Genomic DNA, 112,403 nt, shown 5'->3' on the forward strand with positions numbered 1-112,403 from the left:
GCCTGATCGCGGGCGCCTCGGCCTCCAGCCAGTGGCGCACATGGCTGATGTGGGTCAACGGCGTGTCCTTCGGGCAGAAGGACCCGCAGTTCCACCTCGACGTCTCCTTCTACGCCTTCGACCTGCCCTGGTACCGGTTCCTGCTGGGCTTCGGCTTCGCCGCCGCCATCCTGGGCCTGATCGCCGCCGCGCTCACGCACTACCTGTACGGCGGGCTGCGCATCACCAGCCCGGGCGCGCGCGCCACGGCCGCCGCCACCGGGCACCTGTCGGTGCTGCTCGGCATCTTCGTCGCGCTGAAGGCGGTCGCCTACTGGCTCGACCGGTACGGACTGGCCGTCAAGTCCAGCGACTTCAAGGCCACCGACAGCTGGACGGGTCTGCGCTACGTCGACGCGAACGCGTACCTGCCCGCGAAGACCATCCTGTTCTGCATCGCCGTCATCTGCGCGCTGCTGTTCTTCGCCACCCTCTGGCGGCGCACCTGGCAGCTGCCGGTCATCGGCTTCGGCCTGATGGTGCTGTCGGCGATCCTCATCGGCGGTCTGTACCCGGCGATCGTGCAGAAGTTCCAGGTCCAGCCCAACGAGCAGGCCAAGGAAGCGCCGTACGTCGAGAAGAACCTCGCGGCCACGCGTGAGGCGTACGGCATCGACGACTCCCAGGTCACCGAGTACCCGGGCATCGCCGAGACCAAGGACCAGACGAAGCTGCGGGACGACGTCGCGAACGCGGCCAGCATCCGCATCATGGACCCGAACATCGTCTCGCCGACGTTCCAGCAGCTCCAGCAGATCAGGAACTACTACGCGTTCCCGACCAACCTGGACGTCGACCGGTACGCCAAGGACGGCAAGGAGCAGGACACCGTCATCGGCCTGCGCGAGCTGAACTACGCGGGCATCCCCAAGCGGAACTGGATCAACGACCACTTCCGCTACACCCACGGCTACGGCGTCGTCGCCGCCGAGGGCACCAGCGCCGACTCCGGCGGACGCCCCGCGTTCACCGAGTCCGACCTGCCCTCCAAGGGCGACCTCGGCACGTACGAGCAGCGCGTCTACTACGGCGAGCGGACGACCACGTACTCGATCGTCGGCGGTCCCCAGAAGGAGATCGACTACTCCGACGACAGCGGCGAGAAGACGTACAGCTACAAGGGCGACAGCGGCGTCAACCTCGAGAACCCGGTGAACCGGGCCGCCTACGCGGTCGCGTTCGGCGAGCCGCAGATCCTCTACTCCGGCGCCATCGGCGAGGGTTCGCGGATCCTGTACAACCGCACGCCGAAGGAGCGCGTCGAGGCGATCGCGCCCTGGCTGACCATCGACGGCGACGCCTACCCGGCGGTCGTCGAGGGCCGGATCCAGTGGATCGTCGACGCCTACACGACCACCAACGGCTACCCGTACGCGTCCCGCACGACGCTCGGCGACACCACGGCCGACTCGCTGACCGCCACCAACGACCAGCGCGCGGTGGTGGCCCAGCAGAACCAGGTCAACTACATCCGCAACTCGGTGAAGGCGACCGTCGACGCGTACAGCGGCGAGGTCAAGCTCTACCAGTGGGACACCCAGGACCCCGTCCTGAAGACGTGGATGAAGGCGTTCCCGGACACCGTGCAGCCGCGGAGCGAGATCTCCCAGGACCTGATGGCCCATCTGCGGTACCCGCAGGACCTGTTCAAGGTCCAGCGCGAGCTGCTCACCCGCTACCACGTGAAGGACGCCAACACGTTCCTCTCCGGCAGCGAGGTCTGGCAGGTGCCGGACGACCCGACGAACAAGACGGGCGAGACGGTCCCGCCGTACTACCTGAGCATGAAGATGCCGGACCAGAACGAGCAGGTGTTCTCGCTCACCACGACGTTCACGCCGAACGGCCGTGACAACCTGAGCGCGTTCATGGCGGTCAACGCCGATCCGGGCACCCAGGACTACGGCAAGATCAGAATCCTGAAACTGCCGACCAGCACCACGGTCTCCGGACCCAAGCAGGTACAGAGCCAGTTCAACTCCCAGCAGGACATCGCCGAGACGATCAGGCTGCTGCGAGGCGGCGACTCCGAGGTCGAGTACGGCAACCTGCTGACCGTCCCGCTGGACGGCGGACTGCTCTACGTGGAGCCGGTCTACGTACGCGGTGGTGGACTCAAGTACCCGCTGCTGCGCAAGGTGCTGGTGACCTACGGCGGCCAGACGGCGTTCGAGGACACGCTGGAGCAGGCGCTCGACAAGGTCTTCGGCGGCGAGGGCACACCGGTCGAACCGCCGGCCGACGACGGCACCGAGGAGGACGAGGGCACCACGCCCCCGCCGAGCACGGAACAGCCCTCGACGGTCAAGGAGGCCCTGGGCGACGCGCAGAAGGCCTTCGAGGCCGGCCAGGAAGCCCTGAAGAACAACGACTGGGAGGCCTACGGCCGGGCGCAGAAGGACCTCGAGGACGCGCTGCGCAGGGCCGAGGAGGCGCAGTCCGGCGGAGCCGGCGGCGCCCGGAGCAGCCCGCGCGCGACCCCGAGCGCGAGCCCCGGCTCGAACAGCTGATCCGAAGGCCTGGTCAATGGCCCACCCCGCGCCGTGCTACGGTTGCAACACAACGGCGCGGGGTGGAGCAGCTCGGTAGCTCGCTGGGCTCATAACCCAGAGGTCGCAGGTTCAAATCCTGTCCCCGCTACTGACGTCGCGACAGCGACACCGAAGGCCCGGATTCCCAAGGGAATCCGGGCCTTTGTGGTGGGCGAACGCATGTGCCCGGTTTCTCGACGGCCCTGCCGCCGACGGGAGTTGGGCGATCTGTGTTTGACTTGTCTCTCTGTGGGCATGTCGACAAAACGCTGAAGTGACCTCACTGACTGCGGTATACCAGGTGTACCCAGGTTGCAGGTGGTGCGACGATGGATGTTATGGGGGACAAGGCAACTCTGTTCGAGTCAGGGCGTTTTGTGCAGTCCTCCCCTCGGGAGGAGCATCCCCGCGACGCCGGGGAGGCGGCCGACGAGGCGGCGGAGGAGCTGCGCCGGCGGCTCGCCGCCGAGGCCGGCGACGTCGAGGCGATGAGCGTCCTCGGCGCCATGCTGCTGCGCCGCGGTGATCTCGACGGTGCCGAACCCCATCTGCGTGCCGCCACCGCCGCGGGCGACCGCGCCGCCGCCAACAACCTGGGCGTCCTGCTGCACCAGCGGGGCTACCCCGACGAGGCCGCCGGCTGGTGGCGGATCGCCGCCGTCGCCGGTTCCACGGCCGCCGCCCACGCGCTCGGCCGGCACCACCGCGAGCGCGGCGACGAGCCCGCCGCGGAGTACTGGCTGCGCCAGTCCGCCGAGCAGGGCCACACCCTCGGCGCGTACGCCCTCGCCGACCTCCTGGAGCACCGGGGGGACGCGGAGGGCGCCGAGCGCTGGATGCGGGCCGCCGCCGAGCGCGGGCACCGCGAGGCCGCCTACCGGCTCGCCCGCGCCCTGGACCGCAAGGCCGTCCGGGCCTGCGGCGACGAGGGCACGGCACTGGTCGAGGAGGCCGAGCAGTGGTACCGGCAGGCCGCCGCGCGCGGACACCGCCGGGCCGCCCTGCACCTGGGCACGATCCTGGAGAAGCGCGGCGAGCTGAAGGAGGCCGGGCGCTGGTATCTGACCTCCGCCAAGGACGGCGAACCGCGCGCCGCGTGCGCGCTGGGCTTCCTGCTGCGCGACGCCGGTGACACCGAGAACGCCGCCGTGTGGTGGCTGCGCGCCGCCCAGGACGGCGACGGCAACGCCGCCAACGCGCTGGGCGCGCTGCACGCCGAGCGGGGCGAGACGCAGACCGCCGAGCGCTGGTACCGGGCCGCGATGGACGCCGGCGACATCAACGGCGCGTACAACCTCGGTCTGCTCTGCGCCGACCAAGGGCGCACCACGCAGGCCGAGCAGTGGTACCGCCGCGCCGCCTACGCCGGGCACCGCGAGGCGGCGAACGCGCTGGCGATCCTGCTGCTGCGGGCGGGTGACGAGACCGGCGCGGAGCCGTGGTTCTCCAAGGCCGCGGAGGCCGGCAGCGTCGACGCCGCGTTCAACCTCGGCATCCTGCACGCCGGCCGGGGCGAGGACCGGGCCGCGCTGGGCTGGTACGAGCGCGCGGCGGCCGCCGGGCACACCGAGGCGGCGCTGCAGGTGGGCATGGCGCGGCTTCGGGACGGCGAGGAGGGCGAGGCCGAGCGGTTCCTGCGGTGCGCGGCGGGCGGCGGCAGCGCGGAGGCCGCGTACCGGCTGGCGACCGTGCTGGACGCCCGCCGGCCGCCGGAGCCCGCGCACGAACTGGGGGAGCCGGTGCACCGGCGCAGCGAGTGCGAGGAGTGGTACGAGCGGGCGGCGTCCCAGGGCCACCGGCGCGCGCAGGTGCGCGTCGGCATGCTGGCCGCGGCGCGGGGCGACGTCGTCGAGGCGGCCCGGTGGTACCGGGAGGCCGCGGAGGCCGGGTCGCGCAACGGGGCGTTCAACCTGGGGCTGCTGCTGGCGCGGGAGGGGAGCGAGCCGGAGGCGGCGGTGTGGTGGACGCGGGCGGCGGACGCGGGGCACGGGCGTGCGGCGCTGCGGCTGGCGCTGGTGTACGCCCGGCGGGGCGAGCTGGCGGAGGGCCAGCGGTGGGCGGACCGGGCGGCGGAGCTGGGGCCTCCGGCGGTCACGGAGAGGGCTACGCGGCTGCGGGACGCGCTCCGCGAGGAGCTGTCCGCCTGACCGCGGGTGGTTTCGCGGGCTTCGCCCCCGGACCCCCTTCGCGCGGTTCCCCGCGCCCCTATGGGCACGGCCCTCGGGGAATCGATTTGCTTCTGCCGGGCACCTTGACGTAGCTTTAAGACATCGCCGCGGGGTGGAGCAGCTCGGTAGCTCGCTGGGCTCATAACCCAGAGGTCGCAGGTTCAAATCCTGTCCCCGCTACTGATGGCCGAGGGCCGGAATCCGAAAAGGGTTCCGGCCCTCGGTGTTTCCCTGCGCGGACGCGTCCCGCGTCCAGGCACGACGAAGAGCCCCGGCACCCGTAGGCGGCCGGGGCTTCGTTCGAGCCCTGAGTCCTGTGTGCCGGTCAGGCCGACGCGCAGTTGGGGCACAGTCCGCGGTACGTCACCTCGACGTCGGACACCGTGAAACCGAACCGCTCCGTGTCGGGCAGGTCGGCCAGCGGGTTGCCGGTCGGGTGGACGTCGCGGATCGCCCCGCACTGTGCGCACACCAGGTGGTGGTGTGGACGGTGCGCGTTCGGGTCGTAGCGCTTGGCTCGCTGGTCCGTCGCGACCTCCAGCACCTCACCGAGCGAGACCAGCTCGCCCAGGGTGTTGTAGACGGTCGCCCGGGAGATCTCGGGCAGCTTGGCGACAGCTCTGGCGTGCACCTCGTCGGCCGTCAGGTGGACGTGTTCGCCGTCGAGGACCTCGGCCACCACACGGCGCTGCGCGGTCATCCGCCAACCGCGTCCGCGAAGTCGTTCCAGAAGGTCACTCATAGGCACCAGCCTAACAGCAGGGGGGAGTCGAATCCCGAACGGGTGTGACTTTGGAGCTCTGCTTGACTTAGACAATGTCCATTGTAGGATCAAGCCAGGCTTTAGCCAAGGCACAAGGTGCAGTACTGACGCAGGAGGCGCACGTGACGCAGGGACCGCTTACGACGGAGGCCGGAGCTCCGGTCGCCGACAACCAGAACAGCGAGACCGCGGGCGTCGGCGGCCCGGTCCTCGTCCAGGACCAGCTCCTGCTCGAGAAGCTCGCCCACTTCAACCGTGAGCGCATCCCGGAGCGCGTGGTGCACGCCCGCGGCGCCGGTGCGTACGGCACCTTCAAGGTGACCGCCGACGTCACGAAGTACACCCGGGCGAAGTTCCTGTCCGAGGTGGGCAAGGAGACCGAGGTCTTCCTGCGCTTCTCGACCGTGGCGGGGAACCTGGGCGCGGCGGACGCCGTACGCGACCCGCGCGGTTTCGCGGTGAAGTTCTACACCGAGGAGGGCAACTACGACCTCGTCGGCAACAACACCCCGGTGTTCTTCATCCGGGACGCGATCAAGTTCCCCGACTTCATCCACACCCAGAAGCGCGACCCGTACACCGGCTCGCAGGAGGCGGACAACGTCTTCGACTTCTGGGGTCTGTCGCCCGAGTCGACCCACCAGGTGACCTGGCTGTTCGGCGACCGCGGCATCCCGGCGTCCTACCGCCACATGGACGGCTTCGGCTCCCACACCTACCAGTGGAACAACGAGGCCGGCGAGGTCTTCTGGGTCAAGTACCACTTCAAGACGGACCAGGGCATCAAGAACCTGACCGCCAAGGAGGCCGAGATCCTCGCGGGCAAGGACCCCGACTCGCACCAGCGCGACCTGCGCGAGGCCATCGAGCGCGGCGAGTACCCGTCCTGGACCGTGTACGTCCAGATCATGCCGGCGGCCGAGGCGGCCACGTACCGCTTCAACCCGTTCGACCTGACCAAGGTCTGGCCGCACGCGGACTACCCGCTGATCGAGTTCGGCAAGCTGGAGCTCAACCGCAACCCGGAGAACATCTTCGCCGAGGTGGAGCAGTCGATCTTCAGCCCCGCCCACTTCGTGCCGGGCATCGGTCCCTCCCCGGACAAGATGCTCCAGGGCCGTCTCTTCGCGTACGGCGACGCCCACCGCTACCGCGTCGGCATCAACGCCGACCACCTGCCGGTGAACCGCCCGCACGCCACCGAGGCGCGCACCCACTCCCGTGACGGCTACCTGTACGACGGCCGCCACAAGGGCGCGAAGAACTACGAGCCGAACAGCTTCGGCGGCCCCTTCCAGACGGACCGCCCGCTGTGGCAGGGCGTCCCGCTCACCGGGGTCACCGGTGAGTCGGTCACGCCCGTCCACGCCGAGGACAACGACTTCGTCCAGGCGGGCAACCTCTACCGGCTGATGTCGGAGGACGAGAAGGAGCGCCTGGTGAAGAACCTGGCGAACGCCATCTCGGGTGTGACGCGCGACGACATCGCCGAGCGCGCGATCAACAACTTCCGCCAGGCCGACGAGGACTTCGGCAAGCGGCTGGAGGCCGCGGTGCAGGCCCTGCGCGGCTGATTCCAGCGCTGGACCGTTTGCCGATCGACGGGCCGGATCCCCTCCTGGGGGTCCGGCCCGTTCGCGTGTCCGTCAGGCGGGCACCTGTGGGGCCGGCTCCCGGGCGGGCGCCCAGCAGCGGATGATGTCGCGGACCGAGACGATGCCCGCGGGCTCGCCCCGGTCCAGGACGATCAGATGCCGGAAGCCGCCGTGGGCCATGGCGGACGCCGCCTCCTCGAGGGTCCATGAGGGGGCGGCGAAGACGACGTCGGTGGTGGTGTGGGCGTGGGCGCGCTCCGCGTCCGGGTCCTGGCCCAGACCCACGGAGTTGAGGACGTCCCGTTCGGTGAGGATGCCGATCCCGGTGCCGTCGGGGTCGAGGACCACGGCCGCGCCCACCCGGCGCGCGGACATCAGGGCGGCGGCCTGGCGGAGCGTGTGGGCGGGGCCGATGGTGAGGACCACGGTGCTCATGGCGTCACGGACGAGCATGGATGGAGCCACCTCCTACCGGAAAACGCGAGCTCACGGGCCCGGAGACCCGCTCGTTCGCGCTTTCACAAGTTCACAAGTGGGGGAACTCTCAGAGTGGCAGGCAAAGCGGGGGTCAACAAGGGGGCGCACACGGCCGCCCGGGGGCGCGTGGAGCGACCGCGTCCGGATCAGTACCGCTGGTTGAGATACCCCAGCAGCTCGTCGTGGAGCAGGCCGTTCGACGCGGCGGCGTTGCCGCTGTGCGGGCCCGGGCGGCCGTCGAGGCCGGTGAAGGTGCCGCCGGCCTCCGTCACCACGATCGCCGTGGCCGCCATGTCCCACAGCGACAGCTCCGGCTCCGCGCAGATGTCCACCGAGCCCTCGGCGACCATCATGTACGGCCAGAAGTCGCCGTACGCGCGCGTGCGCCACACCTCGCGGGTCAGGTCCAGGAAACCGTCCAGCCGTCCCTGCTCCTCCCAGCCGGTCAGCGAGGAGTACGCGAAGGAGGCGTCGGAGATCCGCGAGACGCGGGAGACCTGGAGCCGGGTGGCGGAGGACAGGCTGCGGCCCGCGTAGGCGCCGTGGCCCTTCGCCGCCCACCAGCGGCGGCCCAGGGCGGGCGCGGACACCACGCCGACGACCGGCTGGAAGCCGCCCTCGCCCGCCTCCATCAGCGCGATCAGCGTGGCCCACACGGGCACGCCGCGCACGTAGTTCTTGGTGCCGTCGATCGGGTCGATCACCCAGCGGCGCGGTCCGGTGCCCTCCACGCCGTATTCCTCGCCCAGGACGGCGTCGCGCGGGCGGGCGCGCTGGAGGTGGCCGCGGATCAGCTCCTCGGCGTTCTTGTCCGCCTCGCTCACCGGCGTCATGTCGGGTTTGGTCTCCACCTTCAGGTCGAGAGCCTTGAACCGGTCCATGGTCGCGGCGTCGGCGGCGTCCGCGAGGACATGGGCGAGACGCAGGTCGTCGAGGTAGTCGGGCATGCAACGAACGGTATAGGCCGAGATCGGTTCCGGGCCACCGGGGGCCGGTTCCGAGACCCCTTGACAGTCCCCGACACCCCGTCAAATCTGAACCGCAGGGTCTCGGCCGCTCGCCCCGAGGGAGGCGATGATGCCTGCAGCGCGGGAATCACTGCTGGACGCCGCTTACACCGCACTCGCCCGCCGCCCGTGGTCCGCGGTGCGGATGGTGGACGTCGCCGCCGCGGCCGGGGTCTCCCGCCAGACCCTCTACAACGAGTTCGGCAGCAAGAACGGTCTCGCCCGGGCCCTGGTCCGCCGGGAGGCCGACGGCTACCTGGCCGGCGTCGACCGCGCCCTCACCGCCCACGCCGACCCCCGCGACCGCCTCACCGCCACCGCCGAGTGGACCACGCTGAGCGCCCGCGAGAACGCCCTGGTGCGGGCCATGCTCACCGGCTGCTGGAGCGAGCGCCTGCCCATGCCCGCCCTCGCGGCCGTGGCGTCCGGCTCCCCGGTGCCCGCGCAGCGCCGCGCCGACGGGCCGCTGCCCTCGCCCTCCGACTTCGTGCACCTGGTCCGGGACCGGGCCGTCGCCGCGCTCGCGGGTCCGGGGCACGCGCGCGGCGACACCGCCGACCTCGCCCGGTCCTGCGAGCTGGTGATCAGACTCGCCCTGTCCTGCGTCGTCGCGCCCCCGCCCGACGGCGGCGTGGCCGAGCTGGTCCGGGGCGCGCTGCACCGGCAGCCTGTGCCGTAGAGCCCTCATCGGAAGAATCCCCTGTCAAGAGGAGAGGGCGGCGTTAAGAGGGGAGGGCGGCTCAGTGTGCCGAGCCCGAGAGCTGCAGCCCGATCACCCCGACGATCACCAGGGAGATCGAGACGATCTTCAGCGTGGACACCAGGTCCCCGAGGAACACCATCCCGTAGATGGCCGTCCCCGCCGCCCCGATGCCCGTCCACACCGCGTACGCCGGTCCCACGTCCAGCTTCTTCAACGCCAGCGTGAGCAGTCCGAAGCTGCCCAGGGCGAACGCGCAGAAGGCGATGGTCGGCCACAGCCGGGTGAACCCGTGCGACAGCTTCAGACACACGGCGAAACCGGTCTCGAGCAACCCGGCGACGATGACCAGCAGCCACGCCATGTGTGTCCTCCCGCATTCCCCGCGTCAGTGACCGCTTCGTCTGGTTCGTGTCCGGCTCGGTGCGATTATGCACTTACCGGTGACACCACGGGGCAAACACGACGCGGGTCAGTCCCCGTCCCCGCGGTCCCGCGAGGCGAGCAGCCGCCGCAGCGAGTACAGCCGCGCCGGGTCCGCGTGACCCTCCGCCACCCAGTCGTCCAGCGCGCAGTCCGGCTCGTCGTGACTGCACGCGCGCGGACAGCCCTCCGTGCCCGGCTCCAGGTCGGGGAAGGCGTGGATGACCCGCGACGGGTCGACGTGCGCGAGACCGAACGACCGCACGCCCGGCGTGTCGATCACCCAGCCCTCGGCGCCCGCGAGCGGCAGCGCCAGCGCGGACGTCGTGGTGTGCCGGCCGCGTCCGGTCACGGCGTTGACGTGACCGGTGACGCGGCGCCGCTCGTCCGGCACCAGCGCGTTGACGAGGGTCGTCTTGCCGACCCCGGAGTGGCCCACGAACGCGGTGATCCGGCCGGCGAGCTGCTCGCGCACCCGCTCCACCGCCTCGCCGCTCTCCAGCTCCGCGCGGCTGGTGACGACGTACGGGATGTCGAGGTCGCCGTACAGCTCCAGCAGCTTGTCGGGCGGGGCCAGGTCGGACTTGGTGAGCACCAGCAGCGGCTCCAGGCCGCCGTCGTAGGAGGCGACCAGGCAGCGGTCGATCAGGCGCGGCCGGGGCTCGGGGTCGGCGAGGGCGGTGACCACGGCGAGCTGGTCGGCGTTGGCGACGACCACCCGCTCGTAGGGATCGTCGTCGTCGGCGGTGCGGCGCAGCACCGACGAGCGCTCAGCGATCCGCACGATCCGCGCCAGGGTGTCCTTCTTGCCGGACAGATCGCCGACGAGGGCCACGCGGTCGCCCACCACGGCGGCCTTGCGGCCCAGCTCGCGGGCCTTCATCGCGGTCACGACGCGGTCCTCGACGAGGCAGGTCAGCCGGCCCCGGTCGACCGTGAGCACCATGCCCTCGGCGGCGTCCTCGTGCTTGGGCCTGATGTGGGTGCGCGGCCGGTTGCCCTTGCGGTTGGGGCGGGAGCGGATGTCGTCCTCGTCGGTGTGCTTGCCGTAGCGGCGCATCGTGAACCCCTACGCCCCGAGCATCCCGGTCCACAGCTCGGGGAAGTCCGGCAGGGTCTTCGCCGTGGTGGCCACGTTCTCGATCTGCACGCCCTCGACCGCCAGGCCGATGATCGCACCGGCGGTGGCCATACGGTGGTCCTCGTAGGTGTGGAACACCCCGCCGTGCAGCCGGCGCGGGCGGATGTGCAGACCGTCGGCCGTCTCGGTGACGTCGCCGCCCAGCTCGTTGATTTCCTTGGTGAGCGCGGCCAGCCGGTCCGTCTCGTGCAGCCGCAGATGGGCCACGCCCCGCAGGGTCGACGGGGAGTCCGCGAGGGCCGCGACGGCGGCGATGCCCGGCGTCAGCTCGCCCACCTCGCCGAGGTCCACGTCGATGCCGTGCACCGCGCCGGAGCCGGTGAACACCAGCCCGTACTCGGTCAGCTCGCAGGAGCCGCCCATCTCGGTGAAGATCTCCCGCAGCCGGTCACCGGGCTGGGTGGTCCGCGCGGGCCAGTCGGGGACGACGACCTTGCCGCCGGTGATCAGCGCGGCCGCGAGGAACGGCTGCGCGTTGGACAGGTCCGGCTCGATCGTCAGGTCCCGGCCGAGCAGGGCGCCCGGGGTGACCCGCCAGACGTTCGGCTCGCCGCCCGACTCGGGGGTGTCCACCTGGGCGCCGACCGCGCGCAGCATGTCGACCGTCATCCGGATGTGCGGCATCGACGGGAGCGTCGCGCCGGTGTGCCGCACCTCCACGCCCTGGTTGAAGCGCGGCGCCGACAGCAGCAGGGCGCTGACGAACTGCGACGAGGAGGACGCGTCCACCTCGACCGTGCCGCCGTCCAGCGCGCCCCCGCCGTGCACCGTCATCGGCAGCGCGCCCCGCTCGTCGTCGTCGATCCGCGCGCCGAGCTGCCGCAGCGCGTCGATGACGCCGTTCAGGGGGCGCTCGTAGGACCGCGGGTCGCCGTCGAAGCGCACCGGGCCGTCCGCCAGGGTGGCCACCGGCGGCAGGAAGCGCATCACCGTGCCCGCGTTGCCCACGTCCACGGTGGCCGGGCCGCGCAGACCGGCCGGCACCACACGCCAGGCCTCGCCCGTCCCGTCGGGACCGACGCCCTCCTCGATCTCCACGCCCAGGGCCCGCAGCCCGCCCGCCATCAGCAGCGTGTCGCGCGAGCGCAGGGGGCGGCGCAGCCAGCCCGGCTCGGAGGCGAGGGCGGCGAGGACGAGGGCGCGGTTGGTGACCGACTTGGACCCGGGCACGTGGACCGTCGCGTCGACGGCTCCGCTCGCGTGCGGGGCGGGCCAGAGGGCGGTGTGCGTGGGATTCGGGGCCATGGGGCCACTTTATAAGGAGGTGAGGAGCCCGGCCGTTCCATGCCCGCCAGGCGGAACACAGCCTGGTCACCCGTCGGCCCGCAGGGTCACAGACCCAGCAGCCAGCGCCCCCCGCCCAGCAGCGAGCACACAGACACCGCGTGGAACAGGAACAGCCACATCCCCGCCGGGACGTGCGTCAGCCGGGACAGCTGGTCCGCGTCCGAGTCGCCCGCGCCCCCGCGCCGCCGCTTGGCCTGGAGCTCGAACGCCGGGCGCACCCCGCCCAGCAGCAGGAACCACACCACCGCGTACGCGAACGCCGCCTGCACCTGCGGCCCCGTCAGCCACGACACCAGCACGAACGTGCTCCCGGTGGCCAGCACCGTCACCGCCCCGTAGGCGTTGCGGATCATCACCAGCACCGCCAGCAACAGCGCGGTGGCCAGCCACAGCAGCAGCGTGATGCGGCCCGCGCCGAGCAGCGCGGCCCCGCCCAGGCCCAGCAGCGGGGGAGCGGTGTAGCCGGCGGCGGCCGTGAGGATCATGCCGATGCCGGTCGGCTTGCCGCGGCTGACGGTCAGGCCGCTGGTGTCGGAGTGCAGGCGTATGCCCGTCAGGGTGCGGCCGCTGAGCAGCGCCACCAGGCCGTGCCCGCCCTCGTGGGCGATGGTGATCGCGTTCCGCGCGATCCGCCAGGGCGTGTGCGGCACGACCACGGCGAGGGCCGCCACCAGGGTCGCGACGACCACCCACAGGTCCGGGTCGGGCTGGGTGCCCGCCACCTCGTCCCAGAGGGACGCGAGGGATGCGGACGCGGTGCTGACCATGCTCGTCATGTGTGTTGGATCGCTCCCTGTGCGCGTGCGGAGTCTGGCAGTGTTGCACGTATGTGCGGACGGTATGCAGCGAGTCGGAGGCCCGAGGATCTCGCCGGGATCTTCGAGATCGAGAAGTGGGAGCCCGAGGAGACCCTGGAGCCCGACTACAACGTGGCGCCGACCAAGGAGGTCCACGCCGTCCTCGACCGTCCTCTGAAGGACGCGGACGACCCCCGCCCGGTTCGGCAGCTGCGCACGCTCAAGTGGGGACTCGTGCCCTCCTGGTCCAAGACCCCCGAGGGCGGCGCGCGGATGATCAACGCGCGCGCGGAGACCGTCCACGAGAAGCCGTCGTACCGCCGCGCCTTCTCCTCCCGCCGCTGCATCCTCCCCGCCGACGGTTACTACGAGTGGGTCACCGGCAAGGAGGAGCGCGACCTGGAGGTCGAGGGGAAGAAGAAGCGGCCCCGCAAGCAGCCCTACTTCGTCACCCCCGCCGACGGCTCGGTCTTCGCGATGGCGGGGCTGTACGAGTTCTGGCGCGACCGCACCCTGCCCGACGACCACCCCCGGGCCTGGTGGGTGACCTGTTCCGTGATCACCACCGAGGCCGAGACGAGCCCGCTGGCCGTGGCCCCGGCGGAGGGACCGCACTCCCTCGCCGAGATCCACCCGCGAATGCCGCTGATGCTCACCCCGGACCGCTGGGACGCCTGGCTCGACCCGTCCCGCACCGACCCCGAGGACCTGCGCGGGCTGCTCGCCCCGCCGCCGCCCGGGCTGATGCGCGCCTACCCGGTCACCACCGCCGTCAGCAACGTCCGCAACAACGGCCCGGAGCTGCTGAAGGAGCTGGCCGCCCCGGAAGAGGGCACACTCTTCTGACGTGAGCCCCGAAACTGATGCGACCGCCGAGTCCGACGTGACCTCCGAGTCCGACGTGACCTCCGAGTCCGACGTGACCTCCGAGCCCGACGTGACCACCGAGACGGTCGCCACGGACGCCGGCGAGGCCCGCGTCACCTGGCACCACGCCGACGCGCCGCGCCTCGTCCTCGCCGCGAGCCACGGCGCGGGCGGCGGCATCGAGGCCCGCGACCTCGCCGCGCTCGCCGCCGTCCTCCCCGCCCACGGCGTGACCGTGGCCCTCGTCGAGCAGCCCTGGCGGGTGGCCGGCAAGAAGGTCGCACCCGCGCCGAAGACGCTGGACACCGGCTGGCGCGGTGTCTGGCCCGCGCTGACCAAGCCGGGCCTCCCGGTGATCTCCGGCGGACGCAGCGCCGGCGCCCGTGTCGCCTGCCGCACCGCGACGGAACTGGGCGCGTACGCCGTGCTCGCGCTGAGCTTCCCGCTGCACCCGCCCGGCAAGCCGGAGAAGTCCCGCGCCGAGGAGCTGCTGGGCGCGGGCGTCCCCACCCTCGTCGTCCAGGGGGGCAACGACCCCTTCGGGAAACCCGCCGAGTTCCCGGCGGGCGACCACGACCTGGTGGAGGTCCCGCATGCCGACCACGGCTTCGCCGTGCCCAGGCGGGCGGACCTCACGCAGGAGGACGCCCTCCGGGTGATCACCGACGCGGTCGTGCGGTGGACGGCCGCCCTGGGCGGCTGAGGCGGCGGGAATGCGGGCGCGGCCCCCGCTGTTGAGGGGGGCGTACGTGCCGGTCGAACGGCACCGCCGCCGTAGGAGAGGAAGTCCACGCATGGGTTCCACGTTCTGCCCGAGCCGCAGTGCCCGCGCCGACCTCGACTGGACGGTGCTGCACGCGGCCAAGACCGCCCCTGTTCGGGCGGCGGGCGGACCGGATCGTCGTCTATCCTCCGATTCGGGTGAGGCCGGTCTCGGTCTCACGACGACTTTCGAGGAGGTGGGTCCGGTTCCCGGTACCGACGCAGGGACCGAACACGGCCAGGCGGAGCAGCCCGAGGGCCAGGGCGACACGCGCGCGGAGTCGACCGCGGAGCGCAGCGCGCGCTTCGAACGGGACGCGCTCGAGTTCCTCGACCAGATGTACTCGGCCGCGCTGCGCATGACGCGCAACCCGGCCGACGCCGAGGACCTGGTGCAGGAGACCTACGCCAAGGCGTACGGGTCCTTCCACCAGTTCCGCGAGGGCACCAACCTCAAGGCGTGGCTGTACCGGATCCTCACCAACACCTTCATCAACTCGTACCGCAAGAAGCAGCGCGAACCCCAGCGCTCCGCGGCCGAGGAGATCGAGGACTGGCAGCTCGCGCGCGCCGAGTCGCACATGTCCACAGGTCTGCGTTCCGCCGAGTCGCAGGCCATGGACCACCTGCCGGACTCGGACGTGAAGGAAGCCCTGCAGGCGATCCCGGAGGAGTTCCGCATCGCGGTCTATCTCGCCGATGTCGAGGGCTTTGCCTACAAGGAGATCGCCGACATCATGGGGACACCCATCGGTACGGTGATGTCCCGGCTTCACCGGGGACGTCGCCAGCTGCGCGGCATGCTCGAGGACTACGCGCGCGAGCGCGGACTGGTCCCGGCCGGTGCCGGAGAGTCGAACGAAGCGAAAGGCTCGGGGTCATGAGCTGCGGAGAGCCGCACGAGACGGATTGCAGCGAAATCCTCGATCATCTCTACGAGTTCCTCGACCGTGAGATGCCGGATGCCGACTGCCAGAAGTTCGAGCACCACTTCGAGGAGTGCTCACCCTGCCTGGAGAAGTACGGACTGGAGCAGGCGGTCAAGAAGCTCGTCAAGCGGTGCTGCGGACAGGACGACGTGCCGGGCGACCTGCGCTCGAAGGTCATGGGCCGCATCGAGCTGATCCGCTCCGGCCAGAACGTGCCCGAGCAGGACGTCACGACCGCTCCGCAGGAGTCCTGACACCTCCCCGCACCCGGGGCCGCGTCACCCGATTGTGCTAATCCGCGGGCGGTCCGCCCGCGGCGCCGCCTCCCCCCGTCCTAGGCTCCATGAGCCGACGGGCGACGGAAGCCGCACGCGGCACGGTCGGGGGAGGGGCTCATGGAGGCGTTACCGGCGCGCGCCCGGGTGTATCTCACCGGCGTCACCCTGCTCGGACTGTGCTGTCTGCTCCCCCTGCCGGGCGTCCCCCGGCCGGGGGTGCTGTCGTCCCTGCCCGACCCGCGCGTCCCCTGGTGGCCGGTCGTCCTGCTCGCCGCCCTGTACGCGGGATGCGAGCGCCTCGCCCGGTCCCGCCTCGTCGCCGGACCGCACCCCGGCGGCACCTTCCACCCCGTGCTGCTCGCCGGGGCCTTCCTGCTGCCGCCCGCCGCCGCCGCCCTCGTCGCGCTGCCCGGGGCGGTGCTGCTCCCCGTAGAACACGGCCCCCGTCTCGCACGCCGGCTGTGGCGCACCGGCCGGCTCGTCGTCGCCGTGTGGGCCGCGAGCCTGGTCCATCTGAAGACCGGCGGCCGGGACGCGGTGGCGCGCTGCGACATGCCAGGGGCCCTCGCCACGGCGGGCGCCGCCGTGCTCGCGTTCTGCCTCGTCCTCACCCTGCTCGACGGCGGCGTCCTGGCGCCCGCCCCCGGCTCACTGCCCCGCACCCGTCCCGCGGCCGCCTGGTGGCGGCTGTTCCTTGGCTCCCTGGCGCCCCTCACCGTGCACGGTCTCGCCGGGCTGATGATGGCCCTGCTGTGGCGCAGCCCCTACGGCCCGGTCGCGGCGCTGCTGGTGCTGCTGCCGATGGGCGTCTCATGGTGGGCGTTCGCCCAGTACCACCGGGAGCGCGCCGCCCACCAGGCCACGATCCGCGCGCTGGTGCAGGCCGTCGACATCAAGGACGGCTACACACGCGGCCACAGCGAGCGCGTCGGCCGCGCCTCCATGCTGATCGCCCGCGAACTCGGCATGGACGACGAGCGGGTGGAGATGCTGCGGTTCGCGGGCATCCTGCACGACGTCGGCAAGCTCGGCGTGCCCACCCGCGTCCTCACCAAGAACGGCCCCCTCACCCCCGAGGAGCGGCGGGTCATCGAACTGCACCCCGAGTACGGCCACGAGATGGTGCGCGGCATCTCCTTCCTCGGCGAGGCCCGCGCTGCCGTGCTGCACCACCACGAGCGGCTCGACGGCACCGGCTACCCCTACGGGCTGGCGGGCGGTCAGATCCCGGAGTCCGCGCGGGTCGTCGCGGTCGCCGACGCCTTCGACGCGATGACCTCCACCCGCAGCTACAGCAGGGCGCGTCCGGTGCCCGTGGCGCTGGAGGAGCTCGAGCGGTGCGCGGGCACGCACTTCGACCCGCGGATGGTGCGGGCCCTCGTCCGCGCGGTCGCCCGCACCGGCTGGCCCCCCGCCGTGACCGCCGACGAGCCGCGGCGGACGGGCGTCCCCGGCCCCGCCGCACCCGTCACCGGCCGTCCCGGGGCGCGTCGGTGAGGCCCCGCGCGCGGACCGTTCCGCTGCACACCGTCGTGCACCTGTGCGCCGCCGTCCTCGCGGCCGGGTCGCTGGGCACGACGCTGTACCACGGCGTCGAGGACCGCTCCACCGCCCTCGCCTTCGGCACGCTCGTCGCGGTCGGCGAGCTGACCCGGCGCGGCGGCCGGGGCATCCGGGAGCCCGCACCGCTCGCGGCCGCCGGCTCGCTGGCGTACGCGCTGCTCGGCGAGGTCGCGGGGCGGCCCGCCGAGCACGGCGCCGCCCAGGTCGTCACCGTGGTGCTCGCCGCCTCGCTGCTCGGCAGCGTCCCGCACGTCGGACGCGGCGACGGGCCGTCCCTGGACCCGGTGACCCGCAGGGTGCTGACCGTCGGCTTCGTCGCCGTGTGCTTCCACCCGCTGCACGCCCGCGGCGCGTTCGACGACTGGAGCGGGCCGGGACACGTGCTGCTGCTGCTCGTCCTGCTGACCCTGACCGCGCTGTGCGACGCCGTGCTCGCCGCCGCGCTCGCCCACTCCCGCACCGGCTGGCCCTTCCCGCCGCTGCTGCGCGACGAACTGCGGGCCGTGCCCGGCATCGGCGCCGCCGTCGTGGCCACCGGAGCGGTGATGGCGCTGGGCGCGGCCGTCGCGGGGCTGTGGGCGCTGCCCGTGTTCTCCGTGCCGCTGCTGCTCGCGCAGCTGTCCCACCGGCGGTACACGGCGGTGCGCGCCACCTACCGGCAGACCATCGCGTCCCTCGCGCGGGCCACCGAGATCGCCGGGTACACCCCGCACGGGCACTCGCGCCGGGTCGCCGCGCTCAGCCAGGCGGTGGGCCGGGACCTCGGCCTCACCGAGCCGGAGCTGACGGTGCTGGAGTACGCGGCGCTGATGCACGACATCGGGCAGCTCAGCCTCGTCGACCCGGTGCCCGAGGGCGCCACCGCGGGACTGCCCCCCGCCGAGCAGCGCAGGATCGCGCTGCTGGGCGGCGCGGTGGTGCGGCAGACAGGGGTGGACCCCCGCGTCGCCGGGATCGTCGAACGCCAGGCCGACCCGCACACCGAGCAGCCGCTCGCCGCCCGGATCGTCCGGGTGGTGAACGCGTACGACGAGAAGTGCAGGGAAGGAGGGCCCGGGGGGCCGCTGACCGCGCTGGAGGAACTGCGGCTGGGGGCCGCCGGGGAGTACGCGCCGGAGGTCGTCGAGGCCCTGGCCAGGGTTCTGTCCCGGGACACGGAGGGGACGCGTGAGCAGGTGGACCGGTCGTGGTGAGAGGGCGGAGCGGGCGGTCTGGTTTCCGGCCGTGCTGGGTAACCCATGGGTAATGAGCGCCCTCGCGGCCGTACGTGGTTGGATGCGAAGGAGAGGGTGTCCGGGGGTGCCGATCGCTGTGGCCGGCCCACCGAACGGAACTGGCAGGCGGGAATCGTGAGGATCTTCGGCAAGGGACGTCACCGGCCCTCCGCCTCCTGGCGGCAGGCCACGGACCGCGCGTTCACGCTCATCGGCGACGGCCGGTACGAGGACGCGGGCGCGCTGCTGACCCGCGCCGCCGATCTGGAGCCCTGGCTGTCGGAGTCCTGGTTCAACCTCGCGCTGCTGCACAAGTTCCGGCACGACTGGGAGCAGGCGCGCGCGGCCGGACTGCGCGCCGTCGCCCTGCTCGACCGCGACACCGGCGCTCCGGACTGGTGGAACGTGGGCATCGCCGCGACCGCCCTCCAGGACTGGCCGCTGGCCCGCCGCGCCTGGCAGGCCTACGGGCTCAAGGTGCCGGGCCCCGCGACCGACGCGGGCGAGCCCCTCGGCATGGACCTGGGCAGCGCGGCCGTACGGCTGTCCCCGGAGGGGGAGGCCGAAGTGGTGTGGGGGCGGCGGCTCGACCCCGCCCGCATCGAGGTGCTGTCCATCCCCCTGCCGTCCTCCGGGCGCCGCTGGGGAGAGGTCGTCCTGCACGACGGGGTGCCGCACGGCGAGCGGAGCACCGCCGCCGGGCACACCTACCCGGTGTTCGACGAGATCGAGTTGTGGGCGCCCTCGCCGGTGCCGACCTGGGTGGTGCTGCTGGAGGCCGCGTCCGAGGCCGACCGGGACGCGCTGGAACAGCTCGCCTCCGACGCCGGGTTCGCGGCGGAGGACTGGTCGTCGTCGGTACGGCTGCTGTGCCGGATGTGCTCGGAATCACGGATGCCGTCGGACGAGGGTGACGGGGAGCACCTCGATCCTCACGATCACAGTGAGCCGGGGCATCCCGGGCCGTTGGGGCATCGGACGGACGGGCAGTTGTGGGTGCCGGAGCGGGAGTGTGGCATCGCTGCCCCGGCTTCTTTGGTGCGGGGGTTGTTGGACGGGTGGGTCGCTGACAGCCCTGACTCCAGGGATTGGCGGGATCTCGAAGAGGTTTGTTGAGGCTCGCGGTCGGCTGCGGGGCCGTTGTGGTCGATCGCGCCCACGTGGCGGAGCCGCATGTCGATACCGTCCCGGCGCCGTCACGGGGCGCTGCCACTTACCCTTGTCACAGCAGTCTCGGTCATCTCAGGAAGGCACACGTCGGTCATGGCTCAGCAGGACACCGATCAGCAGCACGCGGGCGTGCTCCCCGTCGACGACGAGGGCTACGTCATCGACACGGAGGACTGCGAGGAGCGCGAGGCGGCGTGGCGGGAGCGCGGCACCTCGCGCCCGATCACCGTGGTCGGCAACCCGGTGCTGCACAAGGAGTGCAAGGACGTCACGGACTTCGGCGAGGAGCTCCAGCAACTGGTCGCCGACATGTTCGCCAGCCAGCGCACCGCCGAGGGCGTGGGGCTGGCCGCCAACCAGATCGGTGTGGATCTGAAGGTCTTCGTGTACGACTGCCCGGACGACGAGGGCGTGCGCCACGTCGGCGTGGTCTGCAACCCGAAGCTCGTCGAACTGCCCGCCGAGCGGCGCCGGCTGGACGACAGCAGCGAGGGCTGCCTGTCGGTGCCCACCGCGTACGCGCCCCTGGCCCGGCCCGACTACGCCGAGGTGACCGGTCAGGACGAGAAGGGCAACCCGATCCGGGTACGCGGAACGGGCTACTTCGCCCGCTGCCTCCAGCACGAGACGGACCACCTGTACGGCTACCTGTACATCGACCGTCTGTCGAAGCGTGAGCGTAAGGCCGCGCTGAAGCAGATGGCCGAGAACGAGCCGCGCTACCCCGTGGTCGCCAACGACTGACCGCCTTCACGGCTTCCTTCACATCCCGCACACGGCGCCCGATCCGGCACATCCCGGACGGGCGCCGTTCGTCTGTGCGCATCCAGAGGTAGTGAAAGAAGCAAATCCGTTCCCAGAACGGTCAGTTGTAGTGCTGAATGGAGGTACGGGGATACGCACGGCGTACGCCCGGCTCGGGGGGCGGGCGCTCAACTGGCGGCTGAGAGGGGAATGTTCGTGCATGCTTTGTCACACGGCTCCACATCGACACCGACCACCATCGCAGTACCACCGGCGCTGTCTCTTCCGGTGATCGAGGCGGCGTTTCCCCGGCAACTCCACCCGTATTGGCCGAAGCTCCAGAGGGAGACCCGGGCATGGCTGCTCGAAAAGCGGCTCATGACGCCGGAGAAGGTGGAGTCATATGCCGACGGCCTGTGTTACACGGACCTCATGGCGGGCTACTACATAGGCGCGCCCGACGAGGTCCTCCAGGCGATAGCGGACTACAGCGCCTGGTTCTTCGTCTGGGACGACCGTCACGATCGCGACATCGTGCACGGCCGGCCGGACGCCTGGCGGCGGCTGAAGGACCTGCTGCACAGCGCCCTCGACCGCCCCGGTGACCACCTGAGTCACCAGGACCCCGTGGTCGCGGGTCTCGCCGACAGCGTGCGGCGGCTCTACGCATTTCTTCCGGACACCTGGAACGCGCGGTTCGCGCGCCACTTCCACGCCGTGATCGAGGCGTACGACCGGGAGTTCCACAACCGCACGGAAGGCGTCGTCCCGACCGTCGAGGAATACCTCGAACTGCGCCGCCTCACATTTGCGCACTGGATTTGGACCGACCTTCTGGAACCGAGCGCGGGGTACGAACTCCCGGACGCGGTGCGGAAGAACCCGGCCTATCGCAAACCGGCGCTGCTCAGCCAGGAATTCGCCGCCTGGTACAACGACCTCTGCTCGCTCCCCAAGGAAATCGCCGGAAACGAGGTGCACAATCTCGGCATCAGTCTCGTCACCCACGAGGGAATGACCCTCGAAGAGGCGATCGCCGACATGCGGCACCGCGTGGAGGAATGCATCAGCGAATTCCTGGACGCGGAACAGGAGGCATTACGGTTCGCCGACCGGCTGGACGACGGGACGGTGGGCGGAAAGGAGACGGGCGCCGCCGTGCGCGTCTGCGTCGCCAACATGCGGAACTGGTTCAGTTCCGTCTACTGGTTCCACCACGAGTCCGGCCGGTACCGGGTCGACAGCTGGGACGACCGGTCCACGCCCCCGTACGTCAACAACGCAACGGAAGGTGAGAAATGACCGTCGAGTCCGTACGCCCGAAGGACACCACCGCGACCGACGAGCCGCCCGTGGCCGGCGGCACCGTCCCGTTCCTCGGCCACGGCTGGCGCCTGGCGCGCGACCCGCTGGCCTTCCTGTCCCAGCTGCGCGACCACGGCGACGTGGTGCGCCTGAAGCTGGGCCCCAAGACCGTCTACGCCGTCACCACCCCCGCCCTCACCGGAGAGGTGGCGCTCAGCCCGGACTACATCATCGCCGGGCCCCTGTGGGAGTCGCTGGAGAGCCTGCTCGGCAAGGAGGGCGTGGCCACCGCCAACGGCAAGCTGCACCGGCGTCAGCGGCGCACCATCCAGCCCGCGTTCCGGCTCGACGCGATCCCCGCCTACGGCCCGATCATGGCCGAGGAGGCGTACGAGCTCGTGGACCGCTGGCGGGCCGCGGACGGGGTGCTGGACATCACGTACGAGTCGTTCCGCGCGGCCGTGCGGGTCGCCGCCCGCTGCCTGATGCGCGGCAGCTACATGGACGCCCGCGCCGACCGCATATGCGCCGACCTCACCACCCTGTTCGCCGGCATGTACCAGCGGATGGTCGTGCCGCTCGGACCGCTCTACAAGATTCCGCTTCCGGCCAATCGCGAATTCAACCGGGCGCTGGCCGATTTGCATGTCCTGGTCGACGAGATCGTCGCCGACCGACGGGCGAGCGGTCAAAAACCGAACGATTTGCTGACGGCTTTGCTGGAGGCGAAGGACGACAATGGCGACCCGATCGGGGAACAGGAGATCCACGATCAGGTCATCGCCATCCTGACCCCCGGCGCCGAAACCGTCGGATCGACGATCATGTCGCTCCTCCTGGTTCTCACCGAGCACCCGGAACTCGGCGACAAGATCCGCGACGAGGTGGAATCCGTGGTCGGCGACCGCCCGGTCGCATTCGAGGACGTGCGGAAGCTGACGTACACCGCGAATGTCGTCACGGAGACCCTGCGGCTGTATCCGGCCGTATGGATATTGACCCGCCGCGCGGTCGCCGACACGGAACTCGGCGGTTACCGCATTCCGAAGGGCGCGGACCTCATCTACAGCCCGTACGCCATCCAGCGCGACCGGCGGTCGTACGAGCGGAACGAGGACTTCGACCCGGACCGCTGGCTCCCCGAGCGGTCCAAGGACGTGCCCAAGTACGCCATGAGCCCGTTCAGCGTCGGCAACCGCAAGTGCCCCAGTGACCACTTCTCCATGGCGGAGCTCACGCTCATGACCGCCGTCGTCGCCCACGCGTACCGCTTCGAGCACGCGTCGGACTCCGACCCCCGGCACCGCATCGGCATCACGCTGCGGCCCCGCCGGCTGATGCTGCGGGCACTGCCCCGCTGACGCCGTCCCGCCGGCCGGCGCGCGGTCAGGCGGCCTCCGGGCCCCTGAACGCGCGCCGATAGGACTGCGGGGTGGTCCCCACCGTGCGCACGAAATGGTGGCGCAGCGCGGCCGCGTTGCCGAAACCCGTGCGGCCCGCGATCGCGTCGACCGTCTCGTCCGTCCGCTCCAGCAGATGCTGGGCCAGCAGCACCCGCTGGCGCAGGATCCAGCGGTACGGCGTGGTGCCGGTCTCCTGCTGGAAGCGGCGGGCGAAGGTGCGCGGCGACATGTGGGCGCGGGCGGCGAGCTGCTCGACGGTGACCTCCTCGTCGAGGTGCTGCTCCATCCACACCAGCACCCCGGCGACCGAGTCGCCCCCGGGCTCCGGCAGCGGACGCTCGATGTACTGGGCCTGTCCGCCGTCGCGGTGCGGGGGCACCACCATCCGCCGGGCGATCCGGTTGGCCACCTCGGGCCCCTGCTCCTTGCGCACCAGGTGCAGACAGGCGTCGATGCCCGCGGCGGTGCCCGCCGAGGTGATCACCGGGTCCTCGTCGACGTAGAGCACGTCGGGCTCGACCGTCAGATGCGGATAGCGGCGGCTCAGCTCCTGCGCGTGCTTCCAGTGCACCGCCGCGCGCCGCCCCTCCAGCAGCCCGGCGGCGGCCAGCACGAACACCCCCGAGCACACGCTCAGCACCCGCGCGCCCCGGTCCACCGCCCGGCGCAGCGCGTCCAGCATCTCGGGAGGGAACTCCCGGGAGGCGTACGAGGCGCCGGCGGGCACGGTGATCAGATCGGCCGTCTCCAGCCGTTCCAGGCCGTGCTCGGTCCCGAGCGTGAAACCGGTGCTCGTGCGCACCGAGGGCCCCTGCGCCGAGACCACCGCGAAGTCGTACACCGGCAGCCCGTCGTCGCTGCGGTCGATGCCGAAGACCTCGCAGACCACGCCGAGTTCGAAGGGATTCACGCCGTCGAGGAGGACGGCCGCCACATTCCGGAGCATGCCCCCAGTGTGCCTCGCTCTTGGCAGTAAATCGAGGGTGTACGGCAGTCCTGCCACTCCCCGTCAGGAGTGTCCGGCGCCACAGTGGTGTCCATGAACACGACGCAGACAGAAGCACTGATCGCGATGGTGGCCGTTCTCGGCCTGTTCGTCCTCATGGTCGCGCCCGCCGTGATCGGCATCCTGCGCGACCGCCGCATCGACCGGCAGATCCGGGAGGCCACGGCGGTCCCTGACACGGAACCGCCCGACCCCCGGGCCGCGTCCCGTCCGGCGCACGGGACCGCCCCGCGCCGCCCCGCACGGGCGGCGTGAGACGGCCCCGGCGCCCCGGCGTCAGAAGTCCTCGTCCAGGTCGACCGTGCCCTCCACGGCGACCTGGTACGCGGACGGACGGCGCTCGAAGAAGTTGGTCAGCTCCTGCACGCCCTGCAGCTCCATGAAGGAGAACGGGTTCTCCGAGCCGTACACCGGAGCGAAGCCCAGGCGCACCAGACGCTGGTCGGCCACGCACTCCAGGTACTGCCGCATCGACGCGGTGTTCATGCCGGGCAGTCCGTCGCCGCACAGGTCACGGGCGAACTGCAGCTCCGCCTCCACGGCCTCGCGCAGCATGTCGGTGACCTGCCGGCCGAGCTCCTCGTCGAACAGCTCCGGCTCCTCCTTGCGCACGGTGTCCACCACGTCGAAGGCGAAGCTCATGTGCATCGTCTCGTCGCGGAACACCCAGTTGGTGCCGGTCGCCAGGCCGTGCAGCAGACCCCGGCTGCGGAACCAGTAGACGTAGGCGAACGCGCCGTAGAAGAACAGGCCCTCGATGCAGGCCGCGAAGCAGATCAGGTTCAGCAGGAAGCGGCGCCGGTCGGCCTTCGACTCCAGCCGGTCGATCTGCTCCACCGAGTCCATCCACGTGAAGCAGAACTCGGCCTTCTCCCGGATGGACGGAATGTTCTCCACGGCCGCGAAGGCCGCCGCCCGGTCGTCCGGATCGGGCAGATACGTGTCCAGCAGGGTCAGATAGAACTGGACGTGCACGGCCTCCTCGAACAACTGCCGCGACAGATACAGCCGCGCCTCGGGCGAGTTGATGTGCTTGTACAGCGTCAGCACCAGGTTGTTCGCCACGATCGAGTCGCCGGTGGCGAAGAACGCCACGAGCCGGCCGATCAGATGCTGCTCCTCGGGCGTCAGCTTCGCCAGGTCGGCGACGTCCGAGTGCAGGTCCACCTCCTCGACGTGCCAGGTGTTCTTGATCGCGTCCCGGTAGCGCTCGTAGAAGTCCGGGTAGCGCATGGGGCGCAGGGTCAGCTCGAAGCCGGGGTCGAGCAGGTTCTTGGTCGTGCTGGTGGTCACTGGCAGGCCTCGCAGGATTCGGGGTTCTCGAGGGAGCAGGCGACGGCCTCGGGGCCGGCCGGCTGCTGGACGGGGACGGCGGCGCGGGCCGCGCGGGCGATCCGGGTCGCCGGGCGGGAGCGCAGGTAGTAGGTGGTCTTCAGCCCCTGCTTCCAGGCGTAGGCGTACATCGAGGAGAGCTTCCCGATGGTCGGCGTCTCCAGGAACAGGTTGAGCGACTGCGCCTGGTCCAGGAACGGGGTCCGGGCGGCGGCCATGTCGATCAGGCCGCGCTGCGGGATCTCCCACGCCGTGCGGTACAGCCGCCGTACGTTCTCGGGGATCCACGCGAAGTCCTGCACCGAGCCGCCCGCCTCACGCAGCGCCTCACGGGTGCGCGCGTCCCACACCCCGAGCCGCTTGAGGTCCTCCACCAGGTACGAGTTGACCTGGAGGAACTCCCCGGACAGCGTCTCGCGCTTGAACAGGTTGGACACCTGCGGCTCGATGCACTCGTACACGCCCGCGATGGACGCGATGGTCGCGGTGGGCGCGATCGCCAGCAGCAGCGCGTTGCGCAGGCCCGTCGCGGCGATCCTGGTCCGCAGCGCCTCCCAGCGCCCCGGCCAGGCGAGCTCGACGCCGTAGTGGTCGGGGTGCAGCACGCCCCGCGCGGTGCGGGTCTTCTCCCAGGCGGGCAGCGGGCCGTGCCGCTCGGCCAGTCCCGCGGACGTCTCGTACGCGGCGAGCATGATCCGCTCGGCGATCCGGGTGGACAGCGCCTTCGCCTCGGGGGAGTCGAACGGCATCCGCATCCGGAAGAAGACGTCCTGCAGCCCCATCACGCCCAGACCCACCGGGCGCCAGCGGCTGTTGGACCGGGACGCCTCCCCGGTCGGGTAGAAGTTGATGTCGACCACCCGGTCCAGGAACGTCACGGCGGTGCGGACCGCCGCGTCCAGGCGCTCCCAGTCCATGCCGTCCTCGCCGGCGAATGCCGCGAGGTTGACCGAGCCGAGGTTGCAGACCGCCGTCTCCCCGTCGTCGGTGACCTCCAGGATCTCCGTGCACAGGTTGGAGGAGTGGACGACGTGGCCCGGCTCGGCGGTCTGGTTGGCGGTGCGGTTGGCGGTGTCCTTGAAGGTCATCCAGCCGTTGCCGGTCTGTGCGAGGGTGCGCATCATCCGGCCGTACAGCTCGCGCGCCGGGAGCGTCCTGCGGGCCAGGCCCTTGGCCTCGGCGGCCCGGTAGGCCGCGTCGAACTCCTCGCCCCACAGGTCGACCAGCTCGGGCACGTCCACCGGGGAGAACAGCGACCACGGCGCGTCGTCGGCGACCCGGCGCATGAACTCGTCCGGCACCCAGTGCGCCAGATTCAGGTTGTGCGTACGGCGGGCGTCCTCGCCGGTGTTGTCGCGCAGTTCGAGGAACTCCTCGATGTCCGCGTGCCAGGTCTCCAGGTAGACCGCGGCGGCGCCCTTGCGGCGGCCGCCCTGGTTCACGGCGGCGACCGAGGCGTCCAGCGTCTTCAGGAACGGGACGATGCCGCCTGAGTGCCCGTTGGTGCCGCGGATCAGCGAACCCCGGGCGCGGACGCGGGAGAAGGACAGGCCGATGCCGCCGGCGTGCTTCGAGAGGCGGGCGACCTGGTGGTAGCGCTCGTAGAGGGAGTCCAGCTCGTCCCGGGGGGAGTCCAGGAGGTAGCAGGACGACATCTGCGGGTGGCGGGTGCCGGAGTTGAACAGCGTGGGGGAGGAGGGCAGGTAGTCGAGCCGGCTCATCAGCCCGTACAGCGCGGCGACCTCCTCCAGCGCCCGCTCGCTGTCGTCCTCGGCGAGCCCGCACGCGACCCGGAGCAGGAAGTGCTGGGGCGTCTCGACGACCTTGCGGGTGACCGGGTGGCGCAGCAGATAGCGGCTGTGCAGGGTGCGCAGCCCGAAGTAGCCGAACCGGTCGTCGGCGTCCGTGTCGATCAGCGCGTCCAGGCGGGCCGCGTGCAGCCGGACGAACGCGGCGGTGCGGTCGCCGATCAGGCCCTCCCGGTGCCCGGCGGCCACCGAGCCGGTGAACGAGGTGACGCCCTGCGAGGCGGCCTCGGCGCGGATGCCGATCGTCAGCAGCCGGGCGGCGAGCCGGGAGTAGGCGGGGTCCTCGGAGATCAGCCCGGCCGCCGCCTCGGCGGCCAGTTCCCGCAGCTCCGCCTCGTCGGCGGCGGCGGACCGGCCGCGCAGCGCGGCGGCCGCCACCCGGCCGGGGTCGGCGTCGGGCAGGTCGGCGGTCAGCTGGGTCAGGGTCCGCAGCAGCGCGGCCCCGGGGCCGTCGCTCTCCTCGGTCACGCGGGTCGCTGAAGCCGGATCGGCTGGCGCGATGGTCACGTGGGGCTCTCCCTCGCTCGGCACGGGGGCCTCGAAGAGCGCAGGGGGCAGCACACGAACGCACGCGGCGTCGCGTCCACCGGCCCATTCCGCGAGGCCCGGACGTCAGGGCACCCGGACCGGAAGGGCCGGGCGCACTGTCGGCAGGTCCTCGGACTGACTCCCGTGCGCGCCCGTGGGCAGGCATGGGTACACCGTTGCGGGACAGTTCCGGATTCGCACCGGATTCCCCTGCGACGACAGCGAGCATGAGCATACATCTTGTGCCGGGTGCCGCTGACGGACCCATATGTTGTGTCGCGCAGGGGTTACAGTGGTGTCGCGCGGAGAGGCAGGAGTGGGCTGTCAGAGCGTCAGCTCGTAGACCAGCAGCAGGATGTCGTCCACCTCCGGCAGCGGGTTCCAGTCCCGCGCCGGGTTGCGCGTGAAGCCCAGCCGCTCGTACACCCGGTGCGCGGCGTGCATGCTGCGCTGCGTGGACAGCACCATCCGCGTACGGCCGAGCCCCCTCGCGCGGTCGACGCAGGCGCGCACCAAAGCCTCGCCGGCGCCCCGGCCGCGGGCGTCGGCGGAGACTGCCAGCATGCGTATCTCCGCCTCGCCGGGCCCGGCGAGGTCCGCCATGGGGCCGGGGCCCGGCACGAAGGTCACCCCGCCCAGCAGCGTGCCGTCCCCCACGGCGACCAGCACCTCGGCCGCCGCCGCCCGCTTCGCCACGTCCCGCAGCTCGCCCAGGTAGCCGTCCGACTCCCCGAAGTCCAGCAGGCCGTCACCGAGATAGGCCTGCGCCGTGATCTCACCCAGTTCCGCGTGTTCGCCGGCGGTCACCGGCCGGATGACGATGTCCATGCGGGGGAGTCTGCCGCACGGGCACGACAACGGGCCGCCGGTTTTCCACCGACGGCCCGCTGCCGTGTGTATGTATGACCGCGTCAGTGCGCGCTGCCCGCCGTGGCCGGCGGGAGCTCGACCTCCACGCCCGGGTCGCCGACGTCCGCCGTGTAGTCCTCCGGCTTGGTCTCGTCGACGCCCTCCGGCGCCTTGACCGCCCGCAGGACGAAGGTCAGGACGACCGCGACCAGCACGTTGATCACGAAGGCGGTGAGACCGATGTAACCGATCTCCCCGATGCCCGGGATCTCCTTGGACGAGCCGCCGAAGTGCTTCTGCGTAGGCGACGCCACCCCGTACGCGGCGACCGTGCCGTAGATCATGCCGACCGCCCAGCCGCCGATCAGCGCCCAGCGGTGGAACCAGCGGGTGAACAGGCCGCCCACCAGCGCCGGGAAGGTCTGCAGGATCCAGATGCCGCCCAGCAGCTGGAAGTTGATCGCGACGGTCTTGTCCATGGTCAGGACGAAGATCAGCGCGCCCACCTTCACCAGCAGGGACACGATCTTGGAGACGGCGGTCTCCTGCCTGGGCGTCGCGTCCGGCTTGATGAAGTCCTTGTAGATGTTGCGGGTGAAGAGGTTCGCCGCCGCGATCGACATGATCGCCGCCGGCACCAGCGCGCCGATGCCGATCGCCGCGAAGGCCACACCGGCGAACCAGTCCGGGAACATGTTCTCGAACAGTTGCGGGATGGCAAGCTGGCCGTTCTGCACCTTCACCCCGGCCGCGATCGCCATGAACCCGAGCAGCGCCAGCAGGCCCAGCATCAGCGAGTACAGCGGCAGGATCGTGGTGTTCCGGCGGATCACCTCACGGCTGCGCGAGGACAGCGTCGCGGTGATCGAGTGCGGGTACATGAACAGCGCGAGCGCCGAGCCCAGCGCCAGCGTGGCGTACGTCCACTGGCCCGCCTCCCCCGGCACCACGGCGCCGCGCGGTGCGCCCGTGGCCGGGTTGGTCTGGCTGTACGCCTCCTGCGCGGAGGCGAAGATCTCGTCGAAACCGCCCAGCTTGATCGGGATGTAGATGATCGCCACCGCGATCACGAGGTAGATCAGCGTGTCCTTGACGAACGCGATCAGCGCGGGCGCCCGCAGCCCCGACGAGTAGGTGTACGCGGCCAGCACACCGAAGGCGAGCAGCAGCGGCAGGTCCTTGACGAACCAGTTGGTGTTCTCGCCGCCGCCGACGCCCATCACGTCCAGCACCGCCTGGATGCCGACCAGTTGCAGCGCGATGTACGGCATCGTCGCCAGGATGCCGGTGACCGCGACGGCCAGCGACAGCCCCTTCGAGCCGAACCGCCCGCGCACGAAGTCGGAGGTCGTCACATAGCCGTGCTTGTGCGACACCGACCACAGCCGGGGCAGGAAGGTGAAGATCAGCGGATACACGAGGATCGTGTACGGCACCGCGAAGAAGCCGGCCGCGCCCGCCGCGTAGATCGCCGCCGGGACGGCCACGAAGGTGTACGCGGTGTACAGATCGCCGCCCAGCAGGAACCAGGTGACCCAGGTGCCGAACGAGCGCCCGCCCAGGCCCCATTCGTCGAGGGTGTGCTCGTTCGCGGCCTTGCGCCAGCGTGCGGCCAGGAAGCCCATCGCGGTGACGAGCACGAAGAAGAAGATGAAGACGGCGAGTGCCACGCCGTTCACGCCGTCGTTCACTGCTCCGCACCACCCTTCGCGGCAGAGCGGGCGCGCTGGTCACGCTGCCAGAGCTTGTACGCGGTCATCGTCAGCGTGGTCGAGATCAGCACCCACAGCATCTGGTACCAGTAGAAGAACGGGATGCCGATGAACGTCGGGTCGGTCTTGGCGTAGGACCCGACCCACAGCATGGCGACGAATGGTGCGAGCAGACAGACGCCGATGACGACGCGCACAGGCGTCACCACCGGCCCTGGAGTTGTTTGCGGGGTTTGCGACATCAGACGGCTCCCGTCCCCTCACTGATCGCCGACGTTGGCTCGCGGCAATGTAGGTGAGGGCGCGGGGCGGCCGTAACCCCCCGTAGGAGGGGCGGTATGCAGCAGCAGCGCAACCGCAAGGCAACAGCAACGAAAATCCTGTCAACCACCCGGTCTGTCGGGTTTTGCGGTCACGCGGACGGCTGCCTGGCTCAGTCCTGGGGGCGCTTGAGGCGCGCGACGAACTTGTACCGGTCGCCCCGGTACACCGACCGCACCCACTCCACCGGCTGACCGTCCCGGTCGAGCGAGTGCCGGGACAGCATCAGCATCGGCAGGCCCACGTCGGTGCCCAGCAGGCCCGCCTCGCGCGGCGTGGCCAGGGACGTCTCGATGGTCTCCTCGGCCTCCGCGAGACGGACGTCGTACACCTCGGCCAGGGCCGTGTAGAGGGAGGTGTACTTGGTCAGGCTGCGGCGCAGCGCCGGGAAGCGCTTGGCACTGAGGTGGGTGGTCTCGATGGCCATGGGCTCGCCGTTGGCCATGCGCAGCCGCTCGATGCGCAGCACCCTGCCGCCGGCGGTGATGTCGAGCAGGCCCGCGAGCCGGTCGTCGGCCGTGATGTACCCGAGGTCGAGAAGCTGCGAGGTCGGCTCCAGACCCTGGGCGCGCATGTCCTCCGTGTACGAGGTGAGCTGGAGCGCCTGGGACACCTTGGGCTTGGCGACGAAGGTGCCCTTGCCCTGGATCCGCTCCAGCCGGCCCTCGACCACCAGTTCCTGGAGCGCCTGGCGCACGGTGGTGCGCGAGGTGTCGAACTCGGCGGCCAGCGTGCGCTCGGGCGGGACCGGCGTGCCGGGGGGCGCGGTCTCGGTCATGTCGAGCAGGTGTTTCTTCAGCCGGTAGTACTTGGGCACGCGCGCCGTACGGACCGCGGTCCCACCCTCGTTCTCCGTACTGCTGACGTCGGTGCTCATGCTCTGCCTTCCCGGCTCCGGCTGCCGAAGCGGCCGACAGACCGTCGGCCACGGCTGACATCGTGGCACGGCTCCGGGCGGGGGCGGGCCCCTCGCACGCTCCGTGATCCCTTTTGTATACCCCTGTGACCAGCGATGGTCCAGACCACGGGCGGTGGTCAGAGGCCCTGCCACTCCGGCTTGTTGACGTAGGCGTGGCGGAAGTAGTCGGCGAGCTTCAGCTTGGAGGCGGCGGCCTCGTCGACCACGACGGTGGCGTGGGGGTGCAGCTGGAGCGCGGACGCCGGGCATACCGCGGCGACCGGGCCCTCGACGGTGGCGGCGACCGCGTCCGCCTTGCCCTCGCCGGTGGCCAGCAGCACCAGGTGCCGGGCCTCCAGAATGGTGCCGATGCCCTGGGTGATGACGTGGTGCGGCACCTGGGCGATGTCGCCGTCGAAGAAGCGGGCGTTGTCCACCCGGGTCTGCTCGGTCAGCGTCTTGATGCGGGTGCGCGAGGCGAGCGAGGAGCACGGCTCGTTGAAGCCGATGTGACCGTCGGTGCCGATGCCGAGCAGCTGGAGGTCCACGCCGCCGGCCTCGGCCAGCTCACGGTCGTAGCGCTCGCACGCGGCCTGCACGTCCTCGGCCGTGCCGTCGGGTCCCAGGAAGGCGTCCATCGGGATGCCGAGCGGCTCCAGCACCTCGCGCCGCAGCACCGAGCGGTAGGACTCGGGGTGGTCCGCGGGCAGTCCCACGTACTCGTCGAGCTGGGCCACCCGCGCGCGGGAGGTGTCCACGGCGCCGGCGCGGACCTTCGCCGCCAGCGCCTCGTAGACGGGCAGCGGCGTGGAGCCGGTCGCCACGCCGAGCAGGGCGTCGGGCTTGCGCCGCAGCAGCCGCGCCATGGCCTCGGCGACGAGCTCGCCTCCCGCCTTGGCGTCCGCAACGATGACAACTTCCACGGTGGGCCTGCCGATCTTCCGGTGGACTCGACTGGGACGGGCCCCGGGAGGTGCCGGGACCATGTGGTTTAGACCAATCTCAATCTAGCAGAGGGGCGCCCGCCCGCCGAGGTGAAACCGGCACCCGGGCCGAAACCGCTCCCCGCGCGCGGGTGCCCCGAAAACGTGGCCTCCGACCCGCCCCGAGGGGACCCCGGTCGGGTTAGGCTGCGTGGTGGACCCGTCTGCGTCCGTAAAAGGCGCGGGGGGCGCGGAAGAACGCCGTACGACGCATTTACAGGCGCAGTGGTCTAGTCCACAATGCGTAGCAGGACACACAGACCTGCCTTCCCCGCACAGGAAGGCGGACCGAGGATCCGAGGCTCTCTGCCCTGACTGCCCCGGCTCCTCATCCTTCGGCCGACCGGGACCGCACACCCCACCGGCCGATATTGCTCCGGGCTGCGGTGCCGGGAGGGTTGAGGGTCCCTCCCAGGCGCCGCGGCCCGCGGGTGTTTCCGGGGGTCACAAGCGCACGGGTACGCTCGCTGACGTGCCCTCCATGAACGAACTCGTACGCCAGCACACCGCCCTCGACGACACCGACCTCGAGTGGCTCCATCTGCTGGTCTCGGAGTGGCAGCTGCTCTCCGACCTCTCCTTCGCCGACCTGGTCCTGTGGGTCCCCACCCGCGACGGCACGCGGTACGTCTCCGTCGCCCAGATGCGGCCCAACACCGGCCCGACCTCCTACCAGGACGACATGGTCGGCCATCTGGTCCCGCGCGGCCGCCGGCCCATGCTGGACGCGGCCCTGGACGAGGGCCGGATCGTGCGCGAGGGCGACCCGGAGTGGCGCGAGGAGGTCCCGGTCCGCGTCGAGTCCATCCCGGTGCGGCGCGAGGGGCGGGTCCTCGGCGTCATCGCGCGCAACACCAACCTGCTCACCGTGCGCACGCCCAGCCGGCTGGAGCTCACGTATCTGCAGAGCGCCTCGGACCTGGCCCAGATGATCGCGGCCGGCGCCTTCCCGTACGCGAACCAGCAGCTGGAGATGGACGCCTCGCCGCGCGTCGGCGACGGCCTGATCCGGCTCGACGCCGACGGCGTCGTCCAGTACGCCTCGCCCAACGCCCTGTCCGCCTACCACCGCCTCGGTCTCGCCGCGGATCTGGTGGGCCATCACCTCGGGCGGACCACCGCCGAACTGGCCCCCTCGCGCGGGCCGGTGGACGAGGCGCTGTCGAAGGTGGCGAGCGGCTGGGCGCCCCGCGAGTTCGAGATCGAGTCCGACGACGGAGTCATCCAGTTCCGTGCGATCCCGCTGAAGCCGAAGGGCACCCGCATCGGCTCCCTGGTGCTGCTCCGGGACGTGACCGAACTGCGCCGCCGTGAACGGGAGTTGATTACCAAGGACGCCACCATCCGGGAGATCCACCACCGGGTGAAGAACAACCTCCAGACCGTGGCCGCGCTGCTGCGGCTCCAGGCCCGCCGGATCGGCTCGGAGCGCGGGCGGGCGGCGCTGGAGGAGGCCGTGCGGCGGGTCGGGTCCATCGCCATCGTCCATGAGACGCTGTCCCAGAACCTGGACGAGCGCGTGGAGTTCGACGAGATCGCCGACCGGGTGCTCGCCATGGTCGCCGAGATCTCCCCGGGCAAGGTGACCGGCCGGCGCTCTGGCCGCTTCGGGATACTCGACGCCGAGGTGGCCACGCCGCTGTCGATGGTGCTGACCGAGGTGCTGCAGAACGCCCTGGAGCACGGCTTCCGCGAGGGCGAGACCGGCACGGTCGAGGTGTCCGCGGTGCGCGGCGGCACCTCACGGGAGGCGCGCCTGCTGGTCACCGTGCAGGACGACGGGGTGGGGCTGCCCGAGGGGTTCGACCCGCACACCGCGGGCAACCTGGGCCTGCAGATCGTACGGACGCTGGTGGAGGGGGAGTTGGGCGGCACCTTCGACATGGTGCCGGCGCCGGAGCGGGGGACCCGGGTGATCCTCGACATCCCGGTGCAGGCGGACTCCTGACCGCCGGGGCCCGCACACGCGTGAGGCGCGACCACGGGCCCCCGGACAGCAAAAGACCCCGGACCACGGTCCGGGGCTGATGCTCGTTCCTCGCTTCCCCTGCCCGATCGGGACGGACACCGGGGGAACTTCGCGCTGCGGCTCGGGGCGGGAGATGCGTGTGCGCCGTCCACGGAATCATCCGGACGAGCGCACACGCGCCGCCAAGCTCAGGCTGTTTGCTGGGGCGGGGTCGTCAGGCGGAGGCCTGACGCGCCCGGTTGCGGGCAGCGCGGCGCTTCATCGCGCGACGCTCGTCCTCGCTGAGACCACCCCAGACGCCGGAGTCCTGACCGGACTCGAGCGCCCACTGCAGGCACTGCTCGATCACCGGGCAGCGGCGGCAGACGGCCTTGGCTTCCTCGATCTGCAGCAGCGCGGGACCGGTGTTGCCGATGGGGAAGAAGAGCTCGGGGTCTTCCTCGCGGCAAACGGCGTTGTGACGCCAGTCCATGGCTGCTACCTCTCCTTGGTATTACTGCAGTTTGCTTGTGAATGTGAACGCTTTCACGAATCCCCCAACAAGGGAAGGGCCGACCGCCAGGTTCCCTGGCGTGGTCCTTGGGTTTGAAGAGGGGTTCCGGTGATCTGTGGAGGCCGGTGTTGCGGGCCGTCCCGATCGCCAAGAAGAGACTCGCAAACCTCGGCGGCGGATACAACCCCTTCCGGAAAGTTTTTTTTGATTCTTCGGTGTCGACTAGGTCACAGCCGTACTTCCATGGGGTGGACCCTGGCCTAAACGTTCGACTGAAAGGACTTTGGCCCTTTCTGCTCACACAATCACACGCAGTGCACGGCGAACGCCTGTGAACGTCACGCTGGTGCGCAGCCCCAGGTGGTCACCGTCCATCTGAAGGGGCAGCGGCACCTTCGAATGCAAGGTGAAGCGTGTCAGATCGTGCCGCGTCACGGCGTGCTTGCCACGGGGGCCGCGCTCCGGGGACGAAGTGAGCAACTGCGTGCCATACCGGGCAACCGCGGGGGTGGACATCCGGGTGAGACCGAAGAGATCGAGTCCCGTGTCGAAGGACGCCTGGGGCGCGGCGTAGATCGGACGGTTGCCGAGGAACGTCCACGGCGAGGTGTTCGAGACTATGGACAGCACCAGGTCCTCGACCGGCTCCTCGCCCTCGAGCTCCAGGGTGATCATCCCGTTGCGCCGGTGCGGGTCGCCCAGCAGCTGGCGCACCACCTGGCGCATGTACAGCGCGTGGGTCGACTTCCGGCCCCGCTCCCGCTGCTGCTCCACCCGGCCGACCACGCCGGCGTCGAAGCCGAGGCCCGCGTTGAAGGTGAACCAGCGGGACGGCACCGCCTCGTCCTCGCTGCCCGGCGTGCCCGAGGTCAGCCCCAGGCCCACCGTCCGCTCCCGGCCCTCGCGCAGCGCGTCCAGCAGCACACCGGTCGCCTCCACGGGCTGGTTGGGCAGACCCAGGGCGCGGGCGAAGACGTTGGTGGAGCCGCCGGGGACCACGGCGAGACCGGGCAGATGCTCCGGGTCGGGGCCCGCGTGCAGCAGACCGTTGACGACCTCGTTCACCGTGCCGTCGCCGCCCAGGGCGACCACCAGGTCGACCTCGCCGCTCTCCGCCGCCTGCCGGCCGAGGTCCCGGGCGTGACCGCGGTACTCGGTGGTCACCGCGTCGAGTTTCATCTCACTGGCGAGCGCGTGGATCAGCACGTCGCGCGTGCGCGCACTGGTGGTGGTTGCCGCCGGGTTGACCACGAGAAGTGCACGCATGACGTGCAGGGTACCTACTCAGCGGTACCCGGCCCAGACCGAGGTCCCGCCCTGTGGACGGCACGGGGCGTGAACCTCGCCACGGGACGGCCGTCCCGCGGCGGCTACCCTGCAGGGGTGAGCAGCGAGCAGACCCCCGTCACCAGCCCCGACGACAGCGGCGCCCGTCCGCGCCGCCTGACGTACGCCGCGCTCCTCGCCGCGCTGGAGGGGCTCGCGCTGGTCGTCGGCGGCGTCTGGCTGCTGGTGCTCGGCCTCGCGGGCGAGCCGGACGACCGGCAGCAGGCCGTCACCGGCGGGGTCACGCTGATCGTGCTGGCGCTGCTGCCGCTGCTGGCCGCGCGCGGCCTGTTCGCCCGGAAGGGCTGGAGCCGCGGGCCCGCCGTCATCACGCAGATCATGGCGCTGCCGGTGGCCTACAACATGCTGACGTCCGACGGCGCGGCCGTCCCCGCCGGGATCGTGCTCGCCGTCGTCGCCGTGACCGCGCTGGTGCTGCTGATCAACGCCGAGACCACCCGGGCCCTCGGCATCCGCGGACCCGGGAACACGGGCGACGCCGCGAAGTGACGCGGCGCCCGCTCCTCCGCCGCAGCGGCTCACTCCTCGACGAGGAGCTTCTCCCGCAGCTGGGCCAGGGTGCGGGCCAGCAGCCGGGAGACGTGCATCTGCGAGATGCCGACCTCCTGCGCGATCTGCGACTGGGTCATGTTCCCGAAGAAGCGCAGCAGCAGGATCCGCTTCTCGCGCGGCGGGAGGTCCTCCAGCAGCGGCTTGAGCGACTCCCGGTACTCCACGCCCTCCAGCGCCTCGTCCTCCGCGCCGAGGGTGTCGGCGACCGCGGGGGACTCGTCGTCGGTGTCGGGGACGTCCAGGGACAGCGTGGAGTAGGCGTTCGCCGACTCCAGGCCCTCCAGGACCTCCTCCTCCGAGATCCCCAGCTTCTCGGCCAGCTCGTGCACCGTGGGGGAGCGGCCGTGCAGCTGTGACAGCTCCGCCGTGGCCGTGGTGAGCGACAGCCGCAGCTCCTGCAGCCGCCGCGGGACCCGCACAGCCCAGCCCTTGTCCCGGAAGTGCCGCTTGATCTCGCCGACGACCGTCGGGGTGGCGTACGTGGAGAACTCCACGCCACGGTCCGGGTCGAAGCGGTCGACGGACTTGATCAGACCGATCGTGGCGACCTGGGTCAGGTCGTCCAGCGGCTCGCCGCGGTTGCGGAAGCGGCGCGCCAGGTGCTCGACGAGCGGCAGATGCATCCGCACCAGCCGGTTGCGCAGCTCCGCGTACTCCGGGGTGCCGCTGTCCAGCGCGCGCAGTTCGAGGAAGAGAGCCCGCGCCCCGCTGCGGTCCTGCGGGTCGTGGTGCGCGTGCGTGCCCGGCACACCCGGAGTGCTCCGTGCGCCGGAGGCAGGCGCCGCCTGCTCCTCGGCCTCTCGCTCGTGCTCGCTCATCGTCCCGCCCGTCGCCCTTCCCCGAGCGCTCGCCTCGTCCCCCGCCACCGGCTCGGCCAGGGCGGCGGCGTCCCCGCCGGGAGCGGCCGGCCCGGCCGCGGACGTGTCCCGCACGGCGCCGCCGGCCTGCCCGCCGCCCGGACGGACGTCCCCCGCGGAGTCGTCCTCCGGATGCGGCCGGGCCTGCTCGGGGATGCCGTCGATGCCGTCCGGCACGCGCCCGGCCGGCAGCTCCCGTGTGCCGCGTTCTTCGTCCCGCACCGGCCCGTCCTCGCTCCTCACGCCGGCCCGGGTCCCGCGCCGCGCTGTTTGTAGAGGCTGATCGACACGGTCTTGTCCTCGTCCACGGCGGAGGAGACCTTGCCCGCGAGCGCGGACAGCACGGTCCAGGCGAAGGTGTCCCGCGAGGGGGCGTGGCCGTCCGTGGTGGGCGCCGAGACGGTGACCTCGAGCGAGTCGTCGACGAGGCGGAAGACGCAACTGAGCACCGATCCCGGCACGGCCTGCTGCAGCAGGATCGCGCAGGCCTCGTCGACCGCGATGCGCAGGTCCTCGATCTCGTCGAGGGTGAAGTCCAAACGGGCCGCGAGGCCGGCCGTGGCCGTACGCAGCACCGACAGGTAGGCCCCCGCGGCCGGCAGCCGGACTTCCACGAAGTCCTGGGTCGCGGGCTCGCCTGCGATCTGGGACACCCTCACCTCCAAGGTGGTACAAGCGTTTCAGGGCCTGTGTTCGCCCCCGGGCAACGCGCTACGTGGTTCAGCGGTGACGCTATCGCGCTCCCGGCGATCCTGTCGCCGGGACCCCGGCCCGTTGCTGTCACTCATAGTAAAACTGTGAACACGCTCCGTGGCTAGGGGTCTGCGACGGCCAAATGGGAACAGCGCGCGCCGCATTGACGTACCCAGGCGCCGGACCCGCGAACCGTCCGGCACCGTGGTCCCGCCACGTCACACCAGTACGTGGTCGACGAAGCACCAGCGCCAGTCCTCACCCGGCTCGTGGGTCCGCATCACGGGATGGCCGGTTTCCTTGTGATGCCGCGTCGCGTGCCGGTTCGGCGAGGAGTCGCAGCAGCCGACGTGACCGCAGGTGAGACAGAGGCGCAGCTGCACCGGATCCGTCCCTTCCCGCAGGCACTCCGGACACGTCTCACCGAGCGGGGCCGGTTCCGGGTGCGGCAGCGCCTCGACATGCGTGCACTGTTTCATGATTGCCACATTACGACGGTCGCGCGGAAGGCCGCGCGGAAAAACGAGGGTGGGCCCGACATGGACGTGATGCCCCTGCTGCTGCTCGTGGCGGGCAGCGCCGCGGTGGCCGCCGCCGCCCGGCGGACCCCGGTTCCGCCGCCGCTGGTGCTCGTCGCGGTGGGCCTGGTGGTCAGCTACGTCCCGGGCGTGCCCGACTACGCGCTCGACCCGCACATCGTGCTGCCGCTGATCCTCCCGCCGCTCCTCTACACGGCGGCCGTGGAGAGCTCCTACCTGGACCTGCGGGCGAACCTGCGGCCGGTGGCCCTGCTGTCCGTCGGGTACGTGCTGTTCGCGACGCTCGCGGTGGGCTGGGTGCTGCACCTGCTGGTGCCGGACCTGCCGCTCGCCGCGGCACTGGTGTTCGGCGCCGTGGTGGCGCCCCCGGACGCCGTCGCGGCGACGGCGGTCGCCCGCAGGGTCGGCCTGCCCTCGCGGATCACGACGATCCTCCAGGGCGAGTCGCTGTTCAACGACGCCACCGCCATCACCGCCTTCCGGGTCGCCGTGGCCGCGTCCGTCGGCGAGGGCGTGAGCTGGGCCGGGGGAGTGGGGGAGTTCCTGCTGGCCGCGCTGGGCGGCACCGCGGTCGGCCTGGTGCTGATGGCGCCGCTGCACTGGCTGCGCACCCACGTGCGCGAGACGCTGCTGCAGAACACGCTCTCGCTGCTCATCCCGTTCGCCGCGTACGGCGTCGCCGAGCAGGTGCACGCCTCCGGGGTGATCGCCGTCGTGGTGGTCGCCCTCTACCTCGGGCACCGCGCCTGGGAGGTCGACTTCGCCACCCGGCTCCAGGAGAGCGCGGTGTGGGGCATGGTCGCGTTCGTCCTGGAGTCGGCCGTGTTCGCCCTCATCGGGCTCCAGCTGCCCGTCGTGATGCGCGGGCTCGGCGAGCACGAGGGCATCGAGTCCGCCTGGTACGCCCTGGCCGTCTTCGCGGTCGTCGTCGCTGTGCGGTTCCTCTGGGTCTACCCGGCCGTCTGGCTGCCGTGGCTGGTCTCGGCGCGGGTGAGGGCGCGCGAGCGCAGACCCGGCTGGAAGGCGCCGTTCGTCATCGCGTGGGCCGGGATGCGCGGGGTGGTGTCCCTCGCCATCGCCTTCTCGATCCCGGTCGTCGCGGAGGGCGAGGACTTCCCGCACCGGTACCTGCTGCTCTTCCTGACTTTCACCACCGTCATCGGCACCCTCGTCGTGCAGGGCCTCACCCTGCCTCCGCTGATCCGGATGCTGAAGCTGCCCGGCCGCGACGCCCAGGCCGAGACCCTCGCCGAGGCCAACGCGCAGGCGCAGGCGTCCCGGGTCGCCGAGGAGCGCCTCGACGACCTGCTCGCCGACGAGCGCAACGCCCTTCCCGCGCCGCTGGCCGACCGGCTGCGCAGTGTCCTGGAGCGCCGCCGCAACGCCGTCTGGGAGCGGCTCGGGCAGGTCAACCCCGTCACCGGGGAGTCGGTGGACGACACCTACCGGCGGCTGTCGCGGGAGATGATCGGCGCCGAGCGCGAGGTGTTCGTGAAGCTGCGCGACGGGCGCTACATCGACGACGAGATGCTGCGGACGCTGCTGCGCCGGCTGGACCTGGAGGAGGCCGCGGCCTACCGGGAGGCGGGGTAGGCCGTCCCGGCCCGGGCGCGCCGGATCAGGGGAACGGCCGCCCGGTGACCACCGCGGCGACCGTGCTCCCGCGCGGGAAGGCGCCCTCCCCGGCCAGGGTGACGAGGGCATGAAGCAACTTGGCGACATAGAGGCGTTCCACGGGGAGGCCGTGACGCTGTTCGAAGTCCGCGGCGAACGCCTCCAGGCCCGCCGGTACGCGCGCGTAGCCGCCGTGATGGAACCGCTCGTCCAGGCTCCACTCCCCGCGCGGCCCGCCGAACGCCGCCGTCTGCAGGGCCCGTATCTCCGCCGTGAGGAAGCCGCCCTTGAGCACCGGTATCCCGAGCGTGCGCGCGCTCCCGCCGAGCCCGGCGGCCAGCCCCGCGAGCGTGCCGCCCGTGCCGCAGGCCACCGCGGCCACGTCCGCCGTGCCCGCCAGCTCCCGGCCGAGCTCCACGCACCCGCGCACCGCGGCCGCGTTGCTGCCGCCCTCCGGCACGACGTACGCGTCCTCCGCGTCCGCCGCGCGCAGCACCTCAGCGAGCGTGTCCGGATCCGTCTTGCGGCGGTACACCGACCGCGCCACGAAGTGCAGCCGCATGCCGTCGGCCGCGCACCGTGCCAGTGACGGGTTCAGCGGCCGGCCCGCCAGTTCCTCGCCGCGCACCACGCCCACCGTGCGCAGCCCGAGCAGCCGCCCGGCGGCGGCCGCGGCCCGCAGATGGTTGGAGTACGCCCCGCCGAACGTGACCACCGTCCGCCCGGCGGCCGCCGCCAGGTTCGGGGCGAGCTTGCGCCACTTGTTGCCGACCAGCTCGGGGTGGACGAGGTCGTCCCGCTTCAGCAGCAGCCGCACCCCGTGCCGCTCGAACCGCGCGTCGACGGCCTCCTCCAGCGGCGAGGGGAGCCGCGGGCGCAGGCCGGCGAGCGCGTCGGAGCTGGTCATGCGGGCCATTGTCGCCCGAGGCGGGGGCAGGCGCGGGCGCCGGTGTTCCGCGTGGGGGGTGTCAGGAGGGCGGAGCACCGGCGACGAGCGCCGAGGGCCACGTCGGACGTCACCTCGTCCGGGTCACTTCAGACGCTCGCGGATCCGCTTGCGCATCGATGCCATGGTGAACCCGCGCGGGTCCACCTTGCCCGGCTGCCACTCCAGGTGGCCGATCACCGACTGCTCGTTCCAGCCGTGGTGGCGGCAGACCGCCGCCGCGGCCTTCTCGATGGCCTCCAGCTGCGCCGCCGGCCACGGGTCCTTCCCGTCGCCGAGGTTCTCGCACTCGAAGCCGTAGAAGTGCCGGTTGCCGTCGGTGTTGGCCTCGTTGTCCGGCGGGAACGTCTTCCTCTCGGCGATCACCGCCCGCAGCACGTCGTCGTCGCCGAGCCCCGCGTGATTGGCGCGGCCGTACCCGACGAGGTGCACCCGGCCGTCCTTGGTGATCACGCCGTGGCAGAGCGGACCCGGCAGACCCGAGTAGCCCTTGCGGCAGATGTCGACCGTCGCCTTGCTGCCCTTGGTCACGGTGTGATGGATCATCACTCCGTGCACCGGCCCCCACGGGCCCTTGTGGTTGCGGTTGTGGTCACGCCAGTCGCCGACCTCGACGACCGTGAGACCCTCCGCCCTGAGAGCGCGCAGGAACGCGCTCGCGGACATGGGTGGGGCCATGCCGCCCTCCTTCGTACCGGACGACGGTCGCCGGGCGCGGCCGTCTGGTACAGGGCCTATAGCCGGAAGTCGGCGATTCAAGTACTCGTCCGTCAGCTGTGCGAGCCGATCCGGACAAATTCCTTCCGCCCGGGCGCCGTTGCCGCCCCCGGCAGGCGGCCGGTCAGTCTGCCCAGCCTCCCCAAGATCCAACCCCGCTCGATCGTGTAATGGCGCGGACACGCTGCGTGAGGAACGCTTGATCACGCACTGCGACGCCCGGCACGGCCGGGCGTGGATCTAATGGGGAGGGCATTCTCTATGTCGGTAGGCGAAGAGGTCCGCACGGAGCAGGCCGGGCAGCAGCAGAGCCTCGGTACGGCGGCGGCGCGGAACCTGGCCACCACGACCAAGTCCGTGCCGCAGATGCAGGAGATCAGCTCCCGCTGGCTGCTGCGGATGCTGCCCTGGGTCGACGTGCAGGGCGGCACGTACCGGGTCAACCGGCGGCTCACCTACGCCGTGGGCGACGGCCGGCTCACCTTTGTGAAGACGGGCGACCGGGTGGAGATCATCCCCGCCGAACTGGGCGAACTGCCCGTGCTGCGCGACTACGAGGACCAGGAGGTGCTCGCCGAGCTGGCCTCCCGGTGCCGGCAGCGGGAGATCGGCGCCGGGCAGGTCGTCGCCTCCTTCGGCAGCCCGGCCGACGAGGTGTACCTGCTCGCGCACGGCAGGGTGGAGCGCGTCGGCACCGGCCCCTACGGCGAGGACGAGTCCCTCGGAGTGCTCGCCGACGGCGCCTACTTCGGCGAACAGGCCCTCCAGGACGACGACGCCATCTGGGAGTACACGGCCCGCACCCTCACCGCGTGCACGGTCCTGGTGCTGCCCCGCGACGCGGTCGACCAGGTCGCCGAGCGGTCCGAGACCCTCCGCGAGCACCTGCGCCGCCGGGCCGACGTCCCGCAGCAGCGCACCAACAAGTACGGCGAGAAGGAGATCGACCTCGCGGCCGGCCACAGCGGCGAGCCGGACATCCCGCACACCTTCGTCGACTACGAGGCCCGGCCCCGCGAGTACGAACTCAGCGTCGCCCAGACCGTGCTGCGCATCCACACGCGCGTGGCCGACCTCTACAACCAGCCGATGAACCAGACGGAGCAGCAGATCCGGCTGACCGTCGAGGCGCTGAAGGAGCGCCAGGAGCACGAACTCGTCAACAACCGCGACTTCGGCCTGCTCCACAACTGCGAGTACGACCAGCGGATCCAGCCGCACGACGGCGTGCCCAGCCCCGACGACATGGACGAACTGCTCAGCAGGCGCCGCGGCACGCGACTGCTGCTCGCCCATCCGCGCGCCATCGCCGCGTTCGGTCGCGAGCTCAACAAGCGGGGACTCGTCCCGGAGACGATCGACGTCGGCGGCAACCGCATCCCCACCTGGCGGGGCGTGCCCATCTACCCGTGCAACAAGATCCCGGTCACCGAGGCCCGCACCACCTCCATCATCGCGCTGCGCACCGGTGAGGAGGACCAGGGCGTCATCGGCCTGCGCGCGGCCGGCATCCCCGACGAGATCGAGCCGAGCCTGTCCGTGCGGTTCATGGGCGTCAACGAACAGGCCATCATCAAGTACCTGGTCACGGCCTACTACTCGGCAGCGGTGCTGGTCCCGGACGCGCTGGGCGTCCTGGAGAACGTCGAGATCGGACGGTGGCGGTGACCGTCCGCGGGCTCCCGCCGCGCGCGCCGTGTCCCCGCCCTCCCGGGCGGGTACATCTGGGGGGAACGTGCTCGACGGGTGCGGAAGCGCCAACCCTCCGTGCCTTCACCGAGTCGGTCCCAGGGGGAAGTCGATGACGGAGTCCACGGCCCGGCCTGCCACGGGCCGCCCGCAGCAGCGCACGGCACGCACCGCGCCCGACAGCGCTCCCGTGCCGGACCGGTACACCGGCGACGGGCACGAGGCGGCCGCCCTGCTGGAGCGGACCCGGGCCGCCGTCGACCCGGTGCTGCGCACGGCCCTCGGGTCCCTGCCCGCGCCGATGCGCCGCGTCGCGCTCTACCACTTCGGCTGGCAGAACGCGGACGGCACCCCGGCCGCCGGCGGCTCCGGGAAGGCGCTCCGGCCCGCCCTGGTGCTCGCGGCGGCCTCCGCCCTCGGCGGCTCCGCCGCACGGACGGCGGCCCTGCGGGCGGCGGCCGCGGTCGAACTGGTCCACAACTTCACCCTCGTCCACGACGACGTGATGGACCGGGACACCACCCGCCGCCACCGCCCCACGGTGTGGACGGTGTTCGGGGACGCCGACGCGATCCTCGTGGGGGACGCCCTCCAGGCGCTCGCCCTGCGGCTGCTCGCCGAGGACCCCCACCCGGCCGCCCAGGCCGCGGCCGCCCGGCTCGCCCAGTGCGTGGTCGAACTGTGCGCCGGGCAGCACGCGGACACGGCCCTGGAGCGCCGCGCGCCCGACGAGGTCACCCTGGAGGAGACCCTCGCCATGGCGGAGGCGAAGACCGGCGCCCTGCTGGGCTGCGCCTGCGCCCTCGGCGCGCTGTACGCGGGCGCGGGGGACGCGGAGGTGGCGGCGATGGACGCCTTCGGCCGGGAGGCCGGGCTGGCGTTCCAGCTCATCGACGACGTCATCGGCACCTGGGGCGACCCGCGCCGCACCGGCAAGCCGGCCGGTGCGGACCTCGCCGCCCGCAAGAAGTCGCTGCCGGTCGTCGCCGCGCTCACCTCCGGCGCCCCGGAGGCCGCGGAGCTCGCCGCCGCGTACGCCGCCCCGCACCGGAAGGAGGAGGCCGAGGAGCTCACCCGGCTCGTGGAGCGCGCCGGAGGCCGCGACTGGGCGCAGACCCAGGCGGCGGACCGGATGGCCCGGGCCATGCAGGAGGTGGCCCGCGCCGTGCCGGACCCGGAGGCGGCGGGAGGTCTCCTCGCCCTCGCCGAGTTCGTCACCCGGCGCACCACCTGACGCGACGGCGTTGACCGTCCCCCCGATCCCGGGGCCACGTGCCGCCGTGCGGACCCTGACCCGTACGGCTTCCGTGGTCCCGGACCGGCGGGTCCCGCACTTCCCCACGGTGTGCGGGGCCCGCCCCCCGTTTCGCCGCCCGACCCGGCTAGTCTCAACCCCCGTACGGGCAGCGACGGTTGAGGCGAAGGGGCGGACATGGGCGTGGCGATCCGGACGGCCGGCGGGGACGACCGGGAGCAGGTGGTCCGGCTGCTGGACGAGGCGTTCCAGGACGATCCGGTCAGCAGCTGGGTGTTCCCCGGCGCGGAGTACCGGCGCGCGACGCACCACCGGCTCATGGCCGCCTTCACCGACGCCACCCTCGCCGACGGGCGCGTCGACCTCTTGGAGGACGGCTCGGCGTGCGCCCTGTGGATGTCCGTCCCGGCGGAGGACCCCGGCCACGGCGAAGCGGCCGACGGCGAGGACGAGTTCGTGGATCTGCGCCGCGCCGTCGACCCGGACAACGAGCGGGTCGAGCTGATCGGCCGCCTCACCGCGGGCATCCACCCCCAGGGCCGCGCCCACGAGTACCTGTGGATGATCGGCGTGGCCCCCGGCCGCCAGGGCGAGGGGCTCGGCACCGCGCTGATCGGCTCCGTCCTCGACCGCTGCGACCGCGAGGGCCGCGCCGCCTACCTGGAGGCGAGCAGCGAGCGCAGCGCCCGGCTGTACGGGCGCCTCGGCTTCGAGCTCACCGGCGAGCCCCTGCGCCTCCCCGACGGCCCGCTGATGTACCCGATGTGGCGCGAACCCCGCGCATCCGGCGCGCGGAGCTGACCCGTCACCCCTCACCCCGCGAGGTGAACCCCCGCCGTACAGGGACGTTCGGCCCTGTACGGCGCCTCGCGCGCCCGGCTTCACTGGCCCGCGGACGGAGGACGAGCGGAACGGGGCGCGTATGGGGCCGACGGCACACGGGGACATCGCGGTCGTGGGACACCACGACCTGACGGACGGATCACTGCGGCTGGTGGAGTCCGCCGTGCGGACCCGGCTGGCGCGGCTCGCCGGGAGGGCGAGGGCCATGGTCCGCGCCGCCGCGGGAACGGCCCTGGCGTCCGGACGCGCCGCGCGCGCCTCCGGACTGCCGCTGGCGGTGGTCATCCCCACCAGCATCGGCGTCCCCGCCCTGCCGCCCCCGCAGGACCGCCCGGCCACCGGCGAACTGCTCACCCTCGCCGACCAGGTGAGGCTCCTCGACTACGACCCCACCGACCGCGACTCCTGCGTCGGCGCGGACGAACGCCTCGTCGCCGCCGGCTCCCTGCTCCTGGCCGTCTGGGACGGTTCCCCCACCGACGGCCGGGACGCCACGGCCCATCTGGTGACCTACGCCCGTGCGCGCGGCATCCCGGTGGAGGTCCTGTGGCCCGAGGGCGCCGCCCGCGACCGCGGGCCCCGCCCCCGCATCCCCCGCGCCCGCGCGCCGTTCTGACACCGCGACACGGGACCTTCGGCCCCCGCCCCAGGACCGGCGCGGGGGCCTTTCGACCCATGTGGAGCCCTCCTCCCCGCGCCGATCATGGGCGCGCACCACACATGGGGAGGAAGACGTCCGGTGGACGAGATACGCACGCAGCATGTGGAAGCCGCCGTGGACGAGCGGCCCCGGCCCGCACAGGGGACGGACGGTCCCGGAGCGGCCCTGGGGACGGCCGGTCCCGGGGCGGCCCCGGGAACGGACGCTCCCGGGCGGTCCGCGCCGGAGCCGGCCGCGAGGGGCCGGGCGTCCTGGGTGGACTGGCTCACGACCACCGACCACAAGAAGATCGGCACGCTCTACCTGGTCAGCGCGTTCGTCTTCTTCGTCGTCGGCGGCGTCATGGCGCTGATGATGCGCGCCGAACTCGCCCGGCCCGGCCTGCAGATCATGTCGAACGAGCAGTTCAACCAGGCGTTCACGATGCACGGTTCGATCATGCTGCTGATGTTCGCCATGCCGCTGTTCACCGGCTTCGCCAACTGGATCATGCCGCTGCAGATCGGCGCCCCCGACGTGGCGTTCCCGCGGCTGAACATGCTGGCGTTCTGGCTGTTCCTGTTCGGCTCCACCATCGCGGCGGCCGGCTTCCTCACCCCGGGCGGCGCCGCCGACTTCGGCTGGTTCCTGTACGCGCCGCTGTCCAACGAGATCTACTCGCCCGGCGTCGGCGCCGACCTCTGGATCATGGGCGTGGCCTTCTCGGGCTTCGGCTCGATCCTCGGCGCGGTCAACTTCATCACCACGATCATCTGCATGCGCGCGCCCGGCATGACGATGTTCCGCATGCCGATCTTCACGTGGAACGTGCTGCTCACGGCGCTGCTCGTGCTGATCGTCTTCCCGGTGCTGGCGGCGGCGCTGTTCGCGCTGGAGTGCGACCGGAGGTTCGGCAGCCACATCTTCGACCCGGCGAACGGCGGGGCGCTGTTGTGGCAGCACCTGTTCTGGTTCTTCGGCCATCCCGAGGTGTACATCCTGGCGCTGCCGTTCTTCGGCATCGTCTCCGAGGTGGTCCCGGTCTTCTCCCGCAAGCCGATGTTCGGGTACATGGGGCTGATCGGCGCGACCATCGCCATCGGCGGTCTCTCCGTGACCGTGTGGGCGCACCACATGTACGTCACGGGCGGGGTGCTGCTGCCGTTCTTCTCGTTCATGACGATGCTGATCGCGGTGCCGACGGGCGTGAAGTTCTTCAACTGGATCGGCACCATGTGGAAGGGCAGCCTCTCCTTCGAGACGCCGATGCTGTGGACGCTGGGCTTCCTGGTGACGTTCCTCTTCGGCGGTCTGACGGGCGTTCTGCTGGCCTCGCCGCCGCTGGACTTCCACGTCTCGGACACGTACTTCGTGGTCGCGCACTTCCACTACACGGTGTTCGGCACGGTCGTGTACGCGATGTTCGCCGGATTCCACTTCTGGTGGCCGAAGTTCACCGGCAAGATGCTCGACGAGCGGCTCGGGAAGATCACCTTCTGGACCCTGACGGCCGGTTTCCACCTGACCTTCCTGGTCCAGCACTGGCTGGGCGTGGAGGGCATGCCCCGCCGGTATGTCGACTACCTGGCCGCGGACGGCTTCACCGCCCTCAACACCCTGTCCTCCGTCGGCTCGTTCCTGCTCGGCCTGTCGGTCCTGCCGTTCTTCTACAACGTCTGGAAGACCGCGAAGTACGGCACACCGGTCGGCGTGGACGACCCCTGGGGCTTCAGCCGCTCCCTGGAGTGGGCCACCTCCTGCCCGCCCCCGCGCCACAACTTCGTCTCCCTGCCGAAGATCCGCAGCGAGTCCCCGGCGTTCGACCTGCACCACCCCGAGGTCACCGCCCTGGAAGCGGGGAAGTGAGCCATGGCGCAGCCCGTCCTCGCCCTCGGGTGCGCGCTGGTCACCGGCGCCGGCTGCGTCTGGTACCTGCCGGCCCTCGCCGACCTGCGGGCCGGGGCGGCCGACCGGCCGCCCTCCCGCCGTACCGCGGCGCTCGCCTGCCTGACCGGCTGGCCACGGTCGCGGCCGTCGGTCCGACCTGCTGCTCACGGCGTCGTGGTGGGCGCCCTGCGCGGTGACGGCGGCCGGCGGCACGGCCGCCGCTGTCCTGCGGGTCAGGGGCCGCGGTGCGGCGCGCCGGTGAGCGCCGGGAGACCGCCCGGCTGTGGGCCGGCCTGACCCCCGACGGCCCGCTGCCGTCGCGTGCGGTCCGTCGCGGGACGGTCGCCGCCCTGGCCCTCGCCCTCCCGGTCGCGGTGTCCGTGGCGGTGCTGCTTCCGGCCACGGGCCTGGCGTTGGCGCGTTAAAGACGTTGCACCACTACAACCGGAGTACTACAACTGGAGTTGTCACGAAGGCGCCACCATCCCGAAAACCCGAGGAAAGAGGCCGTAGTGCGCGACCTGACCTACTTCATCGCCTGTTCCATCGACGGCTTCATCGGGGACCCGGAGGGCGACGCGTCGGCCATGGTGTCCCTCGTCGACGCGGAGTTCTTCGACTTCCTGAAGACGGAGTACCCGGAGACGCTGCCGACCGCGGGCCGCCGTCCGCTCGGCATCGACGACCTGCCCAACAAGCGGTTCGACACGATCGTCCAGGGCCGCCGCAGCTACGACCTGGCCCTCAACGAAGGCGTCACCAGCCCCTACGCCCATATGCGGCAGTACGTCGCCTCCCGCACGCTGGGGGAGTCGCCCGACCCCGACGTCGAGATCATCTCCGACGACCTGGTCGGCCGGGTGCGCGCGCTGAAGGCGGAGGACAGCGCGTACGGCATCTATCTGTGCGGCGGTGCCGAGCTGGCCGGGGCGCTGGTCGACGAGATCGACGAGCTGGTGATCAAGACGTACCCCATCGTGCAGGGCTCGGGCATGCCGATGTTCGCCGCCGGATTCTCGGTCACGCCGTTCACGCTGGAGTCGCACCGCGCCTTCGGCAACGGCACGCTGGTGCGGACGTACCGCAGACAGCGCTGAACGGGCGTCAGCCCGACGCCGTTCAGTCCGCGGGGCGCTCCAGGAAGCGCACCATGTTCCCCGCCGGGTCGCGGAACGCGCAGTCCCGCATTCCGTACGGCTGGTCCACCGGCTCCTGGATCACGTCCGCGCCCGCGGCACGCACCCGCTCGAACAGGGCGTCGCAGTCGGTGGTGGTGAAGTTGACCGCGCGCAGCAGGCCCTTGGCGAGCAGTTCGGCCATCGCCTGTTTGTCGGCGGGGGAGACGTCCGGGCTCGCGGCCGGCGGCTCCAGGACGATCTCCACGTCCTGCTCGGGGGAGGCGACGGTCACCCAGCGCATCCCCTCGTACCCCACGTCGTTGCGCACCTCGAAGCCCAGTACGTCGCAGTAGAAGGCCAGTGCCTTGTCGTGGTCGTCGACCGCGACGAAGCACTGGGCGAGCCGCACGTCCGTCGCCCTGTCCATACCCGTCCCGTTCCTTCTAGAAGTTCCCGCTCGGGTCGGCCCGTCGCCGCACCGGCACCGGCCGGGCGTACGTCCGCACGAAGCACGGCGGGATGACCGCGGTCTCCTCGTGCGAGCGGGCCCGGTAGGAGCTCGGCGTCTCCCCGACCAGCTCGGTGAAGCGCGCGCTGAACGACCCGAGCGAGGTGCAGCCGACCGCGAGGCACACCTCGGTCACCGTCAGGTCGCCCTTGCGCAGCAGCGCCTTGGCGCGCTCGATCCGCCGCGTCATCAGATACGCGTACGGCGTCTGCCCGTACGCGGACCGGAAGCTGCGCTGGAAGTGGCCGGGCGACATCAGCGCCGTCCGCGCCAGCTCCGCGATGTCGAGCGGCTCGGCGTACTCCCGGTCCATCCGGTCCCGGACCCGCCGCAGCCGCACCAGATCCTCCAGCTCCATGCGCCCAGCATCCCACGGGCTCCGAGGGCGGTGCCGGGAAACACCGAAGGGGACCCGCCGCGCGAAGCGACGGGCCCCCTTCGGAAAAAGCCCCAGGACCTGCGATGGTGCACCGATCGCCGGCCGCGAGGAGCGGCGAGGCCGGGTCAGGCCTTCTTGGTCTCCCAGAAGATCTTGTCGATCTGGGCGATGTAGTCCAGCGCCTTCTGGCCGGTGGCCGGGTCGGTCGACGCCTTGGCGGCCGAGAGGGCCTTCAGGGTGTCGTTGACCAGCTGGTGCAGCTCCGGGTACTTCTCGAAGTGCGGCGGCTTGAAGTAGTCGCTCCACAGCACGGAGACGTGGTGCTTCGCCAGCTCGGCGCGCTGTTCCTTGATGACCGTGGCACGCGCCTGGAAGTGCGGGTCGTCGTTGCCGGCCATCTTCTCCTGGACAGCCTTGACCGACTCCGCCTCGATGCGGGCCTGGGCCGGGTCGTACACGCCGCAGGGCAGGTCGCAGTGGGCGCTGACCTTGACCCTGGGGGCAAACAGGCGGGAAAGCATGAAGCGTTTCCTTCCTCGTGATCGTCTTCTCACAGGGGACATTACTCCGTGACGGACCGGTTTTCGCGAGTGCCCCCGTGGGCTTAGGACAAAAGTCCGGGGTCAGACTGAGACTGGTGGAGGAAGAACCGGGGAGGTGCCGGGAGATGCCGGAGCTGTCGCAGGACGCCGAGCGGGTGAGGGCGCCGCTGCCCTTCGGGGTGGCCGAGGTGACCGGACCGTCGATGGTGCCCACGCTGCACCACGGGGACCGGCTCCTGGTCCACTACGGGGCGAAGGTGAAACGCGGCGACGTGATCGTGCTGCGCCACCCGTTCCAGCAGGATCTGCTGGTCGTCAAGCGGGCGGCCGAGCGGCGCGACGGCGGCTGGTGGGTGCTCGGGGACAACGCGTACGCGGGCGGCGACAGCACCGACTACGGCGTCGTCCCCGACGAGCTCGTGCTGGGCCGGGTCCGCTTCCGCTACCGGCCGCGCTCCACGGCCCGGCGGTCGCCGCTGTCGCTGCTGGTCTGGCTGCTGACGTCGGCCCGTCCCGTGCTCTCCGACCGGTCCGCCTCCAGGCGTTTGCGGGCCCGGTAGGCGGCCACGTTCGCACGGGTGGCGCAGCGGTCCGAGCAGTAGCGGCGGGAGCGGTTGGTCGAGGTGTCCAGGTAGGCGTTGCGGCAGGGCGCCGCCTCGCACAGGCCGAGGCGGTCGACGCCGTACTCGGTGAGGTGGAAGGCCAGGCCCATCGCGGCGATGGCGGCGTACCCGGCGGTCGCGTTGGACGGATGGTCGGCCAGGTGCATGTGCCACAGCGGGCGGCCGTCGTCGTCGCGGAAGTCGTGGCCGGAGATCTGCGGGCTCACCGGGAACTCCAGCAGCAGGGAGTTCAGCAGGTCCACGGCGAGGGTCTCGTCGCCGTCGTTCGCCGCCTCGAAGACCGACCGCAGCCTGGCCCGGACCGAGCGGAACCGCGTCACGTCCGCCTCGGTGGCCCGCCGGGCGGCCGACCGGTTGCCGCCGAACAGGTCCCGCACGGCCTCGACCGAGGTGAGCGTGTCCGTGCCCCGGACCGGCTCCTCGGTGTTCACGAGACGGACGGCGTAGTCCGAGTAATAGGCCAGTTCCACTTGTAGTCCTTACGCAGGGGCTCTATGGTCGTGCGTGCGGTCGGGTAACAGACGATCGTGCTTCCAGGGTATTACGGAGTGCACTGCGAGGGAGGGGCCCATGACGGACTCGCACACCACCACGGCCGGCACCGACTGGCAGGCCTGGCAGGAGAGCTGGGACCGCCAGCAGGAGTGGTACATGCCCGACCGGGAGGAACGCTTCCGGGTCATGCTCGACATGGTGGAGGCCCTCGTCGGCACCGCCCCGCGCGTCCTCGACCTGGCCTGCGGCACCGGCAGCATCACCGCTCGCCTGCTCGCCCGCTTCCCCGACGCCACCAGCACCGGCGTCGACCTCGACCCGGCGCTGCTCGCCATCGCCGAGGGCACCTTCGAAGGCGACGAGCGGGTCACCTTCGTCACCGCCGACCTGAAGGACCCCGGCTGGGCCGCGCAGCTCCCGCACGACTCCTACGACGCCGTGCTCACCGCGACGGCCCTGCACTGGCTGCACCGGGAACCCCTCGCGGACCTCTACGGACACATCGCGGGCCTGGTCCGCGACGGCGGCGTCTTCATGAACGCCGACCACATGATCGACGAGAGCACCCCCCGGATCAACGCGGCCGAGCGCGCGCAGCGCCACGCACGCATGGATCAGGCCAAGGAGCGGGGCGCCCTCGACTGGGCCGAGTGGTGGCAGCTCGCCGCGAAGGACCCCGTCCTCGCCGGCCCCACCGCCCGCCGCTTCGAGATCTACGGCGAGCACGCCGACGGCGACATGCCGTCCCCGGTCTGGCACGCGCGCGTGCTGCGCGAAGCCGGCTTCGCGGAGGCCCGCCCGGTGTGGTGCTCGCCGTCGGACACACTGCTGCTGGCGCTGAAGTAGCGGGCCCGGAGCACACGGAAGGGGCGGTACGGAGGACTCCGTACCGCCCCTTCGCCGTGCGGGCGCCGAGGTCAGAGGACCTTGGACAGGAACGACTTGGTGCGCTCGTGCTGCGGGTCGGTCAGCACGTCCCGCGGGTGGCCGGACTCGACCACCACACCGCCGTCCATGAACACCAGGCTGTCGCCCACCTCGCGGGCGAAGCCCATCTCGTGGGTGACGACGATCATCGTCATGCCCGACTCGGCCAGGTCGCGCATGACGTCGAGGACGTCACCGACCAGCTCCGGGTCGAGCGCCGAGGTCGGCTCGTCGAACAGCATCAGCTTGGGGTCCATGGCGAGCGCACGCGCGATCGCCACCCGCTGCTGCTGGCCGCCGGAGAGCTGGGAGGGGTAGTTCCCGGCCTTGTCGCCGAGGCCCACCCGGTCCAGCAGCTCCAGCGCCCGCTGCCGGGCCGCGGACCGGTTGAGCCCCTTGACCTGGACCGGCGCCTCCATGACGTTCTCGACGGCCGTCATGTGCGGGAACAGGTTGAAGCGCTGGAAGACCATGCCGATGTCCCGGCGCTGCTGGGCGACCTCGCTGTCCTTCAGCTCGTAGAGCTTGTCGCCCTTCTGGCGGTAGCCCACCAGCTCGCCGTCGACGTAGAGCCGGCCGGCGTTGATCTTCTCCAGGTGGTTGATGCACCGCAGGAAGGTCGACTTGCCCGAACCGGAGGGGCCGATGAGGCAGAACACCTCGCCCTTCTTGACCTCCAGGTCGATGCCCTTGAGGACCTGCACACCGCCGAAGGACTTGTGGACGCCCTCGGCCTTCACCATGGCGGTCATACCGTGCTGCTCCTCTCGCGGCTGAAGGCCGTCATGTTGGCCTTGATCTTCTGCCACGGGGTCGCGGGCAGGTTCCGGGACGAGCCGCGCGCGAAACGGCGCTCCAGGTAGTACTGGCCGACGCTGAACACGCTGGTGATGACCAGGTACCAGATGCACGCCACGAACAGCATCTCCATCACGGCGTACGACGTGGAGCCGATCGTGGAAGTGGCGCGCAGCAGTTCGTTGTAGGTCACCGCGTACACCAGCGACGAGGTCTTCAGCATGTTGAGGAACTCGTTGCCGGTCGGCGGCACGATCACCCGCATCGCCTGCGGGATCACGATGCGCCGCAGCGTCTTGCCGTGGCTCATGCCCAGCGCGTGCGCCGCCTCGGTCTGACCGTCGTCGACGGACTGCAGGCCGGCGCGGCAGATCTCCGCCATGTACGCCGCCTCGTTCAGGCCGAGACCCAGCAGGGCCGCCATGAACGGCGTCATGACGTCGACCATCTCGTCCTTGTACAGCGGACCGAGGTTCAGCACCGGGAAGATCAGCGCCAGGTTGAACCACAGCAGCAGCTGCACGTAGACCGGGGTGCCGCGGAAGAACCAGATGTACGCCCAGGCGACCCAGCTGGTCACCGGGTTCTTCGACATGCGCATCACGGCGAGGATCACGCCGAGGACCACGCCCATGACCATGGCCAGGACGCTGATCAGCAGGGTCCGGCCGGCGCCGGCCAGCACGGTGCTGTCGAAGACGTAGTCGCCCACGGCCTGCCACTGGATCTTGTCGGCGGTGGCGAAGGCGTTGACGATCAGGCCCACCAGGGCCAGCACGATGACGGCGCTGACCCAGCGGCCGTAGTGGCGGACCGGGATGGCCTTGATCGCCGCGGGCGCTCCGGGGGCGGGCCCGTCGTCCTTGGAGACGACGGTCGCCGGTCGGGCGTCGTCCGTCCCCTTGTCGAGTTTGTCGGTCACTGTGACTGCCCTTCAGTCGTGCCCGGGTCCGTCACTTGCCGCCGTTGACCACGGCCTTGTCGATGGCGCCGGTCTCGGCGCCCCACTTCTCGAGGATCTTCTTGTACGTGCCGTCCTCGATGATGGCGTTGACGGCGGCCTCCAGGGCCTCCGTGAGCTGCTTGTTCTCCTTGGTGACCGCGATGCCGAACGGACCGGCGTCCACCTGCTCGCCGACGATCTCGAAGGCGTTGCCGTTGTCGGCCTTGCGGACCAGGTCGACCGCGACCGGGTAGTCGTTCACACCGGCCACCGCGCCGCCCGACTTCACACGGGTCTGGGCCTCGGTGTCGTTCTCGAACGGCTGGATCTTGATCGCCTTCTTGCCGGCGGCCGTGCACTTCTTGGACTGGTCCTGCAGCGCCTTCTCGTACGTGGTGCCGCGCTGCACGGCGGCCGGCCGGCCGCAGAGGTCCTCGATGGAGTTGATCCCCTGCGGGTTGCCCTTCTGGACGTACACGGCGGTGCCGGCCACGAAGTAGTCGACGAAGTCGACGCCCGGGCCGAGCTTCTTGCCCTTGTCGTCCAGGCCCTCCTGGCGCTGCTTGTTGTCCGTGATGGACGACATCGCGATGTCGTAGCGGCCCGAGTTCAGCGCGGTGATCAGACCGTCGAAGTTGCCGGAGGTGAACTCGATCTTGACGCCCAGCTTCTCGCCCAGCGCGGCGGCGATGTCGGGGTCGACACCGACGATCTTGCCGCCCTCCTGGAACTCCATCGGGGCGTACTCGGCGTTGGTGCCGGCCTTCAGGACACCGGCCTTCTGGATGTCCGCGGGCAGCTTGTCGAAGAGCGGGGCGGAGTTGGTCTTGCCCGAGCCGGAGCCCGAGTCCGAGCCGCCTCCGCTCTCGGTCTGGTCACCGCAGCCGGTGAGAAGCAGTGCGCCTGCGACCGCGATCGCGCCGACCGCTGCAATCCGTGAGCGCGCGGCGGTGGTACGACGGGTGGTGCTTGCGGTCATGTGGGTTCCTCCGGCGGATGGGTGGAGTTGCCGATGGGGCCGGCGACTGCCTGTCGGCATCGCCGCGGGGTCGACGGGAGCACACACCTTCGAGTGCCGCGACCTCGTGTGATTACCGCATCTTGCCATTCGGATTGGACCGTTCAGGGGGCTTGCGATGTCAAAATCGGATAACGGCGGGTCCTCGAACCCGGCATCTTGGGTAGAACGCCGCCGCAGACTCTTCGGGAATCCTCCATTCCGGCCGCAAGATCTTCGCCGATACGCCTGTTGCACGGGCGACCCGCCGAGCCGGAGGGGTACTTGCGGGCTTGCTGGGACTTCGTCCAGGTCTTGTCCTGATATCGGACGATGCTTCATGGCGTCGGCATGTGACCTTCGCGTTATGGACTCGTCGCCGACCGCGTCCGTCCGGTAAGAAGGTTCTTTACACCCCTCATCCGGGGCCCAGGGCGCGTGTGCGGCGCGCCCGTCGTGTTCGGCCCGTACGCAACAACCCCTCCGGGCCTGACACGTCCCCGCCCACCCCTCACCAGGAGTGGCAACCCTCAAACCATGAACACTTAAGGGGTAAAACCAAGTGGCAGCGGAGATTGTCAATCCTCGCAGCGACAGCGAGAACCGGGATGCTTCCGAGCAGGGCGGCGGGGCAGCGCCCCTCGAGTCCTTCGACCCGGCGTTCGCGCTGCACCGCGGCGGCAAGATGGCCGTGCAGGCCACCGTGCCGGTCCGCGACAAGGACGACCTGTCCCTGGCGTACACGCCCGGCGTCGCGAAGGTGTGCAGCGCGATCGCCGAGCAGCCGGAGCTGGTCCACGACTACACGTGGAAGTCCTCGGTCGTCGCCGTCGTGACCGACGGCACGGCCGTGCTGGGGCTCGGTGACATCGGCCCCGAGGCCTCCCTCCCGGTGATGGAGGGCAAGGCCATCCTCTTCAAGCAGTTCGGCGGCGTGGACGCGGTCCCCCTCGCGCTGAACTGCACCGACGTCGACGAGATCGTCGAGACCGTGGTCCGGCTCGCCCCGTCCTTCGGCGGGATCAACCTCGAGGACATCTCGGCGCCGCGGTGCTTCGAGATCGAGCGGCGGCTCCAGGAGCGCCTGGACATCCCGGTCTTCCACGACGACCAGCACGGCACGGCGGTCGTGACGCTCGCGGCGCTGCGGAACGCGGCGCGGCTCAGCGGGCGTCCGCTGGGCGATCTGCGGGCGGTGATCTCCGGTGCGGGCGCGGCGGGTGTCGCGATCGCCAAGATGCTGGTCGAGGCCGGCATCGGGGACGTCGCGGTGGCCGACCGCAAGGGCGTGGTCTCCCGGGACCGCGAGGACCTCACGCCGATCAAGGCGGAACTGGCGTCGTTCACCAACAAGGCCGGCATCTCCGGCACGCTGGAGTCCGCGCTCGCGGGCGCCGACGTCTTCATCGGCGTCTCCGGCGGCACGGTCCCCGAGCCGGCGGTGGCGTCGATGGCCGAGGGCGCGTTCGTCTTCGCCATGGCCAACCCGAACCCGGAGGTGCACCCGGAGGTCGCGTCCAAGTACGCGGCCGTCGTGGCCACCGGCCGGTCGGACTTCCCGAACCAGATCAACAACGTCCTGGCGTTCCCCGGCATCTTCGCCGGCGCGCTCCAGGTGCGGGCCTCCCGGATCACCGAGGGCATGAAGCTCGCCGCGGCCGAGGCGCTGGCCTCCGTCGTCGGCGACGACCTCGCCGCGGACTACGTCATCCCGTCCCCGTTCGACGAGCGGGTCGCCCCCGCGGTGACGGCCGCCGTGGCCGCGGCCGCCCGGGCGGAGGGCGTCGCCCGGCGCTGAGCGCACATGTGTGAGGGTCCCGTCCGCGCCGTGGACGGGGCTCACGCATGTCCGGGGCCTTCGTGCCGTTTCGTGGGGCCCCGGTCCGGCGCAAGGGGGCGTGTGTCACAGGCGGGCACGGTTCCTTCGGCGGGGCGCGGAACCTATCGTCAAGGTCATGTTCGCTGTCTACGCCGCCCGAATCGACCGCGATGAGCCGCTCAACGGACTGGAGTCGGGGGAACGACCCGCTCCCGAGTCCCGGCCGGGCTGGAGCACCGTCACGGTCAAGGCCGCCTCCCTCAACCATCACGACCTCTGGTCCCTGCGCGGCGTCGGCCTCGCGGAGGACAAGCTGCCGATGATCCTCGGCTGCGACGCCGCCGGGATCGACGAGGACGGCAACGAGGTCGTCCTCCACTCGGTGATCGGCGAGTCCGGTCACGGCGTGGGGCCCAAGGAGCCCCGCTCCATTCTGACCGAGCGCTACCAGGGCACCTTCGCCGAGCAGGTCTCCGTGCCCACCTGGAACATCCTGCCCAAGCCGAAGGAGCTGTCCTTCGAGGAGGCGGCCTGTCTGCCCACGGCCTGGCTGACCGCCTACCGGATGCTGTTCACCAACGCGGGCGTGCGCCCCGGTGACTCCGTGCTGGTGCAGGGCGCCGGCGGCGGGGTCGCGACCGCCGCGATCGTCCTCGGCAAGGCGGCGGGGCTGCGGGTCTTCGCCACCAGCCGGGACGAGGCCAAGCGCAAGCGGGCGCTGGAGCTGGGCGCCCTGGAGGCCGTCGAGCCCGGCGCGCGGCTGCCGCACCGGGTCGACGCGGTGATCGAGACCGTGGGCGCGGCCACCTGGTCCCACTCGGTGAAGTCGCTGCGCCCCGGCGGCACGCTGGTGATCTCCGGCGCCACCAGCGGCGACCGGCCCTCGCACGCCGAGCTGACCCGCATCTTCTTCCTGGAGCTGAAGGTCGTGGGGTCCACGATGGGCACCAAGGACGAGCTGGAGGACCTGCTGTCCTTCTGCGCCGCGACCGGCGTGCGGCCCGTCATCGACGAGGTGCTGCCCCTGGACCGGGCCCGCGAGGGCTTCGAACGGATGGCGTCCGGCGAGCTGTTCGGCAAGATCGTGCTCACCAACCCCTGACGGGTGATCCTCCCGCTTCCACGGCCGGCCCGGTGCTTCCGGGCCGGCCGTTCGCATGTCAACGGTGGTTGACAGTGCGGGAGTGTCAACGTAAGTTGACATCATGACTGAGGCAACGGATCTCGCCGAGCGGGCGGGCGACCGTGATCCGCGGGTCGGCCTGCGGGCCGTCGCCGCGCTGCGCAAGCTGCTGGAGCAGCTGGAGGCCGTGCAGGTGCGCAACGCGCGCAACCACGGCTGGTCGTGGCAGGAGATCGCCACCGAACTCGGGGTCAGCAGGCAGGCCGTGCACAAGAAGTACGGGAGGCATTGATGTTCGAACGGTTCACCAAGGACGCCCGGGACGTGGCCAGGGGGGCCGTCTCCCACGCCGAACGGACGGGAGCGGCCCGCGTCGGCGCGGAGCATCTGCTTCTCGCCCTGCTCGACCGGGAGGGCAGCCGCGCCTCCTTCGCCCTGACCGCCCTCGGGCTCGGCGAACGCCGCGAGCCCGTACGGGAGGCCCTGGAGCGGGCACGGCGGCGGGGCGGTCTCACCCAGGCCGAGACGGACGCCCTTGCCGGGCTGGGCATCGACGTCCCGGAGATCGTCGCCCGGGTGGAGGAGACGCACGGCCCCGGAGCGCTGTCCGCGGAGCCGTCCCGCTCCCGGTGGCGGGGGCACCGCCCCTTCGACCGGGCGGCCAAGGACGTCCTGACCGGTGCGCTGCGCACCGCCACCGCCCGCGGCCACCGCCACATCGGCGACGAGCATCTGCTGCTCGCCCTCACCGCCCGCCCCGGCGTGCCCGCCGAGGTCCTCGCCGACCACGGGGTCACCCACGCGTCGGTCACCCGCGTGCTCTACGGCGACGGCGAGGCCAAGGCGGGCTGACGGGCTCTCAGGGCCCGCCCCGGCCGCAGGGTCTCCGGCGCCGGCTCTGCGGCGCCGGAGAGCCCCGGTGTCAGGCCTTCGGCGCCTTCAGCAGCGCCCCGATGCGGGCGGCCGCCTCCGACAGATGGCGGCGGGCGTCGCGCAACTGCTCCTCGGTGACTCCGTGGTCCCGCGCGGCGTCCCGGACGTCGTCCCGGAAGCGGTCCAGCAGCCGCTCCAGGTCACGCGCCGGGTCGCCCGTGGACTCAGCGGCGCTCGCATGGCCCCAGGAGGGCGCGTAGTCGGCCGGGAAGTCCTCGGGGGTCATGGAGTACGACGGACGGGACTCCGGCCCCTTCGCGGAGCCCGGACGCCCGAAGGTGAAGTCCTTCCCGAACTCGCCCATCTCCTTGACCAGTTCGCCGAGACCCTCGCGCAGTCCGGAAGGCCAGTCGCCGCGGGCGAAGTGCCCCTGCACCTGCTCCTGTACCTGCCTCACGATGCGCTGCACCTGCTCCTGCGCCCGGTCCTGGGCCTCCTTGGCCTGGCGGCGGGCGCGCTGGGCCTCCTCGCGGGAGCGCCGGCTCTCGTCCTTGGCGCGCCGGGCCTGCTCCTTCCACTCCTGCTTGGCGCGGCGCATCTCCTCCTTGGCGGCGCGCCAGGCGTCCTTGTCGCCGAACGCCGAGAAGTCGCCGAAGTCGAAGTCACCCGAGGGGGCGTCCTTGCCGCCGGACGCGGAGCCGCCCCGCGCCTGCCGGGCCCGGCCCGCCGCGGCGCGCATCTCGCGGCGCAGATCGCCCGCCGCGCCGCTGACGTCGGCCCGGATCTCGGCGGCCAGCTCGGCGACCGACTCGCGGATCTCCAGCTCCAGGTCGGCCAGCTCACCACTGCGGTCGGCCAGTTCGGCGCGGCCGGCGTCGGTGATCGAGTAGACCTTGCGTCCGCCCTCGGTGGTGTGGGTGACCAGCCCCTCCGCCTCCAGCTTGGCCAGCCGGGGGTAGACCGTGCCCGCGGACGGCGCGTACAGCCCCTGGAAGCGCTCCTCGAGGAGGCGGATCACCTCGTAGCCGTGCCGGGGGGCCTCGTCGAGCAGCTTCAGCAGGTAGAGACGGAGGCGTCCGTGGGCGAAGACGGGGGGCATGTCAGAGCACCTTCTTGTCGGTCGTACCGGCATTGTCTCCCGGGCCGCCCCGCAGGTCGGGCCCGTCCTCGCGGGGCGGGCGGCGCAGCAGGGCGATGGAGCCGGAGACGGTGGTGGCCCGCAGCTTGCCGCTGCCCGCGCCGAGGCGGCCGGTGAGCTTGTGGGCGCCCCACATCCCCTGCACCCGCAGGTCGTCGAAGGCGTTGGAGATGGCGCCGCTCGCCGTGTTGGCCTCCACGTCGGCGTCCGCCGGGTCGGGCAGCCGGACGGCGATCTCGCCCGAGACGCTGGTCAGCCGGATGTCGGTGGGGCCCTCGGGGTCCAGGTCCACGATCATCGAGCCGCTGACCGTGTCCGCCCGGACGGAGGGGCCGGAGCCCTCGACGACCGTGAGGTCGCCGGAGACGGAGGCGAAGTGGAGGTCGCCGGTCACGGACTGGGCCTCCACGCTGCCGGAGACGGTGTCCGCGCGGACCGGGCCGGACAGGTGGACCAGCGTGGTGTCGCCCGCGACGCCCTTCACCGCGGCGGGGCCCCGGATGCCGGAGACGACGGCGCCCGCGCCGACCACGCCGACCTCCACGCGGGTCTGCGCCGGGACCGCGAGGGAGACCACCGCGCTGCGGCGCCAGCCCTTGCGGTCGAGCCACTTGAGGAAGCCCTTCCAGGGGAGGTCGTCGTACGCGACGGTCAGGACGCCGTCCTGGTGGGTCACGAGGAGGGGCGGGCCTTCGACGTCGGTGACCTGGAGGTGGGCGTGGGGTTCGTCCGTGCCCACGACGTTCACCGTGCCGTTGACGATGCGGACGTTGAGGTGGGTCAGGGGGGCGTCGAAGGTGAGGTTCGTTTTGTCCTGGACGGACCACTCGGGCATGGACGGCCTCCTGATCGCGGGGTGCCCTGGGCTTGGGCGCGGGCGGGTTGCGTCATATCGCGTATTACTCGATTCACGATATATCGCGGCAGGCTAAAGTCAAGGCACACGTTCGTGTGAACGGTGCCTTGGGGTTGCGCTATAGGGAGGTGGGTCGGGGCTGGGCGGGGGTGTGTCGCAGCCCGGTGTCAGCGGGAGCCGTCGCGCCCGCCCGTGCCGCTCCCGGGCGGCACCTCCCAGGCCCTCAAGGCACTGGGGGAGGCACGATCGCCCGCGGGAAGCGGCGGAGCGGTCCGCGGGGAGCGCGGACTACTCGTCGTCCTCGTCGTCCAGGCGGGCCAGCCATGTTGCCAGGCGTTCCACCGGGACCTCGAAGTCGGGGTTGAGGTCGACGAAGGTGCGGAGTTGTTCCGCGAGCCACTCGAAGGTGACCTCCTCCTCGCCGCGCCGCTTCTCCAGTTCCTCGATGCCACGGTCCGTGAAGTACATGAGGTCAAGGATATGTGCCGGGAAACGGGGCGGGCCGCACCCCCGGGAAGGGAGTGCGGCCCGCTCGCGTACCGCGTGCCGGTGTGGCTCAGGCCTCGAAGACCTCGCGCACCAACTGCTCCTGCTCGGCCTGGTGGCGCTTCGCGGAGCCGACCGCCGGGGACGAGCTGTGCGGCCGCGAGATGCGGCGCAGACGCTCGTCGTGCGGCAGATCGGCGCCGACCGCCAGGTCCAGGTGGTCGATCAGGTTGAGCGCGATGAACGGCCAGGCGCCCTGGTTCGCCGGCTCCTCCTGCGCCCACAGGTACTTCTCGGCGTTCGGGTACTTCTTGATCTCCGCCTGGAGCTCGGCACCCGGCAGCGGGTACAGGCGCTCGATGCGGATGATCGCCGTGTCGTCCGCGCCGCGCTTCTTCTTCTCGGCGATCAGGTCGTAGTAGACCTTGCCCGCGCAGAAGACGACCTTCTTCACGGCGGCCGGGTCGACCGTGTCGTCGCCGATGACCGGGCGGAACTGGCCCGTCGTAAACTCGTCCGCCTTCGACGCGGCGGCCTTGAGGCGCAGCATCGACTTCGGGGTGAAGACCACCAGCGGCTTGTGGTGCGGGTTGTGCACCTGCCACCGCAGGAGGTGGAAGTAGTTCGACGGCGAGGTCGGCATGGCGACCGTCATGTTGTTCTGGGCGCAGAGCTGCAGGAAGCGCTCCGGGCGGGCCGAGGAGTGGTCCGGGCCCTGGCCCTCGTAGCCGTGCGGCAGGAGCAGGACCACACCGGAGGTCTGGTTCCACTTCTGCTCGGCCGACGAGATGAACTCGTCCACGACCGTCTGCGCGCCGTTGACGAAGTCGCCGAACTGCGCCTCCCACAGCACGAGCGCGTCCGGGCGGGCCAGCGAGTAGCCGTACTCGAAGCCCATGGCCGCGTACTCGGACAGCAGGGAGTTGTAGACGTTCAGCCGCGCCTGGTCCTCGGAGAGGTACTGCAGCGGCGTGTACTCCTCGCCCGTCTCACGGTCGATGATGACCGCGTGACGCTGGCCGAAGGTGCCGCGCTGCGAGTCCTGGCCGGCGAGCCGGACCGGGACGCCCTCGAGGAGCAGCGAGCCGAAGGCGAGGGTCTCGCCCATGCCCCAGTCGATGGTGCCGTCCTCGACCATCGACGCCCGGCGCTGCAGCTGCGGCAGCAGACGCGGGTGGACGGTGATGTGGTCGGGGATGTTCACCTGCGACTCGGCGATCCGCTTCACGACCTCCGAGGTGACCGCGGTGTTCACGGCGACCGGGAACTCGGCCTGCGGGTCGGACGGGGCGACCGTGGCGGGCTGCGAGGTGGCCTCGCGGACCTCCGTGAAGACCTTCTCCAGCTGGCCCTGGTAGTCCTGCAGCGCCTGCTCGGCCTCTTCCAGGGTGATGTCGCCGCGACCGATGAGGGACTCGGTGTACAGCTTGCGCACCGAGCGCTTCTTGTCGATCAGGTCGTACATCAGCGGCTGGGTGAAGGCCGGGTTGTCCGACTCGTTGTGACCGCGGCGGCGGTAGCAGATGAGGTCGATCACCACGTCCTTGTTGAACGCCTGGCGGAACTCGAAGGCCAGGCGCGCGACGCGCACGACCGCCTCCGGGTCGTCGCCGTTCACGTGGAAGATCGGGGCCTCGATCATGCGGGCCACGTCCGTCGCGTACATCGAGGAGCGCGAGGACTCGGGGGCCGCGGTGAAGCCGACCTGGTTGTTGATGACGACGTGCACGGTGCCGCCGGTGCGGTAGCCGCGCAGCTGCGACATGTTCAGGGTCTCGGCCACCACGCCCTGGCCCGCGAAGGCCGCGTCGCCGTGGATCGCCACCGGCAGGACGGTGAAGTCCGTGCCGCCCTTGTTGATGATGTCCTGCTTGGCGCGGGCGACGCCCTCCAGGACCGGGTCGACCGCCTCCAGGTGCGAGGGGTTGGCGACCAGCGAGACCTTGATCTGCTCGCCGTCCAGGCCGGTGAAGGTGCCCTCGGCGCCCAGGTGGTACTTCACGTCGCCGGAGCCGTGCATCGACTTCGGGTCGAGGTTGCCCTCGAACTCGCGGAAGATCTGCGCGTACGACTTGCCGACGATGTTGGCGAGGACGTTCAGGCGGCCGCGGTGGGCCATGCCGATGACGACCTCGTCCAGGCGGGACTCGGCGGCCGAGTCCAGCACCGCGTCGAGCAGCGGGATGACGGACTCGCCGCCCTCCAGCGAGAAGCGCTTCTGGCCGACGTACTTGGTCTGCAGGAAGGTCTCGAAGGCCTCCGCCGCGTTCAGCCGGCGCAGGATGCGCAGCTGCTCCTCGCGCTCCGGCTTGGTGTGGCCGCGCTCCACGCGGTCCTGGATCCACTTGCGCTGCTTGGGGTCCTGGATGTGCATGAACTCGATGCCGGTGGTGCGGCAGTACGAGTCGCGGAGCACGCCGAGGATGTCGCGCAGCTTCATCATCGACTTGCCGGCGAAGCCGCCGACGGCGAACTCGCGCTCCAGGTCCCACAGGGTGAGGCCGTGCTCGACGATGTCCAGGTCGGGGTGCTTGCGGACCTTGTACTCGAGCGGGTCGGTGTCGGCCATGACGTGGCCGCGGACCCGGTAGGAGTGGATCAGGTCGAAGACCCGGGCGGCCTTGGTGACGTCGTCGTCGTGGCTGGCGTCGATGTCCTTGAGCCAGCGGACCGGCTCGTAGGGGATGCGCAGCGCCTCGAAGATCTCGTCGTAGAAGTTGTTCTCGCCGAGCAGGAGGTTCGCGACCTGGCGCAGGAACTCGCCGGAGGCGGCGCCCTGGATCACCCGGTGGTCGTAGGTCGACGTGAGCGTCATGACCTTCGAGATGCCGAGCTTGTTCAGGGTGTCCTGGGAGGTGCCCTGGAACTCCGCCGGGTAGTCCATGGAGCCGACGCCCATGATCACGGACTGGCCGGGCATCAGACGCGGCACGGAGTGGACCGTGCCCAGGCCGCCGGGGTTGGTCAGGGAGACCGTGACGCCGGTGAAGTCGTCCATCGTCAGCTTGTTGTCGCGGGCGCGACGGACGATGTCCTCGTAGGCCTGCCAGAACTCGAAGAAGTTCAGCGTCTCGGCCTTCTTGATCGCCGCGACGACGAGCTGGCGGTCGCCGTTGGGCTTGACCAGGTCGATGGCGAGGCCGAGGTTGATGTGCTCCGGCTTGACCAGGGTGGGCTTGCCGTCCACCTTCGCGTACGAGTAGTTCATGGCCGGCATGGCCTTGATGGCCTGGACCATGGCGTAGCCGATGAGGTGCGTGAAGGAGATCTTCCCGCCCCGCGCGCGCTTCAGGTGGTTGTTGATGACGATGCGGTTGTCGAACAGCAGCTTCACCGGGACCGCGCGCACGGACGTGGCCGTGGGCAGCTCCAGCGAGGCGTCCATGTTCTTCGCGACCGCGGCGGACGGACCGCGCAGGGTGACCTGGTCGGGACCGGCCTTCGCCTCACCCGCGGGCTCGGCCTTCTTGGCCGGCGCCGGCTTGGCGGCGGGAGCGGCCTGCTTCGCCGGCTGGGCCGGGGCCTTCGCCTGAGCCGGGGCCTTGGCGGCCGGGGCGGGCTGCGCCGGCGCGGCGGGCTGCGCGGGCGCCTGGGCCTGCGCGGGCGCGGCCGGCCGGGACGGAGCGGTGGGGGTCACCGCGGCCCCCGCGGCCGCGTCACCCGCCGGAGCCGGGGACGCGGGAGCGCCCGGCTTGTAGTCGGCGAAGAAGTCCCACCAGGCTCGGTCCACCGAGTTCGGGTCCTGGAGGTACTGCTGGTAGATCTCGTCGACGAGCCATTCGTTGGCACCGAAGGCCGCAGCGGGGTTCTTTCCCGCTTGGTCGGTGTCGGTCGAGATGCTCGAGTTACTGGGGGACTGTGGCGACACGGCGTCAACCGCCCTCTTCCGCTTCGCAAGATGATGGACAGCGGAAATAAAGGCTACGCCTCCCCGCGCGAGAAGGTCAGGCCGGGCCCGTGCAACGTCGTGCACATCACATCTCGGCGGGTGTTTCAGCGCTGGATTTGGCGGGAAACAAGCGAGGTTCCGCTTCTTCCGACGGTATCAGGCATCGCTCGACCAGGGCCCGTCGCGCCCCGCGCGCGGGCCTGTGCCTGATCACACGTGTCCGCCAGGGCGAACACAGATGGATCTTGAGGCTCCGGTTCGAACTTTACGTCAACTTGGCACAGAAGAGGGCCCCGGAAGAGTGATCAGAATCCGGCAACCACGCTCCGATTCCGCCACCCCGATCCGGCCGCCGTGCAGATCCACGGCCCAGCGGGCGATCGCGAGGCCCAGACCGGTGCCGCCGTCGCTGCCGGGGCCGTGCGGCCGGTTGACGCTGCCGCGGTTGAACCGCTCGAAGACCCGGTGCCACTCCGTGCGCGGGATGCCCGGACCCTCGTCCAGCACCTCCAGCTCCAGCGACTCCGGCTCGGAGCCCTGCCGGGCCCGCACGGTCACCCGGCCGTGCGGCGGGCTGTGCTTGACCGCGTTGTCGATCAGGTTGGCGACCACCTGGTGGATCCGCTCGGGATCGGCGTGCGCCACCAGCTCGGGCGGCGAGACGTCCAGGTGCAGATGCACGTCCGTACGGGTGTGGCTGCCGGAGCCCGAGGCCATGCTCGCCCGGGCGGAGGCCACCATGTTGGCCTCCTTCAGCACGCCCGACAGGTACGGCCACACCTCGAAGCGGCGCTTCCTCAGCGGGACCACGCCGTTGTCCAGGCGAGAGAGGTCCAGCAGCGTCTCCACCAGGCGGCCGAGCCGCTCGGTCTGCTTCAGGGCCGTGCGCATCGTCTCGGGATCGGCCTTGGTGACCCCGTCGACGATGTTCTCCAGCACCGCGCGCAGCCCCGCGATGGGGGTGCGCAGCTCGTGCGAGACGTTGGCGACCAGCTCCTTGCGCTGGCTGTCCTGCGCCTCCAGCTCGTCGGCCATGACGTTGATCGTCTGGGCCAGGTCGCCCAGCTCGTCGCGGCGGCTCTCGCGCACCCGGCGGGTGTAGTCGCCGTGCGAGATGGACCGCGCGACGGCGTTCATGTCGTCCAGCGGGGCGGTGAGGGAGTGCGCCACGAACTGGGTGATCAGCAGCGTGGCGATCATCGAGAAGACCGTGATGAAGCGCAGCTCCGTCTTGGTGTGCACCGCGATCACCGAGAGTCCGGTGGTGATCAGGACCGAGACGACGACCAGCGCGCCCAGCTTGGTCTTGATCGAGAACGGGCGCACACCGCCCCAGGGCTGCTTCTTCCGCTGTCCGCGTCCCGCCGGACCCCCGCTCATGGCGTCGGCGTCTCCAGGGCGTAGCCCACGCCGTGCACGGTGCGGATGCGCTCGGCGCCGATCTTCCGGCGCAGCGCCTTGATGTGGCTGTCCACGGTCCGGGTGCCGGAGGCGTCCGCCCAGTCCCACACCTCGGCCAGCAGCTGCTCACGGGAGAGCACCGCGCGCGGGGTGTTGGCCAGGCACACCAGGAGGTCGAACTCGGTGGGCGTCAGATGGACGTCCTCGCTGCGCACGCGCACCCGGCGCTGCGCGTGGTCGATCTCCAGCTCGCCCAGGCGCAGGATGCCGCTGCGCGGGGTGGTGGCCGCGAGGGCCGCGCGCTCCATGCGGCGCAGCAGCACGTGCACGCGCGCCGCCAGCTCCCGCATGGAGAACGGCTTGGTCATGTAGTCGTCGGCGCCGACGCCGAGGCCCACCAGCATGTCGGTCTCGTCGTCGCGCGCGGTGAGCATCAGCACCGGCACCGGCCGCTGGGCCTGCACGCGCCGGCAGACCTCCAGGCCGTCGAAGCCCGGCAGCATGATGTCGAGGATCAGCAGGTCGGGCTGCCAGGCCTCCGCCGTGTCCACCGCGGACGGACCGTCGCCCGCCGTTTGCACCAGGAATCCCTCGGCACGCAGGCGGGTCGCGATGGCGTCCACGATCGTCGCGTCGTCCTCGACCACCAGGACCCTGCGCTGCGCGCCGGGGGTGGTCGTCGCCGTGCCGTTGTGGGAGGTCTGTGTCTGCTCCATCGCCCGCCCCTGAGGTGTGCTTTTTCCGGAATCCGTGGGGTGATCCGTCGTCTGCGCATCACTGCGATTGACGCTTGAATGATCCGCGTCAGGGCAGCAGCGTACGGGGATTCACCACGGCTTTGCTATCCAGGGCGGACGCCGATGTGCACGACGTCCGGAACGCCTCGGGCAACGGGGATCTCTTCGGTACGCACCTGCCGGAACCCGGCATTCCGCAAGGTTCCCTCGAATTCCGGTGAAGGCTTCGCGGACCATACCGCGAGGACCCCGCGCGGCTTCAACACCCTTGCACACGCGGCGAGTCCGTCGGGCGAGTAGAGCCCCTCGTTGCCCTCGTCGACGGTCCAGTCGGGTCCGTTGTCGATGTCGAGACACAGCGCGTCGAATGTGTCGGATGTCTCATTGACGTAAGTAATCAAATCCTGCTCGACGATCTCCGTCCGGGGGTCGGCGAGCGCCGCGCCGGAGAGCTCGGCCAGCGGGCCCGAGCGGTGCCAGCCGATGATCGCAGGCTCCCGCTCCACCACCGAGATCCGCCCCCAGCGCTCCTGCCCGGCCGCGTGCGCCAGGGAGAAGCCCACGCCCAGCCCGCCGATCAGCACCGACGGCTCCGCGGCCCCCGGGTCCAGGGCCGCCAGGGCCGCGTCCACGAGCAGCCGCTCGGAACGTCCGTCGGAGGTGTCCATCAGGAAGCAGCCGTTGGCGATGATCTGCAGCAGACCGCCGTGTCTGCGCAGTACGACCTCGCCGTACGGGCCCTCGCGACGGTCCAGGACTTCAGGAGCTTCGGGAATGCCGTAGGGGGTGGACATGCGTTCATCCTGGCAGGTCCCGCCCGGCGGTGATCCGGGCCCGGACGGCCCGGCCCGGTGATCGCTGAGAGCGAACGCCGCCTTGGGAACATTCGCCAGCTCCCCTGCATTGAGTCGACATAGCTCAACTTGACTGCCGAAGGGGAGATCATGGCTGCTGAGTCCACACCGCTCGCCCTGCCCGTGCTGCCGCTCGACGACGAGGTCGTGCTGCCCGGGATGGTGGTTCCGCTGGACCTGAGCGATTCCGAGGTGCGCGCGGCGGTGGAGGCCGCCCAGGCCGCCGCCCGCGACGAACCGGGCAAGCCCAAGGTGCTCCTCGTGCCGCGCGTCGACGGCACCTACGCCGGGACCGGCGTGCTGGGCACGGTCGAGCAGGTCGGCCGGCTGGCCGACGGCGACCCGGGCGCGCTGATCCGCGGCCGGGGGCGGGTGCGCATCGGCGCCGGCACCACCGGGCCGGGCGCGGCGCTGTGGGTGGAGGGCACCCGCATCGACGAGAGCGTGCCCGAGCCGCTGCCCGGCCACGTGACCGAACTGGTCAAGGAGTACAAGGCGCTCGCCACCGCCTGGCTGCGCAAGCGCGGCGCCTGGCAGGTCGTGGACCGGGTCCAGGCCATCGACGACGTCTCCGCGCTCGCCGACAACTCCGGCTACTCGCCGTTCCTCACCACCGAACAGAAGGTCGCCCTGCTGGAGACCACCGACCCGGTGGCCCGGCTGAAGCTCGCCACCCAGCAGCTGCGCGACCACCTCGCCGAGCAGGACGTCGCCGAGACCATTGCCAAGGACGTCCAGGAGGGCGTCGACAAGCAGCAGCGGGAGTTCCTGCTCCGCCGCCAGCTGGAGGCGGTCCGCAAGGAGCTGCGCGAGCTGAACGGCGAGCAGGACGGTGACGAGTCCGACGACTACCGGGCCCGCGTCGAGGCCGCCGATCTCCCCGAGAAGGTCCGCGAGGCCGCGCTCAAGGAGGTCGACAAGCTGGAGCGCTCCTCCGACCAGTCGCCCGAGGGCTCCTGGATCCGCACCTGGCTCGACACGGTCCTGGAGATGCCGTGGAACGAGCGCACCGAGGACTCCTACGACATCCGCGGCGCCCAGGAGGTCCTGGACGCCGAGCACGCGGGGCTGCAGGACGTGAAGGAGCGCATCACCGAGTACCTGGCCGTGCGCAAGCGGCGCAGCGACCGGGGCCTGGGCGTCGTCGGCGGGCGGCGCGGCGGCGCGGTGCTGGCCCTGGTGGGCCCGCCCGGCGTCGGCAAGACCTCGCTCGGCGAGTCCGTCGCGCACGCCATGGGCCGCAAGTTCGTCCGGGTCGCCCTCGGCGGCGTCCGCGACGAGGCGGAGATCCGCGGCCACCGCCGCACCTACGTCGGCGCGCTGCCCGGCCGGATCGTGCGGGCGATCAAGGAGGCCGGCTCGATGAACCCGGTCGTCCTGCTCGACGAGATCGACAAGGTCGGCTCCGACTTCCGCGGCGACCCCGCGGCGGCCCTGCTGGAGGTCCTCGACCCGGCGCAGAACCACACCTTCCGGGACCACTACCTGGAGGTCGAACTCGACCTGTCCGATGTGGTGTTCCTCGCCACCGCCAACGTCCTGGAGGCCATCCCGGAGGCCCTGCTCGACCGTATGGAGCTGGTCCGCCTCGACGGCTACACCGAGGACGAGAAGATCGTCATCGCCCGCGACCACCTGCTCCCGCGCCAGCTGGAGCGGGCCGGTCTGCAGCCGGACGAGGTGACGATCGAGGAGGGCGCGCTGCGCAAGCTGGCCGGCGAGTACACGCGCGAGGCCGGCGTGCGCAACCTGGAGCGGTCGGTCGCGCGGCTGCTGCGCAAGGTCGCGGCCCAGCACGAACTGGGGGAGCGGGAGCTGCCGTTCACCGTGACCGAGGGCGACCTGCGCGGTCTGATCGGGCGGCCGCACCACGTGCCGGAGTCCGCCCAGGAACCCGCCGAGCGGCGCACCGCGGTGCCCGGCGTCGCCACCGGGCTCGCCGTGACCGGCGCCGGCGGTGACGTCCTCTACGTCGAGGCGTCCCTGGCCGACCCGGAGACGGGCGCGGCGGGGCTGACCCTGACCGGCCAGCTGGGCGACGTGATGAAGGAGTCGGCGCAGATCGCGCTGAGCTTCCTGCGCAGCCACGGCGCCGAGCTGGAACTGCCGGTGGGCGACCTGAAGGACCGGGGCGTGCACATCCACTTCCCGGCGGGCGCGGTCCCCAAGGACGGCCCGAGCGCGGGCATCACGATGACCACGGCCCTGGCCTCGCTGCTCTCCGGACGCCTGGTGCGCACGGACGTGGCGATGACCGGGGAGGTGTCGCTGACCGGGCGGGTGCTGCCCATCGGCGGGGTGAAGCAGAAGCTGCTCGCCGCGCACCGGGCGGGCGTCACCACCGTGATCATCCCCAAGCGCAACGAGCCCGACCTGGACGACGTCCCGGCGGAGGTGCTGGAGAAGCTCGACGTGCACGCCGTCACCGACGTCCGCCAGGTCCTGGAGCTGGCGCTGTCCCCGGCGACGAACGGGGCGGCGCCGGAGGTTCCGGTGGCCGCGTGACGGGGGCCGCCGGATGAGGGGAGGCCCGGGCTCCGTGAGGGAGGCCCGGGCCTTTCCCGTGCCGCCGAGGGCCTTGGGTCAGCTTCCGGTGGCGAAGGACCGCACCCCGTCGACGGTGCCGTTGAAGCGGTCGTGGTCGCCGACCGTCGGGCCGGTCGAGGTGTACTGCCACATCGTGTACGTGGACCAGCCTGCGGGCAGTTCGCCCACGGTGGAGGCGTACCGGGCGATCCACAGCGGGGTGGACGCGAAGCCCGCGTAGTTGCCGGTGCACTGCTTCCACCAGCTGGTCGCGGTGTAGATGACGGCGTCGCGGCCGGTGCGGGCGCGGTAGCGGTCGAGGAAGTCGCGGATCCAGCTCACCATCGAGCTCGCCGACTTGCCGTAGCAGTCGTCGCCGTACGGGTTCCACTCGATGTCCAGGACGCCCGGCAGGGTGCGTCCGTCGGCGGACCAGGCGCCGCCGCGGTCCACGAAGTAGTCCGCCTGGGCGGCGCCGGTCGTGGTGTCGGGGGTGGCGAAGTGGTAGGCGCCGCGGACCATGCCGACGTCGTAGGAGCCGTTGTACTGCTGCGCGTGGTACGGGTTGGTGTAGTACGTGCCCTCCGTCGCCTTGGCGTAGGCCCAGCGCACCCCGCTGCTCCACAGCGTGGGCCAGGCGACGTTGCCCTGGTGGCTGGAGACGTCCACGCCCTCCGTCTGGGTGGCGCGGGAGGTGGGCAGGCCGGCCTGGCCGTCGTGGGCGAGGACGCCCATGCCCATGTGGGCGGAGCCGCGCGGCGGGACGGAGGGGGAGGCGCCGTCGGCGACGGCGGAGGTCTGCGGAAGGGCGAGCAGCGTGAGCAGGACGGCGCCGGCGGTGCCGAGCGCGCGTATGCGGACGAGTCGGGATCTGTGCACAGGCATGACGCATCTCCGAACGGTCATGGGACGAACCCGGAATGTGACCCACATCGCATGTAGTGGGCATGCCACGTAATGGCCTGGTAGAGAAACTGCGGGCGTCGGCCACGGCGGCGGGCGGAATCGCCGCGCGCTGCCGTTGGTCTACGCCTGCGAAATACTTATGGAGCTGGGGCGACGCCGCCACTCGGCGAGAACTTTCAGAACGGGAAACAGGCAGGGGCCAACGTGCACGAAGACGGAAACGGCGGCGAGGAGCGCGCCGGTTCGCCGGAACCCGCGTCCGGGGTGGAACAGCCCGCGTTCCTCGCGCTGGAACGCGAGTTGACGGTCCTGCTGAGGCGCGCCCGGGCCAGCCAGGGGGAGATGGCGCGCGAGGTCCACCCCGACCTCGAGCCGTCCGCGTACGGACTGCTGGTCCGTCTGGAGGAGTGCGGGCGGCAGCGGGCCACCGAACTGGCCTCCTACATCGGCGTCGGCAAGGCGACGATGTCGCGCCAGCTGCGCGCCCTGGAGGAGCTCGGGCTCGTGGGGCGCGAGCCCGACCCCGCCGACGGACGCGCCTGGCTCGTCACCCTCACGGAGGAGGGGCGCCGCCGGGTGAGCCGCGTCCGCGAGGCCCGCCGGGCCCGCTATGCCGGCCGCCTGGCCGACTGGAACCCGACGGAGGTCGACGAACTGGCGCGCCTGCTGCACAGGCTGAACCGGGGCATGGAGAAGTAAGGGGTCCCTGCAGCCCCCCTTCAGGGGCGCGGGGAACTGCGCGCCCAGCCACGGTCGGCCCGCAGCTGCGGCGCGTGGCGCTTTGAGGCGGGCTGCGGCGGAGGCGTCCCTGAGGGGCGCGGGGAACTGCGCGCCCAGCCACGGAGGTCCCGCACCCGGCGTCGGCGGGGTGCCGCTGCGCCCACCCGTGCCGCCCCTAGCGGCACGACTGCCCGCAGCGGCGGCGTCCCTCAGGGGCGCGGGGAACTGCGCGATCGGCCCCCACCGGCCCGCAGCCGGACACGGATCCGCCGTGCGGGTGGCGCCGTCACGCGAACGGCAGCTCCACGTGAACGGCCGTCGCATCGTCATGCGTCTTCCCCCCGAGGGGCCGCCCCCGCTCCAGGGCACGCACCCTCCGGACCAGCCCCGCCGCCCCCTCCTCCCGAATCACCCGCACGCAGTCCCCCCAGTCCCCCTCCGCGAACCGCTCCACCCACCGCGACGCCCCGTCCGTCAGCGCGGTCAACGCCCGCACCCGCTCACGGGGCAGGGAGACGGTCACGGCGCGTGACGACACCGCCGGATCGGCCGCGGCCGTGAAGAACCCGCCCTCCTTGTTCCGCAGCGTCGTGTCCACGACCTCGTGGCTGGACAGGGCCGAACGGGGCAACCGGTCCAGCCGGTCGTCCCGTACCGCCGTGACCGCGCCGTCCGGCGACTCGACCAGCAGGACCGAGTCCGACAGCACCAGACACTCCACCGAGTCGGGTGACCAGCGCGCCAGCACCACCGTTGCCTGCGGCGTTCGGGGGTGAGAAAGGTCACAGGTCGAGGCATGACTCTCGGCCGTACGTGCGATCCCGCGCGACAGCACCCCGGTCAGGGGAACATCCGGGAGGGAAACGGTCAGTTCGGTCAGAGCGCCGCCCAGCCGGGCGGTGAACCAGTGCACCGAATGCAGACACCCGCCCCCGTCCGACGGCGGCGTCACGCCGTCCAGGACCACGAGCGCGCCGCCCTGTCCGGAGGCGGGGAGCGCGACGCTCGCGAAGTCCTCGTTGGGGCGTCCCGGATCACCGGGTTCCGAAACAAGCTCCGTGCGCATCCGGCCAGTCTGCACGAGCTCCCCACAACGACCGCCGGAGTCCGGCAATTGACGCCCCTTCTCCACAGGCGCGCAGGTCACGCGCCTGATTTGGGAGGGAATGAAGGCCTCCGGGAAGACGTGGCGGCGAATATTGCCACCGCCCGCCGCAGACGTCCAACCGGCGTGCCACGCAGCTCCGCTGCGGTGCACAACGGAACTTGCCCCTCAACTCGCCTCCGATGTTCACTCCTTCGAGTGGCGGGTCAGGTGATGCGCATCCACTGTCCACGGGCACTGGGAGGGTCGGGGAGCGTTGGGGGCGCCTCACTGTCCGAGCGCGTCCAGCGGCTCGGGGGCAGCGCCCGCGCCCGTTGACGGAGCGTCACCCGGGCCCACGGGTACACGAGTCAGGAATGCGAGCACCGGTGCAGAAGACGCGGCCTCGTCGCAAGGACAAGCAGACGGCCCTCACGGGGGACGCGCAGCAGACGCCCACCGTCGGCAAGGGCCGCCCCACCCACGTGCGCAACCGTCTTGTCGTCGCCGTCGCCGTGGTGGCCGCGGCGATTGCCGGGGCCGGGGCGCCCTCCGTGCTGGCGGCGTCCCAGCAGCTGCACGACTCCCAGGAACTGGTGACGCTCGCCGAGCGGACCCAGGACGCGCTCACCCTGGCCCACTCCCTGGCCGACGAGCGTGACGAGGTCGTCCCCTACATCGCGGCCGGGCGCCCCGAGGACAAGGCGCCCTCCGAGGAGCAGAGCGCCCGGGTCGACCGCCAGGTCGAGGAGCTGCGCGCCGACGAGGACACCTCGCAGGCGCTGCGCGACGAGCTCGACGCCGTCGCCGCCGTGCGCCGCGCCGCCCTCACCGGCAAGTCGGGCCCGCTGGAGGCCCACCAGGCGTACTCCGACGCCATCACCCAGCTGCACAAGGTCGCCGCGCGGCTGGCCGACGCCACCCCGCCCCGCGCCGGCTCCGGCGCCCACGCGCTCACCGAGCTGGACACCGCCGTCCAGCAGGCCGCCGCCACCCGCGGACTGCTGCTCGCCGCGCTGAACGTGCCGAGCTCGACCGAGACCGTGATCGACCCGGTCACCGGCCTGCCCGTCAGCTCCGACGGCGCATCCGAGGAGGACGAGGAGCGGCGCGACGAACTGTCCGCCGCCGCGCTCCTGGCCCGCGTCCGCTCCGACGCGGCCCTCGCCGACTTCCGCGACGCCGCCCCGAAGGCCGCGCGCGCCTCGTACGACTCCACGGTCACCGGGCCCGAGGTCGACAGCGCCGACAAGTACCTCGAGAAGCTCACCGACAAGCCGACGCTCTCCGACGGCGAGGTCAAGACCAGCCCCAAGAAGCTCGCGGCGGCGCTCAGCGCGCGGATCGAGATGATGCGCGGCGTCGAGGCATCCCTGTTCGAGCAGCGCACCACGGAACTCGCCGGACTCCGCGACGAGGACGTCACCGAGCTGGAGATCCGCATCGCGATCCTCGGCGCGCTGCTGCTGCTCTCGGTCGGCGTCGCCACCGCGATGGCCCGCACCCTCACCCGGCCGCTTTCGGTGCTGCGCCGCGGCTCCGCCCGGCTCGCCGAGGCGGAGGACCCGGCGGCCGAGGAGCCCGTCACCTTCACCGGCCGCAACGACGAGTTCGCCCAGGTCGTCCGCTCCGTCAACGCCCTGCACGCGCACGCCGCCGGGCTCGGCCGGCGGATCGCCACGCTGGAGGCCGACCGCAAGCACCTCGTCGGACAGCGGCAGAAGATGGCCGACGCCCGCGAGGAGCTGCGCGCCGAACTCGCCGAGGCCACCGCCCGCATGGAGCGGATGCGGCACAGCATCGGCGGCACCTTCGTGAACCTCGCGCTGCGCACCCTCGGCCTGGTCGAACGCCAGCTCGGCGTCATCGAGGGGCTGGAGGAGCGGGAGGACGACCCGGACCGCCTGGCCACGCTGTTCAAGCTCGACCACTTCGCCACGGTGATGCGCCGGCACAGCGAGAACCTGCTGGTCCTCGCCGGCACCGAGCACGGCCGGCACACGGCGGGTCCGGTCCCGCTGGTCGACGTCGTGCGGGCCGCGGTGAGCGAGATCGAGCGGTACGAGCGGGTGCGGATCGCGGCACTGCCGCCGCACGCGCACATCGCCGGGTTCGCCGCCGACGACCTGTCCCACCTGCTCGCCGAACTCATGGAGAACGCCACCGCGTTCTCCCCGCCGGACACGCCCGTCGAGGTTTCCGCCTGGCTGATGGAGAACGGCGAGGTGATGCTCTCCGTCCAGGACGAGGGCATCGGCATGGCCGAGGACCGCCTCGACCGGCTCAACACGCGGCTCTCCGAGTTCGACCCGGAGGCGGGGTACGACGCGGAAGCCGAGTCCGGCGACGGTCTCGGCCTCGGCCTGTACGTCGTCGCCCGGCTCGCCCACCGGCACGGGGTGCGGGTGCAGCTGCGCAAGCAGAAGCAGGGCGGGATCGCCGCGGTGGTCGTCCTGCCGGACCCGCTGCTGGCGCCGGCCACCCCCACGGCCGTCCCCGCGTCCGTCCCGGGCGCCGCCCACACGGTGTCCCTGCCGGGCGCCGACGCGGAGGCCAACTCCAACGTCCTGCGCGGCCGCGGCAAGTCCGGCGACCTCCTGGTCGACCTGGCGGAACGCTCCATCCAGGCCCGGGAGGCAGCGGAGGCGTCCGCGTCGGAGACGCCTTCGCCCGGGACGCCTGAGGCGCCGGACGCGCAGGGTGCGGGGGACACCGCGGAGGCCACGGACACCCCGTCCACCGTGGACGCCCCGACGGCACCGGAGTCCGCCCGGACCTCCGACGAGACGGACACCGCCGAGCCGGCCGCCCCGCCCGTCGCCGAAGCGCCCGCAGGCGCCGGTGACGTCGACGCGCCCCGGTCGCACGACGTCCCCCCGGCCCGTTCGAGCGAGCCGGACGCCGGGCCCACCGCCCCCGCGGAGCGCCCCGCCGAGACCACCATGGAGCTGTTCATCCCGGCGCAGCCGGAGGAGGGTGTGCGCCCGGGTGCCGGGCACGCGCCCGAGCCCCCGCACCCGCGTCGGACACCGCACCGGCACCCGCGGGCCTCGCGCCCGCGTCGGACACCACGCCGGCCGCCGAGGCCCACGCGCCCGACACCCCCGTCCCCGGCACCCCCGCCGGCGACACCGAAGGCGGCCCCGAGCACGCCCGGGTCGCCGACGGCCCCGACGGCCCCGACGGCGAGGAGCCCGTCACCGCCAAGGGACTGCCGAAGCGCACGCCGAAGATCACCGCGCCGGTCGCTCCCCCGCGGCCGCGGTCCGGTTCGGTGGACGCCGAGGCCCTGCGCAAGCGGCTCGGCGGCTTCCACCGGGGCGCGGACGCCGGGCGGCGGGACGTCGAGGCGGAGCTGGCTGCCGAGCGGTCCCGCGGGGACGTCACAACCGAAGAAGCCACGGGGGGCACTGTCGAGGAGGCAAGCAGTTGACCGCGCCCAGTACCTTCGGACTGAGCCATGAGGCCCGCAACCTGCACTGGCTGCTGACGAACCTCGTCGAGGAGGTGCCCGGCATCCTGTCCGTCGCCGTGGTCTCCTCCGACGGCCTGCTGCTCCTCTCCTCCGACGAGGCGCTCGCCCGCGCCCGCAGCGGCCCGAGCCCGGAGCAGAGGGGCCCGCGCGGCTCCTCCGCCGACCTGGCCACCGTCGTCTCCGGCATCGGCAGCCTCACCGTCGGCGCCTCGAAGCTGATGGACTACGGCCCCGTCAAGCACACGATGGTCGCCATGGACGAGGGCAGCCTCTTCGTGATGTCCATCAGCGACGGCTCGCTGCTCGGCGTGCACGGCTCGGCGGACTGCGACATGAGCGTCGTCGCGTACCACATGGCCCTGTTCGTCGGCCGGGCCGGCCACGTCCTGACCCCCGAACTCCGCAGCGAACTGCGCAGAAGCCTGGAGAGCGCAGGGAGCGCGGAGCACGAGTCCGCCGGGAGCCCCCGATGACCAGCGCCCCGAAGCACCACCTCCCCGTCCGCGGCGGGGACCGCAAACCCGCCCGCGTGCGCCCCTATTCGCTCACCGGGGGCCGCACCCGCTTCGGCCACGTGCTGCTGGTCGAGACGTTCGTCGGCGCCACGGCCGGCACCGCCGCGATCGAGGCCGCCGACGAGCGCAAGGAACTCACCTCCGGCGGTCTCGCCCGGGTCATGCCGGAGGTGCGCGCCATCGTCGAACTGTGCCGCCGTATGCGGACGGTGGCCGAGATCGCCGCGCTGCTGCAGATGCCGCTCGGCGTGGTCCGCGTGCTGCTGAGCGACCTCGCGGACCAGGGAAAGATCCGTGTCTACGGGACGGGTACCGGCCACGGCACGGGCCGCCCGGACCGCGCGCTGCTGGAAAGGGTGCTGAGTGGACTCCGCCGTCTCTGACGCCGCACCCGGCGTCACTCCGCTCGTCCAGGGGGACGAGCCCCTGCTGCCCTGGCAGACGGACCCCACCCGGGCCCCGATCGCCACGAAGATAGTCGTGGCCGGCGGCTTCGGCGTCGGCAAGACCACCCTCGTCGGCTCCGTCTCCGAGATCACGCCTCTGCAGACCGAGGCGCTGATGACCGAGGCGAGCGAGGAAACCGACGACCTCACCGCCACGCCGGGCAAGTCGACCACCACCGTCGCCATGGACTTCGGGCGCATCACGCTCGACGACGACCTGGTGCTGTACCTGTTCGGCACGCCCGGCCAGCAGCGGTTCTGGTTCATGTGGGACGACCTGGTGCGCGGCGCGATCGGCGCCGTGGTGCTGGCCGACACCCGCAGGCTGAAGGACTGCTGGCCCGCGCTGGACTACTTCGAGAGCTGCGGAATGCCGTACATCGTGGCCGTGAACCACTTCGACGGCACCGAGCGCTACGAGCCGGAGGACGTGCGCGAGGCCCTCACGATCCCCGCGCACATACCTGTCATGATCATGGATGCGCGCCGCCGGATCTCGGTCATCGAGACCCTCTTGTCCCTCGTGGGCCACGCGCTCGACGAAACCCCCGAGTAGCCCCTTAGGAGCGTCCCCCGAATGCGGAAGATACTCGTCGTGGGGGCCGGCCAGTCCGGTCTCCAGCTCGCCCTGGGACTCCAGTCGCAGGGGTACGAGGTCACCCTCATGTCCAACCGGACCGCGGACGAGATCCGCACCGGCCGGGTCATGTCCACGCAGTGCATGTTCCACACCGCCCTGCAGCACGAGCGTGACCTGCAGCTGAACTTCTGGGAGTCCCAGGCCCCGAAGATCCAGGGCCTCGGCGTCTCGGTCGCCGCCCCCGGCTCCTTCGACCCGGGCCCCTCGCAGCGGGCGATCGACTGGCTGGGCCGCCTGGACGGGTTCGCGCAGTCGGTGGACCAGCGCGTCAAGATGGCCGGCTGGATGGACACCTTCGCCCAGCGCGGCGGACAGCTCGTCATCCACGGCGCGGCCGTCGGCGACCTCGACTACCTGTCCCGCGCCTACGACCTGGTGCTCATCGCCGCGGGCAAGGGCGAGCTCGTGCAGATGTTCGCCCGCGACCCCGAGCGCTCCCCGTACTCCACCCCGCAGCGCGCCCTCGCCGTCGCCTACGTGCACGGCATGGGCCCGCGCCCGGAGCACCCGGACACCGAGGCGGTCCGCTGCAACCTGGTGCCCGGCGTCGGCGAGATGTTCATCATGCCGACGTACACCACGTCCGGCCGCGCCGACATCCTGTTCTGGGAGGGCATCCCCGGCGGTCCGCTCGACGCGTTCGCGGACGTCAAGGACCCGGCCGAGCACCTCTCCCTCACGCTGGAACTGATGGAGAAGTTCCTGCCCTGGGAGTACGCGCGCGCCACCAAGGTCGAACTCACCGACGCCGGCGGCACCCTGGCCGGCCGCTACGCCCCGACCGTCCGCAACCCCATCGGCCGGCTGCCCTCCGGCGGCCTGGTGCTGGGCGTCGCCGACGTCGTCGTCGCCAACGACCCGATCACCGGCCAGGGCTCCAACTCCGCGTCCAAGTGCGCCGCCGCCTACCTCGCCTCGATCGTCGAGCACGGCGACAAGCCGTTCGACGAGGACTGGATGCGGCAGACCTTCGACCGCTACTGGGACACCGCCCAGCACGTCACCAAGTGGACGAACGCCATGCTGGCCCCGCCGCCGGAGCACGTCCTGAACCTGATCGGCGCCGCCGGCCAGATGCAGCCCGTCGCCGACCGCTTCGTCAACGGCTTCAACGACCCGGCCGACTTCGAGAACTTCTTCTACGAGCCGGAGAAGACGAACGCCTACCTGGCCGAGGTCGCCGCCGCGGCCGGCGCGTAACCGGCGCCGTACCCCTCGTCGGACCCGTCCGTCGCCCCCTCGGGGAGCTCCGGCGGCACATAGTGCTCCAGGGGCTCCCCGCCGGGGTCGGGCCGCACCGCGCCCAGCACCGGGTTGGCCGCGACCGGCGACACCTTGACCCGCGCGCCGGGCCGCGGCGCCTGCACCACCATCCCGTCGCCCAGGTACAGGGCGACGTGCGTGGCGTCGTGGAAGTACACGACGAGGTCGCCCGGCCGCAGGTCCGTCAGGTCGATCCGCTCCAGCCGCGCCCACTGCTCCTGGCTGGTCCGCGGCACCTCCGCGCCCGCCGCGCGCCACGCCTTTGAGGTCAGCCCCGAGCAGTCGTACGTCTCCGGCCCCTCCGCGCCCCACTCGTACGGCTTGCCGAGCTGCTCCACCGCGTACCGCACCGCCCGCCCACCGGCCGCGGACGGGGCGTTGGCGCCGCTCAGCGCGCCGGACGCCACCAGCTCCCGCTGCGCCTCGTCGACCCGGCCGCGCTCCAGTTCGGCCAGCTCGGCGAGCTGCTCCGCGGTGAGCGACGCGAGCAACTCCTCGACGTCCCGCAGCCGTTCCACCACCTGGTCGCGTTCCTTCTCGCGCCGCTCGGTGAGCGCGAGCCGCGCGTCCAGCGCCGTACGCGCCCGCCGCGCCAGCTCGTCCGCCTCCTTGGCGTCCCCGGCCAGCCGGCCCACCGTGTACGCCCGCTCCCGCGCGAGCTGCCCGATCACATGCCCCTGCTCCAGCGCCCGCTGCGGATCGCGCGCCAGCAGCAGACGGACGTAGGGGGACAGGCCGCTCAGCGACTGGTACTGCTGCCGGGCCAGCCGTCCGGCGGCGCCCTTGCTGTCGTGCAGGGAGAGCCGGGTGCGGGCCAGCGCCTTCTCCAGCCGCTCCGTCTCGGCGCGCTGCTTCTTCAGCGCCTCCTCGGTGGCGTTGTAGCGCTCGGTGGCCTTCTCGGCCTCCCGGTACAGGGACTGAAGGTCCGTCAGCAGCTCGGGGACGGAGCGAGGGCCGGACGCGGCGGCACCGCCGCCCGGCTCCGGGACGGCCGCCGCGGGCAGGGGCGCCAGCACGGTCCCGGCCGCCAGCGCCGCCGTACACACCAGACGCAGAAGCATTCCTGACATGCCATCACCTCCGACGCGGGGCGGCTCGTCCGCTCCGCACCGCGAGCATCAGGGGGGTGTGCGCGGTCCGCTCGCCGAGTGTGCGCGGTTCGGCGCAACGGGGTCACCCGTCGGCGTCGTCCGGCTTGCCCTGCGGCGTGGCGCCCGGACGCGGCGCGGGCCTCGACCACGGCCACCGCCGGTCGCTCCCGGCCCGGCCCGTGGGGTCGTAGAGGTACTTCCAGCGGGCGGTCAGGCCGGTGAGCCTGCCGCTGCCGCGCGGCATCCTCCGGTACACCAGCACGGCGGGCGGCCCGCCGTCCGGGGCCGGGACCGGGATGCGGTACGTCTTGGGCGGGTGCCCGGTGATGCCGAGCAGCACGGGCAGGACGCGCCCGTCCATGGGGCCGCCCTCGAAGGGGGTGTCTTCGCTCTTCACCCCACCAGTCTCGGCCATCTCGGCCGGGGCCCCGGCTCAGGTCACAGGTCCGCGGCCAGCGCCTGCACCAGGGTGTCGGTCTGCGCGTCCCGCCGCGCGGTCACCGTCAGCACCGCCACGAACTGCTCCACCAGCCAGTCCCGCAGCTCCTCGAGCGGCGGCTGTTTGTCCTCGTCGAGCCAGATCAGGGAGGCGGCCTCCACGGCCGTGATCCACATCCGGATGGTCATCCACAGCCGCGGCCCGGGCTCCGCCACGCCGAGATGGCGCAGGATGTGCTCGGCCGCGGCCCGCCGCACCCCGTCCACGATCGCGGTCGTACGGGAGGTCTCCACCACGCTGCCGCCTTGGAGCAAGGCGCTGAAGCCGGCGTCGTGGCGGCCGACGAAGTCGAGATAGCGCTCCACGGCCCGGGTCAGCCGGGAGAGCAGCGGGCCCTCCTCAGGTTCGTCGAAGCAGTCGCGCAACTCGTCCGCGGCGGACATCAGGGCCGCCTCGTAGAGCTGCTGCTTGCCGCCCGGGAAGTACCGGTAGACCAGGGGCCGCGACACACCGGCCGCCTCCGCCACGTCGTCCAGCGACACCTCCTCCGGCGCCCGGTGGGCGAAGAGGGACAGCGCGGCCTCCAGCAGCTGGCTGCGGCGCTCCTCGACGCTGAGACGCCGGTAGGCGGGGGTGGGGGCCTGCGAGGTCATGCCCGCAGCGTAACCGGCCGTGGCCGGCGCACGCGGGGCGCGGTCGCCCGCCCCGGCCGGATCCGGACCCCGGGCCCCGCCCGGCGCAGCGCCAGGTCAGGCCAGCAGACCCGAGGAGCGCCAGAGCCGGCGGCCCACGCCCCGCAGCACGCCGATGTCGTCGAGGAAGTCCGTGAGCTTCTTCGCGCCCTGCTGCATCACCTCGCGCCGGTGCGCGCTCGCCCGCACCTGGGCGACGGCCTCGCGCCGGTCCAGGCCGACGTTCGTGTAGACCTCCGGGTTCACGAACGCCACCGAGAACACCCGCGCGAACTCGCCCGACGACACCCGGGTGAACTCCTGCGACCAGCGCGGCGCGGTCATCATCTGCCGCCGCAGCTCCTCACGCGCGTACCGCACGTGCCGCGACTCCTCGATCACGTGGATGCGCGTGACGCCCCGGATCAGCGGCTGCACCCGCTCGTCGGGGAAGGTCAGCCGCTGCATCCAGTCCAGCACCTCCTCGCCGAGGAGGGTCGCGGTGAACGAGCCGGGGGTGGTCGAGATCGTCTTGAACAGGCGCCCCAGGTTGTGGTGGACGCGGCTCACCGGGTACCAGGGGGTGCCGCTGTGCGCGATCACCCGGGCGAACATCTTGGAGTGCCGGCACTCGTCCTCGATCTCGGTGAGGGCGTACCGCACATGCGCACTGGTCGCGGACTTGTCGTAGATGTGGCGGACCAGCAGCTGCATCAGGATCAGCTCGAACCAGATGCCGAGGGAGGCGAGCGCGGCGGCCTCGTGCCGGGAGAGCAGCAGCCGCTGCTCCTCGCTCATCCGCCGCCACAGCGGGGTGCCGTACAGCGACACCAGCTCCGGCGGCCAGAACCACTTGCCATCCTCGAACGGCGCCTCCCAGTCGAGCTCCGTGTCCGGGTCGAAGGAGTGCTTCGCGGAGGACTCCAGCAGCCGCAGGGCCACCGACTCCCGGTTCCTGAGCTGCCCGAGGGCGTCCCGCAGGCCGTCGAGCGCGTCGGTCTCCGACAGGGTCATGACGGTTCCACCTCGGGGCGTCTCGGGTTACCGACAGGTCACCTTTATGAGACTGCCTGTCAGCAAGCCCGTCAATCCCTTACGCACGACTTGTCGCCGACCGGTCCGCGCCGTCCTGCGTCTCCCCGGGCGGGAAGGAGGTGCGCAGCGTGAAGGCGTACGGGGTGGGGCCGTGGGCGCGCAGATGCAGCAGCCGGTCCTCGGCCTCCGCGACGGCCGGGCGGTGCCCCGCGGGCACCCACCACAGCGCGGTCATGGCCTCCTCGACCCGCTCGAACCACTCACGCCTGCGGCCGAGCATCTCCCGGTGCCGCCCCTGGTACATGAACGCCGTCAGCGCGTCCGTGTCCCGCCACACCGACATGTTGACGATCAGCCACGGGTCGTCGAACACGGGGATGGCCGTGGCGTCGCCCTCGTCGCTCTGCAGCCGCCACACGAACCCGTCGGCGGCGTCCGCGTCCGCGTTGACCGGGTCGAGGCTGTCGACGAAGTCCTTCAGCAGGGGAGTGTCCAGCGGCGCCCTGAGCCGGGCGATGTTCACCTGGGCGAGTTCGTATGCGGTCATGGACCGAACGTTAGGTCGGCGGTCGTGCGGCCGGGCAGACCCGTCTCATCAACTGGGCACGGTGGTGCGGGACTTCGGTCACTCGTGCCGCAGCACCGCCTCCATCACCGCCCGCGCCACCGGGGCCGCCGTGCCACCGCCGCTGATCTCACGCCGGCTGCCCTCGCCGTCCTCCACCACCACGGCCACCGCCACCCTCGGCTCCATCTCGTCCTCGCGCTGCGCCCAGGAGATGAACCAGGCGTACGGCATGCCCGAGTTGCCGAGACCGTGCTGGGCGGTGCCGGTCTTCCCGCCGACCACGGCGCCCGGGATCGCCGCCTTCCCGCCGGTGCCGTCCTCCACCACCCCGCGCATCAGCTCCCGCAGCCGGCTCGCCGTCGCCGGGAGCATGGCCCGCCGCACCGCGCCCGACCCCGCCGCGGACACCGTGCCGCCGCTCGCCCGCGTGGTCCGCTCCACCAGGTACGGCTCCCGCACCTGCCCGCCGCTCGCCACCGCCGCCGCGACCATCGCCATCTGCAGCGGCGTGGCCCGCGTGTTGTACTGCCCGATCGACGACAGCGCGAGCTGCGCCGCGTCCACCGTGGTGTCGAAGGTGCTGGGCGCCACCGGGAACGGGATGCGCAGGTCCGCGTCGTTGAAACCGAAGCTCTCCGCCGCCCGCCGCATCCGCGACACCCCGGTGGTGACCCCGAGCTGCGCGAACACCGTGTTGCAGGACCGTACGAACGCGTCCCGCAGTGTGGCGTTCCGGCACTCCTTCGCCCCGTTGACCAGCCGGGTCGTCGTCCCCGGCAGCAGATACGGGTCGGGGGAGCGGGTCGGCCGGTCGACGCCCTTCACCACGCCCGCGTCCAGCGCCGCCGCCGCGGTGACCACCTTGAACGTCGACCCCGGGGGATAGGTGCGCTGCACGGCCCGGTTCAGCATGGGCCTGTCCGGATCGGCGTTCAGCCGCGCCCACGTCTCCCGCGCCGTCCTGCCGTTCCCCGACAGCGGCTCCGGGTCGTACGACGGCACCGACACCAGCGCCAGGATCCGCCCGGTCGACGGCTCCACCGCCGCCACCGCGCCCTTCCGCCCCCGCAGCCCCTCGTACGCCGCCCGCTGCGCCCTCGGGTCAATGGTGGTCAGCACGTCACCGCCCGCGCTGCGGGAGCGGGTGAACTCGTTCCACAGCGGCAGCGGCTGCAGCACCGGGGCGGCCCCCGACAGCACCGCGTCCTCCGTGGCCTCCAGCAGCGTCGTGCCGTACTCCTGCGAGGCGAAGCCCGTCACCGGCGCGTACAACGGCCCGTCCCTGTACGTCCGTTCGTAGCGCAGGTGCTCGCCGGTGTCCCGGGACCCGGTCACCGGGCGGCCGTCCACCAGGATGTCGCCGCGCGGCTGCTGGTACCGCACGATCGTGGCGCGGCGGTTGGCCGGGTTGGTCTCGTAGTCCTCCGCGTGCAGCACCTGCACCCGGGCCGCGTTGACCAGCAGCGCCACCAGCAGCAGCGCGCAGAACAGCGCCGCGTGCCGGATGTGCCGGGTCACCGGAGCGCACCCGGGGCGGCGGCCTGCCGGCGCGCGCTGTCGCTGAGCCGGACCAGCAGCGCCACGATCGCCCAGTTGGTCACCACCGAGGAGCCGCCCTGCGCCAGGAACGGCATGGCCATCCCGGTCAGCGGGATCAGCCCGGTCACCCCGCCCGCGATCACGAACACCTGGAGCGCCACCAGCGAGGCCAGCCCCACCGCGAGCAGCCGCCCGAACGGGTCGCGCAGCGCCAGCCCGGCCCGGTAGCCGCGCTCCACCAGCAGCCCGTACAGCAGGATGATCGCGGACAGCCCGGCCAGCCCCAGTTCCTCGCCGGCCGTCGCCAGGATGAAGTCGGACTTCACGGCGAACCCGATCAGCACGGAGTGCCCGAGCCCCAGTCCCGAGCCCAGGATGCCGCCCTCGGCGAAGGCGAACAGCGACTGGGCGACCTGGTTCGGCCCCTCGCCCGCCTCGATGGACGCGAACGGGTGCAGCCAGGTCTCGATCCGGTGGTGCACGTGCGGTTCCAGCCGGCCCACCGCGACCGCGCCCAGCGAGGCCAGCAGCAGCCCCAGCGCGATCCAGCCGGTGCGGCCGGTGGCCACGTACAGCAGGACCACGAACAGGCCGAAGAACAGCAGCGAGGTCCCGAGGTCCCGCTCCAGCACCAGCACGCCCACGCTGACCAGCCACACGGCGAGGATCGGCCCGAGCACCCGCCCCGTGGGCAGCTGCATCCTCCACACGCGCCGGCCCGCGTACGTCAGCGCACCGCGGTTCGCGGCCAGGTACGCGGCGAAGAACACCGCCAGCAGCACCTTCGCGAACTCGCCCGGCTGAATGGAGAATCCCGCCACCCGGATCCAGATACGGGCGCCGTTCACCGCGGGGAAGAGGATCGGCACGGTCAGCAGCACCAGCGCGGCGGTCACGCACACGTAGGTGTAGCGCTGGAGCACCCGGTGGTCGCGCAGCACCAGGATCACCGCGATGAACAGCGCCACCCCGAGCGTCGACCAGATCAGCTGCGCCGGGGCGGCCCGGTCGCCGGGCGTCTCCAGGTCCAGCCGGTAGATGAGCACCAGGCCCACCCCGTTGAGCAGCACCCCGATCGGCAGCGGCAGCGGGTCGGCCAGCGGGGCCCGCCAGCGCACCGCCAGATGGGCGAGCACCGCGAGCACACCGAGCCCGGCGCCGTAACCGGCGGCGCCGGGCGGGACGGTGCCGTTCCTGGCGAGGCCGACGGCGCAGTAGCCGTACACCGACAGTCCGACGGCCAGGACGATGAGGGCGAGTTCCACGCCGCGGCGCCCGGTGAGACGGACGGTGGGCGCGGGCGGGTCCGCCGTCGCCAGGGTGATACCGGCCTTGCTCATGTCCGGAACTTACCCACTTGCGACGCTTCGCGTGGTGTGCTCGTCAGCACCAGCGTGGCGCGGGCCCGATGTTGTCGATGTACCGGGCCGGACCCCAGGCCCAGGTGCCGTCGGTGAGCAGGTACCAGAGCGGGTTGCCGTCCACGTCGCCGCCCGGGACCTTGCAGAAGATCGAGACGACCTCGCCCTTGTGGGCGTACCGGATGACCTGCGAGCCGCGGTTCGGCGCGCTGCGCAGGGCCAGCTTCTCAGCCGTCACCACGCCGCGGTACTGGCCCTGGTCGCCGTGGTTGGCGCCGGCCTGGTTGCCGCCGCCGCTCTGGTTGCCGCCGCTCTGGTTGCCGCCGCTCTGATTGCCGGACTGGTTGCCCCAGTCGCCGCCGTTGCCGCCGCCTTGCTGGGCGTTGCCGTTGCCGCCGCCCTGCTGGTGGGAGCCGTTGCTGTTGCCGGAACCGGTGTTGTTGCCGGAGCCGGTGTTGTTGCCGTTGCCGTTGCCGTTGCCGTTTCCGTTCCCGCCCTGCTGGCTCCAGTTGCCCTGGCCGGACTGGCTGTTCTGGCCGGACTGGTTGTGCTGGCCGGACTGGTTGTGCTGGCCGGACTGGTTGTGCTGCCCGGACTGGTTGTTCTGCCCGGACTGGTTGCCCTGGCCGGACTGGTTGTTCTGCCCGGACTGGTTGTTCTGCCCGGACTGGTTGTGCTGCCCGGACTGGTTGCCCTGCCCGGACTGGTTGCCCTGGCCGGACTGGCTGTTCTGCCCGGACTGGTGATTGCCCTGGTTGTTCTGGTTGCCCTGGCCCGGGTCGTCGGCGGCGAGGGCGGGGGCGACGGCGGTCGCGACCGTCAGGGCGCCGGCGGCGAGCGCTATGGGCAGACGGCGGATCAGCGGGGGACGGGGGCGTCGTAGGGACATGGCAGTACCTCCATGGAGGGAGACAACAGGTCGAAGGTGACTTGTCGCCACATTAGGAGCGCCCCTCGGCGCCCGCCCGCCCTGCTGCGCCATCGGGGAGGGCGCTCCGCCTACCGGGTCACACACCCCCAGGCGAGGCGGCCGGCTCCCCGTCACTCCGCCAGTTCCTCCAGCATCCGCGCGGTGACGAGCCCCGCCCGCAAGTAGTCGACGAACAGGCCGTTGTGCAGCGCCCAGGAGGACCGGCGGGTCCGGATCACTTCGATCGCCTCCTCAGCCGAACGGCCCCTGTGCATCAGGGCGTGCGCGACCACCAGCCCCGAGCGGTTGTAGCCGTGGAAGCAGCGGACCAGCACTGTGCGGCCCGCGTCCAGCGCCTCGCACGCCGCCTCGGCCAGCCGGATCACCCCGGCCAGTTGGGTGCCGTCGAGCGGGCCGTCCGGGATGGGCCACACCTGGTGCTCCACCCCCGGGTCGGGTCCGTGTTCCGGCAGCCGCAGCAGGGTCTGCACCAGGTCGAACTGGCGGTGCACCACCACCGGCTCCACCCGTCCCACGGGCCCGCGCACCTGGTGCCCGCCCATCCACAGACCCGGCTCGATCTCGTCCCAGGGGCTGTCCGGAGCCGGTACGTCGGGTTGACTCTCGCGGGTACGCAACGGCGCCTCCCACTCTCATCGCCCAACTCTCGTCCACCGTAACCGGCTTCTTGCCCCCGCAGCACCCCGCCTGTTCCCATGGAGGCGGGGTGATGGCGCATGGACGGACCACGCGTCGTGCCGGCCCGCCGGCACGGCAGGGACTGGCTCCACGTCCGCCTCCCGGACGGCAGGAACATCGCCTGGTACGACCGTGAGGCGGCCCGTGTGAACCTGCTCGACGCCGAGCACGAGGAGGAGGTGCTCGCCGCCCTGGGCCCGTACCTCACCGGCCCGGTCGCCGTCGGTCCGCCCCCGGTCCCCACCCCCGCCGACCTCGCGCGGCTCTCCCTCCACCCCGACGACGACCTCGCTCCGAACCGTCCCGGCGAGGCCCTGCTCGTCGACCTCGACCGCGCCCCCGGCCCGGCCCGCCGTCTCCGCCCCGACCCGCGCCCCGCGGAGCTCGCCGCACAGCGGACGGTCGGCGGCACCCTCGACGCCATGGACGGCGCAGGTTGGCACGCCCTGCACTCCCTGCCGCTCCCCGGCGGCCACCGCGTCCACCATCTGCTGATCGGCCCCGGCGGCCTGTATGCCCTGCACGTCCGGGCCGCCCACCGGCAGCGGGTGACCGTCGCGGAGCCCCAGGTGCGCATCGGCCGGCGCCCGCCCGAGCCCCTGCTGCACCGGGTGCGCGCCGACGCCGACCGGGCCGCCCACGCCCTCACCGCCGAGGTCCGCCCGGTGCTGGTCCTGGCCGGCGCCCGCCGTGTGACGGTCGCCGCCGTGCCGCGCGGGGTGCGGATCCTGACGGACGCGGATGTGCCGGGGCTGGGGCGGGGCGGGGGCGTACTGAAGCCCGCGGACGTGGAGGCGCTGTACGCGGCGGCGCGGGACCGGAGGACGTGGGCGGGGTTGTGAGCGGGCGGGGTGACGGGTCGCTGCAGGGCGGGCGGTGGTCAGGGCAGCGTCCCCGCCTCGTCCGGGTCCAGCAGAGGCGCCAGCAGGTCGCCGTAGTCCTGCAGCCGTGGGCCGATGTCGGGCGCCTGCAGCGCCATCCGGTCCGGCGACTCGCACTCCTCGACCTCCTGCCAGGTCACCGGCGCCGACACCAGCGGCTCGGTGCGCGCCCGCAGCGTGTACGGGGCGGCCGTGGTCTTGCGTGCCGCGTTCTGGCTCCAGTCGACGAAGACCTTCCCCGGCCGCAGGCTGCGCTTCATCTGGTGCAGCACCAGCCGGGGCATCGCCTTCTCCGCCTTCACGGCCAGCGCCTTCGCATATTCGGACACCTGTTCGGGTGAGGAGCCCTTCACTGCCGCCAGCAGATGCAGCCCCTTCGACCCGGACGTCTTCGCGTACGCCTCGATCCCGTCCTCGGCGAGCCGCTCCCGCAGCCACAGTGCGACCTCGCAGCAGTGCACGACCGTCGCGGGCGGGCCCGGGTCCAGGTCGAACACGATGCGGTCCGCCTGACCCGGGTCGGTGATGCGCCACTGGTGGGTGTGGAACTCCGCGACCAGGTTCGCCGCCCACATCAGGCTCGGCAGATCCTCCACCAGCACCATCCGTGCCGGCCCCTCCGACCTCGGCACCTCGGCGGTGGTGACCCAGTCGGGCGTACCGGGCGGCACGTTCTTGGTGAAGAACACCTGCCCGTCGGGGCCGTCCGGATACCGCAGGAACGACACCGGCCGCTCCCGCAGATGCGGCAGCAGTACGTCGGCCACGGTCGCGTAGTAGTGCAGTACCTCCGCCTTGGTGAAGCCCGTGGCGGGATACAGCACCTTCTCCAGATTGCTGAGCGGGAGCCGTCGCCCCTCCACCTCCGTGATGGGAGCCATACGATGAGAATCTCACGCAAACCATGACAAAGGCTCCGACATCGATCGGCGGACGACCGGAGAGGTGCTGCACGTGAGGTCCATCTGGAACGGCGCGATCTCGTTCGGGCTGGTCAGCATCCCGATCAAGCTGGTGAACGCCACCGAGAACCATTCGATCTCGTTCCGCCAGATCCACATCGCGGACGGCGGCCGGATCCGTTACCGGAAGTTCTGCGAGCTGGAGGACCGCGAGGTCAGCAGCCAGGAGATCGGCAAGGGGTACGAGGACGCGGACGGGACGATCATCCCGATCACGGACGAGGACCTGGCCAAGCTGCCGATCCCGACCGCCAAGACGATCGAGATCGTCGCCTTCGTGCCGGAGGACCGTATCGATCCGCTGCAGATGGACGCCGCGTACTACCTCCAGGCGGGCGGGGCTCCCGCGGCGAAGCCGTACACGCTGTTGCGGGAGGCGCTGAAGCGGAGCAAGAAGGTCGCGATCACGAAATACGCCCTGCGCGGGCGGGAGCGGCTGGGCATGCTGCGTGTCGTCGGCGACGCGATCGCCATGCACGGGCTGCTGTGGCCGGACGAGGTGCGCTCCCCGGAGGGGGTCGCGCCGGACACGGACGTCACCGTGCGGGACAAGGAGCTGGACCTCGCGGACGCGCTGATGGACACGCTGGGGGAGGTCGACCTGGAGGACCTGCACGACGAGTACCGGGAGGCGGTGGAGGAGGTCGTCGCGGCGAAGGCGGCCGGCGAGACCCCGCCGGAGGCGCCGACTGAGGAGCCGGGTGGTGGCAAGGTCCTGGACCTGATGGCGGCGCTGGAGAACAGCGTGCGGGCGGCGCGGGAGTCGCGGGGGGAGGACGCGGAGGTGAAGCACCTCCCGCAGCGGAAGACGAGCCGGTCGTCGCCGAAGGAGACGGGGGGCAAGAAGTCGACGTCGACGACGAAGAAGAAGACGGCGTCGTCGCCGCGGAAGTCGACGTCGAAGACGTCGCAGTCGGAGAAGAAGACGGCGGCGAAGAAGACGGCGGCGAAGAAGACGCCGGCGAAGAAGACAACGTCCCGCAAACGCTCGGCCTGACCGGCCTGGGGGTGGGCGGGGTCTGATGCCTGCGGCGCAGGGTCCTGCCTGGTGGGGGTGCGGTCTGATGCCTGCGGCCTAGGGTCCTGCCTGGTGGGGCTGAGGTCGGGAGCCTGTGGCGCCTGGTGGGGGGGTGCGGTCTGATGCCTGCGGCGCAGGGTTGCGGTTCGGTGGGGGTGGGCGTAGCGCCTACGGGCGGTGGGGGGTGCGGGGCCGCAGTGGGGGCGGTCGTCCTCGGTCTGGCGCGAGAGTGCGTGTTTGTACGTGAACGGCGTCGACGCGCCAGCCGCTGCGGGCGCCCACCCCCACCCCGTCCCCTCCCCGCCGCGAGCGGCTGGACGACACCGGCGGCGTGCTATCACGCCTGCAACCCGCGGCTCGCGCCTGGGTGGCGGCCGCAACCCTCGCCAACTGCGGGCAGTCGTGCCGCTGGGGCGGCACGGGTGGGCGCGGCGGCACCTCGTTGGCGCCGAGGTGCGCCGACTCCCCCCGGCCCGCACCAACGCCGGTGCCTGTTGTCGCCGCCGACTACGGGCAACGCCTCGTTGGCGCCGAGGCGCGCAAACACCCCCCGCCGCCCCAGGCACCCCGCGCTACCCCACCCGCCGCAACGCCAGCACCGCGTTGTGCCCCCCGAACCCGAACGAGTTGCTCAGCACAAGATCGCCACCCCGAGGCAAAGGACGCGGCGTCCGGACGACGTCCAGATCGATCCCGTCGTCCACCTCCCCACCCCCCACGGTGGGCGGCACCACCCCATGGTGCAAGGTCAGCACGGCCGCCACCGCCTCCACCCCACCCGCAGCCCCCTGCAAATGCCCCAGGTGCCCCTTCAACGCGGTCACAGGAACATCCCGCCCGCCCAGCACCCCCCGCAGCGCCCGAGCCTCAGCGAGATCCCCGTCCACCGTGGCGGTCGCATGCGCGTTCACATGCACGACGTCCGCCACGTCACCCCCCGCATCCCGCACAGCCCTCCGCAGCGCGAGCGCGATGCCGTCACCGGACGGGTCCGGCGCCGCGACGTGGTACGCGTCCGCTGACAGCCCCCATCCCGCCGCCTCGCAATAGATCCGCGCCCCCCGAGCCCGGGCATGCTCCTCCGACTCCAGCACCAGCACCCCCGCCCCCTCACCGTTCACGAACCCGTCCCGGTCCTTGGCGAAGGGCCGGGACGGCGACCCCGCCGACGGGTCGCCCTCCGCCAGCGCCCGCATCGCCGCGAACGACGCCATGATCGCGGGAGTGATGACGGCCTCGGCCCCGCCGGCGAGCGCGACGTCGACCCGCCCGTACCGGATCCGGTCGACCGCCTGCCCGATGGCCTCTGTGCCGGAGGCGCACGCGCTGGTCACGGTGCGCGCCTCACCGGTGATGTGCAGGTCCAGCGAGACCTGCGACGCCGCCTGCGACGGCACCGTCATCGGTGTGGTGAGCGGGGACACACCCCGAGGTCCCCGCTCCCGCAGCTTCCGGTCGCCCCCGACCAGCACCGACGCGTCCCCGAGGATCGCGCCGAGGCTGACCCCGACCCGCTCCGGGTCCAGCCCGCTCTCCCGGGTTCCGCCGGAGGCGTACCCCGCGTCGGCCCACGCCTCGCGCGCCGCCAGCACCGCGAACTGCGCGGCCCGGTTCATCCGGCGCGCCGCCTGCCGGGGCAGCAGCGAGGCCGGGTCCACGGGCACCGTGCCGGCGATCCGCACCGGCAGCCCGTCGAAGTCCGGGTCCGTCAACTCCCGTATGCCGTGCCGCCCTTCGAGCAGCCCGTCCCACAGCTCACCCGTGCCCACGCCCAGCGGGGTGACCGCGCCGAGCCCGGTGACCACCACACGGCGCGGCCCGGCCGCCCGCGCTTCCCGCTCGGGACGCGGCTCGTGCCGTACGACCTTGCCTTCGCGCCCCGCGTCGGCGGCCCAGCGGCGCACCTCCGCGTCGGTCGCGGCCTGGGCGTCGGCGGCGTCCGTGGTGTCCCGGTGCCAGGCGCCCCAGCGGCGTACGTACGTCACCTCGGCGGCCAGCGGGTCCACCGCCCGCAGGACGGTCAGCCGGTCGCCGTCGCGGAACTCCACGCCCTCCAGGGGCTCCGGTTCCACCAGCGGTACTGCGGCTGCGTCGACCCGCCGCCCGGCGACCGTCACCGTCTGCTCGCGCCGCAGGTCCTCCTCGTGGTCCACACCGCCCAGCGGCGGCCGCAGCGTGACTCGGATCACCTCGGGGGAGACGGGAAGCGTGTGCGTGACGACGTGCCAGCGGCGCGCGGCCGCGTCCTCTGGGGTCGGCGCGAACAGGTCGCCGGGGACGACCTCCGCCGCGGTCACCTCGTAGGGCCGTATCGGTACTTCCGGAGTTTCGGGGGAGTGGGTCATGGCGGGGCATGCTCTCTTTGGTCCGAACTGTCGTACTGCGGGCGGTTCCGAGTGTTCTGTACGACTCGCGAACGGGCCACGATCCACTTCACGGGGTGTCCGATTCGTCCGGGTCTACCAGGTGGGTGACGCGGAACACATTCGCCAAGACGCCTATGGATGTGCAGAGTTACCGGAACGTAGAGGCACTGTGGAAAACGTCACGGAGGCAGGGTGCTCGGCCGTCGCCGCCTCTGCGGAACGAGGCGCGCGTCACGTTCCGCGCGGCCGGCCCGCCGGGTTCCGGCTCCATGGGTGCGGGGTCCGACTGATCCCCGGGGCCGGTTCCGGCGTCTTCCCCAGGGGGCGCGTTCCGACGTACGCGACCTGCCGGGCCGGTCCGCGGGCCGCGCAGGTGATCAGAGACTGCGGTGGAGGGCATGGACGAGGACGAGTTCGACGCTTTCTACGCGGCCGCGTTCCCCCGCCTGACCGGCCAGCTCTTCGCCTTCACCGGGGATCTCGGCGAGGCGCAGGACGTGGTGCAGGAGGCGTTCGTGCGTGCTTGGGACCGGCGTCACCGGCTGATGGCCGACGAGGCGCCGGAGGCCTGGGTGCGTACCGTCGCCATGCGTCTGGCCGTGAGCCGCTGGCGGCGCGCCAGGCGCTGGCTGGAACTGGTGCGGCACTCCCCGCCGCCCGAGACGACGCCGGGGCCTGGTCCCGACCGCACCGCCCTGGTCGCCGCCCTGCGTCAACTCCCCGAATCCCAGCGGATGGCCGTCGTGCTGCACCATCTGTGCGACCTCAGTGTCGAGCAGGTAGCCTCCGAGACCGGCGCGCCGGTCGGCACGGTCAAGGCCCGCCTGTCCCGAGGGCGGGCGGCACTGGCCCGGCATCTGGCGGTGGACGAGGCCGAGGAGCCGGCCTGGGAGGAGGGCGGCCGTGTCGGATGAAATCGGCGGGTCCCTGCGTGAGTTGGCCGCACTCCATGAGACTCCGCCGCCCCTGTCTGCCGCCGAGGTCCGGGCCCGCGCCAGCCGCCGTTCACGCCGCCGCAGGGCCACCCTCGCGCTCGGCACCATGGCCACGGCCGCCTGCGCGGTCACCGTGGTCACCTTCGCTCTGCACACCGACCCCGCCGCCGGGAAACGGCACCGCCCCGGCGCCACCCCGGCCACCTCGCCCACGCCTGTGCGGACCCCCACCGCGTCCGCCTCGCCCCGCCCCTCCGGCCGGCTCGACGTGGACCTGCGCACCCTCACCCTCGCCGACCGCGTGCTGAGGGTCGACCTGCGCGCCGCCGGCCGCTTCCCGCCCGGCACCCGGCTCACCGTGGTGGCCAGGACTTCCGGCGCCGTGCTGCCGTTGAAGAGCAGGACCGAGGTGCGCCAGGTCAAGGTGCCGTACCTCGTCGAACTGCGCGCCCCCGGCGGCAAACCCGTGTACGCGGGCGCCCTCTCCTTCGACGCCAAGGTGCTGCGCTCCCTGTCCGGCACCACCGGCTGGGTGGGTCTCAGCGCGCGGGACGCCGAGTGGCTGCACGACCGGCTGCGCGACGGCGACCAGATCGAGCTGGCCGAACGGTGAAGTCCGTTCGTGCGGCCGTCAGTTGACCAGCCCGCGCCGGTACGCGTAGACGACCGCCTGCACCCGGTCCCGCAGGTGCAGCTTGGAGAGGATGCGGGACACGAACGTCTTGACCGTCTCCTGGCTGATCACCAGCGCCGCCGCGATCTCGCTGTTGGACAGCCCGTCCGCGATGAGCCGCAGCACCTCCAGCTCACGCGGGGTGAGCGGGATCTGCCGGTCGCCGCCGTCCTCGGAGGGCCGGATCCGGGACGCGTACCGGCCCACGAGCTGCCGGGTCACCTCCGGGTCGAGCAGCGCCGCGCCCGAGGCCACCGTCCGGATGCCGTGCAGCAGCCGGTCCGGCGGGGCGTCCTTGAGGAGGAAGCCGCTCGCGCCCGCGCGCAGGGCCTCGTAGACGTACTCGTCGAGGTTGAACGTCGTCACCACGAGCACCTTCACGGGGTCCTGGACCCCGGAGCCGGCCAGCAGCCTGGTCGCCTCGATGCCGTCGAGCACCGGCATCCGCACGTCCATCACCACGACGTCCGGCCGTACCTTCTCCGCGAGGTCGACGGCGGCGCGCCCGTCCCCGCACGCGCCGGCGACCTCCATGTCGGGCTGGGCGTCGATGATCGTCACCAGCCCGGTGCGGACGAGGGTCTGGTCGTCACAGACCACCACCCGTATGGGCCCGCTGCTCACGACCGGCTCCCGGTGGGTATCCGCGCCCGCACGGTGAACCCGCCGCCGGGACGCGGCCCCGCCTCGAACTCGCCGCCGAGGACGTCCACCCGCTCCCGGAGACCGGCCAGCCCCCGCCCGCTGCCGCCCGGCGAGGCCGCGGGACGCGTTCCGGGACCGTCCGTGCCGACCTCCACCGTGATGTCCCTCTCGCTGTGCTGCACCAGAACCGAAGTAGCTTGTCCGTGAGCGTACTTGAGGGCGTTGGTGAGGGCCTCCTGCACCACCCGGTACGCCACCAGGTCCGCGCTCCCCGTCGCCGCGGCCGGGGTGCCCTTCTCGGTGAACTCCACCGGCTGCCCGGCCCGACGCGTCTGCTCCACCAGCGTCAGCAGCCGGCCCACCGGCGGGGTCCGGGAGCCCTCGCCGTGGTCGGGATTGAGCAGGTCCAGAAGGTGCCGCAGATCGGCCACGGCACGCCGGCCGGTGTCGGTGACCGCGGTCAGCGCCTCGTCGAGCCGTTCCGGCGCGGCCTTCAGATAGCGCGCGGCCTCCGCCTGCACCACCATCGCGGTCACATGGTGGGTCACCACGTCGTGCAACTCCCGCGCGATCCGTGCCCGTTCGGCCGCCCGCGTCCGCTCCGCCACCTGGTGACGCCGCTCCGCCTCGGCGATCCGCGTCGAGCGCAGCCACGCCCCGCCGCCCCACAGGAGGCACATCGCCACATAGAACGACACCAGCTCGGCCGCCGGCTCCTCCGTCCCGCGCCGCACCAGCTCGGCGACGAACAGCACGTAGGCGAGGGAGCCCACGGCGACGGTGGTGCGCCGGTACCGCTCCAGATGCGCGCCCGTGCTCAGCAGCGCCAGCGGCAGCGCCGTACCCGCGACCGTGTGGTAGCCGCGCAGCTGGTCCAGCACGAAACCGGCCGCCACCAGGGACAGGCAGACGGCCGGCCACTGCCGCCGCAGCGCGAGCGCGAGGGACTGCAGGCCGATGGCGGCGACGGCCAGGGTGTCGTACGGGCGCTCCGCCATCGCGCCGAGGTCCGTGCCGCTGCCACGAAGGCTCGGCACGAACGCCAGACAGCACAGCAGCACGGCGAACGGCAGGTCCCGGGCCGTGACGTGCAGTCGGCCCCAGACCTGCCGCAGCCCGTGCAGACGGTTCACGGGACGAGCGCGACCGCGTCGGCCCGCTTCGAACGGCGGGGCGTCAGCTGGCCGCGCCGCCGGGCCAGCCACAGGAGGCCGACGGTCACCAGCGCCCAGAACACCAGCGTGTACAGGCTCGCCTCGGGACCGAACTCACCGCCGCTGATCAGCGTCGGACCGGAGGTGGACGCGTCCAGCAGACCCTGCTGGGTGTCGTTGCCGGAGACCTCGGTGCTGAAGATGCCGGACGCGGCGAAGTTCCACCCGAAGTGCAGGCCGATCGGCAGCCACAGGCTGCGGGTGGCGACGTAGGCGGCGGCCAGCATCGGGCCCGCCGACAGCGCGATCACGGTGGCCCCCCACAGGCTTGCGTCCGGGTTCAGCAGATGCCACGCGCCGAACAGCACACTGGTCGGGATCAGCGCCCCCCACGTACCGAACCGCTCCTCCATGGTCCTGAACAATACGCCGCGGAACAGGAGTTCCTCCGTGACGGAGGCGCCCGCCATGAACCCGGCGAGACCCACCGCGCCGGTGTACGACCCCCAGCCGTCCACCTCGTAGTGCCCGAGGAAGGCGATATTCGCGACCACGGACGCGAACACCAGCGTCCCGAGCACCACACCCCGGACGACCGCGCCGATGGCGCCCCGCCGGCCCACCTCCGCGACCGGCCGCTTCTCCGTCCGCCCCACCACCCAGGCGTAGACGTACACGGCCAGCACCGCCGTCACCAGACCCAGGCCGAGCGTGGCCCACGGATTGTCCTGGACCGCGGCCACACTCTGTCCCCCGACCAGGGACACCACCACCACGGCCAGCAACTGCCAGACCACGCGCACGACTTCACTCCTCGACCAGGGGGAACGCGGCGGCGAACGGACCGCCGCTCCGACCCCCCAGACGCTACGGAGACGCGCCGCGGGAAGCGTCACCAGCGAGAGGACACCCTCGCGTAGCTCCCACGGGGGACAGGGCGTCCGCCGTCCCCCGTGAGGAGGGTCTGCCGTGGTGGCTAGCCCTTCACGGCACCGGAGGTGAGCCCCCGGATGAAGGACCGTTGCAGCGCGAGGAACGCCAGCACCGACGGCAGCATCGCGAGGAACGCGCCCACCAGCAGCACGCCGATGCCCACCTGGTCGTCGGAGCGCAGGGAGCGCAGCGCGAGCGGGAGGGTGTACTGGGCGGGGTCGGTGGCGACCAGCAGCGGCAGCATGTACTGGTCCCAGATCATCGTGAAGCCGAAGATGCCGATGACACCCAGCGCGGGCCGGCACAGCGGCAGCACGACCTGCCAGAACACCCGGAACTCGCCCGCGCCGTCCAGCCGCGCCGACTCCTCCAGCTCCTTCGGGATCTCCTTCATGAACTCGGTCATCACCAGGATGGAGAACCCCCAGGCGGCGACCGGCACGATCATCCCGACGAGCGAGCCGACCACGCTGACGTGGAGCAGCGGCAGGTCCGCGAGCAGTACCGACAGCGGGACGGCCAGGACCTCCTCGGGCAGCATCATCGTCGCCAGGATCAGCACCAGCACCACCGCCGACCCCCGGAACCGCTTGCGGGCGAGGGCGTACCCGGCGAACACGCTGACCAGCACCTGGAGCGCCAGCCCGCCGCCCACGACGAGGAAGGAGTTGAGCAGGTAGTCGAGTACGTTGCGGTCGACCGCCCGCTCCAGGTTGTCCAGGGACAGCCGGTCGGGCCACAGGGTGAACTGCGTGGGGTCCACGGTCGGGGTGAACGCGCCGACCATCAGCGCGAGCAGCGGCCCCGCGAACACCATGAAGAGGGCGGCGTACAGCACGAACCGCAGCACACGCGCCCACGGCCCCTGAGCCTCCGCCAGTCCGAGCGCCGTCTCGTTCCTCATCGGACCTCCCTCCGGCGCAGCCGCGAGGCCACGGTCAGCACCAGCAGCACCAGGAACAGCAGCACGGTCCCGGCCGCCGCGACACCCAACTCGTTGCGTTCGAGGCCGAGTTTGTACGTCAAGGTCAGCAGCACCTCGGTGGAGCCGTCGGGCCCGCCGTTGGTCAGCAGGAACACCTCGGTGAAGATGCGCAGACCGCGGATCGCCGCGAGCGTGAGCAGAATGGCGAACACGGGCCGCAGACCCGGCAGGGTGACGTGCCAGATCCGCCGCCACCGCGAGGCGCCGTCGACGGCGGACGCCTCGTAGAGCACCCGGTCCACCCCCGCCAGCCCGGCGAGGAAGATCATCATGTCGTACGGGGCGCCGCGCCAGATGCCGACGAAGGCGATGGAGGCGAGGGAGCTGTCGGGGGAGTTGAGGAACTCGCTGGGCCCCAGTCCGAGCACGCCGAGCACGGAGTTCAGCGCGCCGCCCTCGGCCGGGTAGTACATGACCCGCCACACCTCGGCGACCACCGCCATGGCCGTGACCACCGGCAGGAAGATCGCCGACCGGATGAACCACAGCGAGCGGGTCTGCCCCTCCAGCAGCAGCGCCAGCGCGAGCCCCAGCAGGATCGACCCGGCCGTCGTCGCCACCGCCAGAACCACCGTGTGCCATACGGCGGCACCGAAGTCGGAACTCCCGGCGATCTCCGCGTAGTTATCGCCCCCGACATAGGTGTTGCCGAGGAACGGCCGCACCTCCTGGAAGCTCATCCGCACGGCCTGCGCCATGGGGATGAACTTGAAGTACAGGAACAGCAGCAGCGCCGGCGCGAGGAACAGCCACGGCGTCGCGCCCCGCCGCAGCCGCGACCGCACCGGGGCCGCCGGACGGGCCGGGCGCCGCGCCTGCGCCTTCCGCGACGCCGCCCGCGCCTCGGTCACCGCCATCAGCCCTTGGCCCCCTGCTTCTCGAGCTCCGCGTCGATCTCGTCGGCGAGCTCGCCCATCGCGCCGGCGACGTCACGGGAGCACTCGGAGACCACGCCGTTCAGCCCCTCGGACGAGATCTGCCGGACGGTCGCCCAGTTGGGCAGGGCGGGCGCGTTGCGGCCGTGCTCGTCGTACACCTTCTGGAAGACGCCCCAGCGGGGGTCCTCGCGCTCGGCGGCGCCGTCCACGGTGGTGTTCACCGGCAGCCGGACGATGATGCCGCCGTTGTCGAGCCCGAGGCCGATCTTCTGCCCGGCGGGGGAGGCGGCGAACTCGGCGAACGCCTGCTGCCCCTTCTCGTTGCCGGCCCCGGCCATCAGATAGACGTTCTCCCCCTCTGCGAGGGCGGCCGCCTCGCCGCCGGCGCCGGGCGGGGCGGCGACGACCTCGTACTTGTCCTTGCCGAGCGACCCGTCGAAGCGGGGCAGCATGTAGGGCCCGGTGAGGTAGATACCGCCCTTGCCGCTCTCGAAGACGGTGTGGGTGGTGGCGGAGTCGGCGGTGCTGGCGCCGGGCTGCACGATCTTGGAGTCGCAGAACATGGCCTGGAGCTTCTCGACGGCCTTGACGGAGGCGGGATCGTCGACGGCGGCGGCGTACCCGTCCCCCTGCTTCTTGACGAAGTCGCCGCCCTCGGACCAGAGCATGGTGGAGAACCACCAGGTCAGATAGCCGCGAGTGGTGCTGCCGGGGACGACCATGCCGGCGGTGTCGTTCTTGCCGTTGCCGTCGGGGTCGTTGTTGGTGAACGTGACGGCGAGCTGGATGAGTTCGTCCCAGGAGGAGGGCAACTGGGCGTTGACTCTCTCCCGCCAGTCCTTGCGTATGAGCAGGGCGAAGGCTTGCGAATTGAAGGGCACGCCGTAGTACTTCCCGTCGTACCCCTGAGCGGCCTCCCAGGCGCGGTCGGCGATGTCGCCGCTCCCGGCGACGCCCTCCCGGTCCACCTCCCGCACGAGCCCCTGGGTCACGAGATTGCCGAGCTGGCCGGTGTCGTTGATGACGATGTCGGGGAGGTCCTTCTGCGCGGTGCGCTGCTGGAGCTTGGTCTCGAAGTCGTTGACGCCGACGGCGACGAGCTTCGCCTTGATGCCGCTCTTCTCGGAGAACGCCTTGGTGAGCGCCTCGGCGGACTCCGCGGCAGGACTCCCGGCGTCCTGCCGGATCCACACCTCCAACGGCTGCGACTCGTCCTGCTCCGCCCCGGACGACCCGGAGGAACACCCGGCGGCGGTCACGACGGCTGCGACGACGAGGGCGCCGACAGCACCGAGCCGCCGCGTTCGTACTGGCTTGCGGAGTTGCTTCGACACGGGAGGCTCCGTCCATCCGTACGGGCGAGGTGGCGGGACTCTATGCAGAGAGGTTGTGCCGAATCAATAGAATGAACAGTATTTACATACATGAACGATGGAGTGGGTGCCTCAATGGTCCCAAGGGGCGCGGTTGTTGCAGAGATGGGGGCGGGGGTGCGGCAAGGGAGGGCATGATGAAGCCCTCTCGGCCAATCAGAACCACGTCCAGGAATGCGCCAAGGTTCACGCTGCCGAACCGGCGGCGGAGGGGCTGGGGGAGTGCAGGACGAGGGAGGAGGCGCGGTGAAGATCCCCTGAACAGGGGTGCCCACCGCTTCGACGACCTGGCCACCGTCCTCACCCGCTGCGGCGCGGGGACGTACACGCTGGAGCTGTACGACGAGGACGGCGGCCTGCTCAGGGAGATGCGTGTGTGACCCCGCAGGAGGTCGGCCACGGCCAGGCTGCGGGACCGGGAACGGGCGGCCCGCTGAACGACGGCCTACAAGAGGTGGTCGGCCTTCCCGGCCTTGATGTCGGTGATGAGGGTGCGCAGGGCCTCGATGGAGTCGGTGAGGGGGCGCTCCTCCTGACCGACGACGGCTATGTACCCGTTGCCGTCGGCATCGGTACCGAGCCGGAAGCAGGAGCTGCCCTCCCCGCAGAACGGGGCTTCCCAGGTGATGTCAGCCATGTGGTCACTCCTCATAGGTGATGAGCGATCTCGCGGATGAAGTCGCGTGATCGTTCCGGTGACAGTGCCAGACCTTCCAACAGGTCCAGCTGTGCACGGTATTTCGCGAGCTGGCCCTCCGCGTACAGGAAATCCGGCCCGTGGGAGTTGTCGATCTGCACGGTATCGAGCTGCCGCACAGGCCCTTCGGCGTAGACGACGGTCTGTCCCGCCCCAGGGAAGGCGCCGTGGTCGAAGGGAATCACAAGCACGGTGACGTGATCCCATTCCGACACTTCCAGCAGGTACTTCAACTGTCCTCGGGCAACGTCCCGCCCACCGAACTGCATCCGAAGCGCCGCTTCATGGATGACGGCCACATACGGGACCGGATCGTCGCGGGTGATCACGCTCTGGCGCTCCGTACGGTGGGCCAGCCGGAGAGCGACCTCATGCTCGGGAAGCTGCGGCACGACGGCGCGGAAGATGGCCATCGCGTGCTCAGGCGTCTGCAACAGCCCGGGCACATGGACGGTGTTCGCACCCCGCAGGCGTACCGCGTACGCCTCGGTCTCCGAGATGTCCAGTAAACCCTGAGGCAGGCTGCCCCGATAACGCTCCCACCACCCCGTCTGACTCGGCTCTGCCATCTCGACGAGGGCCTCGACGTACGCCTCGTCGGTGCAGTCACAGTTGCAGGCCAGCTTGCGCAGCCGTTCGGCGTTGATGCCGCGCTGTCCGGACTCCATGTTGGAGATGCGGCTCCGGTCGACACCCAGGAGCCCGGCGGCGTACTCCGCGGACATGCCGGCCGCGGTGCGCATCCTGCGCAGTTCACTGCCCAGACGCTTCTGACGCTGTGTGAGAACCGTCCTCGGGGGCATGACGTTTCCTTCCGTACGGAGTGGCGTCCGGATCAGTCCTATAAGCACAGTTGCACCACATCGAGGCCATTGTTCCGGACCGCATGGCAAATATGACCCCTGCTGCTCTACCGTCAGTATTGCGCAAGTTACACAACGCGATGCCGGAAGTGCACCGCGTGGACGCGCCCGCCTGCCCTGGGACGGGTGTGTCCGCGACCAGGGCGGCAGGCCACCGGCGATCCCAACCCCTCCACGCCCGAATGGAGTTCGCCGTGCCCGAGATCCCCCTGGTACCCCTCCACTGGCATCTCCCCGCCCACCCCAAGTCCGTACGACGGGCCCGCCATGCAGTGACGGAGTCCCTACCACCCGCACTCCGCCCGAACCTGGGCGACGACCTCGGGCTCCTGACCTCCGAACTGGTCACGAACGCGATCCGCCACGGAGCGGACGGCAGGGACGATGACCTGATCGAACTCGTCCTGTGGTCGGCGGACGGCCACTACTGGCTAGCTGTCTCCGACCCGGGTATGGGCAAGCCGGCGCTGGCACACCCGGGCGCGGAAGCGGAAAGCGGCCGCGGCCTGCTCCTCGTCGACCACATCGCCACCGCCTGGACCGTCCGCCCCCGCCCCACCCGGGGCACATCGGTGGTAGCGGGCCTCGCGTACCGCCAAGGCGGCTGACGATTCGCAGCGACGGACAAAATCGGCCTGACGCGGAGCCCTCAGGGCACCGTCAGGCCGACCGCCCCACTCAACTGCTGCGAAACCTCAGCGCGTCGGATACCCGATCTCCGCGATGTCCCCCGAAAGATCGGCCATGCCGATGTCCGAGTTCAACGAGCGGACGACCTCTTCGGTCAGCGGGCGGGAGGAGAAGACGTGACGAACGGCCGCCAGGTCAACCGGGATTTCGCAGTAGTCCTCGGCCCACCGCTGAAAGGCTTCCGGGGACCGATCCACCAACAACTGGAAGAGGTGCGCAGCACCGTCCGGATCCTCGGTCGCGTCCTCGGGGAATTCGATGGTCCCCGCCTGCCAACGGTCGTCACCCGCCCGTCGCCACACACAGGCGGTGACGACAGGCATCCCGTCCTCGTCAGCGAACGCCGGCTCCTCGACGCAGGCCCCAAAGACCTCAGGAACCTCGTCGACCACACCGGGCCATGGCCCGTCCCCGGCGTAGGGGCTCATAGGCGACTCGTGATCGAACCCTCGTACGTAGGCGCCGGCGTCCGAGAAGACGATCGAGTACTCGTCCCCCGATCCGTTCCGCATGGAGGCCATGGACTCCGTCCCGGACCAACGAGCGTCGAAGGAGTGGCGGCGACTCTCCCACTCAGGGCTCAAGACGGCGTCCAGGATGCCCAAGGAACGACAGTGCTCCCGGAGGACTGCTACCGCAGGCAGGCATCGAGCCACGTCATGAACGTTCACCCACCCATCCAAGCGCACGAACCTGACACGCCACGGCCTTAGTACTACTGTCCGACTAGCCTGCGCCTCATGGGACTTGACGACATCAGGTACGACCACGTCATCGCGGCGACCGAGGAGTTCCGCCGCCTGGGCCGGGATGCGTTCCTCCGGACGTACGGCTTCGGGCGAGCCAGGTCGTACGAGTTGGTGTTGGACGGGTCCCGCTACGACTCGAAGGCCATCGCGGGCGTCGCCCATGGGTATGCCACGGGTGTGACTCAGGCATGTGCCTGGGGCCTCCATCATTTGGTGGCCTACCTGCCGTTGGTGCTTCCTCCGGAAAGAGCGAACTGAGCCGCTCAAGCACCCAACACACGCTCGACCAATGTCCAGGGGCAGGTCGCCGAAGGGCGACTCTCCCAAGCCAAGCTGGCGCCTACCGCCGACAGCGGCTGCGGCGCGTACTGGCCTGCTCGTGAGGGTCGGTGCGACGGTGACGATGCCTATCATGACCTGCCACTTCGTGCCATGCCGGGGTAAGAGGTCAACTGCCCGAGTGAGCTTCAGGCCAATCCGGGATCGTTACCTCGGATCGACTTGCGTTTGCTTCGTCTATTGCGAATAATGCGACTACGACAGTGGAGGGACGCTATGGGTGCTGCCACGGGCAGGAAGATTGAACCGGGTGTGGTCGATGCGCGCGACGCGCAGCGGGCACTACGGCGCATCAACGACTACCTTTCGCGTACAGCTCACAGTGACGAGGACATCCGGGTTCACCTGGAGACAGGCGCAACCGGCGAAGCTCTCGTGCTGCCGCGACCGGTCGCAGAGATGTTCGCATCGATGCTGGCTGCCCTCGCCAACGGGCAGGGCGTGCAGATCATGCCTGTCGATGCGGTACTAACGACTCAGCAGGCTGCCGACATGCTGAACGTATCCCGTCCGTACTTGATCGGTCTCCTGGAGTCGGGCGAGATCCCTTACAAGCTCGTGGGGCGTCACCGTCGCATTCGCTTTGCAGACCTGCGCCAGTACCTGCGCGAAGACGACGTGAGGCGCAAGGAAGCAGCCGACGAACTGATGGAGCTGGACCAGGAGCTGGGGCTACTCTGACATGGCATTCGTCGTGATCTACGACGCGTGTGTCCTGTACCCGAACACGCTGCGTGATCTGCTGATCCGTGTCAGCTTGAGTGGTTTTGTGCGGGCCAGATGGTCCGACATGATCCTCGACGAGGTCGACCGGAACATCGCACAGGACTACGGCATTTCTCCAGCAAAGCTACAGCGCCGGAGGGCTCTCATGAACGAGGCCATCCGCGACTGTCTGGTTACGGGCTTTGAGCCCCTCATGGAGGGGCTCAAGCTTCCCGACCCGGATGATCGTCACGTGTTGGCTGCGGCAATCCAAGCTGGCGCGCAGGTGATCGTCACTAATAATCGCAAGGATTTTCCGCCGGACTACCTCAATAATTGGGGCATTGAACGGAAGAATGCCGATGAGTTCATAATGGACCTCATAGGGCTGGACGACCGTGTCGTGTACGCCTGTGTCCAGGAGATTGCTACTTCTCGACGTCGTCCGCCGCAGACCTTTGAGGACGTGTTGGGACAGCTGGATAGATCAGGTCTCACCGAGTCCGTGGCTGCGCTACGCCTCGGGCCGGGAGCCGTGAGCTAGCAGCCCGTGTGGTGGGAGCAAAGCGCTCGGTCATTGTGTAGGTGGGTCCGGGTCGAGTGCTTTGCCGTGGAATCTATCGCCGCTGCCGGTTCTTGCGCGCCCCTGTCCGTCAAGGCTCTCCGCCGGCTCGCAGGCGATGCGGCTTCAGGCGCTGCGCTGCCGGCCGCGGCAACCTGCATGGTGCTGAAGCAACTGTCCAGGCCCAGCATCGCGGTCGACCTTGGCGCGTTGGGAGTGTTGTGCCAGGGCAGCGCCAGGGCCTCTGCTGGCACTACGACCCGAGGTCGAAGCCGCCGTCAACCTCCAGGATTGTGATCAATAGCTGCTAGTTCCCGTGGGCGGCGATGCTCCAAGATCCCGTCCACGCCTCGTCCACAGACCCCGACATACGCCCGCTCCGGGCCGCACACGCCTGCACATACGCGAAGACCCCGCTCTCAGCGTTTCCGCTGGTGACGGGGTCTTTGGGCACCTCATGCTGGGTGCCCCCGGCAGGATTCGAACCTGCGCACACGGCTCCGGAGGCCGTTGCTCTATCCCCTGAGCTACGGGGGCGTGTCGGTCGCGGTGATCGCGGCGACGGGTAGAACACTACCAGTTCTCCCGGGGTGGTCATGAACCACTTTCCGCGTCCCGCGGCGTCCGCCCCGGTCGGCTCCCCGTGCGGCCCGTACCCCGGTCGGGGTGGAAGTGGGGAAACGCCGGACGCGGTGGCCGGTCCCGACCTACTCTCGAGTCGTGCCGAGCACTTCGGGCCGGGTTCTTGTGGTGGACGACAACAAGGTCATCCGGCAGTTGATCAGGGTCAACCTCGAGCTGGAGGGCATCGAGGTGGTGACCGCGGCCGATGGTGCCGAGTGTCTGGAAGTCGTGCATCAGGTGCGGCCCGACCTCATCACCCTGGACGTCGTCATGCCCCGGCTCAACGGGCTCAGAACCGCCGGGCGCCTGCGCTCCGACCCCCGTACCGCCGGCATCCCCCTCGTCATCGTCAGCGCCTGCACCCAGCACGAGGTCGAGAGCGGGCTCGACGTCGGCGTCGACGCCTTCCTCGCCAAGCCCTTCGATCCGCAGGAGCTCGTCCGGGTCGTGCAGTCGCTCATCGACACGAGCACGGCCGGGCGGGTGCGGGGGAGCGGGGACACCGAGGCCGCCGCCGGGCACGCCTAGCCGTCCAACCCCGTCCGCGCACGTCCACCCCCGTCCACATCCCGGGACACCCCCCAAACCCGTTCGCATACCCACCCCCCTCCTCGCCTACGCTTGTCCCGTGACCCCCGTCGAGCTCTCCCGCACCGTGCTGCACGCGGTGCGTCGTGCCGTCGACGAGGGAGAACTCGCCGTGGCCGTGGTGCCCGAGCGGGTCGTCGTCGCTCCCCCCGGGTCCGGTGGCTGCGGCGACTACGCCACCAACGTCGCCCTCCAGCTCGCCCGCCCGGCCGGACAGCCCGCCCCCGCCGTCGCCGAGGTGCTGCGTACCCGCCTCCTCCACGCCGACGGCATCAGCGACGTCGTCGTCACCGGACCCGGGTTTCTCAACATCTCCCTCGCCGGCGGCTCCGACGCCCGCCTCGTTGGCGACATCCTCCGCGCCGGCCCCCGGTACGGGCACAGCGACGCCCTCGCCGGGCAGACGATCGAGCTCCACGCCGCCCCCGAGGTCCGCGCCCTCGTTCTCATGGACTCCGTCGCCCGCGTGCTGCGGTCCCAGGGCGCCCGCCCCCAGCTGCACTGCACCCGCCCGCCCGAGGACGCCTGGGTCCGCATCCTCGGCGTACCCGAAGACATCCACGTACGGCCCGGCAGGGACCCCCCCCGCCCCCGCCCCCCCCCCCCCGCCCCCGCCGACCCCACCCCCCTCGGCCGCGACGCCGCCCGCTGGGCTCTCCTCCACCCCGCCCCGCACGACCGCCCCCACCTCGGCGGCGGCCAGGACGACCAGCACCTCGCCCAGCGCGAGACCAACCCCCTCTTCCGCGTCCGGTACGCACACGCCCGTACCCGCGCCCTCCTCCGCAACGCCGCCGACCTCGGCTTCACCCCCGACCCCGGCCCCGTCGGCACAGACGTGGACGCCCTCCTCCACACCCTCGCCGACCACCCCCGCGTCCTCGCCGCCACCGCCGCCCACCGCGCCCCCGACCGGCTCGCCCGGCACCTCGTCGCCGTCGCCGACGCGCTCGCGCCCCTGCTGCCCTCCGTCCTGCCTCTCGGCGACGAGAAACCCTCGGCCGCCCACCGTGCCCGGCTCGCCCTCGCCGAAGCCGCCGGGACGGTGCTGGCCGGCGGCCTCACCCTGCTCGGCATCGACGCACCCGAACATCTCTAGGAAGCCCAAGACCTGCCATGAGCCGTTCCGCACACCCCGCCGGGCCCCGTCACGCCGACGTCCTCCCCGAGGGGCACTACTCCGCGCCGCCCGCCGACCTCAACGCCCTCGACCCCAAGGTGTGGTCCCAGACCGTCACCCGTGACGAGCACGGGGTCCTCACCGTCGGCGGGATCGACGTCAAGCGGCTCGCCGAGGAGTACGGCACCCCCGCCTACGTCCTCGACGAGGACGACTTCCGCTCCCGGGCCCGCGCCTGGCGCACCGCCTTCGGCGAGAACGCCGACGTGTTCTACGCCGGCAAGGCGTTCCTGTCCCGGGCCGTCGTGCGCTGGCTGAACGAGGAAGGGCTGAACCTCGACGTCTGCTCCGGCGGCGAGCTGGCCACCGCCCTGTCCGCCGGGATGCCCGCCGAGCGCATCGCCTTCCACGGCAACAACAAGTCCGCCGCCGAGATCCGCCGCGCCGTCGAGGCCGGGGTGGGGCGCATCGTGCTCGACTCCTTCCAGGAGATCGTCCGCGTCGCCCACATCGCCCGTGAGCTGGGCACGCGGCAGCGCGTGCAGATCCGCGTCACCGTCGGCGTCGAGGCGCACACCCACGAGTTCATCGCCACCGCCCACGAGGACCAGAAGTTCGGCATCCCGCTGGCCGGCGGTCAGGCCGCCGAGGCCGTGCGGCGCGCGCTGCAGCTCGACAGCCTCGAGGTCATCGGCATCCACTCGCACATCGGCTCGCAGATCTTCGACATGTCCGGCTTCGAGGTCGCCGCGCACCGCGTCGTCGGCCTGCTGAAGGACATCCGCGACGAGCACGGCGTCGAGCTGCCCGAGATCGACCTCGGCGGCGGCCTCGGCATCGCGTACACCAGCGACGACGACCCCCGCGAGCCCCACGAGATCGCCAAGGCGCTCAGCGAGATCGTCACCCGTGAGTGCGAAGCGGCGAAGCTGCGCACGCCCCGCATCTCCGTCGAGCCGGGGCGCGCCATCGTGGGCCCCACCGCCTTCACGCTCTACGAGGTCGGCACCGTCAAGCCGCTCGAAGGGCTGCGCACCTACGTGTCCGTCGACGGCGGGATGTCGGACAACATCCGCACCGCCCTGTACGACGCCGAGTACAGCGTCGCCCTCGTCTCCCGCTCCTCCGACGCCGAGCCCATGCTCACGCGGGTCGTCGGCAAGCACTGCGAGAGCGGTGACATCGTGGTGAAGGACGCGTTCCTGCCGGGGGACCTGGCGCCGGGCGACCTCATCGCCGTGCCGGCGACCGGGGCGTACTGCCGGTCCATGGCCAGCAACTACAACCATGTGCTGCGGCCGCCGGTGGTCGCGGTGAAGGACGGCCAGGCGCGCGTCATCGTCCGGCGTGAGACGGAGGAGGACCTGCTCCGGCTCGACGTCGGCTGAGAGGCCCCCTGAGAAGGGCCCCCGGAGAAGGGCCCCGGAGAAGGGCCCCCAAGAAGGGCCCCGGACAGGGATCCGCGCCGGCGGAAGATCTTTCGCCGGCGCGGTCATGGAAATGAAATAGATGTCTCACGATCCGGACTTTGCACAGAAAGTCCCGTTCGGTGAGTGAGACTGGTGCAACCGAGACGGTAATCAGGAAACGAGGTCGGATGATGCGTACGCGTCCGCTGAAGGTGGCGCTGCTGGGCTGTGGAGTGGTCGGCTCAGAGGTGGCGCGCATCATGACGACGCACGCCGACGACCTCGCCGCCCGTATCGGCGCCCCGGTCGAGCTCGCAGGCGTGGCCGTACGGCGGCCGGACAAGGTACGCGAGGGCATCGACCCCGCGCTGATCACCACCGACGCGACCGCGCTGGTCAAACGCGGCGACCTCGACATCGTCGTGGAGGTCATCGGCGGCATCGAGCCCGCCCGGACCCTCATCACCACCGCCTTCGAGCACGGCGCCTCCGTGGTCTCCGCCAACAAGGCCCTCCTCGCCCAGGACGGCGCCGCGCTGCACGCCGCCGCCGAGGAGCACGGCAAGGACCTCTACTACGAGGCCGCCGTGGCCGGCGCCATCCCGCTGATCCGCCCGCTGCGCGAGTCCCTCGCCGGCGACAAGGTCAACCGGGTGCTCGGCATCGTCAACGGCACCACCAACTTCATCCTCGACAAGATGGACAGCACGGGGGCGGGTTACCAGGAGGCCCTCGACGAGGCCACCGCCCTCGGGTACGCCGAGGCCGACCCGACCGCCGACGTCGAGGGCTTCGACGCCGCCGCCAAGGCCGCCATCCTCGCCGGGATCGCCTTCCACACCCGTGTGCGCCTCGACGACGTCCACCGCGAGGGCATGACCGAGGTGACGGCCGCGGACTTCGCCTCCGCCAAGGAGATGGGCTGCACCATCAAGCTGCTCGCCATCTGCGAGCGGGCCGAGGACGGCCGGTCGGTCACCGCGCGCGTGCACCCGGCGATGATCCCGCTCAGCCACCCGCTGGCCTCCGTGCGCGGCGCCTACAACGCCGTGTTCGTCGAGTCCGACGCCTCCGGGCAGCTGATGTTCTACGGTCCCGGCGCGGGCGGCTCCCCGACCGCCTCCGCCGTGCTCGGCGACCTGGTCGCCGTCGGCCGCAACCGGCTCGGCGGCACCACCGGCCCCGGCGAGTCCGCCTACGCGGCGCTGCCCGTCTCGCCCATGGGCGAGGTCGTCACGCGCTACCACATCAGCCTGGACGTGGCCGACAAACCGGGTGTTCTCGCCCAGGTCGCCACCGTTTTCGCGGAGCACGGTGTCTCGATCGACACGGTCCGCCAGCAAGGCAAGGACGGGGAGGCGTCGCTCGTCGTCGTCACCCACCGTGCGTCCGACGCGGCCCTCGGCGGGACCGTGGAGGCGTTGCGCAAGCTCGACACCGTGCGTGGTGTCGCCAGCATCATGCGGGTTGAAGGAGAGTAACCAGCAATGACCCACCAGTGGCGCGGAATCATCGAGGAGTACCGGGACCGGCTTCCGGTGTCGGACACCACGCCGGTCGTGACGCTCCGTGAGGGCGGTACGCCGCTCGTGCCCGCGCAGGTGCTCTCCGAGCGCACCGGCTGCGAGGTCCACCTCAAGGTCGAGGGGGCGAACCCGACAGGGTCCTTCAAGGACCGCGGCATGACGATGGCCATCTCCAAGGCGAAGGAGGAGGGCGCGAAGGCGGTCATCTGCGCCTCCACGGGCAACACCTCCGCCTCCGCCGCCGCGTACGGCGTGCGGGCCGGCATGGTCTCCGCCGTGCTGGTGCCGCAGGGCAAGATCGCGCTGGGCAAGATGGGCCAGGCCCTCGTGCACGGCGCGAAGATCCTCCAGGTCGACGGCAACTTCGACGACTGCCTCACGCTGGCCCGCTCGCTCAGCGACAACTACCCGGTGGCGCTGGTCAATTCGGTCAATCCGGTGCGCATCGAGGGTCAGAAGACCGCCGCCTTCGAGATCGTGGACATGCTGGGCGACGCCCCCGACATCCACGTCCTGCCGGTGGGCAACGCGGGCAACATCACCGCGTACTGGAAGGGCTACAAGGAGTACGCCGCCGACGGCGTCGCCTCCCGCACCCCGCGCATGTGGGGCTTCCAGGCCTCCGGCAGCGCCCCGATCGTGCGCGGTGAGGTCGTCAAGGACCCCTCGACGATCGCCACCGCGATCCGTATC

Annotated in this window: 109 protein-coding genes, 3 tRNA genes and 1 riboswitch (2 of these 113 cut by a window edge); of the genes, 53 read left to right on the forward strand and 59 right to left on the reverse strand. The window is 71.5% G+C overall.

Annotation, left to right across the window (positions count from 1 at the left end; all coding sequences use genetic code 11):
- From AY578_RS22115 to AY578_RS22130, 4 genes are all read left to right on the forward strand, one after another.
- On the forward strand, window positions 1-2,549 hold the 3' portion of the coding sequence (locus AY578_RS22115) for a UPF0182 family protein (protein ID WP_202414856.1). 388 nt of this gene lie to the left of the window's left edge; 2,549 of the gene's 2,937 nt are visible here — the last part of the coding sequence; its start codon lies beyond the left edge, outside the window; it ends in the stop codon at window positions 2,547-2,549.
- 56 nt (window positions 2,550-2,605) lie between these two features.
- A tRNA-Met gene (locus AY578_RS22120) sits at window positions 2,606-2,679 on the forward strand.
- Window positions 2,680-2,899: 220 nt separating this feature from the next.
- On the forward strand, window positions 2,900-4,717 hold the full coding sequence (locus tag AY578_RS22125; protein WP_026243521.1) for a tetratricopeptide repeat protein: 1,818 nt from the start codon (window positions 2,900-2,902) through the stop codon (window positions 4,715-4,717).
- A 127-nt stretch (window positions 4,718-4,844) separates the two neighbouring features.
- Window positions 4,845-4,918, forward strand: a tRNA-Met gene (locus AY578_RS22130).
- 145 nt (window positions 4,919-5,063) lie between these two features.
- Here AY578_RS22130 and AY578_RS22135 read toward each other — a convergent pair.
- On the reverse strand, window positions 5,064-5,480 hold the full coding sequence (locus tag AY578_RS22135; RefSeq protein ID WP_026243522.1) for a Fur family transcriptional regulator: 417 nt from the start codon (window positions 5,478-5,480) through the stop codon (window positions 5,064-5,066).
- Window positions 5,481-5,623: 143 nt separating this feature from the next.
- Between AY578_RS22135 and AY578_RS22140 the strand changes: the two genes are divergently transcribed.
- A complete protein-coding gene (locus AY578_RS22140; RefSeq protein WP_258904634.1) occupies window positions 5,624-7,075 on the forward strand; it encodes a catalase in 1,452 nt (483 codons plus the stop codon).
- 72 nt (window positions 7,076-7,147) lie between these two features.
- Here the strand turns inward: AY578_RS22140 and AY578_RS22145 are convergent, their stop codons facing one another.
- Together AY578_RS22145 and hisN are read right to left on the reverse strand one after the other, a co-directional pair.
- Entirely contained in the window at window positions 7,148-7,549 is a 402-nt protein-coding gene (locus AY578_RS22145) for a CBS domain-containing protein (protein WP_019522877.1), read from the reverse strand.
- 170 nt (window positions 7,550-7,719) lie between these two features.
- Window positions 7,720-8,520, reverse strand: coding sequence for a histidinol-phosphatase (gene hisN, locus AY578_RS22150; RefSeq protein WP_019522878.1), 801 nt, complete (start codon window positions 8,518-8,520; stop codon window positions 7,720-7,722).
- Between the two features lie 127 nt (window positions 8,521-8,647).
- Between hisN and AY578_RS22155 the strand changes: the two genes are divergently transcribed.
- Window positions 8,648-9,259, forward strand: a complete 612-nt coding sequence (locus AY578_RS22155; protein ID WP_258904654.1) for a TetR/AcrR family transcriptional regulator — start codon at window positions 8,648-8,650, stop codon at window positions 9,257-9,259.
- A gap of 61 nt (window positions 9,260-9,320) precedes the next feature.
- Here the strand turns inward: AY578_RS22155 and AY578_RS22160 are convergent, their stop codons facing one another.
- From AY578_RS22160 to AY578_RS22175, 4 genes are all read right to left on the reverse strand, one after another.
- Window positions 9,321-9,644: a DMT family transporter gene (locus tag AY578_RS22160; protein WP_019522880.1), complete on the reverse strand. Its 324-nt coding sequence runs from the start codon at window positions 9,642-9,644 to the stop codon at window positions 9,321-9,323.
- A 108-nt stretch (window positions 9,645-9,752) separates the two neighbouring features.
- Window positions 9,753-10,763 carry a ribosome small subunit-dependent GTPase A gene (gene rsgA / locus AY578_RS22165; protein ID WP_258904664.1) on the reverse strand — a complete coding sequence of 337 codons (1,011 nt, stop codon included), beginning with the start codon at window positions 10,761-10,763 and terminating at the stop codon, window positions 9,753-9,755.
- A 9-nt stretch (window positions 10,764-10,772) separates the two neighbouring features.
- A complete protein-coding gene (aroA, locus tag AY578_RS22170) occupies window positions 10,773-12,089 on the reverse strand; it encodes a 3-phosphoshikimate 1-carboxyvinyltransferase (protein WP_019522882.1) in 1,317 nt (438 codons plus the stop codon).
- Between the two features lie 86 nt (window positions 12,090-12,175).
- A complete protein-coding gene (locus tag AY578_RS22175; RefSeq protein ID WP_258907464.1) occupies window positions 12,176-12,898 on the reverse strand; it encodes a M50 family metallopeptidase in 723 nt (240 codons plus the stop codon).
- Between the two features lie 60 nt (window positions 12,899-12,958).
- Between AY578_RS22175 and AY578_RS22180 the strand changes: the two genes are divergently transcribed.
- From AY578_RS22180 to AY578_RS22225, 10 genes are all read left to right on the forward strand, one after another.
- Window positions 12,959-13,774 carry an SOS response-associated peptidase gene (locus AY578_RS22180; RefSeq protein ID WP_019522884.1) on the forward strand — a complete coding sequence of 272 codons (816 nt, stop codon included), beginning with the start codon at window positions 12,959-12,961 and terminating at the stop codon, window positions 13,772-13,774.
- A 91-nt stretch (window positions 13,775-13,865) separates the two neighbouring features.
- Window positions 13,866-14,498: an alpha/beta hydrolase family protein gene (locus AY578_RS22185; RefSeq protein WP_258907466.1), complete on the forward strand. Its 633-nt coding sequence runs from the start codon at window positions 13,866-13,868 to the stop codon at window positions 14,496-14,498.
- Window positions 14,499-14,754: 256 nt separating this feature from the next.
- Window positions 14,755-15,441 (forward strand): RNA polymerase sigma factor SigR, encoded by a 687-nt coding sequence (gene sigR / locus AY578_RS22190; RefSeq protein ID WP_019522886.1) that lies wholly within the window; start codon window positions 14,755-14,757, stop codon window positions 15,439-15,441.
- Window positions 15,438-15,740 (forward strand): mycothiol system anti-sigma-R factor, encoded by a 303-nt coding sequence (gene rsrA / locus AY578_RS22195; protein ID WP_019522887.1) that lies wholly within the window; start codon window positions 15,438-15,440, stop codon window positions 15,738-15,740. Before sigR ends, rsrA begins: the two co-directional genes overlap by 4 nt.
- Window positions 15,741-15,881: 141 nt before the next feature.
- Entirely contained in the window at window positions 15,882-17,261 is a 1,380-nt protein-coding gene (locus AY578_RS22200; RefSeq protein ID WP_258904668.1) for an HD-GYP domain-containing protein, read from the forward strand.
- The gene (locus AY578_RS22205; RefSeq protein WP_028959328.1) at window positions 17,258-18,520 is read left to right on the forward strand and encodes an HD-GYP domain-containing protein; all 1,263 of its coding nucleotides are present in this window, start codon (window positions 17,258-17,260) and stop codon (window positions 18,518-18,520) included. Before AY578_RS22200 ends, AY578_RS22205 begins: the two co-directional genes overlap by 4 nt.
- Before the next feature lie 156 nt (window positions 18,521-18,676).
- Window positions 18,677-19,657, forward strand: coding sequence for a tetratricopeptide repeat protein (locus AY578_RS22210; RefSeq protein WP_028959327.1), 981 nt, complete (start codon window positions 18,677-18,679; stop codon window positions 19,655-19,657).
- Window positions 19,658-19,804: 147 nt separating this feature from the next.
- The gene (def, locus tag AY578_RS22215) at window positions 19,805-20,455 is read left to right on the forward strand and encodes a peptide deformylase (protein WP_019522891.1); all 651 of its coding nucleotides are present in this window, start codon (window positions 19,805-19,807) and stop codon (window positions 20,453-20,455) included.
- A 216-nt stretch (window positions 20,456-20,671) separates the two neighbouring features.
- Window positions 20,672-21,757, forward strand: a complete 1,086-nt coding sequence (cyc1, locus tag AY578_RS22220) for an epi-isozizaene synthase (RefSeq protein WP_136239496.1) — start codon at window positions 20,672-20,674, stop codon at window positions 21,755-21,757.
- Entirely contained in the window at window positions 21,754-23,121 is a 1,368-nt protein-coding gene (locus AY578_RS22225) for a bifunctional albaflavenone monooxygenase/terpene synthase (RefSeq protein ID WP_019522893.1), read from the forward strand. The genes cyc1 and AY578_RS22225 overlap by 4 nt, the downstream gene beginning before the upstream one ends.
- Window positions 23,122-23,146: 25 nt before the next feature.
- Here AY578_RS22225 and AY578_RS22230 read toward each other — a convergent pair whose 3' ends face one another.
- Window positions 23,147-24,109 (reverse strand): GlxA family transcriptional regulator, encoded by a 963-nt coding sequence (locus AY578_RS22230; RefSeq protein ID WP_136239498.1) that lies wholly within the window; start codon window positions 24,107-24,109, stop codon window positions 23,147-23,149.
- A gap of 93 nt (window positions 24,110-24,202) precedes the next feature.
- Between AY578_RS22230 and AY578_RS22235 the strand changes: the two genes are divergently transcribed.
- Window positions 24,203-24,424: a hypothetical protein gene (locus AY578_RS22235; protein ID WP_168713487.1), complete on the forward strand. Its 222-nt coding sequence runs from the start codon at window positions 24,203-24,205 to the stop codon at window positions 24,422-24,424.
- Between the two features lie 21 nt (window positions 24,425-24,445).
- On the opposite strand, the gene AY578_RS22240 is transcribed toward AY578_RS22235, so the two are convergent.
- The 7 genes from AY578_RS22240 to nagB all read right to left on the reverse strand — a co-directional run bounded on the left by AY578_RS22240 (window position 24,446) and on the right by nagB (window position 32,540).
- Window positions 24,446-25,402 (reverse strand): ribonucleotide-diphosphate reductase subunit beta, encoded by a 957-nt coding sequence (locus AY578_RS22240; protein WP_234008029.1) that lies wholly within the window; start codon window positions 25,400-25,402, stop codon window positions 24,446-24,448.
- 56 nt (window positions 25,403-25,458) lie between these two features.
- The gene (locus tag AY578_RS22245) at window positions 25,459-27,816 is read right to left on the reverse strand and encodes a ribonucleoside-diphosphate reductase subunit alpha (RefSeq protein WP_258904694.1); all 2,358 of its coding nucleotides are present in this window, start codon (window positions 27,814-27,816) and stop codon (window positions 25,459-25,461) included.
- 125 nt (window positions 27,817-27,941) lie between these two features.
- Window positions 27,942-28,072, reverse strand: a riboswitch (cobalamin riboswitch).
- An 89-nt stretch (window positions 28,073-28,161) separates the two neighbouring features.
- Window positions 28,162-28,665: a GNAT family N-acetyltransferase gene (locus AY578_RS22250; protein ID WP_258904695.1), complete on the reverse strand. Its 504-nt coding sequence runs from the start codon at window positions 28,663-28,665 to the stop codon at window positions 28,162-28,164.
- Window positions 28,666-28,748: 83 nt separating this feature from the next.
- The gene (mctP, locus tag AY578_RS22255) at window positions 28,749-30,377 is read right to left on the reverse strand and encodes a monocarboxylate uptake permease MctP (RefSeq protein ID WP_019522899.1); all 1,629 of its coding nucleotides are present in this window, start codon (window positions 30,375-30,377) and stop codon (window positions 28,749-28,751) included.
- Window positions 30,374-30,640, reverse strand: a complete 267-nt coding sequence (locus AY578_RS22260; RefSeq protein WP_199781921.1) for a DUF3311 domain-containing protein — start codon at window positions 30,638-30,640, stop codon at window positions 30,374-30,376. Before AY578_RS22260 ends, mctP begins: the two co-directional genes overlap by 4 nt.
- 191 nt (window positions 30,641-30,831) lie before the next feature.
- Entirely contained in the window at window positions 30,832-31,596 is a 765-nt protein-coding gene (locus AY578_RS22265; protein WP_019522901.1) for a GntR family transcriptional regulator, read from the reverse strand.
- A 158-nt stretch (window positions 31,597-31,754) separates the two neighbouring features.
- On the reverse strand, window positions 31,755-32,540 hold the full coding sequence (gene nagB / locus AY578_RS22270) for a glucosamine-6-phosphate deaminase (protein ID WP_161107451.1): 786 nt from the start codon (window positions 32,538-32,540) through the stop codon (window positions 31,755-31,757).
- Between the two features lie 541 nt (window positions 32,541-33,081).
- Between nagB and AY578_RS22275 the strand changes: the two genes are divergently transcribed.
- Window positions 33,082-34,548, forward strand: a complete 1,467-nt coding sequence (locus AY578_RS22275; protein ID WP_019522903.1) for a sensor histidine kinase — start codon at window positions 33,082-33,084, stop codon at window positions 34,546-34,548.
- Window positions 34,549-34,783: 235 nt separating this feature from the next.
- Here AY578_RS22275 and AY578_RS22280 read toward each other — a convergent pair whose 3' ends face one another.
- Both AY578_RS22280 and AY578_RS22285 read right to left on the reverse strand, forming a co-directional pair.
- Window positions 34,784-35,041 carry a WhiB family transcriptional regulator gene (locus tag AY578_RS22280; RefSeq protein ID WP_003992873.1) on the reverse strand — a complete coding sequence of 86 codons (258 nt, stop codon included), beginning with the start codon at window positions 35,039-35,041 and terminating at the stop codon, window positions 34,784-34,786.
- A gap of 318 nt (window positions 35,042-35,359) precedes the next feature.
- Window positions 35,360-36,328: a diacylglycerol/lipid kinase family protein gene (locus AY578_RS22285; protein WP_019522904.1), complete on the reverse strand. Its 969-nt coding sequence runs from the start codon at window positions 36,326-36,328 to the stop codon at window positions 35,360-35,362.
- Between the two features lie 117 nt (window positions 36,329-36,445).
- On the opposite strand from AY578_RS22285, the gene AY578_RS22290 reads away from it, so the two are divergent.
- Window positions 36,446-36,898 (forward strand): hypothetical protein, encoded by a 453-nt coding sequence (locus AY578_RS22290; RefSeq protein ID WP_019522905.1) that lies wholly within the window; start codon window positions 36,446-36,448, stop codon window positions 36,896-36,898.
- A 29-nt stretch (window positions 36,899-36,927) separates the two neighbouring features.
- Here the strand turns inward: AY578_RS22290 and AY578_RS22295 are convergent, their stop codons facing one another.
- The 3 genes from AY578_RS22295 to AY578_RS22305 form a co-directional block, all read right to left on the reverse strand.
- On the reverse strand, window positions 36,928-38,040 hold the full coding sequence (locus AY578_RS22295; protein ID WP_019522906.1) for an RNA polymerase sigma factor SigF: 1,113 nt from the start codon (window positions 38,038-38,040) through the stop codon (window positions 36,928-36,930).
- 17 nt (window positions 38,041-38,057) lie between these two features.
- The gene (locus AY578_RS22300) at window positions 38,058-38,471 is read right to left on the reverse strand and encodes an ATP-binding protein (protein ID WP_004925829.1); all 414 of its coding nucleotides are present in this window, start codon (window positions 38,469-38,471) and stop codon (window positions 38,058-38,060) included.
- Window positions 38,472-38,729: 258 nt separating this feature from the next.
- Window positions 38,730-38,990 (reverse strand): UBP-type zinc finger domain-containing protein, encoded by a 261-nt coding sequence (locus tag AY578_RS22305; protein ID WP_019522907.1) that lies wholly within the window; start codon window positions 38,988-38,990, stop codon window positions 38,730-38,732.
- A gap of 60 nt (window positions 38,991-39,050) precedes the next feature.
- Between AY578_RS22305 and AY578_RS22310 the strand changes: the two genes are divergently transcribed.
- Entirely contained in the window at window positions 39,051-40,643 is a 1,593-nt protein-coding gene (locus AY578_RS22310; protein ID WP_019522908.1) for a Na+/H+ antiporter, read from the forward strand.
- Window positions 40,644-40,668: 25 nt separating this feature from the next.
- Here AY578_RS22310 and AY578_RS22315 read toward each other — a convergent pair whose 3' ends face one another.
- The gene (locus AY578_RS22315; RefSeq protein WP_020700025.1) at window positions 40,669-41,571 is read right to left on the reverse strand and encodes a 1-aminocyclopropane-1-carboxylate deaminase/D-cysteine desulfhydrase; all 903 of its coding nucleotides are present in this window, start codon (window positions 41,569-41,571) and stop codon (window positions 40,669-40,671) included.
- Between the two features lie 123 nt (window positions 41,572-41,694).
- On the reverse strand, window positions 41,695-42,276 hold the full coding sequence (locus AY578_RS22320) for an N-acetylmuramoyl-L-alanine amidase (RefSeq protein ID WP_019522910.1): 582 nt from the start codon (window positions 42,274-42,276) through the stop codon (window positions 41,695-41,697).
- Window positions 42,277-42,588: 312 nt separating this feature from the next.
- Between AY578_RS22320 and AY578_RS22325 the strand changes: the two genes are divergently transcribed.
- The 7 genes from AY578_RS22325 (at window position 42,589) to AY578_RS22355 (ending at window position 49,738) form a co-directional block, all read left to right on the forward strand.
- On the forward strand, window positions 42,589-43,995 hold the full coding sequence (locus AY578_RS22325) for a family 2B encapsulin nanocompartment shell protein (RefSeq protein ID WP_019522911.1): 1,407 nt from the start codon (window positions 42,589-42,591) through the stop codon (window positions 43,993-43,995).
- Between the two features lie 133 nt (window positions 43,996-44,128).
- Window positions 44,129-45,250: a family 2 encapsulin nanocompartment cargo protein polyprenyl transferase gene (locus AY578_RS22330; RefSeq protein ID WP_161107450.1), complete on the forward strand. Its 1,122-nt coding sequence runs from the start codon at window positions 44,129-44,131 to the stop codon at window positions 45,248-45,250.
- Window positions 45,251-45,448: 198 nt separating this feature from the next.
- On the forward strand, window positions 45,449-46,072 hold the full coding sequence (locus AY578_RS22335; protein ID WP_019522913.1) for a GNAT family N-acetyltransferase: 624 nt from the start codon (window positions 45,449-45,451) through the stop codon (window positions 46,070-46,072).
- Window positions 46,073-46,193: 121 nt separating this feature from the next.
- Window positions 46,194-46,730, forward strand: a complete 537-nt coding sequence (locus AY578_RS22340) for a hypothetical protein (protein WP_019522914.1) — start codon at window positions 46,194-46,196, stop codon at window positions 46,728-46,730.
- Between the two features lie 159 nt (window positions 46,731-46,889).
- Window positions 46,890-48,620, forward strand: coding sequence for an aa3-type cytochrome oxidase subunit I (ctaD, locus tag AY578_RS22345; RefSeq protein WP_370878988.1), 1,731 nt, complete (start codon window positions 46,890-46,892; stop codon window positions 48,618-48,620).
- Between the two features lie 266 nt (window positions 48,621-48,886).
- Window positions 48,887-49,066 carry a hypothetical protein gene (locus AY578_RS22350; protein WP_258904798.1) on the forward strand — a complete coding sequence of 60 codons (180 nt, stop codon included), beginning with the start codon at window positions 48,887-48,889 and terminating at the stop codon, window positions 49,064-49,066.
- An 87-nt stretch (window positions 49,067-49,153) separates the two neighbouring features.
- Window positions 49,154-49,738, forward strand: a complete 585-nt coding sequence (locus tag AY578_RS22355) for a dihydrofolate reductase family protein (RefSeq protein WP_019522917.1) — start codon at window positions 49,154-49,156, stop codon at window positions 49,736-49,738.
- A gap of 22 nt (window positions 49,739-49,760) precedes the next feature.
- Here AY578_RS22355 and AY578_RS22360 read toward each other — a convergent pair whose 3' ends face one another.
- The 3 genes from AY578_RS22360 to sodN form a co-directional block, all read right to left on the reverse strand.
- Entirely contained in the window at window positions 49,761-50,186 is a 426-nt protein-coding gene (locus AY578_RS22360) for a VOC family protein (RefSeq protein WP_019522918.1), read from the reverse strand.
- A gap of 16 nt (window positions 50,187-50,202) precedes the next feature.
- On the reverse strand, window positions 50,203-50,625 hold the full coding sequence (locus AY578_RS22365) for a helix-turn-helix transcriptional regulator (protein ID WP_019522919.1): 423 nt from the start codon (window positions 50,623-50,625) through the stop codon (window positions 50,203-50,205).
- Between the two features lie 146 nt (window positions 50,626-50,771).
- The gene (sodN, locus tag AY578_RS22370) at window positions 50,772-51,167 is read right to left on the reverse strand and encodes a superoxide dismutase, Ni (protein WP_006136256.1); all 396 of its coding nucleotides are present in this window, start codon (window positions 51,165-51,167) and stop codon (window positions 50,772-50,774) included.
- A 146-nt stretch (window positions 51,168-51,313) separates the two neighbouring features.
- Between sodN and sodX the strand changes: the two genes are divergently transcribed.
- Window positions 51,314-51,748 carry a nickel-type superoxide dismutase maturation protease gene (sodX, locus tag AY578_RS22375; protein WP_028959313.1) on the forward strand — a complete coding sequence of 145 codons (435 nt, stop codon included), beginning with the start codon at window positions 51,314-51,316 and terminating at the stop codon, window positions 51,746-51,748.
- Here the strand turns inward: sodX and AY578_RS22380 are convergent.
- Window positions 51,631-52,281, reverse strand: coding sequence for a CGNR zinc finger domain-containing protein (locus AY578_RS22380; protein WP_028959312.1), 651 nt, complete (start codon window positions 52,279-52,281; stop codon window positions 51,631-51,633). The two genes, sodX and AY578_RS22380, sit on opposite strands and share 118 nt — an antisense overlap.
- 100 nt (window positions 52,282-52,381) lie before the next feature.
- Between AY578_RS22380 and AY578_RS22385 the strand changes: the two genes are divergently transcribed.
- Window positions 52,382-53,152: a class I SAM-dependent methyltransferase gene (locus tag AY578_RS22385; protein ID WP_161231607.1), complete on the forward strand. Its 771-nt coding sequence runs from the start codon at window positions 52,382-52,384 to the stop codon at window positions 53,150-53,152.
- Window positions 53,153-53,223: 71 nt separating this feature from the next.
- On the opposite strand, the gene AY578_RS22390 is transcribed toward AY578_RS22385, so the two are convergent.
- Genes AY578_RS22390 through AY578_RS22400 form a run of 3 tightly spaced genes read right to left on the reverse strand, consistent with a single transcriptional unit; the run spans window position 53,224 to window position 55,953 of the window.
- Window positions 53,224-53,985, reverse strand: a complete 762-nt coding sequence (locus AY578_RS22390) for an amino acid ABC transporter ATP-binding protein (RefSeq protein ID WP_019522923.1) — start codon at window positions 53,983-53,985, stop codon at window positions 53,224-53,226.
- Window positions 53,982-54,953, reverse strand: a complete 972-nt coding sequence (locus tag AY578_RS22395; protein ID WP_019522924.1) for an amino acid ABC transporter permease — start codon at window positions 54,951-54,953, stop codon at window positions 53,982-53,984. The genes AY578_RS22390 and AY578_RS22395 overlap by 4 nt, the downstream gene beginning before the upstream one ends.
- 31 nt (window positions 54,954-54,984) lie before the next feature.
- Window positions 54,985-55,953, reverse strand: coding sequence for an ABC transporter substrate-binding protein (locus tag AY578_RS22400; protein WP_019522925.1), 969 nt, complete (start codon window positions 55,951-55,953; stop codon window positions 54,985-54,987).
- Window positions 55,954-56,533: 580 nt separating this feature from the next.
- Between AY578_RS22400 and AY578_RS22405 the strand changes: the two genes are divergently transcribed.
- The 4 genes from AY578_RS22405 (at window position 56,534) to AY578_RS22420 (ending at window position 59,765) form a co-directional block, all read left to right on the forward strand.
- Window positions 56,534-57,769, forward strand: coding sequence for an NAD(P)-dependent malic enzyme (locus tag AY578_RS22405; RefSeq protein WP_028959310.1), 1,236 nt, complete (start codon window positions 56,534-56,536; stop codon window positions 57,767-57,769).
- Between the two features lie 157 nt (window positions 57,770-57,926).
- Entirely contained in the window at window positions 57,927-58,892 is a 966-nt protein-coding gene (locus AY578_RS22410) for a zinc-binding dehydrogenase (protein WP_019522927.1), read from the forward strand.
- A 103-nt stretch (window positions 58,893-58,995) separates the two neighbouring features.
- Window positions 58,996-59,205, forward strand: a complete 210-nt coding sequence (locus AY578_RS22415) for an HTH domain-containing protein (RefSeq protein ID WP_028959309.1) — start codon at window positions 58,996-58,998, stop codon at window positions 59,203-59,205.
- Window positions 59,205-59,765, forward strand: a complete 561-nt coding sequence (locus AY578_RS22420) for a Clp protease N-terminal domain-containing protein (protein ID WP_258904825.1) — start codon at window positions 59,205-59,207, stop codon at window positions 59,763-59,765. The genes AY578_RS22415 and AY578_RS22420 overlap by 1 nt, the downstream gene beginning before the upstream one ends.
- Before the next feature lie 70 nt (window positions 59,766-59,835).
- Here AY578_RS22420 and AY578_RS22425 read toward each other — a convergent pair whose 3' ends face one another.
- The 7 genes from AY578_RS22425 to AY578_RS22455 form a co-directional block, all read right to left on the reverse strand.
- A complete protein-coding gene (locus tag AY578_RS22425) occupies window positions 59,836-60,885 on the reverse strand; it encodes a PadR family transcriptional regulator (protein WP_028959307.1) in 1,050 nt (349 codons plus the stop codon).
- A gap of 1 nt (window position 60,886) precedes the next feature.
- Entirely contained in the window at window positions 60,887-61,759 is an 873-nt protein-coding gene (locus tag AY578_RS22430; protein WP_161107445.1) for a DUF4097 family beta strand repeat-containing protein, read from the reverse strand.
- A 309-nt stretch (window positions 61,760-62,068) separates the two neighbouring features.
- Window positions 62,069-62,248 (reverse strand): DUF6104 family protein, encoded by a 180-nt coding sequence (locus tag AY578_RS22435; protein ID WP_003992906.1) that lies wholly within the window; start codon window positions 62,246-62,248, stop codon window positions 62,069-62,071.
- 88 nt (window positions 62,249-62,336) lie between these two features.
- Window positions 62,337-66,134, reverse strand: coding sequence for a multifunctional oxoglutarate decarboxylase/oxoglutarate dehydrogenase thiamine pyrophosphate-binding subunit/dihydrolipoyllysine-residue succinyltransferase subunit (locus AY578_RS22440; protein WP_019522932.1), 3,798 nt, complete (start codon window positions 66,132-66,134; stop codon window positions 62,337-62,339).
- A gap of 291 nt (window positions 66,135-66,425) precedes the next feature.
- Window positions 66,426-67,535, reverse strand: coding sequence for a sensor histidine kinase (locus AY578_RS22445; RefSeq protein WP_258904868.1), 1,110 nt, complete (start codon window positions 67,533-67,535; stop codon window positions 66,426-66,428).
- Window positions 67,532-68,272 (reverse strand): response regulator transcription factor, encoded by a 741-nt coding sequence (locus AY578_RS22450; RefSeq protein ID WP_028959305.1) that lies wholly within the window; start codon window positions 68,270-68,272, stop codon window positions 67,532-67,534. The genes AY578_RS22445 and AY578_RS22450 overlap by 4 nt, the downstream gene beginning before the upstream one ends.
- Window positions 68,273-68,397: 125 nt before the next feature.
- Complete coding sequence (locus AY578_RS22455; protein ID WP_258904879.1) at window positions 68,398-69,087, reverse strand: spermidine synthase family protein; 690 nt, start codon at window positions 69,085-69,087, stop codon at window positions 68,398-68,400.
- A gap of 150 nt (window positions 69,088-69,237) precedes the next feature.
- On the opposite strand from AY578_RS22455, the gene lon reads away from it, so the two are divergent.
- A complete protein-coding gene (gene lon, locus AY578_RS22460; protein ID WP_189901136.1) occupies window positions 69,238-71,652 on the forward strand; it encodes an endopeptidase La in 2,415 nt (804 codons plus the stop codon).
- Window positions 71,653-71,730: 78 nt separating this feature from the next.
- On the opposite strand, the gene AY578_RS22465 is transcribed toward lon, so the two are convergent.
- A complete protein-coding gene (locus tag AY578_RS22465; protein WP_019522937.1) occupies window positions 71,731-72,558 on the reverse strand; it encodes a lysozyme in 828 nt (275 codons plus the stop codon).
- 225 nt (window positions 72,559-72,783) lie between these two features.
- Between AY578_RS22465 and AY578_RS22470 the strand changes: the two genes are divergently transcribed.
- Complete coding sequence (locus AY578_RS22470) at window positions 72,784-73,278, forward strand: MarR family winged helix-turn-helix transcriptional regulator (protein WP_019522938.1); 495 nt, start codon at window positions 72,784-72,786, stop codon at window positions 73,276-73,278.
- Between the two features lie 307 nt (window positions 73,279-73,585).
- Here AY578_RS22470 and AY578_RS22475 read toward each other — a convergent pair whose 3' ends face one another.
- Complete coding sequence (locus tag AY578_RS22475) at window positions 73,586-74,365, reverse strand: protein phosphatase 2C domain-containing protein (protein ID WP_258904902.1); 780 nt, start codon at window positions 74,363-74,365, stop codon at window positions 73,586-73,588.
- A 407-nt stretch (window positions 74,366-74,772) separates the two neighbouring features.
- On the opposite strand from AY578_RS22475, the gene AY578_RS22480 reads away from it, so the two are divergent.
- The 5 genes from AY578_RS22480 to AY578_RS22500 are packed head-to-tail and all read left to right on the forward strand — an operon-like array spanning window position 74,773 to window position 80,659.
- Complete coding sequence (locus tag AY578_RS22480; RefSeq protein WP_258904907.1) at window positions 74,773-77,847, forward strand: sensor histidine kinase; 3,075 nt, start codon at window positions 74,773-74,775, stop codon at window positions 77,845-77,847.
- Window positions 77,813-78,331 carry a roadblock/LC7 domain-containing protein gene (locus AY578_RS22485; RefSeq protein ID WP_028959300.1) on the forward strand — a complete coding sequence of 173 codons (519 nt, stop codon included), beginning with the start codon at window positions 77,813-77,815 and terminating at the stop codon, window positions 78,329-78,331. Before AY578_RS22480 ends, AY578_RS22485 begins: the two co-directional genes overlap by 35 nt.
- Window positions 78,328-78,756: a DUF742 domain-containing protein gene (locus AY578_RS22490; RefSeq protein WP_019522942.1), complete on the forward strand. Its 429-nt coding sequence runs from the start codon at window positions 78,328-78,330 to the stop codon at window positions 78,754-78,756. The genes AY578_RS22485 and AY578_RS22490 overlap by 4 nt, the downstream gene beginning before the upstream one ends.
- Window positions 78,737-79,375: a GTP-binding protein gene (locus tag AY578_RS22495; RefSeq protein WP_258904914.1), complete on the forward strand. Its 639-nt coding sequence runs from the start codon at window positions 78,737-78,739 to the stop codon at window positions 79,373-79,375. Before AY578_RS22490 ends, AY578_RS22495 begins: the two co-directional genes overlap by 20 nt.
- Window positions 79,376-79,396: 21 nt before the next feature.
- On the forward strand, window positions 79,397-80,659 hold the full coding sequence (locus AY578_RS22500; RefSeq protein WP_258904916.1) for a styrene monooxygenase/indole monooxygenase family protein: 1,263 nt from the start codon (window positions 79,397-79,399) through the stop codon (window positions 80,657-80,659).
- Here AY578_RS22500 and AY578_RS22505 read toward each other — a convergent pair.
- The 9 genes from AY578_RS22505 to AY578_RS22545 all read right to left on the reverse strand — a co-directional run bounded on the left by AY578_RS22505 (window position 80,623) and on the right by AY578_RS22545 (window position 88,974).
- Window positions 80,623-81,792, reverse strand: a complete 1,170-nt coding sequence (locus AY578_RS22505) for a C40 family peptidase (RefSeq protein WP_258904924.1) — start codon at window positions 81,790-81,792, stop codon at window positions 80,623-80,625. The genes AY578_RS22500 and AY578_RS22505 overlap by 37 nt on opposite strands.
- Window positions 81,793-81,895: 103 nt before the next feature.
- Window positions 81,896-82,210: a DUF8847 domain-containing protein gene (locus AY578_RS22510; RefSeq protein ID WP_258904926.1), complete on the reverse strand. Its 315-nt coding sequence runs from the start codon at window positions 82,208-82,210 to the stop codon at window positions 81,896-81,898.
- Window positions 82,211-82,251: 41 nt separating this feature from the next.
- Entirely contained in the window at window positions 82,252-82,905 is a 654-nt protein-coding gene (locus AY578_RS22515) for a TetR/AcrR family transcriptional regulator (protein WP_258904928.1), read from the reverse strand.
- A gap of 96 nt (window positions 82,906-83,001) precedes the next feature.
- The gene (locus AY578_RS22520) at window positions 83,002-83,937 is read right to left on the reverse strand and encodes an AurF N-oxygenase family protein (RefSeq protein ID WP_210634791.1); all 936 of its coding nucleotides are present in this window, start codon (window positions 83,935-83,937) and stop codon (window positions 83,002-83,004) included.
- A gap of 79 nt (window positions 83,938-84,016) precedes the next feature.
- Complete coding sequence (locus AY578_RS22525) at window positions 84,017-84,505, reverse strand: DUF3291 domain-containing protein (RefSeq protein ID WP_258904936.1); 489 nt, start codon at window positions 84,503-84,505, stop codon at window positions 84,017-84,019.
- Between the two features lie 78 nt (window positions 84,506-84,583).
- Window positions 84,584-86,044, reverse strand: a complete 1,461-nt coding sequence (locus AY578_RS22530) for a penicillin-binding transpeptidase domain-containing protein (RefSeq protein WP_019522950.1) — start codon at window positions 86,042-86,044, stop codon at window positions 84,584-84,586.
- Window positions 86,041-87,405, reverse strand: coding sequence for an FtsW/RodA/SpoVE family cell cycle protein (locus AY578_RS22535; RefSeq protein ID WP_019522951.1), 1,365 nt, complete (start codon window positions 87,403-87,405; stop codon window positions 86,041-86,043). Before AY578_RS22535 ends, AY578_RS22530 begins: the two co-directional genes overlap by 4 nt.
- A 43-nt stretch (window positions 87,406-87,448) precedes the next feature.
- Complete coding sequence (locus AY578_RS22540; protein WP_258904940.1) at window positions 87,449-88,315, reverse strand: SH3 domain-containing protein; 867 nt, start codon at window positions 88,313-88,315, stop codon at window positions 87,449-87,451.
- 152 nt (window positions 88,316-88,467) lie between these two features.
- Window positions 88,468-88,974 (reverse strand): protein-tyrosine phosphatase family protein, encoded by a 507-nt coding sequence (locus AY578_RS22545; protein WP_026243533.1) that lies wholly within the window; start codon window positions 88,972-88,974, stop codon window positions 88,468-88,470.
- 99 nt (window positions 88,975-89,073) lie between these two features.
- Between AY578_RS22545 and AY578_RS22550 the strand changes: the two genes are divergently transcribed.
- On the forward strand, window positions 89,074-89,877 hold the full coding sequence (locus tag AY578_RS22550; RefSeq protein ID WP_136238827.1) for an NERD domain-containing protein: 804 nt from the start codon (window positions 89,074-89,076) through the stop codon (window positions 89,875-89,877).
- Window positions 89,878-89,915: 38 nt separating this feature from the next.
- On the opposite strand, the gene ligD is transcribed toward AY578_RS22550, so the two are convergent.
- Window positions 89,916-90,797 carry a non-homologous end-joining DNA ligase gene (gene ligD / locus AY578_RS22555; protein WP_028959295.1) on the reverse strand — a complete coding sequence of 294 codons (882 nt, stop codon included), beginning with the start codon at window positions 90,795-90,797 and terminating at the stop codon, window positions 89,916-89,918.
- Window positions 90,798-90,870: 73 nt separating this feature from the next.
- On the opposite strand from ligD, the gene ku reads away from it, so the two are divergent.
- Window positions 90,871-91,875 (forward strand): non-homologous end joining protein Ku, encoded by a 1,005-nt coding sequence (gene ku, locus AY578_RS22560; RefSeq protein WP_442480567.1) that lies wholly within the window; start codon window positions 90,871-90,873, stop codon window positions 91,873-91,875.
- A 593-nt stretch (window positions 91,876-92,468) separates the two neighbouring features.
- On the opposite strand, the gene AY578_RS22565 is transcribed toward ku, so the two are convergent.
- A complete protein-coding gene (locus AY578_RS22565) occupies window positions 92,469-94,241 on the reverse strand; it encodes a beta-ketoacyl-[acyl-carrier-protein] synthase family protein (protein WP_258904955.1) in 1,773 nt (590 codons plus the stop codon).
- A 419-nt stretch (window positions 94,242-94,660) separates the two neighbouring features.
- On the opposite strand from AY578_RS22565, the gene AY578_RS22570 reads away from it, so the two are divergent.
- Both AY578_RS22570 and AY578_RS22575 read left to right on the forward strand, forming a co-directional pair.
- Window positions 94,661-95,176 carry a SigE family RNA polymerase sigma factor gene (locus tag AY578_RS22570; protein WP_026243535.1) on the forward strand — a complete coding sequence of 172 codons (516 nt, stop codon included), beginning with the start codon at window positions 94,661-94,663 and terminating at the stop codon, window positions 95,174-95,176.
- A complete protein-coding gene (locus tag AY578_RS22575; RefSeq protein WP_019522958.1) occupies window positions 95,166-95,810 on the forward strand; it encodes a hypothetical protein in 645 nt (214 codons plus the stop codon). Before AY578_RS22570 ends, AY578_RS22575 begins: the two co-directional genes overlap by 11 nt.
- A gap of 18 nt (window positions 95,811-95,828) precedes the next feature.
- Here the strand turns inward: AY578_RS22575 and AY578_RS22580 are convergent, their stop codons facing one another.
- The 8 genes from AY578_RS22580 to AY578_RS22615 all read right to left on the reverse strand — a co-directional run bounded on the left by AY578_RS22580 (window position 95,829) and on the right by AY578_RS22615 (window position 103,338).
- Window positions 95,829-96,494, reverse strand: coding sequence for a response regulator (locus tag AY578_RS22580; RefSeq protein ID WP_136238831.1), 666 nt, complete (start codon window positions 96,492-96,494; stop codon window positions 95,829-95,831).
- Window positions 96,491-97,648: a sensor histidine kinase gene (locus AY578_RS22585; RefSeq protein ID WP_136238832.1), complete on the reverse strand. Its 1,158-nt coding sequence runs from the start codon at window positions 97,646-97,648 to the stop codon at window positions 96,491-96,493. The genes AY578_RS22580 and AY578_RS22585 overlap by 4 nt, the downstream gene beginning before the upstream one ends.
- Window positions 97,645-98,472, reverse strand: coding sequence for a CPBP family intramembrane glutamic endopeptidase (locus AY578_RS22590; protein ID WP_136238833.1), 828 nt, complete (start codon window positions 98,470-98,472; stop codon window positions 97,645-97,647). Before AY578_RS22590 ends, AY578_RS22585 begins: the two co-directional genes overlap by 4 nt.
- A 173-nt stretch (window positions 98,473-98,645) precedes the next feature.
- Complete coding sequence (locus AY578_RS22595) at window positions 98,646-99,506, reverse strand: carbohydrate ABC transporter permease (protein ID WP_136238834.1); 861 nt, start codon at window positions 99,504-99,506, stop codon at window positions 98,646-98,648.
- Window positions 99,503-100,444 carry a carbohydrate ABC transporter permease gene (locus tag AY578_RS22600; protein WP_136238835.1) on the reverse strand — a complete coding sequence of 314 codons (942 nt, stop codon included), beginning with the start codon at window positions 100,442-100,444 and terminating at the stop codon, window positions 99,503-99,505. Before AY578_RS22600 ends, AY578_RS22595 begins: the two co-directional genes overlap by 4 nt.
- Complete coding sequence (locus AY578_RS22605; protein ID WP_240801067.1) at window positions 100,444-101,799, reverse strand: sugar ABC transporter substrate-binding protein; 1,356 nt, start codon at window positions 101,797-101,799, stop codon at window positions 100,444-100,446. The genes AY578_RS22600 and AY578_RS22605 overlap by 1 nt, the downstream gene beginning before the upstream one ends.
- 484 nt (window positions 101,800-102,283) lie before the next feature.
- Window positions 102,284-102,475, reverse strand: coding sequence for a hypothetical protein (locus tag AY578_RS22610; protein ID WP_058916952.1), 192 nt, complete (start codon window positions 102,473-102,475; stop codon window positions 102,284-102,286).
- An 11-nt stretch (window positions 102,476-102,486) separates the two neighbouring features.
- Window positions 102,487-103,338 carry a helix-turn-helix domain-containing protein gene (locus AY578_RS22615; RefSeq protein ID WP_136238836.1) on the reverse strand — a complete coding sequence of 284 codons (852 nt, stop codon included), beginning with the start codon at window positions 103,336-103,338 and terminating at the stop codon, window positions 102,487-102,489.
- Window positions 103,339-103,592: 254 nt separating this feature from the next.
- Here AY578_RS22615 and AY578_RS22620 point away from each other — a divergent pair, with 254 nt between their 5' ends.
- On the forward strand, window positions 103,593-104,006 hold the full coding sequence (locus tag AY578_RS22620) for an ATP-binding protein (RefSeq protein WP_258904974.1): 414 nt from the start codon (window positions 103,593-103,595) through the stop codon (window positions 104,004-104,006).
- An 87-nt stretch (window positions 104,007-104,093) separates the two neighbouring features.
- On the opposite strand, the gene AY578_RS22625 is transcribed toward AY578_RS22620, so the two are convergent.
- On the reverse strand, window positions 104,094-104,759 hold the full coding sequence (locus tag AY578_RS22625; RefSeq protein ID WP_136238838.1) for a hypothetical protein: 666 nt from the start codon (window positions 104,757-104,759) through the stop codon (window positions 104,094-104,096).
- A gap of 69 nt (window positions 104,760-104,828) precedes the next feature.
- On the opposite strand from AY578_RS22625, the gene AY578_RS22630 reads away from it, so the two are divergent.
- The 3 genes from AY578_RS22630 to AY578_RS22640 all read left to right on the forward strand — a co-directional run bounded on the left by AY578_RS22630 (window position 104,829) and on the right by AY578_RS22640 (window position 106,425).
- The gene (locus tag AY578_RS22630; RefSeq protein ID WP_202503145.1) at window positions 104,829-105,095 is read left to right on the forward strand and encodes a ScoMcrA-related endonuclease; all 267 of its coding nucleotides are present in this window, start codon (window positions 104,829-104,831) and stop codon (window positions 105,093-105,095) included.
- A 297-nt stretch (window positions 105,096-105,392) separates the two neighbouring features.
- Window positions 105,393-105,857 carry a helix-turn-helix domain-containing protein gene (locus AY578_RS22635; RefSeq protein ID WP_028959284.1) on the forward strand — a complete coding sequence of 155 codons (465 nt, stop codon included), beginning with the start codon at window positions 105,393-105,395 and terminating at the stop codon, window positions 105,855-105,857.
- A gap of 1 nt (window position 105,858) precedes the next feature.
- Window positions 105,859-106,425, forward strand: a complete 567-nt coding sequence (locus AY578_RS22640; RefSeq protein ID WP_136238839.1) for a PIN domain-containing protein — start codon at window positions 105,859-105,861, stop codon at window positions 106,423-106,425.
- 483 nt (window positions 106,426-106,908) lie between these two features.
- On the opposite strand, the gene AY578_RS22645 is transcribed toward AY578_RS22640, so the two are convergent.
- A tRNA-Arg gene (locus AY578_RS22645) sits at window positions 106,909-106,980 on the reverse strand.
- Window positions 106,981-107,115: 135 nt separating this feature from the next.
- On the opposite strand from AY578_RS22645, the gene AY578_RS22650 reads away from it, so the two are divergent.
- The 5 genes from AY578_RS22650 to thrC form a co-directional block, all read left to right on the forward strand.
- Window positions 107,116-107,595: a response regulator gene (locus tag AY578_RS22650; RefSeq protein ID WP_189904735.1), complete on the forward strand. Its 480-nt coding sequence runs from the start codon at window positions 107,116-107,118 to the stop codon at window positions 107,593-107,595.
- Window positions 107,596-107,695: 100 nt separating this feature from the next.
- Window positions 107,696-108,754, forward strand: coding sequence for an ArgS-related anticodon-binding protein NrtL (gene nrtL, locus AY578_RS22655; protein ID WP_258904982.1), 1,059 nt, complete (start codon window positions 107,696-107,698; stop codon window positions 108,752-108,754).
- Window positions 108,755-108,771: 17 nt separating this feature from the next.
- Window positions 108,772-110,163, forward strand: coding sequence for a diaminopimelate decarboxylase (gene lysA, locus AY578_RS22660; protein WP_019524101.1), 1,392 nt, complete (start codon window positions 108,772-108,774; stop codon window positions 110,161-110,163).
- Window positions 110,164-110,372: 209 nt separating this feature from the next.
- Window positions 110,373-111,665: a homoserine dehydrogenase gene (locus AY578_RS22665; RefSeq protein WP_019524100.1), complete on the forward strand. Its 1,293-nt coding sequence runs from the start codon at window positions 110,373-110,375 to the stop codon at window positions 111,663-111,665.
- 6 nt (window positions 111,666-111,671) lie between these two features.
- Window positions 111,672-112,403 carry the 5' portion of a threonine synthase gene (gene thrC / locus AY578_RS22670; protein WP_019524099.1) on the forward strand. It continues 327 nt past the right edge of the window, so the window shows 732 of its 1,059 coding nt (coding positions 1-732); the start codon lies at window positions 111,672-111,674; the stop codon falls past the right edge of the window.

This window comes from Streptomyces thermocarboxydus, assembly GCF_024760485.1.
Taxonomy (GTDB): domain Bacteria; phylum Actinomycetota; class Actinomycetes; order Streptomycetales; family Streptomycetaceae; genus Streptomyces; species Streptomyces cellulosae.

What these genes read in the sequence shown, in the direction of transcription:
- AY578_RS22200 (WP_258904668.1), top strand. Translation starts at nt 15,882, where the DNA reads ATGGAGGCGTTACCGGCGCGCGCCCGGGTGTATCTCACCGGCGTCACC.
- rsgA (WP_258904664.1), bottom strand. Translation starts at nt 10,763, where the DNA reads ATGCGCCGCTACGGCAAGCACACCGACGAGGACGACATCCGCTCCCGC.
- AY578_RS22430 (WP_161107445.1), bottom strand. Translation starts at nt 61,759, where the DNA reads ATGCCCGAGTGGTCCGTCCAGGACAAAACGAACCTCACCTTCGACGCC.
- AY578_RS22160 (WP_019522880.1), bottom strand. Translation starts at nt 9,644, where the DNA reads ATGGCGTGGCTGCTGGTCATCGTCGCCGGGTTGCTCGAGACCGGTTTC.
- AY578_RS22550 (WP_136238827.1), top strand. Translation starts at nt 89,074, where the DNA reads ATGGACGGACCACGCGTCGTGCCGGCCCGCCGGCACGGCAGGGACTGG.
- AY578_RS22285 (WP_019522904.1), bottom strand. Translation starts at nt 36,328, where the DNA reads ATGCGTGCACTTCTCGTGGTCAACCCGGCGGCAACCACCACCAGTGCG.
- AY578_RS22490 (WP_019522942.1), top strand. Translation starts at nt 78,328, where the DNA reads ATGACCAGCGCCCCGAAGCACCACCTCCCCGTCCGCGGCGGGGACCGC.
- AY578_RS22340 (WP_019522914.1), top strand. Translation starts at nt 46,194, where the DNA reads ATGGGGCCGACGGCACACGGGGACATCGCGGTCGTGGGACACCACGAC.
- AY578_RS22275 (WP_019522903.1), top strand. Translation starts at nt 33,082, where the DNA reads ATGAACGAACTCGTACGCCAGCACACCGCCCTCGACGACACCGACCTC.
- AY578_RS22665 (WP_019524100.1), top strand. Translation starts at nt 110,373, where the DNA reads ATGATGCGTACGCGTCCGCTGAAGGTGGCGCTGCTGGGCTGTGGAGTG.
- AY578_RS22155 (WP_258904654.1), top strand. Translation starts at nt 8,648, where the DNA reads ATGATGCCTGCAGCGCGGGAATCACTGCTGGACGCCGCTTACACCGCA.
- AY578_RS22230 (WP_136239498.1), bottom strand. Translation starts at nt 24,109, where the DNA reads ATGCTCCGGAATGTGGCGGCCGTCCTCCTCGACGGCGTGAATCCCTTC.
- AY578_RS22500 (WP_258904916.1), top strand. Translation starts at nt 79,397, where the DNA reads ATGCGGAAGATACTCGTCGTGGGGGCCGGCCAGTCCGGTCTCCAGCTC.
- AY578_RS22330 (WP_161107450.1), top strand. Translation starts at nt 44,129, where the DNA reads ATGACGGAGTCCACGGCCCGGCCTGCCACGGGCCGCCCGCAGCAGCGC.
- sodX (WP_028959313.1), top strand. Translation starts at nt 51,314, where the DNA reads ATGCCGGAGCTGTCGCAGGACGCCGAGCGGGTGAGGGCGCCGCTGCCC.
- AY578_RS22385 (WP_161231607.1), top strand. Translation starts at nt 52,382, where the DNA reads ATGACGGACTCGCACACCACCACGGCCGGCACCGACTGGCAGGCCTGG.
- AY578_RS22225 (WP_019522893.1), top strand. Translation starts at nt 21,754, where the DNA reads ATGACCGTCGAGTCCGTACGCCCGAAGGACACCACCGCGACCGACGAG.
- AY578_RS22280 (WP_003992873.1), bottom strand. Translation starts at nt 35,041, where the DNA reads ATGGACTGGCGTCACAACGCCGTTTGCCGCGAGGAAGACCCCGAGCTC.
- AY578_RS22570 (WP_026243535.1), top strand. Translation starts at nt 94,661, where the DNA reads ATGGACGAGGACGAGTTCGACGCTTTCTACGCGGCCGCGTTCCCCCGC.
- AY578_RS22135 (WP_026243522.1), bottom strand. Translation starts at nt 5,480, where the DNA reads ATGAGTGACCTTCTGGAACGACTTCGCGGACGCGGTTGGCGGATGACC.
- AY578_RS22410 (WP_019522927.1), top strand. Translation starts at nt 57,927, where the DNA reads ATGTTCGCTGTCTACGCCGCCCGAATCGACCGCGATGAGCCGCTCAAC.
- AY578_RS22630 (WP_202503145.1), top strand. Translation starts at nt 104,829, where the DNA reads ATGGGACTTGACGACATCAGGTACGACCACGTCATCGCGGCGACCGAG.
- AY578_RS22615 (WP_136238836.1), bottom strand. Translation starts at nt 103,338, where the DNA reads ATGCCCCCGAGGACGGTTCTCACACAGCGTCAGAAGCGTCTGGGCAGT.
- AY578_RS22610 (WP_058916952.1), bottom strand. Translation starts at nt 102,475, where the DNA reads ATGGCTGACATCACCTGGGAAGCCCCGTTCTGCGGGGAGGGCAGCTCC.
- AY578_RS22320 (WP_019522910.1), bottom strand. Translation starts at nt 42,276, where the DNA reads ATGTCCGCGAGCGCGTTCCTGCGCGCTCTCAGGGCGGAGGGTCTCACG.
- AY578_RS22335 (WP_019522913.1), top strand. Translation starts at nt 45,449, where the DNA reads ATGGGCGTGGCGATCCGGACGGCCGGCGGGGACGACCGGGAGCAGGTG.
- AY578_RS22360 (WP_019522918.1), bottom strand. Translation starts at nt 50,186, where the DNA reads ATGGACAGGGCGACGGACGTGCGGCTCGCCCAGTGCTTCGTCGCGGTC.
- AY578_RS22600 (WP_136238835.1), bottom strand. Translation starts at nt 100,444, where the DNA reads ATGGCGGTGACCGAGGCGCGGGCGGCGTCGCGGAAGGCGCAGGCGCGG.
- AY578_RS22640 (WP_136238839.1), top strand. Translation starts at nt 105,859, where the DNA reads ATGGCATTCGTCGTGATCTACGACGCGTGTGTCCTGTACCCGAACACG.
- AY578_RS22465 (WP_019522937.1), bottom strand. Translation starts at nt 72,558, where the DNA reads ATGCCTGTGCACAGATCCCGACTCGTCCGCATACGCGCGCTCGGCACC.
- AY578_RS22365 (WP_019522919.1), bottom strand. Translation starts at nt 50,625, where the DNA reads ATGGAGCTGGAGGATCTGGTGCGGCTGCGGCGGGTCCGGGACCGGATG.
- AY578_RS22315 (WP_020700025.1), bottom strand. Translation starts at nt 41,571, where the DNA reads ATGACCAGCTCCGACGCGCTCGCCGGCCTGCGCCCGCGGCTCCCCTCG.
- AY578_RS22455 (WP_258904879.1), bottom strand. Translation starts at nt 69,087, where the DNA reads ATGTCCACCCCCTACGGCATTCCCGAAGCTCCTGAAGTCCTGGACCGT.
- lysA (WP_019524101.1), top strand. Translation starts at nt 108,772, where the DNA reads ATGAGCCGTTCCGCACACCCCGCCGGGCCCCGTCACGCCGACGTCCTC.
- AY578_RS22390 (WP_019522923.1), bottom strand. Translation starts at nt 53,985, where the DNA reads ATGACCGCCATGGTGAAGGCCGAGGGCGTCCACAAGTCCTTCGGCGGT.
- AY578_RS22265 (WP_019522901.1), bottom strand. Translation starts at nt 31,596, where the DNA reads ATGAGCACCGACGTCAGCAGTACGGAGAACGAGGGTGGGACCGCGGTC.
- AY578_RS22145 (WP_019522877.1), bottom strand. Translation starts at nt 7,549, where the DNA reads ATGCTCGTCCGTGACGCCATGAGCACCGTGGTCCTCACCATCGGCCCC.
- AY578_RS22535 (WP_019522951.1), bottom strand. Translation starts at nt 87,405, where the DNA reads ATGAGCAAGGCCGGTATCACCCTGGCGACGGCGGACCCGCCCGCGCCC.
- AY578_RS22505 (WP_258904924.1), bottom strand. Translation starts at nt 81,792, where the DNA reads ATGTCAGGAATGCTTCTGCGTCTGGTGTGTACGGCGGCGCTGGCGGCC.
- AY578_RS22435 (WP_003992906.1), bottom strand. Translation starts at nt 62,248, where the DNA reads ATGTACTTCACGGACCGTGGCATCGAGGAACTGGAGAAGCGGCGCGGC.
- ligD (WP_028959295.1), bottom strand. Translation starts at nt 90,797, where the DNA reads ATGGCTCCCATCACGGAGGTGGAGGGGCGACGGCTCCCGCTCAGCAAT.
- AY578_RS22565 (WP_258904955.1), bottom strand. Translation starts at nt 94,241, where the DNA reads ATGACCCACTCCCCCGAAACTCCGGAAGTACCGATACGGCCCTACGAG.
- AY578_RS22520 (WP_210634791.1), bottom strand. Translation starts at nt 83,937, where the DNA reads ATGACCCTGTCGGAGACCGACGCGCTCGACGGCCTGCGGGACGCCCTC.
- AY578_RS22525 (WP_258904936.1), bottom strand. Translation starts at nt 84,505, where the DNA reads ATGACCGCATACGAACTCGCCCAGGTGAACATCGCCCGGCTCAGGGCG.
- AY578_RS22425 (WP_028959307.1), bottom strand. Translation starts at nt 60,885, where the DNA reads ATGCCCCCCGTCTTCGCCCACGGACGCCTCCGTCTCTACCTGCTGAAG.
- AY578_RS22445 (WP_258904868.1), bottom strand. Translation starts at nt 67,535, where the DNA reads ATGAGCGGGGGTCCGGCGGGACGCGGACAGCGGAAGAAGCAGCCCTGG.
- hisN (WP_019522878.1), bottom strand. Translation starts at nt 8,520, where the DNA reads ATGCCCGACTACCTCGACGACCTGCGTCTCGCCCATGTCCTCGCGGAC.
- AY578_RS22235 (WP_168713487.1), top strand. Translation starts at nt 24,203, where the DNA reads ATGAACACGACGCAGACAGAAGCACTGATCGCGATGGTGGCCGTTCTC.
- AY578_RS22515 (WP_258904928.1), bottom strand. Translation starts at nt 82,905, where the DNA reads ATGACCTCGCAGGCCCCCACCCCCGCCTACCGGCGTCTCAGCGTCGAG.
- AY578_RS22595 (WP_136238834.1), bottom strand. Translation starts at nt 99,506, where the DNA reads ATGAGGAACGAGACGGCGCTCGGACTGGCGGAGGCTCAGGGGCCGTGG.
- AY578_RS22475 (WP_258904902.1), bottom strand. Translation starts at nt 74,365, where the DNA reads ATGCGCACGGAGCTTGTTTCGGAACCCGGTGATCCGGGACGCCCCAAC.
- sodN (WP_006136256.1), bottom strand. Translation starts at nt 51,167, where the DNA reads ATGCTTTCCCGCCTGTTTGCCCCCAGGGTCAAGGTCAGCGCCCACTGC.
- aroA (WP_019522882.1), bottom strand. Translation starts at nt 12,089, where the DNA reads ATGGCCCCGAATCCCACGCACACCGCCCTCTGGCCCGCCCCGCACGCG.
- AY578_RS22310 (WP_019522908.1), top strand. Translation starts at nt 39,051, where the DNA reads ATGGACGTGATGCCCCTGCTGCTGCTCGTGGCGGGCAGCGCCGCGGTG.
- def (WP_019522891.1), top strand. Translation starts at nt 19,805, where the DNA reads ATGGCTCAGCAGGACACCGATCAGCAGCACGCGGGCGTGCTCCCCGTC.
- AY578_RS22540 (WP_258904940.1), bottom strand. Translation starts at nt 88,315, where the DNA reads ATGTCCCTACGACGCCCCCGTCCCCCGCTGATCCGCCGTCTGCCCATA.
- AY578_RS22400 (WP_019522925.1), bottom strand. Translation starts at nt 55,953, where the DNA reads ATGACCGCAAGCACCACCCGTCGTACCACCGCCGCGCGCTCACGGATT.
- AY578_RS22415 (WP_028959309.1), top strand. Translation starts at nt 58,996, where the DNA reads ATGACTGAGGCAACGGATCTCGCCGAGCGGGCGGGCGACCGTGATCCG.
- rsrA (WP_019522887.1), top strand. Translation starts at nt 15,438, where the DNA reads ATGAGCTGCGGAGAGCCGCACGAGACGGATTGCAGCGAAATCCTCGAT.
- AY578_RS22635 (WP_028959284.1), top strand. Translation starts at nt 105,393, where the DNA reads ATGGGTGCTGCCACGGGCAGGAAGATTGAACCGGGTGTGGTCGATGCG.
- AY578_RS22175 (WP_258907464.1), bottom strand. Translation starts at nt 12,898, where the DNA reads ATGGTCAGCACCGCGTCCGCATCCCTCGCGTCCCTCTGGGACGAGGTG.
- lon (WP_189901136.1), top strand. Translation starts at nt 69,238, where the DNA reads ATGGCTGCTGAGTCCACACCGCTCGCCCTGCCCGTGCTGCCGCTCGAC.
- AY578_RS22180 (WP_019522884.1), top strand. Translation starts at nt 12,959, where the DNA reads ATGTGCGGACGGTATGCAGCGAGTCGGAGGCCCGAGGATCTCGCCGGG.
- AY578_RS22450 (WP_028959305.1), bottom strand. Translation starts at nt 68,272, where the DNA reads ATGGAGCAGACACAGACCTCCCACAACGGCACGGCGACGACCACCCCC.
- AY578_RS22420 (WP_258904825.1), top strand. Translation starts at nt 59,205, where the DNA reads ATGTTCGAACGGTTCACCAAGGACGCCCGGGACGTGGCCAGGGGGGCC.
- AY578_RS22260 (WP_199781921.1), bottom strand. Translation starts at nt 30,640, where the DNA reads ATGTCGCAAACCCCGCAAACAACTCCAGGGCCGGTGGTGACGCCTGTG.
- AY578_RS22125 (WP_026243521.1), top strand. Translation starts at nt 2,900, where the DNA reads ATGGATGTTATGGGGGACAAGGCAACTCTGTTCGAGTCAGGGCGTTTT.
- AY578_RS22250 (WP_258904695.1), bottom strand. Translation starts at nt 28,665, where the DNA reads ATGGACATCGTCATCCGGCCGGTGACCGCCGGCGAACACGCGGAACTG.
- AY578_RS22240 (WP_234008029.1), bottom strand. Translation starts at nt 25,402, where the DNA reads ATGCGCTACCCGGACTTCTACGAGCGCTACCGGGACGCGATCAAGAAC.
- AY578_RS22305 (WP_019522907.1), bottom strand. Translation starts at nt 38,990, where the DNA reads ATGAAACAGTGCACGCATGTCGAGGCGCTGCCGCACCCGGAACCGGCC.
- AY578_RS22325 (WP_019522911.1), top strand. Translation starts at nt 42,589, where the DNA reads ATGTCGGTAGGCGAAGAGGTCCGCACGGAGCAGGCCGGGCAGCAGCAG.